We start from the raw sequence: 111,262 nt of genomic DNA, 5'->3' as shown, positions 1-111,262 counted from the left end.
AAATGGCGAGCAGGACGCCGTGGACGCTCAAAGCGTGGCTGAGGCGGTGGCGGACTACGCCAGCGGGGATCTGGCGTTCGAACCGGGCGCGCAATTTGATTATGCGCTGTCAAACTGGCTGTTGGTGCAGCATCTGCTCGAGCAGGTCACCGGCATGCCCTATCCGCAAGTGCGTCAAAGCTATGTCTTTGACCGGGCCGGCATGAGCCAGTCCGGCGGATATGTTCATGACCTCAACGAGGCCAATCCGGAAGTTAGCGATGTCGCCATCGGTTTTGATCCCAGCGACCCCGCCGGGCAGGGTGATTACTGGACGCCACGATTTTTCAAGGGCAGCTACACCACCGCTCGCGATCTGATCGCGCTGGAACAGGCGCTGGAGGCGGGAGAGGTTCTGTCTGACGAAGCCCTCAGGGAGTTTCGCACAGTGCAGGTCCTACAGCAGAATTACGCCTATGGCGGCCGGTATCGGGAGGTGGAGTTATGCGGTGCGGTTTGGACTGCGTCGGCCCAGTCCGGCTCAAACGGCGCGACGAATATCACATCGCTCTATGTGCCGGGTCTGGACGCCGGCGTCGCCATGCTGACCAATGTGGATGAAAGCCAGGGCGAGATGTTTGCGCTGTCCTTAGACCTGCTCCATGAGCGAGTGGACTGCCCGGACTAGGCCGAGGGCCCGGTGCGAAGCCGGATCTGGACGAGGTCGGTTCGGGCCTGATTGATCACCCAGTTTGAAACTTCGTCGAGATTGATCGAGGCGGTGGCCAGGCCTGTTTCATCAGGCGGCATGTGCGCAATTACATCCCCTTTGGGCGAGAGGATCGCTGAGGGGCAGAGTTGCGTATTGGAAGCCGCATTGGCGCCAAGTACGAAGCGTTGGGTCTCCGCCGCCCGGCTCATCAGGTGTGCCCGCCAGACGGCGTCGCCGGACGCACTATCAACGGCGTTGTTGGGATAGGCGATGATCTGAGCACCTTTCAGGGCGAGAACACGCCATTGCTCAGGATAGCGGACTTCCCGGCACATTTGGATTCCCAGCAGAATGTCCCCAGTCTCTGTCTGCACGCTAAAGACAGGCAAGGACTGTCCGGGCGTAAAGGTTTCTTGCTCGCTGACCGCCAGATTGACTTTGTCATAATGCTGGGCAGGTTTTCCGGCTTGTAGGAGAAAACTGCGATTACGCCAGTGACCGTCGACTTGCACGCAAGCGCCTACGACCAGCGAGACGCCTGTGCGATCTACAATGCGTTGAGTGTTCTCTAAGGCGCATTGCGTCGCTTCAGAGTTCAGGAGCTCGATCAAGCTCGGTGCGTTGACATAGCCCGACAACGTCCCCTCGGGTGCGACGGCGAGACTGCCTTCGGGCAGGCACTCCATCATACCCCTGAGGCGCTTGACCGTGGCTTCAAGGTCAAAACCGGTTTTGAGTTGAAGGATCGCGCAGGACAGCTGGGACATGTCGTGATCCTAGCTGATCATCAGACACAAAAAAGCCCGCGAGCGTGTCGCGGGCTTTTTCAATTCAGTCTGTCAGCCGGACTTAGTTCAGCTGGTCCTTCAGGGCCGAGGTGTCGGCTTTCAGAAGGGCGTTGCGCTGGGTCTTGCTCAGCTTCTTGGACAAGAGGTGTTGCGCGGCCTCGATCGCCAGATCGGCGGCCAGGGCTTTGACTTCCTTGGCGGCCTGGGCCTCGGCCTGAGCAATGCGCTGTTCCGCCATGGCGGTGCGACGCTCGACGCGCTGGGCGATTTCGCTCTTGGCGTTCTCGCGCAGATATTCAGCTTCCGCCTTGGCCTGCTTGATGATCGCTTCAGCTTCAGCCGCAGCTTCAGTCTGCTTGCGCTCATAAGTGGCCATCAGCTCCTGCGCTTCTTCGCGCAGGCGGCGGGCTTCATCGAGTTCCTTGCGGATCAGGTCGGCGCGATCGTCGAGCGCCTTGCCGATCATTTTCGGCGCGCCCACAAAGATGATCACGACGAAAAACAGGATCAGGCCGACAAAGGCCCAGAAGCTGGTGTCAGACAGGAGGTAGTTCATGACTTACTCCTTCACCGCTGCGACGGCTTTGGCGGCGTCATCATCAGACACCTCAAGGCCGGCCAGGTGCTCGACGGCGACCAGGGCGGCGCCGGCCGCAATGGAGCGCACTTCACCAAGGGCCGCGTCGCGAGAGGCGCGAATGCGGGTCTCTGATTCGTCCAGCTTGGCGTCCAGCTCGGCGTCCGCCTTGCGGATGGCGTCAGCCACTTCAGCGTCCGCTGAGGCTTTCGCCTCTGCAGCCACCGAATGCGCCTTGGCGCGGGCGTCCGCCAGGGATTTCTCGTAGGCGCGAACGGTCTCGTCAGCCTGCGCTTTCAGTTGCGCGGCGGTGTCGAGATCGTCAGCGATGCGATCGCGGCGTTCTTCAATAGCCCCGCCGATACGAGGCAGGACAAAGCGGCTCAGCAGGACGTACAGGACGAAAAAGCTGATCGCCAGCCAGAACAGCTGCGATGCGAAATAGGTCGGGTCGAAGGGCGGGAACGCGGCTTCCGCTGCGTGTCCGGCGCCTTCGGCGTATTCTGAATGGGACTCCGGCGCCAGCACGGCGGCCTCCCTTGCGCAAAGGCTAAACTAGCCCGAGCTTACCGTAAGCTCGTAGCCTGTAAAACGCTCCAAGCCGGAATGACGCAACGACGGATCGTGCGCCTTCCGGCCGGAACGAGGACTGCTTGGTCGGTGGTCTTAGACCACGAACAACAGCAGCAGCGCGATGAGCAGCGAGAAGATGCCCAGCGCTTCAGTCACGGCGAAGCCAAAGATCAGGTTACCGAACTGGCCTTGCGCGGCGGACGGGTTGCGCAGGGCGCCAGCCAGGAAGCTGGAGAAGATGTTGCCCACGCCCAGAGCGGCGCCCAGCATGCCGAAGGTGGCCAGGCCAGCGCCAATGTATTTCGCGGCTTCCGCTTCCATGTTGATACTCCTCGTAGGTGGTCGGTGCGGATGGATAGGTAAGGTCTTGTCGAACGCCCTAGTGACCAGGGTGCAATGCGTCCGAAAGGTAGATGCAGGTCAGAACGGCGAACACGTAGGCCTGGAGGAACGCCACCAGGAATTCCAACGCGGTCAACGCCACGACCATGATCAGCGGAGCGACAGCGCCAAGAATGCCCAGCGCACCCACAGATCCCAGCATGATGATAAAGCCGGCGAACACTTTCAGAAGAATGTGTCCCGCCAGCATGTTGGCGAACAGACGAACCCCGAGCGTCACCGGACGTGACAGGAACGAGATGATCTCGATCGGGGTCAGAAGAATGTAAAGCGGCCACGGCACGCCGGACGGGAAGAACAGCGAGAAGAATTTCAGGCCGTGCTTGTAGACGCCATAGCCGATCACGATCGCCATCACCACAAGCGCCAACGCAAAGGTGACGATGATGTGGGAGGTGAAGGTGAAGCCGTGGAAACCCGGAGCCGGGAAATACGGCAGCATGCCCAGCATGTTGCCCATCAGGATGAAGGCGAACAGGGTGAACACGAAGGGGAAGAATTTCAGACCGGCGTCGCCCGCGGTGGAGCGGATCATGCCGGCGACGAATTCATAAAGGAGCTCGGCGACCGATTGGGACCGGCCCGGCACCAGCGCGCGCTTGGACATGGCCAGGGACAAAAGCCCGGCCACCATCACCACGGACACAACCATGAAGTAGCTGGAGTTCGTGAATGAGAGATTCCAGCCGCCGATGGAAAAATCGGCGATTGAATGGATCTCGAACTGTTTGATCGGGTTCGTCGCGTCAGCCACACCCGGCCCCTTGTGCTACGGCGCGCACGCCGCGTTTCTAACTTCAAACCCGTGCGCCGGATGCCTCAGGATGAGGCGTCGTCGCTCTGGTTCATGCTCTGCGCAGCGCGAACTACATTTAAAGTGCCCGCTGCGAAACCCAATAATACACCCGTCAGCAGGCCCCATGGGGTCCAGTTGAAGAACTGGTCGGTCAAATAACCCAGACCAGCCCCCACGAGAACCCCTCCAGCGAACTCCGTTCCGTAGCGAACGCCCTGACCCCAGCCCGAGGCTTTGGTCTCAGCTTCCTTCACCCGACGCGCCTCAAGCTTGGCGTTCAAACGCCGCTCGAAGTCGTTGGGATCGGGTGCGTTCTGGTTCAGTTCGTCTCGATGAGCCATGATGACAGACGGCTACCAGGAGGTAGTCCCGGTAGGCGCGCGCACCCTATAAGCGGTCCCAGACCCTGTCAAGCAAGGTTGCGGACAAGTTAACGCGCTGATTTTTAAGGGGCTTCACTATTATTCCGCAGCCAGCATCTCTTCAGCCGAGCTCAGATTGACCGAGACGAGCTGCGAGACGCCCCTTTCACCCATGGTGACGCCGAACAGACGGTTCATCCGGCTCATGGTCACCGGGTTGTGCGTGATGACCAGAAAGCGCGTTTCGGTCATGGTCCGCATCTGTTCGAGCATGGCGCAATAGCGGTCCACATTGGCGTCGTCGAGCGGCGCGTCCACCTCGTCGAGCACGCAGACCGGCGCGGGGCTCACCAGGAAGACCGCGAAGATCAGCGCCGTGGCGGTCAGCGCCTGCTCGCCGCCGCTCATCAGGCTCATCGTCTCCATCTTCTTGCCCGGCGGGCAGGCGAAGATCTCAAGCCCGGCTTCCAGCGGATCGTCATTCTCGGTCAGGCGCAGCTCCGCAGCGCCGCCGCCGAACAGGGTTTCAAACAGGGTGCGGAAATGACCGTCGACCACTTCAAAGGCGTCCAGCAACCGCGCCCGGCCTTCACGCGACAGGGTGTCGACCGCCTTGCGCAGGCGCGCGACCGCTTCCAGCAAATCGTCGCGCTCCTTGGAGAGACGGGTGCGTTCAGCATCCAGCTCGCGCGCTTCTTCATCCGCGCGCAGATTGACCGCGCCCAGGCGCTCGCGCGTCAATCGGGCGTCGTCCAGACGGCGCTCCAGCTCATCGGACGACAGCTCTGAAAACTCGCTGCCCGCCGCGCGGCGCTCCAGCACGCCGGGCTCTTCGCCGGTGGCGTCTTCAAGGCGCTCTACGGTTTCGGTCAGCCGTTCTTCCGCAGCCGTCAGACGAGCGGCCGCGGCGGCGCGCGCTTCACGGGCGGTGGCGCTGATCTTTTCTGCTTCCCGTAAAGCGGCGTCGGCTTCGCGCTGCAGTGATTCGGCGTTCAGAACCGCCTCGCGCGCGGTTCCGGCTTTTGATTCGGCTTCGGTCAGCGCATCCAGAATGGCGTCGCGCTGGCCTTCCAGCGTTTCAGGCTGGGTGGAGGCGGCTTCAAGCGCCGCTTCAGTGTCGGCGATCTGGGTTTTCAGCGCCTCGACCTGATCGGACGACCGGGTATGGCGGCGGTCCCAGTCGGCGGCTTCGCGTTCCAGCGAGGCGATGCGGTGACGGCGCCCCTGGGCTTCGCGTTTCACCGATTCAAGCGCCGCGCGGGCGTCGGCGGCTTTGCCGCGGGCGCGATCGGCGCGCGCACGGGCGGCGGTCAGCGCGTCCTGGCCGTCATCATCTTGCGCAATCTCGGCCTGGGCCTGTTGGGCCGCGAGATGAAGCTTGCGGGCGGTTTCAAGCCGGCTTTGCGCGCGCCCGACCGACTCCACCAGGCCGGCGCGCCGCGCCTCGGCGCGCGCCGCCTGGGCGCGGGCGGCGGACAGGGCCTGCTCGGCGTCGCGGCGCTGGTTTTCAGCCTGTTTGAGGGTGGTGCGCGCCTGGTTCAACGCCGCATCCGCGTTCAGGCGGGCCTGTTGCGCCTCTTCGGCGGCGGTCTGAGAGCGTTCAGCGCCCCGGCGCGCGGTCTCAAGCTGGGGCGTCAGTTCAGAGAGCCGATTGCGGGTTTCCAGACGGACAGCCGCCGCGGAGGGCGCGCCCGCCTCGCTGGCGAAGCCGTCCCAGCGGCGCAGGGCGCCGTCCAGCGTCACCAGCCGCTGGCCGGGCAAGAGCCGGGCCGCCAGCGCATCCAGCGCTTCGGCTTCAACCACGCCCACCGCTTTCAGGCGCGCCTGCAGCGCGGCCGGGGCCTCAACATGATCCAGCAAGGGCGATGCGCCCTCGGGCAGGGCGGGCGTGTCGATATCCGCGCCTTGCCAGCGGCGGGCGGCGCTGGCGCTCAGGCCCGCCTCCAGATCGTCGCCGAGCGCGGCTGCGAGCGCTTGTTCATACCCAGCCGTTGCGCGCACCTGATCGAGCGCCCGGTCTTCAGCGTCTGATGTGTCCAGAAGGCGCTCAAGTCCGGCGATTTCGCGCTCAAGCGCCCGCGCATCGGCCTGGGCCAGCTGCACGTCTTCGCGAGCGGTCTGGGCGCTTTCGCGCGCCGCATCCGCCTGCGATTCGAGCTCGGTGAGCTGGCCGGCGAGCGCTTCAGCGTTGCGGATCGCGTCATCCACGGCGCCCTGAAGCCCGTCAAGATCGGGGCCGACCACGTCATCAAACCGGTCAAGCGTCGCCTTGGCGTTATCCGCTTCCGCTTCCAGCGTGCGAACCTGTCGCTCGGCCTGGTCCAACTCCCGCTGAGCGCCGTCGCGCTTGGCCTTGATCTGGGCGACGGCGCTGGCGGCGGCGTCGAGCGCGTGTTCCGCCTTGCCACGGTCCTTGTCCGCATCATCCAGCACGGCTTCGGCGCGGCTCTGGGCGTCTGCGTCATGGGCCGCCTGATCACGCGCCTGTTTGAGCTGGCCGTGCAGGCGTTCGCGGGCGGTGCGCGCTTCATCCAGAAGTTCGGTTTCGCGGCTCTGGGTTTGTCTCAGTTCAACAAGGCGCGCCTGATTGCGCTCGATGGCGGCGCGGGCGGCCTCGATATCGCGGTCCAGCTGGTCACGCGCACGTTCGGTATGACGCAGCGCCGCGGCGGCTTCGGCCTCGGCCTCGCGCAGGGGCTGGACAGCGCTCAGCGCTTTTTCCGCTTCGATCATGGCGCCCGCAGACGCGCGCAAGGCCAGCTCGGCCTCGGCCTCGGTTTCCTTGAGCTTCGCCCGCGCGGTTTCGACCGCTTCGCCCGCCTCTTTCCAGCGCCGCATCCACAAGAGCGCTTCAAAATTGCGGATGGTCTGGGACAGGTCGCGATAGCGGCCCGCCTGCTTGGCCTGACGCTGGAGCGCAGTGTGGCGGCTGTCGAGATCCTCGACGATCTCAAGCAGCCGATCGAGATTGGTTTCGGCGGCGTTGAGCTTGAGTTGCGCTTCGCGGCGACGCGCCCGCAACCCTGCAACGCCAGCGGCTTCTTCGAGCACGCGGCGTCGGTTTTCCGGTTTGGCGTTGATCAGCTCGCTGATCTGGCCCTGACGCACAAGGGCGGGCGAGTTCGCGCCCGTGCCGGCGTCGGCGAACAGAAGCTGGACATCCTTGGCGCGAACATCCTCGTCATTGATCGTATAGCCAGAGCCCTTCCCGCGCGTGATGCGGCGGACGACTTCCAGCATGTCATGATCATTGAAGCGGGCGGGGGCGCGTCGGTCGGAATTGTCGACGACCAGGGTGACTTCGGCGTGATTGCGGGCCGGCCGGCTGTCGGTGCCGGAAAAGATCACGTCTTCCATGCCGCCGCCGCGCAGGGATTTGGCGGAGGTGGCGCCCATCACCCATCGCAGGGCTTCAAGCAGGTTGGATTTACCGCAGCCATTGGGACCGATAATGCCGGTCAGCCCGGCGTCGATCCGCAGCTCGGTCGGGTCAACAAACGATTTGAAGCCGGCCAGGCGCAGCTGGGTGAACTTCAACCTCAGACCTCCACTGGCGCTGAACGCCGGTTTTCCGGTCTGTCAGTCGCCGCCATCCCTGCCGAAAGCGTTTTCGGCTCAAACCCTTCGCAGGCGATCTGAGGGGAGATCGCCTGCAAAAGGTCTGCGCGGGAAGGCTAGCCCTCCGCACGCGCTTTGAATAGGGCGATGATTCGGTCCCAGGTGTCTCGGTCAATCTGAGCGGGGATTTCGCCTTCATCGTCCACCAGCACTTCGCCATCCGCGGCGTAGACCTGGCCGTCCGAGCCGCTCCGGATCTCAAGCGCCTGGCCGTTGATGATGAATGAAGGCGTGGAGGTGATGCCGTCGCGCACGGCTTGCGTATTGGCGTCTTCCACCGCTTCCAGAATGTCCTGATTGGTCATGCAGGCGCGGAATTCCTCGTCCGTGAAGCCGGCGGTGCGCGCGATGGTCTGGAACTGGCCTTGCGCATTGCCTTGCTGCATGGCGCTGAACAGGGCGCGTTGCTGTTCAAACAACAGATCGATCACATCGAGATACTGGTCTTCGGGGGCGCAACGGGCCAGCATGAAGCCGGCGCGCGCCAGATTGGGCTGACCGGTCAGCATTTCGCGGAAGACAAAGCGCACGTCTCCGCGCTCAACCCCGTCGTCAATGGCGGGCTTGCCCTGATTGAAGAAGGCGCCGCAGCCGCCGCAAGAGGTTGAGGCGTATTCGATAATCGTGACCGGCGCATCGACCCGGCCCTCGGCGCGGTCGCCCGCGCGTTCATAGGCGGAGCGTCCATCAGGCGCGTCGCCGCCCGAACAGGCGGTCAGCATCACGGCGCCGACAGTGGCGGCGGCAAGGGTGAGGGCGCGGCGGGTGAAAGTCGTCACGGGTTCAACTCCAATCGGTGTATCTGGCCGGGCCCACGGGCGCCGGGGTCTGCGTTTGCGGCAGGTTAGCGGTCTCAGCCGCCCTTATACAGGGCGATGATGCGTCTCATGGTGTCAGGCTGGTGATCGGCGGGAATTTCGCCCTCGGCATCGGTCAGCGGGGCGCCGTTGACCGTATAGACCCGTCCGTCTTCGCCAGGCTCTGCGAGCAGCCGGTCGCCATTGACGATGAAATACGGGGTTGAGCGGATGCCGTCTTCCGCAGCGATGCGATTTGAGGCCTGCACCGCCGCGATCGCCTCCTCACTGGAGAAACACGCGGTGACATCCTCGGCGCTGAAGCCGAATTCGGCGGCGATCTCTTCATAGCGGGTCTGAGCCGTTCCCTGCTGCAGGGCGGCGAAGATGGACCGCATATTGACGAACAGGGCGTCGATCACGTCGAAATACTGCTCGTCCGGGGCGCAATGGGCCAGCGCGAAGCCCGCCATCGCGATATTGGGCTGGCCGGTGATCACTTCACGAAAGACAAAGCGGACATCGCCGGCCTCGACCGCCTCGCTTACGGCGGGGAAGCCGGTTTCCTGAAAATGCGCGCAATGGCTGCAAGCCACCGAGCCGTACTCGATGAAGGTGACGGGGGCGTCGGCTTCGCCCATCACGCGATCGGTGTCTCGCACCTGCCCGACCTGAGCCTCGGTGAGGGAGGTGGCGTTCTGGCCCAGAGCGCCGCCAGACAGGATCAGGGCGGCGGCGAGCGCAGTCAGGCTGCGGCGGGTGTATGAAAGCACAGGCGTCTCCAGTTCGCGTCAGTCGCTAGACGATGTAGGCGGCAAGCGCACGCCTTCACGGCGTTCAATCTCTTTGCGCCAGTTTTCCAGCGTTTCTTCAAGGGTCAGCGCCCGTTTTGACTCAGCTTTGACCTTCACAATGCGGTCATGTCGGGCTTTGGGCTTTTTCGGTTCAGGATTGAGCGGACCCTGAATGATCTTGAGCTTTTGCGGCTTGTTGCCCGAATAGGTCGCCACTCGCGCCAGAATTTGCGCCGATTGCGCCTCCACCAGCGCGGCCGCCGGACCGCGGGCGCGGATCACCAGGGCGCCGCCCTGATATTTCTCTGGCCGGGTGAACTGGGCCAGTTGCGGACCGACGATCTCGCTCCATTGCGCGTCAAGCTCATGCCGGGTTGGGCCGGAAAATTGCTTCGCCAGCGGTTTGATCAGCGCGTTGACGGCGCGGCCCGCCGTGGGCGGCGGCTTGATGGCCGCGCGACCGCGATGCTCTTTCATCCACTCCGCCGCCTCCGCCTGGTCGCGCGGATCACCGGTGCGACGGGCGATGAGGTGCCGGTTAGGCGTTGACGTGCGGGGCGGTCGCTTCATGGTGCGCACCATCGCGCCGACGCGCGCCGCTGGCAAGCATGAGAGAACACGCCGTGCCCGAGTTTGAAATCCCGGATCTGCCCGCAGCGCCCATGCGGGTCGCCTTGCTGGACTGGTATGACCGTGAAGGCCGCAGCCTGCCCTGGCGCATCCGGCCTGAAGACCGGGCGGCGGGCGCCATCGCCGATCCCTATGCGATCTGGCTGTCGGAGATCATGCTGCAGCAAACGACCGTGCCGCACGCCACGCCCTATTGGGAGCGGTTCCTGAAGCGTTGGCCCCGGGTGGGCGATCTGGCGGCGGCGCCGCGTGAGGATGTGCTGGCGGCCTGGGCGGGGCTTGGATATTATGCCCGCGCCCGCAATCTTCACGCCTGCGCTCAGGTCGTCGCGTTTGAGCTGGACGGCGTTTTCCCCACCGACCTCAAGGCGCTGCTGGCGCTGCCGGGGGTGGGCGATTACACCGCCAACGCCATTCGCGCCGCCGCCTTTGATCAGCCCGCCAGCGTGGTGGACGGCAATGTGGAGCGGGTGCTGACCCGGCTGGTGCGGATGCCGACGCCGCTGCCGAAAGCCAAACCGCAGATCAAGGGAATCGCGGCGAAGCTGGCCTCGCCCGACCGTCCCGGCGATTACGCGCAGGCGATCATGGATTTGGGCGCCACACTGTGTTCGCCGAAATCGCCAGACTGCGCAGCCTGTCCCTGGTCGGGCTGGTGCGCGGCGCGGGCCGAAGGCGATCAGACCCGCTATCCGCTCAAAGATAAGAAAAAGCCCAAGCCGGTGCGCCGCGGCGCCTGTTTTCATGTGCTGCGCGAGGGCGCGATCTGGCTGCGCCGGCGCCCCGAAACAGGATTGTTGGGCGCGATGATGGAAGTGCCGGGGACGGACTGGAGCGACAACGCGCCCTCAGAGGCGGAGCTTGAGAACGCGGCGCCGTTTGAGGCGGACTGGCGAAACGCCGGTCAGGTGCGCCATGTGTTCACGCATTTCGCGCTGGAGCTGGACGTGCTGTGCGCGATGGCGCCTGACGGCTGGGACCCGGCTGAGGGCGTCTGGGCGCCTGTGCGCGACCTCAAGGACGCGGGTCTGCCCTCAGTGATGATGAAAGCGGCGAAGCTGGGGTTTGAAGATTAGGCTAGGCAGCTCTTTCTTCTTCGACTTCAGCAACTAACTGGTCAACAAATATTTGGAAATCATTAGAATAAGAGCTTTTCACGGAACCGTGCTTCCATATTTCCGAAAACAAAGGAGCGCGAAGGTCGTTTTTGAAGTTCTCTCTCCAGCCATCCAATGTGGCCCGTGTGACATCGGTTTTGATGTCTTTATCATGTAATATGATATGCATGGATTCATTAATCTGCAGCAGCATCTTGGTCAGATAAAGATGGTTGTGATTGATTGACTTAAGGGTTTCCCCCTCGGGGCCGCCATCCCAAATTTTACAAATTTCCGCATTTTGCGCCTGTAGCATTCGAACAGTCATCATTCGGTCTGATATTTTATCATAAATATCAAAGGCGGTTTTCTTTTGACTGTCTTTATACTGCATATAGATGAATGCTGCGGCTGCCGCCGTGACAAGTGCGCCAATTGCTTGGGCGGCCCCAAAGATTGTGTTCGCAATGTCATACATGACTTCAGACCTGCAACTCCGCCCGGATGCGGGCGCGGAGCACGTCGATCGGAGCGAGGGCGCCGCCCTGGCGCACATGCCAGAAGGTCCAGCCATTGCACGACGGCGCGCCTTGCACATGGGCGCCCATCTGGTGGATCGAGCCGGCCTGGCCGCCTGCGATCACCGTGCCGTCCGCGCGCACTTGCGCCGTGCGGCGGCCCTGGGCGCAGTAGAGCGTATCGCCGGGCTTTAAGAGGCCGGCCTCGACCAGGGAGCCGAACGCAATACGCGGCAGAGCGCGCTTGGACTGGGTGACCTGCAACAGGTCTTCGCTGGTGGGATTGATCGCCGCGATGCGCTTGCGCGCCACGTCGGCATAGGTCGGGTCCGCTTCGATGCCGATGTAATGTCGGCCGAGTTTTTTTGCGACCGCGCCCGTGGTGCCAGTGCCGAAAAACGGGTCGAGCACCAGATCGCCGGGATTGGAGGTGGCCAGCAGCACCCGGTGCAGAAGGCTTTCAGGCTTCTGGGTCGGGTGGGCTTTCTTGCCTTCCTTGTTTTTCAGGCGTTCGCCGCCGGCGCAGATCGGCAAGGTCCAGTCAGACCGCATCTGCACGCCGTCATTCAGCGCCTTCATGGCGGCGTAGTTGAAGGTCGGCTTGGCGTCCTTGGTCTTGGACGCCCAGATCAGGGTCTCGTGCGCGTTGGTGAAGCGCGTGCCCTTGAAGTTCGGCATCGGGTTGGATTTGCGCCAGATCACGTCATTACGGATCCAGAAGCCCATATCCTGCAAGAAAGAGCCGACGCGGAAAATATTATGATAGCTGCCGATGGTCCACATGGCGCCATTGGGTTTCAAGACCCGACGGGCCTCTTCCAGCCAGGCGCAGGAGAACAGGTCATAGGCGTCGAAATCGCCGATCTGGTCCCAGTCATTGTCGACCGCATCCACCTTGGAATTGTCCGGCCGGTGCAGATCGCCGCCCAGCTGCAGATTGTAGGGCGGATCGGCGAAGATCAGATCCACGCTCTCGTCAGGGAGCGTTTTCATCACTTCGGCGCAATCGCCTTCCAGGATGGTATCGACAGGAATTTTGTTATTTGGAATGACTGACACCTCAATCGCCCTTCTGTTCGCAACAGCGCTGATTCCCTGAGGGGTGAATCGTTTCGGCTTACCCGATGGTTAAGGCCGATTCATTATGTGCTGCGCCAGACGCCGCGCGCCTGTCTGGCCGACTGTACCGGGGCATAGCTTAACCGATGGATGGGCGTGGGTCCCAGATTTTCGAGCGCGGCTTTATGGCTCGGGCTGGGATAGCCTTTGTGTCCGGCCAAGCCAAAGCCGGGAAAGCGGTTTTCTGATTCGATCATGATCTGGTCGCGCAAGGTCTTGGCGATGATCGAGGCCGCGCCGATGCAGGCCTCCAGCCCGTCGCCGCCCACAATCGCCCGCGCCGGAGATTTTAATCCGTCCGGCACGCGATTGCCGTCGATCAGGATTTCATCGGGCCGTGCGCCGAGGCTCTCCACCGCGCGCACCATCGCCGCCATAGTGGCGTGCAGCACGTTCAGCCGGTCAATTTCCACAGGTTCGGCGACCCCCACGCCCACCCGCGCTTCGGCGCGAATGACCGCCGCCAACGCCGTGCGGCGCTTCTCGCTGAGCTTTTTTGAATCATCAAGTTGATCAAGCGCCGAGAACCCGTCGGGCAGGATCACCGCCGCACACACCACCGGCCCCGCCAGCGGCCCGCGCCCGGCTTCATCCACGCCGGCGATAAGGGGGGGAGAAAACATCATTCCGGGTCAGTCCATCAAAACAGGCTGAGCTGATCTTCGGTGTCGAGCGGGCGTTCGAACAGATCGCAGCGCAGTTTGACCCGGTCTTTCTGAAGGCCGTAGCGGCGCACCCCGGCGCGGAAACGCTTTGAGATCAGGTCCGCGATCGGGCCTTCGCCGCGTCCGCGAATATGAAAGTCAGAGCTGTAATCCATGCCGCCGCGCGTATCGCGCACCATGTTGATCACCTTGTCGGCGGCGTCCGGTTTGACCTTTTTGAGCCAGTCGTAAAACAGGTCACGCACCTCCAGCGGCAAGCGCAGCAGCACATAGCCCGCGGTTTGCGCGCCAGCGTTGGCGGACGCTTTCAAAAGCGCCTCGATCTCGTGATCGGTGAGGCCGGGAATGACCGGCGCGGTCATCACCGTCATCGGCACGCCGGCCTTTGACAACGCCTCCATCGCTTCGAGGCGGCGTTTGGGAGTGGCGGCCCGCGGCTCCATGGCGCGGGCGAGCCTGTGGTCGAGGGTGGTGAGGGAAATCGCGGCTTTGACCAGCCCCAGTTCCGCCAGCTCGGACAGGACGTCGAGATCGCGCGTGATGGCGGCGGATTTGGTGATCAGGCTGACCGGATGCTTGAAGCGCAGGCAGACTTCGAGGATCGAGCGCGTCAGACGCAATTGCCGCTCGATCGGCTGGTACGCGTCGGTGTTGGCGCCGATCACAATGGGTTCAACCTGGTAGCCGGGCTTGCGAAATTGCTGTTCTAACAGACGCGCGGCGCCCGCCTTGAAAAACAGGACGCTCTCAAAATCGACGCCGGCGGAATAGCCCCAATAGGCGTGGCTGGGCCGCGCATAGCAATAGATGCAGCCATGTTCGCACCCTCTGTACGGATTGATCGACCGGTTGAACGAGATGTCCGGGCTGTCATTGGTGGAGATGATGGTGCGGCTGGAATCCTTGATCAGCGTGGTGCGGATCTGCTTGGGCGCGGGGTCGGTCTCGCTCCAGCCATCGTCAAAGGGTTCGCGGGTCTCGCGCTCGAACCGCCCCGCCGCATTGGATGTGGCGGCGCGTCCGCGCGGTTGCAGCGGCTCGGGAAGGGGGCTCATGCCCCGGGCGGGAACAAAGCGTGCGGTCATGGGCTGACGGTGACTCAGGGCGTGGAACATAGCAAGAACATTTTCATGTTGACTCAAACCGCCCGCCGGAGTTTCTCACTCTCATGAGTCAGATCATCACCATTCTCCCCGCCTTGAACGCCGCCGCCCATCTTGAGCGCACATTGCAGAGCCTGACCGAGGCCGAGCGCGCGGGGCTGTCGGCGGGCTGGGTGCTGGCCGATGGTGGATCAACGGACGGCACGGTTCAGATCGCTCGCCGCGCCGGATGCCAAATCGTCACGGGCGCCAAGGGGCGCGGCGCGCAGCTGGCGCAAGGCGCGGCCCTGGCGCGGCGTCAGATCGGCGCGTCGGACTGGCTGCTGTTTCTGCATGCGGACACCCGCCTGTCGCCAGGCTGGTCTGCGGAAGTTGAGACCTTCATGGCGACAAACGCGCATCGCGACCGGGCGGCGCATTTTCGCTTTACGCTGGATGACATGTCCCATCGCGCCCGGCGGCTGGAGCGCGCGGTCGCCTGGCGCTGCAAGACGTTCGGCCTGCCCTATGGCGACCAAGGCCTGCTGATCCGCGCTGATTTCTACGACCGTCTGGGCGGGTACAAGCCCTGGCCCCTGTTTGAGGACGTGGATCTGGTGCGGCGCATCGGCAAGCATCGCCTGTGGCCGCTGACCGCGCGGGCGGAGACCAGCGCAGACAAGTTCCGGGCGGAGGGGTATCGCCGCCGCTCCCTGAAAAATCTCGTCCTGCTGGCGCGCTATTATCTGGGCGCCAAGCCCTCTGATCTTGCGAAAGCCTACCGATGACGCCGCGTCCCGTTCTGGTGGTTTTCGTGAAAGCGCCGGTGATCGGCGGCGCCAAGACTCGCCTCGCCAAGGGCATCGGCAAGGTGCAGGCCTGGCGCCGACACCGGGCGATGAGCGCGACTGTGCTGCGCCGTCTGCAGGATCCGCGCTGGGAAACAGTCATCACGCTCAGCCCGGACCGGGCGCTTGACCGCCGGTTTCCCGGTGTCTGGCCAGATCATCTGCCGCGCGCGCTGCAGGGTGGCGGTGATCTGGGCGCGCGTCAGGCGCGTGTCTTTGCGCATCGCGCGCCGGTCTGCGTCATCGGGTCGGATGCGCCGCAAATCACTCGCGCCGACATCGCCTCAGCCTTCTCGGGTCTGAAACGCAACGACGCCGTGATCGGCCCGGCGGAAGATGGCGGCTATTGGCTGCTGGCGCTGAACGGCCCCGCGCCGGATGCGCTGTTTGACGGCATGCGCTGGTCCCATGAAGAGACGCGCAGCGATCTGGAGCGGCAGCTGAGCTGGCATGGTCTGGAGCGGGTGAAGAGGCTGCGCGCCTTGCGGGATGTGGACGAGGCGTCGGATCTAAAGCGACGCTAGCTTCGCCTTCAGGCTCAGCAAATCCTGCCAGCTTTTGGCTTTCTCCTGCGGGCGACGCAGCAGGAAGGCGGGATGATACATCGGCAGGGCCGGAATCACCGTGCCGTCGCTGAGCGTGTAGTCGTGCCAGCGCCCACGCAGCGTCATGATGCCGTCTTTGGACCGCAGCAGGCTTTGCGCGGCGATGCCGCCGGCGAAGACCAGGGCTTTGGGCTTCACCAGCTCGATATGGCGCTCGGCGAAGGGGCGGCAGACCTCGATCTCGGCGTCGGTGGGTTTGCGATTTCCCGGCGGCCGCCAGTACACTACATTGGTGATGCAGGCGGTTGTTTCGTCGAGCCCGATGGCTTTGAGCATCTTGTCGAGCAAATGCCCGGCAGGCCCTGTGAAAGGGACGCCCTCGCGGTCTTCATCCCGGCCCGGCGCTTCGCCCACCACCATGACATCGCCCTGGGGATTGCCGCGTGCGAACACCAGCTGGGTAGCGGTGGCCTTGAGCGGGCAGCCGTCAAAGGCGTCGAGCGCCTGTTTGAGCTCGTCCACCGATTGAGCCGCCTGCGCCAGGGCGCGACCGTCCTGGGTCGGCGCGGCGCCAAAGCCGGCCTGCCGCGCCTGGGCGCCGGTGGCGCGCGCTTCAGGGGCGGCGGCGGAGGGCGCGACCTGGGACGCGGCAGCGGATTTGGGCGCGGGCAGCGGCGGCAAAGCCTCGACGCCCGATTGCTCCCACCACCCGATCAGGCTCTTCAGAGCACGGACGTCTTCGGGGGAGAGGGGCGCGGTCATGAAACAGGAATTTCCAATATGGACTGTGTGAGGCTTCACCCTAGCTCATAGCGCAAGCCTGGGTTAATACGAAAGAGAATGCGGCGCCAGCGAATGAGCGTTGCAGGGGCTGAGACTTGAGGAGACGACATGGCCGACGGGTCGATTGAGCGCGAATCCATGGAATACGATGTGGTCATCGCAGGGGCTGGCCCAGCCGGTCTTGCGGCGGCGATTCGGTTGAAACAACGCTGCGAAGAAACCGGGCAGGACCTGTCCATCGCCGTCCTTGAAAAAGGATCGGAAGTCGGCGCGCACATCCTGTCAGGCGTCGTTTTTGACCCCAAGGCGCTTGATGAGTTGCTGCCGGACTGGCGCGATGATCCAAGCCAGCCCTTCGACACGGAAGTCACCGAAGACGTCTTCATGGCGCTGGGCGAGGCGGGCTCCGCCACGATCCCCGGTTTCGGCATGCCGCCCTTCATGCACAATCATGGCTGCTATGTGGGTTCGCTGGCGACCATGTGCCGCTGGTTGGCCGAAAAGGCCGAAGCCATGGGCGTTGAAGTCTATCCCGGTTTCCCGGCAGCGGAATTCATCGAGGAAGACGGCGTCGTCAAAGGCGTGATCACCGGTGATATGGGCGTGGCGCGCGATGGCGGTCACAAGGACATGTACCAGCCCGGCATGGAGCTGCGCGGCAAGTACACCCTGATCGGCGAAGGCGCGCGCGGCTCGCTGTCCAAGCAGCTGATCGACAAATACGGCCTCAGCGAAGGCCGCGACCCGCAGAAATTCGGCATCGGCATGAAAGAGCTCTGGCGCATCAAGCCGGAGAATTTCAAGAAGGGTCGGGTGCAGCACACCATGGGCTGGCCGCTGGATAACTCCACGGGCGGCGGCTCCTTCCTCTATCATTTCGGCGACAATCTGGTGTCGGTCGGCTTTGTGGTTCACCTCAACTACAAAAACCCCAACCTGTTTCCGTTCGGCGAATTCCAGCGCTTCAAGACCCACCCCGACATCGCGCCGATCTTTGAAGGCGCCGAGCGTCTGTCCTATGGCGCGCGGGCGATCACCGAGGGTGGCTACCAGTCCGTGCCCAAGCTGACCTTCCCGGGCGGCGCGCTGATCGGCTGTTCAGCCGGTTTCGTGAACGTGCCGCGCATCAAGGGCAGCCATAACGCCATGAAGACCGGCATGATGGCCGCCGAGGCCGCGTTCGATGCGCTGGCCGAAGGCCGTCAGGGCGACGAGCTGAGCGCCTACGCCGACGCGTATGACAAGTCCTGGGTAAAAAAAGAGCTCAAGACCGTCCGCAACGCCAAACCGCTCTGGACCAAGTTCGGCACGGTTCTGGGTGTGGCGCTGGGCGGCATGGACATGTGGACCAACTATCTGTTCGGCTTCTCGATCTTCGGCACGCTCAGCCATGGCGGTACAGACGCCGAGGCGCTCAAGCCCGCCGATCAGTGCAAACAGATCGACTATCCCAAGCCTGACGGCGTTCTGACCTTTGACCGTCTGTCCTCGGTGTTCATCTCCAACACCAACCATGAGGAAGACCAGCCGATCCACCTGAAACTCAAGGATCCGGCGCTGCAGAAATCGTCCGAGTATGATGTGTATGGCGGCCCGTCCGCGCGCTATTGCCCGGCGGCGGTGTATGAATGGGTCACTCCGGATGAAGGCGGCGAGCCGACCTTCGTGATCAATGCGCAGAACTGCGTCCACTGCAAAACCTGCGACATCAAGGATCCGAACCAGAACATCAACTGGACCACGCCTGAAGGCGGCGGCGGTCCCAATTATCCGAACATGTAAGGGCGGGGCGAGGATGCGCCCCATCACCGGCTTACGCGCCGCGCTGACCTCGATCCTGACTTTGGGCCTGGGATTGAGCGTGAGCGCGTGCGCCAGCCTGCCAGATTCTGGATTTGGTCATGAAGAGCGCTCTGTCTACGGCTCCTATCTGGCGGCGCGTTATGCCGGGTCAACGCGTGATCTGGAAGCGTCCTCAGAGCTTTACGCTCAGGCGCTGAATCAGGCGCCGGACTCCTCCCTGATCTCGCAGCGCGCTTTTTTCGCCGCCCTGGTGGCGGGAGATTTCGAGCGCGCCGATCAGGTGGCTGAACAGGCCGCCAATGACCCCGACACCGCTCAGATCGCCGGCCTGTACTGGCGTGCGCTGACATTGGGGCGCGGCCGCGAACCGGTTGAGCTGGAGACCAATGTCGTCGGCGTGTTCTCAACCCTCGTCACGGCGATTTTGCAAGACTGGGACGCCATAGCGCGTGGCGATGACGTGTCCTGGGCGCAGAATGATATGCGTCTGAACGCGTCTCAATTTCCCTCTGCAGAGCACTGGCTGCATCGCGCTCTGGTTCTGGAGCATCTGGGACAGGCTTATGCGGCGGACGCGGCCTATCAGAACGCCCGCGCCGGCATGCCCGGTCTGATCTCATTCAATACGTTGATGTATGGCGCGTTTCTGGAGCGGCAGGGGCGTTCGGATGAAGCGCGCGCGCTGTATGAAAGCGCCATGGAGATCCGGTCTGTCGAGCGCCCTGATGTCGAAGCGGCGCTGGCGCGGGTTGATCGCGGCGGTCGTCCGCCGCGCATGCTGCATCCTCGTGAAGCGGCCGCACGGGCGCTGTTTCCGCCAGCCTCAATCGTCAGCAACCGGGCGGGCGGCGAATTTACCGTGATGTTCCTGCGCGTGATCCAGCGTCTGGACCCCGATTTTCACTACAACACCCTGACCATCGCGCAAATGCTCGACAGCCTCGACCTGCAAGAGGCGGCTCTGGCTGAATACGCCAAGGTTGAAGACGGCCCGTTGTCTGAAGGCGTTCAGATGAACCGCATCTGGTTGCAATTCCGGATGCAGGAGGACGAGAGCCTGGTGGATGAGGCGCGTGCGCTGGTCGAGCAGAGCCCGTCAATTACGCACCAGCTCTTGCTGGCGGACATGTTGCGGGTGACGGATCGCTGCAGCGACGCCATACCCATTTACGCCAATGTGATTGAACAGGCGCGCGAAGAGCGCGGTGAAGCGGATTGGCGCTATCTGTTCTACCAGGCGGCCTGCACCGAAATCGTCGAGGGCTGGGACGCGGCGGAGCCCATGTTCGAGCACACTCTGGAACGCGCGCCGGACGAACCGCTGGTGCTCAACCATCTGGGCTATAATCTGATCGTGAAGGGTGAGCAGCTCGAGCGGGGGCTGAACATGGTCCAGCGGGCCGTCTCGCTGGACCCGTCCAACGGCGCGATTGTGGATTCGCTGGGCTGGGGGCATTACAAGCTCGGCAATCTCACCGATGCGGTCTACTGGCTGGAACGTGCGGTGACCCTCAGCCCTGACAGCGCCACCAATAACTGGCATCTGGGCGACGCCTACGCCGCCGACGGGCGTCAGCTGGAGGCGGAGTTCCAATGGCGCCGCGCGCTGGAGCTGGATCTGGATGACGATGAGCGCACTCTGATCGAACGTCGGCTGGAGCTGGGACTGGACGCCGGGCCGCCCGATCTGCCATGAGAGCGGCGTCATGACAGACGCAGCTACAGATTTCGCCCCCGCCAAAGTCAATCTCAGCCTGCGCGTCGGTCCGCCGCGCGCTGACGGCTACCATCCGCTCGACTCCCTTGTGGTGTTCGCGGACTGGGGCGATACGCTGAGCGCATATCCTGCAGACACCCTGACGCTCAGCCTGACCGGGCCGGGGGCGGAGGGGCTGCAGTCCGATCCGCAAAACCTGGTGCTGAAAGCCGCCTACGCCTTGCGCGCGGCGGCGGACCAGCCCGAGCTGGGCGCGCATCTGACGCTGGACAAGCATTTGCCGGTCGCGGCGGGGCTTGGCGGCGGATCGTCGGACGCTGCGGCGGCGCTTCGGGTCCTGAACCGGGTCTGGGATCTGGGGTTCTCAATCAAGCAACTCGCCGAGATCGGCACGGTGGTCGGTGCGGACGTGCCCGCCTGCGTGCACGCCCGCCCCTTGCAGATGCAGGGGATTGGCGAACGCGTCACGCCGCTGATCGCCTGGCCGGCGCTTCATGGCGTGATCGTGCATCCCGGCGCGCCGGTCCCCACCGGCCCGGTGTTCAAGGCCTATGACGCAACATCGCCGCAACCCCTGTCAGCGGGGGCGCCCATGCTGGCGGGCGATCTGGAGGCGGCGCTCAATCGTCTGGCGCTGGACGGCAATGATCTTGAAGCGCCCGCCATTGCGCACTCCCCGGTTATCGAGAGCGCGCTGGCTGCGCTGAAACGCCAGCCCGGCGCGCGCCTTGTGCGCATGTCCGGGTCTGGGGCGAGTTGTTTTGCGCTGTTTGAAACGCCGGAGTCCGCGGACAGGGCGGCCCGTATGATCGCAGGCGAACATCCGGACTGGACCAGTCGCGCTGTGGTGTTCGGGGGCGCAGCGTGAGCGGCGCTCTGATCGCCATGGCGCTGAGCGCCGCTTTGGTCAGCCTTGTCCTTTCTGTGCTGGTGCTAAAGGGCGGCGTGCTCGACCTCCCGAACGCTCGATCCAGTCATAAAACTCCGACGCCGCGTGGCGGGGGCTTGGGCGTTTTGGCGGGCGTGGGCGCCGGAGCGCTGGTCGCCAGCGCCTTTCCTCTGGGCGCACCGGCGCTAGGGGGCGTGCTGATCATGACGGCGATGTTCGGTCTTCTGGGGTTTCTCGATGATCTGTTTGTCCTCGATGAACGGCTCAAACTGGTGTCCTTCATCGTGTTTTGCGCCGCGATGGTGTCAGCGGCCGGACCGGTCACCCGCTTTGGCCTGACCTATGAGCTGGGCTTTGCGCTCAACCCTCTCATTGGCTGGATCGGCTCGGCGCTTTTTGTGTTTGTTGTGGTGAACGCGGCGAACTTCATGGACGGGTCTGACGGGATTCTCGCTGCGGTGATGATCCCCGCCGGGATCGCGCTGTGTGTCGCCGGGCTGGCCGCAGGCGTGATGACCAGCGTCATTGCGGGCGTGTTGCTGGCGGCGAGCCTGTCAGGGTTCGTGCTGCTCAACTGGCCGCCTGCAAAGCTGTTTGCCGGTGATGTGGGCGCGCTGGGCGCCGGGGCGCTCTATGCGGGCGGGGCGCTGGCGCTCGTCAATCACGGCTTTTCCGGCACGCTCTGGCTGGCGCCCTTGTTCGTGCTGGTCTTTCTGGCGGATGTATTGCTGACGCTGCTCCGCCGGGCGCGCCATGGCCGGTTTTCGCTCTCAGCCCATCGCGAGCACGCCTATCAGCGCCTGATCGATAGCGGCTGGAGCCATCAGGCGATCGCGCTTGTCTATGGCGGGCTGACCGCTGGAATCGGGCTTACAGGCCTGATCGCCGCCCAGATGGCGGACGGCGCCGTGCCAATGGTCTTCGCGGCCTGGGTGCTGATCCTGACCGCGCTTCACGTGGCCGTGGGGCGGGTCGTGGGGCGGTAGCCTCTTACGCTCTTTCCCGGCCCCCAATCAAGTTGAGGGTAAACTCCGACCGGGACCCAGTGAGGCAAGGGCAGGGCTTCGTGATCTCTGGATCCCGGCCTTCGCCGTGAAAGAGGGAAAAAGGCAGGGCGCTTAATTCAGAGACAGATCCTGGGTCTGAGCTATCGCTCGACCGGGACTTCACTTCAGATCAAAGCTGATCGAGCATCGCGCGGATGGCGTCGAGCTGGCTGGCGCCGAGTTTCATCGAGCGCTCTGCCGACCAGCCATAGATCTCGTCCGGCATGTCCGCATTGTCCTTGAACGGCATTTCCAGGGTCATGGCGAGGCATTTGAAATGATGCCGCATCCAGTGGGTGGCGATCGACAAGTCGGCGCTGCCCGGCGCATCGACGTCATAGCCGAACGCGGTCTGGAAATCGGGGTTGAAGCGTTTCAGCTCGGCCTTGTAGCCGTCGAGCTTTTTCTGATCGCTCTCCGTCCAGCCCGGCACGCCTTCGGCGCCCGCGATGAAGTTATAGGGCAGGCCCTCATCGCCATGCATGTCGAGGAAAAAGTCGACGCCGGTTTCTTCCATGGCGTCGAGCACGCATTTGACTTCCGGTGAGTTCTCGGCGCTCGCCTTGTCCCATTCGCGGTTGAGGTTCACGCCCTTGGCGTTGGTGCGCAGATGGCCGCGGAAGGAGCCGTCCGGGTTCATGTTCGGCACGATGTGGAAAACGGCTTTCGACAGCAGGTCGCGCGCCACCGGATCATTGTCATCCAGCAGCCGCTCCAGAAGGCCTTCGGCCGCCCATTCCGCCATGCTCTCGCCGGGGTGCTGGCGCGCGGTGATCCACAGCGTCTTCTTGCCGGCGCCCGGCTCGCCCACGATGAGCCGGTCCATATCGCGACCATCCAGCGTCTCGCCGATCACATCAAGCGTCACGCGCGGGTCGGCCTGGCAGGCGGCGATCAGGGCGTCATGACGGGCCATGGAGTAGGGGGCGAAATAAGCGACCCAGACCGCGTCCGAATCCGGGGTGAGCGTCAGGATCAGCTGGCCGTCTGCATAGGAGGTTTCGATCCGCTCCCAATGCTCGCGGTCTTCGGACGCGACCGCCTGATAGCCGTCCCAGCCATCGAGATAGGCCGCGCCGCCGGCGTTCTCGATCACCATGCGGCAGGTCTGGCCCTTCGCGCCGGACAGGCGGAAATGGAACCATTGGTAGAAGTCCGAGCCATTGTCCTTACGGATCTCAAGGCGGATGTCCTTGGGATCGGAAGCGGACTTCACAACGATATTGCCCGAATCAAACTGGCTGGAGATGCGCATGGCGGACCTCTTTCTGGGGAAGATGTGAAAAGGGCGGCTCTGCGCCGCCCTCAAGGATCAGTATGCGCGTTCCACAACAAACTCGGGCAGGGCGGCCAGCGCCTCTGTCCACTCGTTGCGGGGCGCGATGTTGAGCGCATTGACCGCGTTCGCCGCGTGGGCGCGGGCGGCTTCGAGCGTGGCGTCGAGCGCGCCATGCTTTGTCAGGATGGCGAGGGCCTCGTCGAAATCAGCGTCTGACTGGTCGCCATCGCTGATCACGCGTTTCCAGAAGGCGCGTTCGGTGTCGTCCGCCGCTTCCAGAGCCAGCGCGACGGGCAGGGTGATCTTGCCTTCGCGGAAATCATCGCCGGTGTTCTTGCCCAGCTCAGCGGCCATGCCGCCATAGTCAAGCGCGTCATCGACCAGCTGGAAGGCGAGGCCCAGTTCGCGGCCATAGGTCTCAAGCCCGTCCTCGACGGCCTTGTCCGAGCCGTTCAGAATCGGCGCCACCTGGGCGGCGGCAGAGAACAGCGCGGCGGTCTTGGCGTCGATGATGCTCATATATTCAGCGCGGCTGATGTCGATATTGCGCACGGCGGCCAGCTGGCGCACCTCGCCCTCGGCGATCACCGAGGCGGCGCGGCTGAGCACATGAAGCGCGTCCATGGAGCCCGCATCGACCATCATCATGAAAGAGCGCGCGAACAGGAAATCGCCGACCAGCACGGAATGGGCGTTGCCCCAGACGGCGTTGGCGGGCGCCTTGCCGCGGCGCAGCTCGCTTTCATCCACCACGTCGTCATGCAGCAGGGTCGCGGAGTGGATGTATTCCACCGCCGCGGCCAATGACACGTGGCCCGCGCCTTCATAGCCCAGCATGCGCGCGGCGGTGACGGTGATCAGCGGCCGGATGCGTTTGCCCCCCGCGGCGACCAGATAGTCGGCGGTTTGCGGTATGGAATGAGTGGCGCTGGCCATACGTTCTTCGATCACGGCCTCAACAGCGGCCATGTCATCGCTGGCGAGCGTCGCCAGCCGGATCACCGGATTGACCGGTTCAGCCGGAATATCTGCCTGAGGGAGTCCGTTCACCCCGAGCCCCTTGATGTTCTCGTTCAGCGCGCCGCACAATAGGTGGCGCCCCATGACGCGGCAAGCACGTGACGCTGTGCGAACGCATTGGATGGTTCATTATGCCTCAACACCATATAGGGCGGAGACCTAAATGATCGAAGTGCTTGCGACAAACGATCCCGTGAAACTGAGTTTCGCCCAGGCGATTCTCAAGGAGGCGGGGATCGAGGCGGTGACGCTGGACGAGCAGACCTCCTCGACCTTTGGCGGGGCGCTGCCCTGGATCAAGCGCCGGATTCTGGTCCGTGAGCAGGACGCGGATCGCGCCAAGGCCTTGCTGCTTGATGCGCTCAAGGACGATGCGGAACAGTGACCCGTGCGCCGGACGCCTTTCTGGGCGGCAAGATCAGATTGCACCAGCTTGAAGACGGCTATCGCGCCGGCATGGACGCGGCGGTGCTGGCGGCGGCGCTGGGGCTGAAGCCGGGCCAGCGCGCGCTCGAGTTCGGCTGCGGCGCAGGTGCGGCGCTGCTGAGCGCGGCGGCGCTGTATCCAGACGCGCATCTGACCGGGATCGAGCGTGATCCTGAAGCGGCCGCCCTGGCGCAGAGCAATATCGTTCTGAACGGGTGTGAAGACCGGGTCTCGGTGACCGAGGGTGATGCGCTGGGATTCAAGGCCGCGCGCGAGCTGGATGCGGTGTTTTTCAACCCGCCCTTCTTTGACGACCCGACGGCCTTGCGCGCGCCCAAGAGCGGCAAAACGCCCGCCTGGATGTCGGACGCCGGGCTTGAGGCGTGGATGGAGGCGGGGCTCAAACGGCTCAAATCAGGCGGGGTGCTGACGGTGATCCAGCGCGCCGACCGGCTTGATGATCTGCTTCTCGCGCTGAAAGGGCGGGCGGGCGCGGTGGTCATTCTGCCTGTTCAGGCGCGCGCCGCAGAGCCCGCCAAGCGCGTATTGGTGCAGGCGATCAAGACCGGCAAGGGGCCGCTTCAACTCCTGCCGCCCCTGACCTTGCACGAAACCGGCGGATCGGGCTTCACCCCGGAGGCCGATGCGATCTTCCGCGGCGAGCGCCGGCTTGCCTTGCGCCGCTAAAGCCCCCAACTGTTCTCTATCTGGTTGGAGAGACAAAGAATGTCAGCAAAAGACACCCTGAGTGCGGCCTGGACGAAGGCGCAAAAGACCGTCCGTCAGCTTCTGGGACAGGACACGCCGCTGGTGCCGGTGATCCGCCTGGAAGGCATGATCATGTCAGGCGGGCGCAATGCGAACGCGTTGAACCTGCAGCGCGTAGAAAAACAGATCGAGCGCGCTTTCTCGATCAAGGATGCGCCCGCCGTCGCCTTGCTGATCAATTCGCCCGGCGGCAGCCCGGTGCAGTCGCGCCTGATCCATGAACGCATCCGCGCGCTGGCGGAGGAGAAAGAGAAAACCGTTCTCGCCTTTTGCGAAGATGTGGCGGCGTCGGGCGGGTATTTCCTGGCCGTGGCGGGCGATGAAATCTTCGTTGATCCCGCCACGATCATCGGCTCGATCGGGGTGATCAACGCCAGCTTTGGCTTCACTGAAGCCATGGACAAGCTGGGCGTTGAGCGCCGGGTGAAGACCGCCGGCAAGAGCAAGCTGATCGCAGACCCGTTCTCACCTGAAACCGATCAGCAGAAAAAGCGCATGGAGCGGCTTCTGAATTCGGTGCACCTCCAGTTCATCGACCTCGTCAAAGCGCGCCGCGGCGACACGCTCAAACCCCAAAAGGGCGAAGAACTATTTGACGGCTCTGTCTTCACCGGAACCGAAGCGATCGAAAACGGCATCGCTGACGAGATCGGCGATCTGCGCACCGTGCTGAAAGCGCGCTTTGGTAAGGACACCCGCACAAAGGTTTTCTCTCCCGCCAGCCAGAACCCGCTCAGCCGCCTGTTCGGGATCGCCCTCGACGGCGTGGAGCTGCGCGCCGCCTGGGCGCGCTTCGGGCTCTAGCCATGCTGGAGCTGACGCTTTTATTGGCGGCGGGCGCGGTGGTGGCCTTCATCTTCCTCACCAAGCCCGCCAAGGCCCGCCGCGACAAGACCGCGGACGCCGCGGCGGAAGTGGTCCGGCGCAAGCTCGAACGCGACGGGCGGGAGTAGGGCGCCCACGTCATTCCTCTCCCCTCCCTGAGGGGAGAGGTCAGGTGAGGGGTGGGCGGCGTTTCAGTCTTCAAACGCCAGAGCCATTGAACCGCACCCCCTCACCCGGCCTCTCCCCCTTGGTGAAGGGGGAGAGGGGAGGCGTTGCGGCGTCTCATCGCGAACCGCCCCTCTTGCTTGATCGGGGGCGCTGGCGGGCCTAGTGTCGCGCGCGATTTCAAGTCTGGGGGCTTGCGCCCCTGTCCCATACCTTTTGACGACCGGACCCGCCGCGCGATGACCGCTTCCAAAGCCCCCAGTTTTCAGGACCTGATCCTGACCCTTCAACGTTATTGGGCGGATCAGGGCTGCGCCATTCTGCAGCCCTATGACACCGAAGTGGGCGCGGGCACGCTGCACCCGGCGACGACGCTGCGCTCGCTGGGCGCAAAGCCCTGGCGGGCGGCCTATGTGCAGCCCTCGCGCCGTCCGGCGGATGGCCGCTATGGCGAGAACCCCAACCGTTTGCAGCACTATTACCAGTTCCAGGTGCTCTTGAAGCCGAGCCCGGCCAATCTGCAGGAATTGTATCTGGGCTCGCTCGACGCCATCGGCATCGACCGCAAGCTGCATGATGTGCGCTTTGTGGAAGATGACTGGGAGAACCCCACCGTGGGCGCCTGGGGGCTGGGCTGGGAAGTCTGGTGCGACGGCATGGAAGTGAGCCAGTTCACTTACTTCCAGCAGGTCGGCGGCATGGATGTGGAGCTGGTGTCGGGCGAGCTGACCTATGGCCTCGAACGCCTCGCCATGTATGTGCAGGGCGTGGAGAATGTCTACGACCTCGATTTCAACGGCGCCGGCATGAGCTATGGCGACGTGTTCCTGGAGAACGAGCGCCAGCAATCAGCGTTTAATTTCGAGCATGCCGATGTGGACATGCTGATCAAATGGTTCGCCGACGCCGAAACCCAGTGTCAGGCCCTGCTGGCGCTGGAGACCCCGCTGCCGCTGCCCGCCTATGACTGGTGCCTGAAAGCGTCCCATTTGTTTAACCTGGTGGATGCGCGCGGCGCGATTTCGGTGGCCGAGCGCGCCAGCTGGATTGCGCGGGTGCGCGAACTGGCCAAGGGCTGCGCCAGCGCCTGGGTGAAACTTGAAAAAGCTCGTGAGGAGGCCGCGGCATGACCGTGCATCTGTATTACAACCCGCAATCGCGGGCGGTGATGACGCTGTGGCTGCTGGAAGAGCTGGGCGTGTCCTACGATCTGAAAATGGTCGATTACGAGGACGGCTCCATGCGGTCTGAGGCCTTTATGGCGCTCAACCCGATGGGCAAGATCCCGGTGATCGTCGATGGCGAGACCGTGGTCACCGAAACCGTCGCCATCGCGCTCTATCTGGCCGACAAGTACAAGGACAACGCCGATCTGGCGCCGGGGATTGATGATCCGCGCCGCGGCGAATACCTGCGCTGGATCGTCTTCCAGGCGGCCTCCATCGAGCCGGCGATGCTGCAGGCGGGCATGAAGTTTGAAACCAATCAGCGCTCGGCCGGCTGGGGGAATGTCCAGCTGGTGGCGAAGGTGCTCGAAGACCGCCTGTCGCTGGCGAACCCGTATCTGTTCGGCGACTGGTTCACCGCGGCGGATCTGATTGTGGGCGGGGCGCTGAACTGGGCGATCCAGTTCGGCATGTTCCCCAAAACCCCGGCCATTAGCGCCTACGCCCAGCGGATCACCGAACGGCCCGCTTTCCAGCGCGCGTTCGCCACCCAAAATTCGTGATGCAAGAGGCCCGGAGCATGCATTTCCCACGCGAAGGCGGATGTCAGTGCGGCGCTGTGCGCTATGCCGTCACGCGAGAGCCAGCCAGCCTTTATTGCTGTCATTGCACCAATTGCCAGGCGCAAAGCGGAGCGGCGTTCGCCATGTCCATGCTTGTGGCGCGCGACGGTTTTGATTTCGTGCAAGGCGAGCCGCAGGCCTATCATTTCGTCGCGGACAGCGGGAACCGCAAGATTGGCTGGTTCTGCCCCGATTGCGGGGTGCGGCTGATGCACGACACCGAAGGCCGGGACACGATTACAGTCCGCGCCGGCACGCTGGACGGGGCGCAAGAGCTGCAACCTGTCGGTCATATCTGGACCCGCAGTGCGCAAGCCTGGATGCAGTTTGACCAGGACCAACTTGTCTATGCGCAAGCGCCAGATGACGGTTATGCCGCGCTCAAGTCCAGCTGGACGCGCCAACAATCTCAAATACCAGGGTAACCATGGCCCAGTTTCTGTTTGAAATCTTCTGCGAGGAAATCCCCGCGCGCATGCAAGAGCGCGCTGAAGGTGACCTCAAACGCCTGATGTCTGAGCGCCTGAAAGAGGCGGGCCTGAACTGGGACAGCCTTGACGCCTTTTCCGGCCCGCGCCGTCTGGGGCTGGTGATCGAAGGCTTGCCGCACAAGACCGCCGACGTGCGCGAAGAGCGCAAGGGGCCGCGCACCGACGCGCCGGAAAAAGCGCTGGAAGGCTTCATGCGCGGCGCCGGGATCGACAGCCTGGATCAGTGCAAGATCGAAGAGGGCAAGAAGGGCAGCTTCTATATCGCCGTCATCGAGAAGCCGGGGCGCGAAACCGCCCAAGTGATCGCTGAAGCCGTGCCGGAGATCATCAAGAGCTTCCCCTGGCCCAAATCCATGAAGTTCGGCGAGGGCGACCGCGCCCAACGCTGGGTGCGCCCGCTGCGCTCGCTGATCTGTCTTCTGGACGGTCAGGTGATCGACACGGAAGTGTTTGGCATCACATCGGGCAAGACCACCGATGGCCACCGCGTGCACGGCTCTGGCCCGTTCGAGGTGTCTGACTTCGCCGATTACGAGGCCAAGCTGCGCGCCAATGGCGTGATCCTGCGCCGGGATGAGCGCAAGCAGCTGGTGCTCGACGGCGCCCGCCGCGTCTGTGAAGACGCGGGGCTGGAGCTGATCGAGGATCAGGGCTTGCTGGAAGAGGTGACGGGGCTCGTCGAACACCCCGCGCCGATCCTCGGCGACATGGATCCGGACTTCCTCGATCTGCCGCCCGAGGTGATCGCGCTGACCATGAAGACGCACCAGAAATACTTCGCGGTGCGTGATCCCAAGTCCGGCAAGCTCACCTCCAAATTCGTGGTTCTGGCCAATCAGGATGCGCCCGATGGTGGTAAAGCCATCGCGGCGGGCAATGCCCGCGTGCTGTCCGCGCGCCTCTCAGACGCTCGCCATTTCTGGGATCTCGACCGCAAGACCGGGCTCGAGGCGATGGCCAAAGAGCTTTCCAAGGTCACCTTCCACGAAAAGCTCGGGACGGTGGCCGGTCGCGTGATTGGTCTGGAGCAACTGAGCCGCACTGTCGCCGAAGCCTTGGGCTATGATAAGGCGATTGCTGATCTTGCAGGTGAAGCTGCACGTTTGTCTAAAGCCGATCTGGTCAGCCAGATGGTTTATGAATTCCCAGAGCTTCAAGGAGCGATGGGACGCTATTACGCGCAAGAGAAGTGGGGCGCTCAGGTCGCGGACGCCATCAAGGACCATTACAAGCCACAAGGCCCTTCCGACGATGTGCCGACCTCTCCTGTGAGTGTCGCTGTCTCATTTTCTGAGAAGTTGCTGACGCTTTGCGCCTTCTGGGCAATCCGTGAGAAGCCGACCGGTTCGAAAGACCCGTTTGCGTTGCGTCGTGCGGCGCTTGGCATTATTCGGATTCTCCTGGAGAATGATGCCCGCCTGTCCTTGAAGGCGCTTATCGGCAAAGCGGATCAAGCCGTCATCGCCTCTACGGAAGGTCGCGGCGTCACGGGTGATGCAGCAACTGATTATGCCGACGACCTCCTCTCCTTCTTCGCCGACCGTCTGAAAGTCCACCTCAAGGATGAAGGCGTGAAATACGACGTCATCGACGCCGTGTTCGCGCTGGGTGATGACGACCTTGTCCGCGTCACCAAGAAAGCCCGCGCGCTGCAGGCCTTCATGAATTCAGACGATGGTCAGGCGCTGCTGCAGGGCTATCGCCGGGCGGCGAACATCCTGGCGGCGGAAGAGAAGAAGGGCTTTGATCTGGCCTCGGCCCGCGCCGAAGCCGTTTCCGGCTCTGACGTGGACACCGACGCCGCCCTGATGATCGCCATCGCCAAAACCGCGGAGGCCGCCGAAGAGCGCGCGCTGATCGCGGCCATCGAGGGCGCGGACGAAGTGGCCTCGGTCGCTCTGTCCAAGGAAGACTTTGAAGGCGCCATGTCGGCGCTGTCGCAGCTGCGCGAACCGGTCGACGCCTTCTTCGAGGCGGTTGTCGTGAATGACAAAGACGATATGGTGCGTCGCAATAGATTGTTGCTGTTGTCGCGGATTCGCGCGGCGGCCGATCAAGTGGCGGATTTCTCACGGTTGGAAGGGTAGGCGCGGGGGCGTCTGCTCTTTTCTCCGTTTTGACGATCAGGAAGGTGAGCCCCATGACTAAATGGGTCTATGCATTCGGCGGCGGTTCTGCAGACGGCGACCGCGAGGATCGCAATCTTCTGGGCGGCAAGGGCGCGAACCTGGCGGAAATGGCCAAGCTCGGCCTGCCGGTGCCTCCGGGCTTTACGCTCACGACGGCGGTCTGCACCGCGTTCTATGAGAACGATCGCAGCTATCCGTCCGATCTCAATGACCAGGTGGAAGACGCGCTGGCGGCGCTGGAAGCCAAGGTCGGCAAATCCTTTGGCGATCCGTCCAACCCGCTTCTGGTGTCTGTGCGCTCAGGCGCCCGCGCCTCCATGCCGGGCATGATGGATACGGTCCTGAATCTGGGGCTCAATGACGAGACGGCCGAGGGCCTCGCCAAGCTTTCGGGCGATCGCCGTTTTGCGCTCGACAGCTATCGCCGCTTCATCACCATGTATTCCGACGTGGTCCTGGGCGTGCCGCACTCCACGTTTGAAGAAATCCTCGAGACCTTCAAGGAAGAGCGCGACTATTCGCTGGACACCGAGATTTCCGCTGAAGAGTGGGAAGAGGTGATCGTCCAGTACAAGGCCGCGGTGAAGCGCGCGCTGGACTTCCCGTTCCCGACCGATCCGCGCGACCAGCTGTGGGGTGCGATCGGGGCGGTGTTCGGCTCGTGGATGAATGATCGCGCCAACACCTATCGCCGCATGTACGACATCCCCTCCAGCTGGGGCACCGCGGTCAATATCCAGGCCATGGTGTTCGGCAATATGGGCGATACGTCCGCCACCGGCGTGGCGTTCACCCGTGACCCGTCGACGGGCGAAAAGGGCTATTACGGCGAATTTCTGATCAATGCGCAGGGCGAGGACGTGGTGGCGGGCATCCGCACGCCGCAATGCCTGACCGAGGCCATGCGCATCAAGATGAACGATCATCTGCCGTCCATGGAAACGGCCATGCCGGACGTGTTCGCCCAGCTGACCGAGGTGTTCGACAATCTCGAAAACCATTACCGCGACATGCAGGACATCGAGTTCACCGTCGAGCAGGGTCGGCTTTGGATGCTGCAGACCCGCAACGGCAAGCGCACCACCAAGGCCGCGCTGAAAATCGCCGTGGACATGGTGGCCGAAAAGCTGATCACCGAGGACGAGGCCGTGCTGCGCGTCGACCCGACCCAGCTTGATCAGCTGCTGCACCCCACCATCGACGAGAGTTATACCCGCGACGTGCTGGCCAAGGGCCTGCCCGCGAGCCCGGGCGCGGCTTCGGGCGCTGTGGTGTTTGACGCCGACGAAGCGGAAACCCGCGCCGCCCAGGGCGAGAAAGTCATCCTGGTGCGCGTTGAGACCAGCCCCGAAGACATTCACGGCATGCATGCGGCGCAAGCCATCGTCACGGCGCGCGGCGGCATGACCAGCCACGCAGCTGTCGTGGCGCGCGGCATGGGTCGGCCTTGCGTATCGGGCGCGGGCGAGATCCGCATCGATTCCGAAGCCCTGACCTTCACCACCCGCGGCCGGGTCATCAAGGATGGCGACATCATCACTGTGGACGGCGCCACCGGCGAAGTTCTGATGGGCGAAGCCCCGATGATCAAACCGGAAATGACCGGCGATTTCGCGGCTTTGATGGAGTGGGCGGACAAGGCGCGCCGCATGAAGGTGCGCACCAACGCCGAAACTCCCGCCGACGTTCAGACCGCCAAGGAGTTCGGCGCCGAAGGCATCGGCCTGTGCCGCACCGAGCACATGTTCTTTGACGCCGATCGGATCGCCGCCGTGCGCGAGATGATCCTGGCCGAAGACCAGATGGGCCGCGTCGCCGCGCTGGCGAAAATCCTGCCCATGCAACGCGATGACTTCGCGGAAATCTTCCGCATCATGGAAGACCGCCCGTGCACGATCCGCCTTCTGGATCCGCCGCTGCATGAATTCCTGCCGCACACCGAAGAGGATGTGCACGCCGTCGCCGAGGCCACCGGCCTGCCGGTGGAAGGGCTGTGGCAGCGCGCCAAGGATTTGTCTGAATCCAACCCCATGCTGGGCCATCGCGGCTGCCGTCTGGGCATCACCTTCCCAGAGATCTACGAGATGCAGGCGCGCGCGATTTTTGAAGCGCAGGCGCTGGTGGAAAAAGAGACCGGCGTCAAACCGGTCGCCGAGGTGATGATCCCGCTCGTCGCCACCGCGAAAGAGCTCGAAATCCTGAAAGTGCGGGTGGAAGCGGTCGCCGATGATGTGGATCGCGAAACCGGCGTGAAGCCGAAATACCTGATCGGCACCATGATCGAGCTGCCGCGCGCCGCCTTGCGCGCCGGTGATATCGCCCGGCACGCCGAGTTCTTCTCGTTTGGCACCAATGATCTCACCCAGACCACGTTCGGCCTGTCTCGCGACGACGCCGGCAAGTTCCTGGGCGATTATCTGGAAGCGGGCATTTTCGAGAAAGACCCGTTCGTCTCGCTGGATCAGGACGGGGTGGGCGATCTGGTCAAGATCGCCGTCGAGCGCGGCCGCGCCGCCCGTCCCGGTTTGAAACTGGGGATTTGCGGCGAGCATGGCGGCGATCCCGCTTCGATCCATTTCTGCGAATCAGCCGGGCTCGATTACGTGTCCTGCTCGCCCTATCGCGTCCCCATCGCGCGTCTGGCGGCGGCGCAGGCGGCGCTGAAAGCCTAGGCCTGAGCCGACGCTTAAGTCATTGCAGAACAACGCTGGACCCGCCCCGTCTCTTGTTGGGGCGGGTGCTTGCCTTATTTCAGTCATGGCGGATCTGTATTGACCCCGGCTTCGACCAGGCTCACCACTATTCGCGTGTGGGCGACCAAGTCCGATGCTATGGTCTTGTTCTTGCGGGTGACGAGACGCCTGATTGATGGCGACGGCCCTGGAGTTTGACAGTTTGACGGTTTCGACACTTCTGCTTCGCGCGAAAAGCGCTCTGGCCGGGATCGGCGTGATTGCGGCCTTCGCCGTGATCGCGGCTGGTGTCAGCCTGGCGCCCGAGCGCGCCCAGCAGCAGGATGAAGCGGGCGATTTGCGCGAACTGGCGCTTGAATTCCTCGAATTTGAGCAATCGCGTTCGCCGCAACTGGAGGACGCCCCGTTCAGCTTTGCGTCGTTTGAAATTGATTCCGACGAAGAACAGGGCGCCGTGCTGGTTCAGCGTGCGATTGAACGCGTCAGCGCATTTGACCTCAATGATCTGGACGCCGCCCGCAACGCCGCGCGTGAGCGCCGCTGCCTGGCCGAGGCGATCTATTACGAAGCGCGCAGTGAAACTCTGGCCGGCCAGATGGCCGTCGCCGAAGTGGTGATCAATCGCAGCCTGCACCGCGCTTACCCCAACACGATCTGCGGCGTCGTCTATCAAGGCGCTGAGCGCCGGACCGGCTGCCAGTTCACCTTTACCTGCGACGGCTCGATGATCTCCGCGCCCTATGGCCGGGGCTGGGATCGCGCCCAGAATGTCGCCGATCACGCGCTGATGGGCTTCGCCCGTCCGGTCACCAACCGCGCCACGCACTATCACACCACCGCTGTGGACCCGCACTGGAATGATTCCCTGGTGCGCACGCGCCGGATCGGCTCGCACATCTTCTACCGTTTCCCCAACCGGTCAGAGCGCCGTTTGCTGGCGGAACGCGAAGCCTGACCCCGGCAAATTCTGAACCAGAAAGGCCGCCCAAGGGCGGCCTTTTTTATATGTGTGACTTGACCCTGGATCAGGTTGTCGGCGGAGCGTCTATCCGGAAACCCTTGATGGGTTTGAGCACCGGCTCCAGCACCAGATAGGGCACGCCGATCATCGCCATCAGCGTCCAGAACCCCACAAACAACAGCGCGCCCCAGGCGAACAGACCGCTATCCTGAGCCATGTCGAGAATGCCGACGCAGATCAATATGCCAACGCCGACCCCGACGCCGCCCAGGACCAGAGTCAGCATGGATTTGGTGATCGCTTTGCGCCACATGGCCGGGGTCATTTTCTGACAACCCGGACATTTCACCGGATCGTTGGAAAAATCGCGCACCATTTCGTTACGCATTTTCTCGCGAAGCTTCATCTCCGCTTCATAGGAGTTTTCAGAAGATTCCGCCTTTATTTCGGCGTTGAAGCGATAGCGGGTATCGCACATCGAGCAGGTCTGCTCGCGCGTGAGCATGTTCTTGGCTGCCCAAGTCGCCATGGTGTCCTCCTTTGACGAACATCGACCTGCACTCAAAATGTCGGGTCTGGATTTATAGTTTGTCAGCTAGAGATCTAAGTCCAGTTGGAAATGACGGGTGCGGGTTTTCGCTGCGCGCTTAATCGATCCTCCGGGCTGGCTTCCTCACGGAGCACATTCTAAGATTGCTGTTGATACGCACCGAAGGGGGCTCGGGGTCTGTGATTCATCTGGATGCGCTGGCGCCCATCGAGCAGTTTCTCGCCGCCATCGGTTTGCCGGTCACACGCGCCCCGCTTCCCTCAGACAGCTTCCTGCCCGGCGTGGCGGTGCGTCAGGGCGCGCTTGTGGTTGATCCCGGTCAGCTGGGCTCTCCCGGCGATATCCTGCATGAAGCGGGGCATCTGGCGGTGACGCCAGCCCGTCTGCGTGGCCATCTGGACGGCGATATCGACGCCTGCGCCGCGGCGCTGATCTCAGATCCCGATCTCAAGGTTTCCGAGACAGAAGCCAGCATCATCCGCCGCACGGAAGCCTTGGCCATCGCCTGGTCCTATGCCGCGGCGCTTGAAGCGGGCGTGTCGCCGGAGTGCGTGTTCTGGGAACAAGGCTATGGCGGCCAGCATGGCGGCTCGCCGCAGCTGGTCATGATGCAGGTGGCGCAAGGCCTGTTTCCAGGCGTTCTGGGATTGGCGCAGTCGGGTTTCTGCGCCGCGCCGCCGCCCTTTGGCGATCCGGCTGATCCGGCGCCGTTTCCAAAGATGCGGCGCTGGCTCGCGCTCTAACCCTCGTCCAGCCCCAGATCGAAATTGGGGGCGGAATGGGTAAGGGCGCCGACGCTGATCACATCCACGCCCGTGTCGGCGATGGCGTGAACCGTGTCGAGAGTGACGCCGCCCGAGGCTTCCAGAATGGCGCGGCCATCGGTGAGCAGCACCGCGGCGCGCAGATCTTCCAGGCTGAAATTGTCCAGCAGCACGCTTTCGGCGCCCGCTGACAGCGCGCCTTCGAGCTGATCGAGCCGATCCACTTCGACCGCGACGCGGGTCATGTGCCCGGCGAAGGCGCGGGCGCGTTTGACCGCTTCCTCCACGCCGCCGCACACGGCCACATGATTGTCCTTGATCAGGATCGCGTCATCCAGCCCATAGCGATGATAGGCGCCACCGCCCGCGCGGACCGCCTGCAGCTCGACCGCGCGCAGGCCCGGCGTGGTCTTGCGGGTATGGGCGATCACCGCGCCGGTCTCGGCGATGGCGGCGACATATTGGCGGGTCAGGCTGGCGATCCCGCTCATCCGGCCCAGGAAATTCAGCGCCGGGCGTTCTGCAGTGAGGATGCCAAGCGCCGGGCCGTCCACGATGGCGACCACATCGCCGGGCTCCAGCGCGTCGCCATCATGCTTGCGCCAGGTGACGGAAATCTCGGGGTCCACCAGATCAAAACAGGCGTCGGCGGGCTGCTGGCCGGCCAGCACGCCATGAGCGCGGCTCTTGATGACGAAATTGGCGTTCTTGTCCGCCGGAATGGTCGCGAGCGAGGTGACGTCGCCGCGCCCGCCCAGATCTTCATCGAGCGCGCGGGTCACAAGCGCGTGGATCAAATGGCGCGGCAGGCGAGGGATCATGGCTCAGGCGGCTCCGGCTTGGCGGGGTGTCAGGCTTGCATTGGATATATCATCCAAGCGCAGGCGCGTCGGTCGGGCGATTGCGTCTCGTGCGGGAAAGTCCGTGCGGCAATGCCCGCCGCGGCTTTCTTCGCGCTGCAGCGCTCCGACGGCAAGCAACCGGGCTGATATGAGCGCTGACGCAGGTCCGTGATCAGCCTGCAGCGCGTCAATCAGGCTGAGAAGCTGGCTCAGCCCTGCGCCGTCGCGGATCACGCCCGCTTGGGCGCTGATGGCGGCGCGCAGGCTTTGCAAGGCGTCGTCGGGCAGGGCTGGCGGCGCTTCGGCGTCACCGGCCTTCAGAACCCGCGCGGGTGCGCGCTTGATGGCTGTCGCTGTGCGGTGGCCGAAGACCAGCCCGTCCAGAAGCGAGTTGGACGCCAGACGGTTCGCGCCGTGAACGCCGGTGCAGGCGCATTCGCCCACCGCCCACAGGCCGGGCACGCCCGTAGAACCGTCCAGATCGGTTTCGATCCCGCCCATATGATAGTGCGCAGCGGGGGCGACCGGGATCAGGTCTGTGCGTGGATCAATGCCGCCGCTCATGCACGCCTTGAAGACGGCCGGGAAATGATCGGGGAAGGCGGCGCCGATTGCGTCGCGGGCGTCAAGAAACGCGCCCTTGCCTGACAGGTTCTGGGCGTGAACGGCGCGGGCGACCACGTCGCGCGGCGCCAGCTCGGCCAGCTCATGCACCTCCGGCATGAAGCGATGGCCGGATCGGTCGACCAGACTGGCGCCTTCCCCGCGCAGGGCTTCGGTGGCGAGCGGGGCGGGGTCGCGGCCAATATCAATCGCGGTGGGGTGGAACTGCACGAACTCCGGATCGCGGATCACTGCGCCGAGCTCGGCCGCCATCACCATGGCCTGGCCCTGGCTGGTCCAGGGCGTGGTGGTGACCGCATAAAGCCCGCCGATTGAACCGGTGGCGAGGACGGTGTGCGCCGCCTCGATTCGATTCAGATTCCCGTCAGCATCGCGGGCGAGCACGCCGGCGCAGCCGTCCTTGAGGTCGGGCAGCAGGGCTTCAGCGCGCCAGCCATCCTTGATCTCGATATGGTCTGCGGCGCGCACGGCCTCGATCAGGGTTTTGAGGATGCCCGCGCCCGCCTGATCGCCCTTCATCCGGGCGACGCGCGCCACGCTGTGCGCGGCTTCGCGCGACAGCGCCCAGCCGCCGTCAGTCGTGCGTTCAAACCCGGCGCCCAGATCATACAGCGCGCGCACTTCGCTGGCGCCCGCGCTCGCCAGCACCATGGCGGCGGTTTCATCCACGAGGCCCGCGCCCGCCATCACAGTGTCGCGGGCATGCAGCGCCGCGCTGTCGTCAGGCCCGAGCGCCGCCGCCACCCCGCCCTGCGCCCAGCCGGTCGAAGAGCCGCGCCCGAGCGGCGCGCCGGTCAGCAGCACCACAGGATGGGGCGCAGCCTTCAAGGCCGTCCACAACCCGGCGATCCCGGCGCCGACAATGAGGATGGGGTGGGTCAAAGCATCACCACAGAAGAAAACGCCCGCCGAAGCGGGCGCTGAGCAGGATCAGATCGCCACATAGGGCACGGCGACCGCGGCTTTGCCGGTGTCAAAGCTCGGCGGATTGTCGGCCTTGGGCAGGTCCAGCATGGCTTGCAGGCTGGCTTTGGCTTTCTCCGCGATCAGCGGGTCGACCTCGACCTCATGCTTCATGTCGCGCAGGGCTTCATAGATGTTTTTCAGGCTGATGCGCTTCATGTGCGGGCACAGATTGCACGGCTTGATGAACTGAACGCCGGGGTTCTCGACGGCGACATTGTCGCTCATCGAGCATTCGGTGATCAGGATCGCCTTTTTCGGCGATTTCTCTTTCACATAATTGGCCATCGCCCCGGTGGAGCCGGCGAAATCGGCGGCGGCCATCACTTCCGGGGGGCATTCGGGGTGGGTGATGATCACCGCGTCCGGGTGCGCGTCGCGCAGATCCTGAATGTCCTCGGGCGTGAACTGCTCGTGCACTTCGCACTCGCCCTGCCAGGTCAGGATCTTGATGCCGGTCTGGGCGGCGACGTTTTTCGCCAGATACTGGTCGGGGATCATGATGACCGTATCGGTGTTCCATTGTTTGGCGACCGCCTCGACCACCTGAACCGCGTTCGAGCTGGTGCAGCAGATGTCTGAATAGGCTTTCACTTCAGCCGATGTGTTCACATAGGTGACGATCGGATAGTCGGGATAGGCCGCCTTGATCGCCTGCACGTCCGCGCCGGTGATGGAGCTGGCGAGCGAGCAGCCCGCCTCCATATCGGGGATCAGCACGGTCTTGTTGGGCGACAGGATCTTGGCGGTCTCGGCCATGAAATGGACGCCGGCCTGCAAGATCACGTCTTCTTCCGCTTCGGCGGCGACCTGGGCGAGTTTCAGGGAGTCGCCGGTGATGTCGCCGACGCAGTTGAAGATTTCCGGCGTCATATAGTTGTGCGCCAGGATGGTCGCGCCGCGCAGCACTTTAAGCTGATTGATCGCGTCGATCAGCGGCGCGAAGGCCGGCCATTCCATCGGGGTGACCACGTCTTTCACGCGGGCGTACAGATGATCGGTGCGCGCCTTGACGGCGTCGTCATAGACCAGCGCGCTCGCCTCGGGCCAAATGCGCTCGGATGCGTCAGTCCCGGTCTCGGTCCAGCTCATTCCGTCCATGGTCATCTCCCTTGAGCCCCGATTATGTGCAGACTTATGCTCGATATGAGCATTTCCGGGGCCTTAAACGACGGCGATCACGGTGAGTGTCGCCGACCTTTTGCTCTCTATGAGCCTAAGTAGGGTCTTATATACGCCGATGAAAGGGGGGAGCAAGTTGAAACTTCTCTGGCGGGGCCGCTGATCACCGTATGGTGAACGGGGGCTTGCCAGTAAAACGCCTTATGGCTCCGGCGTCAGATGCTGATCGAGGAGCTGGTAGAGCGCCGTCGGCTCCCAGTTCTTGATCCGATAGCCTGCCTCATCGGTGCGTGAGGGCGCCCAGGCGGGCGCGTCCGGCGCGAGCTCGTAATCCATCTCGTCCCAGGCGTCCTCGCGATAGGAATAGAACGCCCAGCTCAGCTCATGGCCTTCCAGACAGCTCACAATGTCAGACAGGTAGGCCTCGGCGCCTTCAACGCGGCGAGACACGCCGAACTCAGCTACGATCAGCTGTTCGCGCGGGATCTGGTGCGCGTCGATCCACTCAAGTGCAGGATTCATCAGGGCGCACAGGCGACCCTCTTCCCAGCGCTCCGCATCGCCCTCCCAGTTCATCGGCATGGCGTCGGGATAGGAGAAGCGGCCCCGATTGGCGCGGTGCGTGCCGTAGAGCCAGGACGGGTAGAGATGCACCGAATACAGCACACGGTCGTCTTCCACTGGCGCCATCGCAGGCAGCGCTGCGGGCGCGGCGTACAGGTCCGGCTCCAGATGGATGGGCGTGGTTTCGTCCACGCTGCGGATGGCGCTGATCATGCGGGCGTTGAAGGCGTCCAGATCCGCCGCACTGCCCTGATGGGCGGCGACAAAAGCGACAAAATTCTCGCCTGGTTCATCAATCCCGGCGAGGGCGGGCGCCGGCTGGGGTTCGTTGAGCGGGTTATAGCCCACAAGCGCCGGATGGCCGTTCAGCGCTGTTGCAAGATCAGTCCAGGCCTGAGCCGCCTGATCCAGACAGCCTTCGTCGCGCCACAGCGCGGCGGCCGTGTCAGGATCGTCGCCCTGACGCCCATACATGCAGGGCATGTCCATCAGGGTCAGCACAACCTTGATCCCATGGGCCTCAGCGGCATCCAACATGGCGATCATATGCGCGGTCAGGGCGGGGTTCAGCCCCTCATAGGGCGTTGAGAGATCGCCAAACAGGCCCAGGCCTGCCTCATCGCGCCATTTGCTGGGCGTCAGGCGGATAAAGTCGAGCCCGGCGTTCGCGGCGTCCGCGATGCGCTGCTCGGTCTCGACCTCATTGAAGAAATTCGCGCCGCGACGCTGTTCGCTCCAGAACGCCATGGCGTCAGAAGCTTGTGATTGGGCGAGGGCGGTTGCCGGGCTGGTCAGGCTGAGGCAGAGGGCGGTGAACAATCCGGCTTTCATGGTCAGCTTTCCTTGGCGCGGGGGATGGAGAGGCCGAGCGCGGCGCCGGCGGTCATGTTTTCACGGGCGAAGCGATACAGCTCGGCGGGGCGACCGCCGGTCTGGCTTTCCACCCGGCCTGTGCCCGCGACAAACCCCGCGCGGTCGAGCGCGCGACGGAAATTCTGTTTGTGCAACGGGAAGCCCGAGACGGATTCCACCACCCGCTGCAGGTCGGACAGGGTGAAGCTGTCGCCCATCAGTTCAAACACGACGGGGCGGTATTTGATCTTGCCGCGCAGGCGCGAGAGCGCCGTGGCGAGGATGCGGCGATGGTCAGACGCCATGGCGACGCCCATGCCGTCAGGCGCGGTGTTCGCCTCGCCGCGATCGCGCCCGGCCTCGGCGACCAGCCCGGCTTCATACAAAAGCTCATAGCGATCGAGCGCTCGTTCCTCGTTCCACAAGGCGCCATCAAGACCGAAGGTGACCCGCACCCGGTCAAAGCGCGCGGCGCGTCGGCCCGGCGCGGCGGCTTCGTCGCACCAGGAGCGCAAGGCGGGCTCGATCACTTTCGTCAAGATGGTGGGGCGGCCCGTGCGATGGTCTTCCCAGGGGAAAAACCGCGTCCAGCTGTCCCAATGCGCATCGGTGTTGTTCAGCGGTCGGGCGTCCGGCGTCAGGCCCAGATAGCCCACCGACAACACGCGCGCGTCCTGAGCCCCGGCCAAGGCCGCCAGCGGCGCCTCGCGGCCGCGATCCCCGAACGTATAGAGCTGCTCCACATAGCCGAGCTCGAACCCGGTCTGGCCGCGCACCCATTCGCGCAGACCGATCTCGAAGGTGCGGTGGGCGCTGGGGTCAAACGGGCCGAAAGGCAGAGCAGGCTCGCCGCCTTCCAGGCTTTCGGTGACCAGCACTTTCAGCTCGCCTTCCGAGGCGGCGAAAATCACCGCGTTCAGGCCCACGACCAGCGGCTGGATCACGGTGTTGAGGTCCGGTTTCATCGCCCCAGCTCCTGCTCGGTCGCGGCGTGCAGCGCGGCGAAGCGGTCAAGAAACAGGGTCTGGGCCTGTTTGACCGGCAGGGGATCGATCTCGACTTTGGAGCCGGCGGGCGGACGGCCAAACAGCTTGCGGCCTTCTTCCACAGAGAAGCCTGCGATCTGGACGGCTTCGTGATAGGCGCAGATCCGGTCCGCGCGCTTGATCGTGGTCTTGATGGCGGGGGGCAATTCGGGGGGCAGGCCGTAACGCATATGGATCGCCCCTTCCAGCCGGGCTTCAAACGCCTTGTAGTCATACCCCAAAGCGGCCTTGAAGGGCGAGATCATATCGCCAATCACATATTCCGCCGCATCATGCAGCAAAGCGGCGAGGCGCCATTTCGCTGGCCAGCCCGGCTCCAGCACGCCGCACAAATGCTCCACGACGACAGAATGCTCAGCCACGGAAAACGCGTGATCGCCCATGGTCTGACCGTTCCAGCGCGCCACGCGCGCCAGGCCCTGGGCGATGTCGTCGATCTCGACGTCAAAGGGCGAGGGGTCAAGCAGGTCCAGCCGACGCCCTGACAACATGCGTTGCCAGGCCCTGACGGGCTTGTCGGCTGCGGCTTTGCCGCTCGAGTGTCCTGACCGCGCCACTTTGTCCCGCTCCATACCGCTTGCAACTGGTTTCCGTCCTAGCGTGAAACAGCGTAAGTTCAAGCGAAGCTGCTGAACTCTGGCGGCGTCATGACGATGTGGGAGGATTTTATGAAGCCCGAACGTATTCTGGTGGCCCTTCAAGGCTCTGACAGCGACGCAACTTCGCTGAAGGCCGCTTGCGAGCTTGCGCCTCTGTTCGACGCCGACATTCGCGGCCTCTTCGTCGAGCCAGATCCCGCCGCTTACATGCTGTGGACCGGGCCGGGCGCTGCGGGCGCGTCTGTGGTGTCCTCCGCCATCGACACCGTGCGCGAGGAGGCCGCCAAGGCTTCTGTGGAGGCGCAGCGCCAGTTTGATGAGGCGATCATCGCCCACGACCTGAAGGACGCCAGCTTCAAGCGCATCATCGACAGCCCGTCAGAAGCGGCTGAACAGGCGCGTCTGGTGCGTTTGCTGGTGACCTGTCCGCGCGCGGCCGCGGGAAAGGGCACGCTGGCGGACTTCACCGCCGCGTGCCTGGTTGAGGAAGGTTGCCCGATCTATGTGCCGCGGGGCGGGGCGATCCCGCCCAAATCCATCTGCATCGCCTGGGACGGCTCCAAGGAAGCGGCGCGGGCTGCGTTCGCGGCGGCGCCTCTGTTTCAGGAAGGGATGGAAGTGACCATCCTGCATAGCGCGCGGAATCTCGATTATCATGACCGCGCCGCATCCGCGCCCAATCGTCTGTCACACTGGCTCACGGCGCGCGGCGTTGAAGCTGAATCGCGTGAGATTGACGGCAAGAGCGGTCTGGGCGACGGCTTGCTGGAGGCGGCGGCCAAAGCCGACTTGCTGGTGGCGGGCGCTTATGGGCATTCGCGGATCGCACAATTCATGTTTGGCGGCGTCACCCGGCAATTGCTGACGGCGGAGGACGGTCCGTCCCTGCTGATGGCGCACTGATCTTCTGAGAAAAAGACGAAACTGGAGACTTTGATGGCTTTAACCCGTCTGACCCTGCGGCTGAGCCGCAACCCGGATGCCGGATTTCCCGAAGGTGATGATTCACAAGGGTATGTGATCACCGCCCCGCTGGATAAGGATGGCAAGCTCGACGCCGATCTGTGGCGCGATCACAAGAAGGCCTGCACGGTGATCCGCTTTTCTCCCGATGATGCGGAGAAAGCGGATGGCTGGCTGACCCATCGCGGCTCGAACTGGTTCTTCCATTATGATGAAGAGCAGGAAGGCCCCGATGAGCCCGTCTACAAGCTGGGCGATCACACGCTGCGGCTGGGCGACTACGTCACCATCCACGAAGCGGATGGCGACGATCTGGTCCACAAGATCACTGAAGCGACGCAGGTCAACGGCTAGCTCGTTCTCCACCTGCTGAGATCAAACCCCGGCGCTGCAGACGCCGGGGTTTTTTTATGGAGCGTGCGGCGCTGAGGCTTTCTGCTCGAAATTGGGGCAAGAGCGCTCAGAAATTAAGCGCGCATAATCTGCTGCACCGCAAAAACAGGCTGAGACGCTGACAGCGGCGCACACTCCGGCGCAGGCTTTGTCCGTGCAATCGGGCGAAGAGGAGCGCGAGTATGGACCAGGTTGAGTTCTCAGGCGGCGATGTGGCGTGGATTCTCACCGCGTGCGCGCTGGTGCTGATGATGACCCTGCCGGGGCTCGCGCTGTTTTATGGCGGCATGGTGCGCCGTCAGAACGTGCTGTCCACGCTGATGCAGTCTTTGGGCGCGGCGATGGTGGTCTCTCTGGTCTGGGTGATCGCGGGCTATTCGTTCGCGTTTTCCGGTGACGGCGCCCTGTTTGGCGGCTTCGGCAAGGTCTTCCTGAACGGGCTTTCGCTTGAGAGCGAAGCGGCGGGTCTGCCTGAAGCGGTGTTTATCCTGTTCCAGATGACGTTTGCGATCATCACCGTGGCGATCATCGCCGGCGGCGCGGCCGAGCGTCTCAGCTTCAAGGCCTGGATGGTGTTCGCGCCGATCTGGCTGCTGGTGGTCTATGCGCCGATCGCACATTGGGTCTGGGGCGAAGGATTTTTGTATGACGCAGGCGTGCTGGATTTCGCGGGAGGGGCCGTGGTCCACATCAACGCCGGTGTAGCGGGTCTGGTGCTGGCGCTTAAGCTGGGCCCGCGGCGCGGCTGGCCCAAAGAGGGTCAGCCGCCCCATAACCTGGTGCTGACGGTGATCGGCGCGGGCCTTCTGTGGGTCGGCTGGTTCGGCTTCAATGGCGGCTCGGCGCTGGGGGCGAATGCGCTCGCCGCCCACGCCGCTCTGGTGACGCAGATCGCCGCCGCCGCCGCTGCGCTGACCTGGGCGATCCTGGAATGGATCATTCGCGGCAAGCCGTCGGTTCTGGGCGCAGCCTCGGGCGCGATCGCCGGACTTGTCGGGATCACGCCGGCGGCCGGTTTTGTCGAACCCTATGCGGCTTTCCTGATCGGGATACTGACGACCTTGGTGACCTATTGGGCCGTCACAAGCCTCAAGCGGATCGGCAAGTATGACGACAGCCTGGACGCCTTTGGCCTGCATGGCGTGGGCGGCCTGGCGGGCGCGATCCTGACGGGCGTCTTCGCCAGCTCCGCGATCGGGGGCACGCCGGGCGCGGTGGAAGGCAATGTGATGCTGGTCTTCACCCAGACCTGGGGCGCGCTGGCCGCAGCCGCCTGGTGCGGCGTCGCCACCTTCGCCATCCTGTGGCTGATGGAACGGGTGATGAAGCTGCGCGTCGAGGAAGAAGACGAGGTCACCGGCCTTGATGTGGCGCTGCATGGGGAGAGCGCCTGACACGAATTTCAGTCTGCAGCCGCGTCAGCGCCGGCAGACTGATCCGACTATCCTCCCTGACTGGTCCCGCTTCGGCCTTGCGCCAAAGCGGGACTTTTTTTGTCAGATCATCAGAAGCGTGCGGACAAAAGCGGTCAGCGCCTTCACCGATGTCGTTTCTTCATTGGAGTGATAGTTATAGGTGGGCAGCTGCAAGGTGGCGCCGGCATAGGCGCCCTGGCTGTCCGCAGTGATCTTGCCGAGTTCTGTCAGGCCCATGGATTTGAGCGGCAGCTCGCGTCGGGCGCGGGCGTCGTTCTCTCGGGTGATGAAGCTGTCCTTGAAAATCATCGGCGCGCCGGCGCGGCTGGCGGCGCTTTCAAGCCGGCTCACCATCGCATCATGAAAACTCGACGTGGCGTCGCGGCGGCGCAGAATGACCGCGCCCGCCATGCAGGCCGCGCCGTCGTCAAACGGCGAGGTGTCGCACACGATCAGCTCCTGGGTCGGCGCCAGGCCGCCCGCGCTGGCCCATTCGAGGAAATGGGGGGCGGAACGCCCGATCTCTTCCTCGGCGGTGACGATGATTGTGCCGTTCAGCCCGAACTCCGCCGCGATGCGCAGGGCGGCGAGGGAGACCGGATTATCAAGCTGTCCTGCGACGCAGCCGGACTTGTTGGGCGTCACGTCCCGCGCCAGCGCTATGGGCGTGCCGCCGGGCAGGGGCGGCAGGCCGGTGATGTCCATCACCAGACGCTCCTGCTCGTCCAGGTGCGCGCCCGTGATCACGCCATAGGCCAGGCGACCGCCGGTCTTGCGGTCATAGGCGAAGACCTCTTCGCCCGCATAGCGTTTGGAGATAATGGCCGTGAAGCTCTCGCTGGCCCTGGAGTCGTCGGCGTATTTGGTGTTCTTCACGGCGTGGGCGGCGTAGATCGCCGCGCCGTCCTCGGCGATCACAGCGCCATGACGGTCCGCATGCGCCAGATAGACCGGCCCGGGCTCGCCCAGCTTGATCACACACAGGTTTTGCGGGCGTTCGACCGTGCAGCCCAGGGCGGTGAAGTCCCGCGCCAGATGGTCGAGAAACGGGGTCTCGTGCCCGACCACCGAAGGGAAGTCGAGATACTCATGGGTTTTCGCCAGGACGCGGGCGAACAGCGCGGTGTCGGCGGGAAGGTTCACTTCAGAGCCGCTCCACAAAGACCGTGCCGGCGGAATATCCGGCGCCGAACGAACAGATCACGCCTTTTTCGCCGGTCGTGAAGTCATCGGAATGCTTGTGGAAGGCGATGATGGAGCCCGCAGAGGAGGTGTTGGCGTATTCGTCCAGAATGGTGGGCGCGTCTTCGCCGCCCGCTTCGCGGCCGAACACCTTCTTGGCGATCATCAGGTTCATGTTGATATTGGCCTGATGCAGCCAGACCCGGCGCATATCATCCGCTTCAAGCCCCAGCTCGCCCATATGGGTGCGGATCATGTCCGAGACCATCGGCACGACTTCCTTGAAGACCTTGCGCCCTTCCTGAATGAACAGCTTGTCGTCCTTGGGCGCCAGCAGGTCCTCGCGCGCCGCGTCGCCCGTGGCGCGCTCGGTGCGGTTCAGGAAGCCGAAATTATTGCGGATATTGTTGGAGAACTTGGTCTTCAGCTTGGTGCCCAGAATGCGCCAGCCGCCGTCCCCAAGGTCTTCACGCTCCAGCAGTATCGCGGTCGCCACATCGCCGAAAATGAAATGGCTGTCGCGATCGCACCAGTTCAGGTGCGCCGAGCAGATTTCAGGGTTCACAACCAGAATGGCGCGCGCATGGCCCGCTGCGATCTGGTCGGCGGCGGTCTGGATGCCGAAGGTGGCCGACGAACAGGCGACATTCATGTCAAAGCCGAAGCCGTCTTCAATGCCCAGCGCGTCCTGGATCTCAACGGCGACGGCGGGATAGCCGCGCTGCAGGTTTGAAGCGGCGACGATCACCCCGTCCACATCAGCGGCGGATTTTCCGGCGCGCTCCAGCGCGTTGTTACAGGCTTTGACGCCGATCTCGGCCAGGATGGAGATTTCGGTGTTGGCGCGCGCCGGTATGAAAGGTTTCATCCGACGGGTGTCCAGCACGCCCTCCTTGTCGATGACAAAGCGCGACTTGATGCCGGAGGCTTTTTCAACGAACCCGGCGGAGGACGGGGAGAGGGGTTCGGTCAGGCCCGCCTCGATATCGGAGGCGTTCTCTTCATTGTATTGCGCGACGTAAGCGTTGAAGCTCTTCACCAGCTCTTCGTTGGAGATGGAGTTGTCTGGCGTCCACAAGCCAGTGGAACGAATTACGGCCGCGGTCATGAAGTGCTCCGACGCAAGATTCTTACCTTTGAAGGTGCGCAACTTAGCCGTACGAACGCCATAGCGCCAACTGCTTCCACGCAGCCGTTACGCTATTTTGTAACTGGCGGGTGGCGGTGACAGGTCACCAGATGGTCATTGACCATGCCCACCGCTTCCATGAAGGCGTAGACGATCACAGGGCCGCAAAACTTAAAGCCCCGCTTTTTCAGGTCTTTCGAGATTTTCTGGCTCAGCTCGGTCTGGGTCGGAACCTCGGTCTGGGTCTTGAAACGGTTGAGTTGCGGGGCGCCGTCCATATAGCCCCACAGATAATCGGAAAAATCTTCACCCCGTTCCGCCATCTCCAGATAAGCCTGAGCATTGCCGATGGCGGCGTTGATTTTCGAGCGTGAACGGATGATGCCGGGATTGCCGAGCAGGCGCTCCATATCGGCGTCGTCATAGCGGGCGATGCGTTCGGGATCGAAGCCATGAAACGCCTCGCGCAGGGTGTCGCGCTTGCGCAAGATGGTGATCCAGGCGAGCCCGGCCTGGAAACCGTCCAGGATGAGTTTCTCCCACAGCGCGCGCGAATCCCATTCCGGCACGCCCCATTCGGTGTCGTGATAGTGCGTGTACAGCGGATCGGTTCCGCACCAGGGGCAACGCTCGGTCATGGATCGTCCTTCCAGCTCGGGGTGCAGGTCCGCGTGTCAGAGCGCGTCGAGATCGTCGATCACCCGCGCCGGGGCGCCGCCCAGCGTCAGGGGGGCGCCGTCCGACAAGGCGTCTTTCAGCCGGTCGACGCGCACGCGAGCCAGCGCGCAGCCGGGCGCAACTGAGCTGACCGCGCCGAGCGAGACATCCCCTGCCTGAACCGCATCGCCGGGCTGGGCCTGTGTTTGTGTGGACAGGCGCAAGGTGCGTTTGCGCACGCCGCCCTTGCGATGCATGCGGCTGGCGACCTCCTGGCCGACAAAACAGCCCTTCTTGTAATCAATGCCGCCCAGCAGATCATGGTTCACGTCGGTGGAGAACACTTCGGCGGGGCCGAAATCCATGCCCATTTCCGGCGCGCCAGCCTTGATGCGTGCGGCATGATACGCGTCCAGATCGCTTGCGGGGCCGCCCGCCGGCGCGATGGCGCGCCAGCCGATGGCGGCGTTGCGCGGATCGGGACTGGCGGCCAGGGCCACGGTGCGCAATTCGGCTTCGCCCTCGCCAGACGCGGCGATCACAGACAGATCCTCGCGCCGCTCAAGCGCGGCGTCCGCGCGCAATCGGTAGAGCGTGAAGCGCTTGAGCAAGGCGTCCGCTTCACTGGCGGGCACATCAAAAAACAGCCCGCCTTCACCATCGTCAAAAATGATCAGATCGGCCAGCACCTTGCCCTGCGGGGTCAAAAGCGCGGACAGCATGGCGCGCTCAGGCGTCACGCCTTCGGGGCCATGGGTGATCACGCGCTGGAGAAAGCTGCGCGCCTCGGGACCGGTGATGGCGAGGACGGCGCGATGGGGCAGGGTGGTGAGATAGTCTTGGGTCATAAGCGCTAGATGGGGCTGAAGCGGTCCCGCAATCAAGAGGGCGCCAGAGACTGGCGCTGCAGGCCGTGTCGGGCTAAGTGCGGAGCATCATGACGCGCATCCTGTTCATCACCGCCACCCGCATCGGCGACGCCATTCTCAATTCGGGCGTGCTGCAGCATCTCATCGACACCCATGCCGATGCGCACATCACCGTCGCGTGCGGGCCTTTGGCTGCGCCGCTGTTTCGCGCTGCGCCGGGGGTGGAGCGGGTGATTGTGATGAAAAAGCAAAAGGGCGGCGGGCACTGGCTGTCGCTCTGGCGGGAAAGCGTCGGGCATCGCTGGGATGTCGTCGTAGACATGCGAGGGTCTTTGACGAGCTGGTTCCTCTGGGCCGGTCAGCGCTATGTCAAACGCCCCAATCCCAAAGCCGGCGTGCGTCACCGGGTTGAGGAAGCCGCAGACGTGCTCAGGCTGGACGCGGCGCCGGGGACACGAATCTGGCTGGATGCGGCTGCGGAGACCCGCGCCGACAAAGAACTACCCGCTGATCGCGCCGTGCTGGCGCTCTCGCCCGCCGCCTCAGCGGTGTTCAAGGAATGGCCGACCGAACGATTTTCGCAACTGGCGCTGCGCCTGACTGCGCCGGACGGGGTGTTGCCGGGCGCCGCGATCGCGCTCTTTGGCGGTCCCGGCGATGAAGCCCGCGCGAAGGCGGTGGCGGACGGTCTGGGCGAGCGAACCGTGATTGACCTGACGGGACAGCTTGATCTGGTCGAGGCGGCCGCCTGCCTGAAACGCGCGGCGCTTTTTGTGGGCAATGACAGCGGGCTGATGCATATGGCTGCGGCGGCCGGCACGCCGACTTTGGGCCTGTTCGGCCCTACCGATGAACGGCTCTATGCGCCCTGGGGCGCGCGGGCCTGCATTGTGCGGGCGGGGGACCGTTTTGACGAAGCTGATCGGCGGAGCCTGGCGGATACCAGCACGCAGTCGCTGATGGGCGCCTTGTCGGTGGATGCGGTTGAGCGGGCTGCGGCGTCGCTCTTGGCGGAAACCGCTAGCGCCTGAGCGGCTTTAATTCAGATAGGTGCGCCGCAATTGTTCGCTCAGCGTCTCGCCTTCGGCGGCCAGCGCCTGACGCACCATTTCTTCTTCCGCGCCGCAGCGGGGCGTCCGGCGTTCCTGAATGCGAAAGCCTTCGTTGAAGCGATCCACCAATCTTTGACGGTATGAGCCGCGCGTCGGCGCTTCATGCTCCAACAGCTCCAGCATGGCTTCGCGCCAGTCCTGGGAGTCGCGGCCTTTGCAGGCGAAATCGAGATAGTGCATCTCCCCCATCACTCGCGCGAGCGACTCCACCGGATAGGGGTCCACATAGCTCGGCGGTCGGCGGATCGTCTGGGCGTCCGCCAGCGGCGCCAGAGCGGCGCACAGGCCAAGCACAAGGATAAGGGTTCTAATCACCATGCCCTGTTCCTGAACGCTGAACAGGGCGAATTCAAGGCTTTTGAGCGCGTGTTACGCCGCGCGGACGGTGGACAGGAAGCGCTCCACTTCGCTGCGCAGATGCTCTGAGCTGGTCTTCAACGTTGTCGCCGCCGTGTTCACCTCTTCCGACACAGTTGACGTCTGGGCGACCGAGCCTTGAATGCCGGTGATGTCTTCGGTCACGGTGCGGGCGCCCTGCGCGGCCTGCTGGGCGTTGCCGGAAATCTCGCCCGTCGCAGCGGATTGCTCTTCCACAGCCGAAGCGAGGGCTTGAGTGGTGATGTCGATTTCCTTGACCTGACTGATGATGTCGCGCGTGGCGTCGATGGCGTCCGAGGATGTCGTGCCGATTTCGCTGAGGCGGTCCGCGATCTGTTCGGTGAGCTTCTGGGTCTGTGTGGCCAGCGCTTTCACTTCGCTCGCCACGACGGCGAAGCCCTTGCCGGCCTCGCCGGCGCGCGCCGCCTCGATGGTGGCGTTGAGCGCCAGAAGATTGGTCTGGTCCGCGACGGCGTTGATCGCCTGAACGATCTCGTCCACGCCCATGACGGCTTCGTTGAGACGGTCGAGCTGCTGGCTGCTGATCGCCGCGCGTTCGTTGGATGTCTGGACCGCGCTTGAGGATGAGGCGACCTGGCTGGCGATCTCGCGGATTGACGCGGTCAGTTCCTCGGCGGCGGACGCCACCGCCTCGACATTGCCCGAGGCTTGCTCTGCCGCGGCCGCCACGGAAGAGGCGCGCCCGTTGGTGTCGTCCACATTGGCGTTCAGAGTGTGTGATCGAGACTGCATGTCCACCGCTGCGTCGGAGAGCGACTGGATCACCGAACCCACCTGGGATTCAAACTGATCGGCCAGCGCCATCATGGCGGCTTTGCGCTCCTGTGCGGCGCGTTGCTCGGACTCGGCCTGTTCGGCCTGCAGGCGGTCCACTTCGAGCGCCTGATCGCGGAACACCACCAGCGCGCGCGCCATATCGCCGATTTCATCGCTCCGGCTTGCTCCGGCCACCTCGATCGTCTTGTCGCCGCCCGCCAGCTCGGTCATGGCCTGGGTGACCTTGCGGATCATGCCCGACAGATTGCCGGAGACGATCAGGCCTGTCAGAACTGACAAGACCAGAATGACCAGTGACGCAGAGAGAACCATAATCTCGGTCTGCCGTACCTGAGCGTGAGCGACGGGCCCCAGTTCATTCTGATGAGCCACGCTTTCAGACCGCGCCTCTTCCGCATGCGCTTCCATGAGCGGACCGATTTCGTCAAGCTGCGCCAAAGCCGCGTTCCGGGCGAAGATGGCGTCTGTCGCCGCCAGGAAAGCGGTTTCAAACTCTGTGAGCTCAGCTATGGCGGTTTCAGCCAGAGTGCGCCGTTCGGCGTTCTCGAGCTGGGTGAGCAGCAGATCAAGTTCGCCATGGGCCTGCTCGAATTCCGCATAGGCGCGGTCGGACAGCGACCGCGTATTGGTGCGCAAAAACTGCTCGGCGTAGAATCGGCCAAGCATCAGATGTTCTTGTGCGACGCCAGTGCGATAGGCCGCCTCCACATCGCCGTCTTCATACGCGGAGCGCATGATCTGGGTCAGCTTCGTGCGGATGTCAGGGCCCAGGCTGGTTTGGGTTTGAGCATGAAGGTCGCGTTCGGCCTGAAAGGCCTGCGCCTGGTTGAACGCCGCGCGATACTGGTCCGCGTAGACATGGTCCTGATCCATGCCCTGAAGGTCGGCGTCATGGATGAAGATGTCGATTTGCGCATTGAAGCGCTCGGCATGTTCCGGGTTCTGCGTGGTGCGCCAGATATAGGCGGAGCGACGCGCGGCTTCGAGCCGGATCTTCATGTCGTTATAGATCAGGCTGGCCTGCGCCGTGTCCCTGTAATCGTCGAAGATGCGCCCCAGCGTGCTCGCGCCCATCGACCCGAAAGCGCCGACCACGAGAACGAGCGCGGCGAGCCCTGCGAAGGCGGCCAGGAGTTTGTGCTTCAGCGTGAATTTCATGTCGGCGGGCCCTAGCTGGCTCAAGATCATGTATTTATTCATGACTATGCCGCTTAGCCGCTTAACGATCCGTCAAACCCCGAGACGAGTTAGAGCCTTTGGTTGCGCGCGCTTTGTTGCAGCGCGGTGCGGGTGATGTCCCAGGAGACTTTCTCGCTGGCTTTGGCGAAGGGAAAGAAGGCCGCCTCCAGCGCGTCATCACCGGCTTGCGGCTCGCCTTTGAGCCAGCGTGCGCTGTAATCGGCCATCACGTAATGGCCATGCTCGGTGATGGATTCAAAGACGTCGATCAGGCCTTCGATCGCAGCCTCGATGCCGGTTTCTTCCTTCAGCTCGCGCAGGGCGGCTTCGTGCAGGGTTTCGCCGAACTCCACCTTGCCGCCGGGAATGGACCAGCAGCCCTGATAGGGGGGATTGGCGCGCCGGATCAGCAGCACCTCGTCGGCGCGCCAGACCACAAGGCCGACGCTGATACGGGGCAGATCCTTCATGCTTGACCTCGCTGCATGCAGACGGGAGGAAAGGGTATGTGTGGTCGTTATGTCATGAGTTTGAGCCTGGTCCAGCTCGAAGCCCTGTTCGGCAAGCTGGATCGTTTGAATTACCCGCCCAGCTGGAATGCGGCGCCGACCCAGGCTTTGCCGATTATCCGTCTTGGGCGGCAGGCTGATTTTCGTCTGACGACAGTGCGCTGGGGGCTGGTGCCGCACTGGTCAAAGGCAGGCCCTGACGGCTCCAAGCCCCTGATCAACGCCCGGTCTGAAACCGCCGCCGACAAGCCCAGCTTCCGCCAGGCCTTGCAACGCCGTCGGGCTTTGATCCCCGCGGACGGGTTTTATGAATGGTCCAGGGATGAGACCGGCGCCAAACAGCCCTGGTACATCACCCGCACGGACGGCCAGCCCATGGTGATGGCGGGCGTGTGGGAGCGCTGGGGCGAGGGCGCGGACCGCGTGGACAGCTTCGCCATTCTCACCACGGCGGCCAGTTCCGATATCGCCCATATCCACCATCGCAGCCCGGTCTTCATCCCGGAGGGGCGGTTTGCGGACTGGTTGAACCCCGAGACGGACCCGCAGCCCTTTCTCAAGGCGCCGCCGGAGGGCGCGCTGACGCTGCGCAAGGCGTCGATACGGGTGAATGCGGTGCGTGAGAATGACGCCAGTCTGATCGAGGCAGAGTCAGGCTAATCGCCGAGAAACTCCTTGCGCACATCCACGCTGGAGTCATGCCCCACCTTGTCGACGCAGGTCTCCAGCCAGGTGTTCGCCGCCTCGCGGCCCCGGTCGCGCAGATCAGTGAGAAAGCCCCAGCTGGCGTCGTATTTGCTGGAGGCAGGAAACTGCGAGAGCGCGTCATCGGCGCGGATCGAATGCAGGCGGATATCGCTCAGCCGGGCCTTGCGCGGGTCCTTGAGCAGATCGTCCTTGATCAGGCGCTTGACGAAGGCGATGGCGCGTAATTCCGCCAACAGACTGGCGTTGAAGGTGATCTCGTTGACCCGGTTGAGGATTTCTTCCGCCGTTTTCGGCGTGCCGGCGCGCTCCATGGGATTGATGTGCACGATCAGCACATCCTGGGGCGCATCGGCGTAAAACAGCGGCCAGAGCGCGGGGTTGCCGGTGAACCCGCCATCCCAGAACGGCTCGCCGTCTATTTCGACCGCCTGATGGATGAAGGGCAGCGTCGCGGAAGCGCGAACCGCATCCCGTGTCACCGCCTCTCCACTGAAAACGCGGCTGCGCCCTGTGGTCACGCAGGTCGCGGCGATGAACAGCTCGATATCCTGGCAGGCATGCACGGCGTCAAAATCGATTTGCCGGTCCAGGATATGGCTCAGCGGATCATAGCCGAACGGGTTGGTGTCATACGGGCTGGTCAGCCGGGTCAGGGCGTCCAGCCAGGGCGCGAACTTGAACAGGCCCGGCGCGCGCAGGAAGCCGCCGCCCGCCCGGGACACGGCGCGCCAGAAGTCGTCGAGCGCCTCGCGCGCGCCCTCTGTCCCGCCGCGCATCTGACCCATGGCCAGGGCGCAGGCGTTCATGGCGCCGGCGCTGGTGGCGCTGATGGCTTTGGTGGACAGTCGCCCGTCTTCAAGAAGGGCGTCCAGAACGCCCCAGGTGAAGGCGCCATGCGCGCCGCCGCCTTGGAGGGCGAGTGAGACGGGCCGGGGCGTTTCTGACCGCTTGCGGGTCGACGGTGAGGAGGTCGACCCGGGTCTCATTATTTCGCCGTCCATCCGCCATCAATGGTGATGGCGTTGCCGTTCACATTCGCCCCGTCATCACTGACGAGATAGAGAAGCGCGCCCACCAGCTCGGAATAGGTGACGAACTTCTTGGTGGGTTGGGCGGACAGCATGACGTCACGCACCACCTCGTCTTCGGAAATGCCGCGCGCCTTGGCGGTGTCCGCGATCTGGTTCTCCACCAGCGGCGTCTTCACATAGCCCGGATTGATGCAATTGACGGTGACGCCGTCTTCCGCGGTTTCCAGCGCCACGGTCTTGGTCAGTCCCATCAGGCCGTGCTTGGCCGACACATAGGCCGCCTTGTACGGGCTGGCGCGCAGAGCGTGGGCCGAGGCGATGTTGACGATCCGGCCTCGTCCCTGTTCGCGCATGATCGGCACGGCGTGCTTCATCGTGTGAAAGGCGCTGGTCAGGTTGATGCCGATGATGGCGTCCCATTTGTCTGTGGGGAAGTCCTCGATCGGCGCCACGTGCTGGATGCCGGCGCAATTGACCAGAATATCCAGGCGGCCAAGTTCGCGCGCCGTGAAGGCGATCAGATCCGCGATCTCGTCGGGCTTGAGCATGTTGGCGCCGTGATAGAGCACGGTGACGCCATAGGCATCGGCGAGACGCTGGCGCTCTTTTTCGATTTCATCGGGATCGCCAAGACCGTTGAGCACGATGTCGGCGCCGTTCGCCGCCAGTCCCTCGGCCAGATGCAGGCCGATGCCGGATGAAGAGCCGGTGATGACGGCGACATGACCGGACAGGTCCACGCGGATTGAGCTCATTCAGGGTCTCCAGAAGACAGGTATCCAGAGCTTCAACAGGTGATGAATTTTGCAGCGGCGTCAAGTCCGCAAAACGCCTGATATCAGGCCTGCGCGCTCTTTGCGCTAGCTTTTCTTCGGCGGCTGCGGACGCGTGAACAGCAAGGTGGATTCCGTCGAGCCGTCCGCATCAAAGCGATAGCCGTCCACGCTGAATTCGGGCAGCTTTTTGGGGTCCTCGATCCGGTTCTCGATGATCCAGCGCGCCATCAGGCCGCGCGCCTTCTTGGCGTAGACCATCAGGGCGCGGAGCTGGCCGTCTTTTTCTTCCTTGAAATCGACGCTGATCACCGGAACGCCCAGTGATTTCAGCTTCGCCGCCTTGGAATACTCGTTGGACGCCAGATTGATCACGGTCTTTGACGGATGGCCTTCAAGATCGGACTTCAGCAGATCGGCGATATCCTCGCCCCAGAAGTCATACAGATTGCCGCCCTTGGGTGTTTGCAGGCGCGTGCCCATCTCAAGACGATAGGGCTGGATCGTATCGAGCGGCCGCAAGGCGCCATATAGGCCTGACAGGATGCGCAGGCGTTGCTGCGCCCATTGCAGGTCTTCAGCGGACAGGGACGGCGCGTCCAGACCCGAATAGACCTCGCCATTAAACGCCATCGCCGCCGGACGGCCTTCGGTGCTGTCTGGATCAAACGCCTTGAAGCGCTCGCGGTTCAAATCCGCCAGATCATCGCTGAGATGCATCAGGGATTTGATTTCGCTCGCCGACAGTTTCGCAGTGGTTTTCGACAGCTCTTTCGTGCGGTCCATCAGGGCCGGGCGGGTCGCGGTCGGGGCGTGACCGCGCTCTGAGAAATCGAGTTTCTTGGCGGGCGAAAGCAGAATCAGCATGGGCGTCTCCGTCAGCTATACGGCAGAGATAGGGGCGGGACCCTGGCGGCGCCAATCAATTTAACCGGTCGGCCTTATAGGCTCAGTCTATATCCAGCATCACCCGCGGATTCATGATGGCGTTGGGGTCGAGGGTGTTCTTGATGGCGCGCATGACCGCGACTTCGACGGGCTTGCGCCGAGCCAGCTCTTCGCGTTTGAGCACGCCGACGCCATGCTCGGCGCTGATCGAGCCGCCATGCTTGTCCACCAGGTCATAGATCGCCTCTGTAACCGGGGCGCAAGACGCCACGAAATCATCGCCAGATCCGGGCTGTTTGCGGGCGACATTAAAATGGACATTGCCGTCGCCCACATGGCCAAAGGCGATGATCAGGGCGTCGTCCATCATGGCTTCGGCCTTCGCGGTCGCCTCTTCCATAAAGGCGGGCATGCGTGAGACCGGCACCGAGACATCGTGCTTGGCGGCCTTGCCATGGGCTTTTTCCGCTTCGGGAATGCCCTCGCGCAGGGCCCAGAATTCGGCCATTTGCGCTTCGGTCTGCGCCAGGGCGGCGTCCGAGACGAGGCCTTTTTCAAAGGCGGTTTCGAGCGCGCTTTCCATCAGCGACTGGGCGCGGTCGATTTCAGGGCTGACCAGTTCGATCAGCACAGTCCAGGCGGGATCTGAGTCCAGCGGATGGCGCGCGCCGGGCAAATGATGCACGGCGAGGTCCAGCCCGATTTTCGGCATCAGTTCGAACGCGGCGACCGAGCCGGTGGCGTCTTTCATGTGGCCCAGCAACTCGACCGCCTGAGCCGGGCTCTCGACAGCCGCAATGGCGACGGCGGTGGAGGCGGGGCGCGCGAACAGTTTCAGCGTCGCCGCGGTGACCACGCCCAGCGTGCCTTCCGCGCCGATGAAGAGCTGTTTGAGGTCATAGCCCGTATTGTCCTTGCGCAGGCCGGACAGGTCCGACAGGACGCGGCCATCGGGCAAGACGGCTTCGAGGCCCAGCACCAGATCGCGCATCATGCCATAGCGCAGCACATGCACGCCGCCGGCGTTTGTGGAGATCAGCCCGCCGATCATCGCCGAGCCTTGCGCGCCCAGTGAGAGCGGGAACAGCTTGCCGGCGTCTTTCGCCGCGCCTTGCACGCTTTCCAGGATCGCCCCCGCCTCGCATGTGAGCGAGTCATTGTCCGGATCGATGGCGCGGATGGCGTTCATCCGTTTCAAGGACAGCACGACTTCGCCTTGGGGCGTTGAGCCGCCCACAAGGCCGGTATTGCCGCTTTGCGGGATCACCTTCACACCCGCCGCATTGCACATCGACAGGATGCGGCTCACCTCCTGGGTGGTGGAGGGTTTGAGCAGAAGCGGTGACGCGCCTTGATACCGCCCGCGCCAATCGCGCACATGGGGGGCGAGTTCATCAGGGTCCTCGCTCCACGCTTTTGGATCGAGGGCGGCTTTCAGGGCGGTCAGGGTCTCGGTGCTCATGGCGGCAGTGTGCAACCGCCGCATTGGATAGAACAAGAGCCCAAAGACGCCTGCAGCGGTTAATCTGCGGCTTTTTCCAGCACAGCTTCAAAGCGCATGGAAGGCGCGGCGTCGGCCCGGCCCTGAAAGACATAGGCGTCGCCTTCGCGCTTTCCGGTCAGGGTCAGGGCGAATTTATCAAATTCGCCAAAGACCGACAGGCGGGACGGGTCATGGTTTGTGACCACCATCTTCACCTGAAGCTCGCTTTCAGGACCTGAAACACTGCCGACATAATACATGCCAGAATCCCCGCCCAGAACGCGGCTGTCCTGGACAATGATGACGCCTTTGGCGTCATCAAGCGGGGTGCGGAAGGAGGCGATATAAAGACCGTTTTGCATAGCTTGCGTCTTATCATCCAGAGTCTGAACGCAACCTTGAGCAGTTGTTCTAACGCTCTGCAGCTGCCCGTCTGAGGCGGTCGTTTATCGCCTCGCCCAATCCGGTTTCCGGTATCGGCGCGACGGCGATGCGGTCGCTGACCCTGTCCAGCCAGCGCAAACCAGTAAACAGGTTTGCGGCCGCTTCGACTAGGTCGCCGCTTGGGGAAAGGTCAAAAAATACAACATCATCGCCTTTCGGTTGCGCGCCAAACGCCAAATAGGACTCGTTCGCTGCTGGCTGGGTTGCGTTCAGTCGCACACTCGCGCTTGGCGCGTAGTGAGACGTCAGCTGACCCGGCGCTGTCGGCGCACTGTGATTCGTTTGGACGGGGTGCGTCATGACTCCGCAGAGCGCTTCCAGAGCATCTCTGGCGACGCCGCCCGGGCGAAGAATCACCGGATGGGCGTGTTCCAGCAGTGAGACGATCGTGCTCTCCACGCCCACCGGGCAGGGACCGCCGTCCAGGATCAGGTGAATGCGTCCGTTCAGGCTGTCTTTCACGTGTTCGGCGGTGGTGGGGCTGATCGTGCCCGACGCATTGGCGCTGGGCGCCGCCAGCGGCGCGTCCAAGCGCTGCACCAGCGTGCGCAATGTGTCTGAGCGCGGCAAACGCACGGCCAGGCTGTCCAGACCCGCCGCCGCCAGATCGCTGACCGGGGAGGGCGTGCGCTTGGGGGCGACCAGTGTCAGCGGGCCGGGCCAGAACCGCTCCGCCAGCGCCAGGCCCAGATCATCGAGTTCAATGAGGCTCCGGGCGCGCGCATGCGTATCCACATGACAGATCAAAGGATTGAAGCTGGGACGCCCTTTGGCCTCGTACACGCCCGCCACCGCTTGCGGATTAGTGGCGTCGCACGCCAGCCCGTAAACGGTTTCGGTGGGAACGGCCACGCAGCCGCCCGCCTTCAGGATGCCGACAGCCTGTTCAAGCGCGTCTGGATCGTCCGCCGGCAGGACCGGGGTGTCAGGGGGCTGGCTGGGGCGTGTCATGGCGGTTAGGTAGCGTTCGTCAGGAGGCGGCGCAATCGAGCTAGTCTGCGCGCACGGCCTCGATATGCACCCGCACGTCAATCTGGGCGGCGGCGGCGCCCCAATCACGTGCGCCGACGCCAAAATCGCTGCGGGCGAGCGTGAAGCCGCCCTCGGCGACGCCGCGATCATCTGTGACGTCGAGGGTGAAGGTCAGCGTTTGCTCTTGGGAAACGCCCTTGATGGTGAGCGTTCCAAGCGCTGTGTAGGTGTCGCCTTCGCGCGTGATCGCCTCAGACACAAAGCGCATCTCGGGGTGCTCGGACGGATTCAGCCCGGCTTCGCCCTCCATGTCGGACTGGCGTTCAGCAGCATCAAGCTGACCGGAGCCGGCCTGCACGACCGCTTCGATGCGGGCGTCGGACAGGTCTTCGGGGTCGAGGCGGATATCGGCGGAAAATTGCGGGAAATCACCCTGGATTGTGCTTCCGAAGACCTCGGTCTGAAGGCCCACCGAGCTGGCGTCGTAATCCACGACCCAGGCGTCAGACTGGGCGAGGGCGGGGGTGCTCATCAGCAAGGCGAGCGGGGCGAGGGCGATAAACGGGCGCATGGCGATGCTCCTGGGCGCGATCCATTTCAGGCCCATACAGATACGTCGATCTGACCGCGCCACAAGTCGGCGACGGGGCACAGCTCCGCTTCCGAACTGGAAACGGTCAGTCGCGACCGGTCTGCGGCGGGATGTTCAGCCCCGGGATCATGCGGGTCAGGACGCCGTCCCGGTCCAGGATATGGTGCTTCAGCGCAGCGCCGGCATGCAGCGCCAGCAAGATCAGGATCGCCCACCCCGCTGCGCCGTGGACCGACCCGGCCAGCGAGGCAAAGCTTTCCGTTTGCGGCACCGGCAAATGGGGCAGCAGAAAACCGTCGAGATTGAAAAGCTTGGAAGGGAAGCTGGAGGCCGACGCCGTGATCCAGCCCATGATCGGCGCGCCGAGCATGACGCCGTAAAAGGCGATATGGGTGAATTGCGCCGCGAAACGCTCCCAGGGTTTCATGCCCTCGGGCAGGGGCGGTGCTTTATGCGTCAAACGCCAGGCCAGCCGCGCCAGCGACAAAACGAGAATGATCAGACCCGCAGTCTTGTGCCAGTTATAGACCGCCTGGGTCAGCGTCACCGATCCCGTGCCATCCAGCAGGGCGTGGCGCAAATCCTCCATCCACCAGCCCACGAACACCATGGACACCAGCATGGCCGCGATCACCCAGTGCAGGATGATGGCGACAGTCGTATAGCGTTGGGAGGTGGTGGCGGACATGGCTTAGTCTCCTCGTTCGCGAAGGAATTCCGCTTCGATTCGGATGACCACTGTATCGCCGATCAGGTTTCCGGGAAGCCGTCCGACCCCGAATTCAGTGCGGTTAATTGTCATATCCGCGCCGAACCCCAAGGCCTGGCGGGCTTCGAGGGGGTTGAAGACGCCGCCGTAAAACTGTGTTTCCAGAACGGCTGGCTGCGTGACCCCTTTCAGGGTCAGCTGACCGTGGATCAGACCGGTGTCCGGGCCGGTCACCTCTATCCGCTCAGACCGAAAGACGATCTGCGGATGGGCGTCGCAATCAAACCAGCTAGCGCGGCACAGGGTTTGATCAAACTCCGGATCGCCGGTGGAGATCGAGGCGGCCTCGATGATGGCGGTCAGCCGGGCGTCTTCCGGGCTGGCGGCGTCAAAGCTGAGCTGCGCCTCGATGGTTTCAAAGCGCCCGGTGTACCACGACAGGCCCATGTGCCGGATGCGCCAGACCGCGCTGGCGTGGGCCGGGTCCAGCCGCCACTCGCCGGGCGGCAAACGCGCCGGCTCCAGCGTGGGCGCCGAGACGCAGGCGCTGAGGAGAGTTGCGATCAGCGTAAAGGTGAGCATGCGCAGCACTGTCATAAGCCGGTCTCCTCTGCCTGTGAAACTAGGTTGGAAAGACCTGTAATGCGAGTGCTCTGATCAAATCCCATCCGGGCGACTCCCGCTTTGCAGCAAACGCGCTATGTTCGGACCAAATGATCCTGCTGGAAGGGAAGTGTCACCATGAGCTACCGCGCCCCGGTTCGCGATATCCGTTTCGCCCTGGAAGAAATCGCTGCGCTGGACAGTGTGAAGGCGACGGGAGTGTTCCCTGAATTCTCCTCCGACCTGACGCCTGCCATCCTCGATGAGGCCGCCAAGCTCGCCAATGACGTGCTGGCGCCGCTCAACTGGACCGGCGACCAGCAGGGCTGCACCCTGAAAGACGGCGCCGTGACCACGCCGGACGGCTTCAAGAACGCCTATGCGCAATATGTCGAAGGCGGCTGGCAGGGTCTGCAATTTCCCACCGATATGGGCGGCATGGGCCTGCCCAAGGCGCTGGGCTGCGCGCTGATGGAGATGCTGCAATCGTCCAACATGGCGTTCGGCTTGGGACCGATGCTGTCCTTCGGCGCGATTGAATCCCTGATCGCCGTCGGCACGGACGAACAGCGCGATCTGTATCTCGCCAAGATCATGTCGGGCGAGTGGACCGCCACGATGAATTTGACCGAGCCGGGCGCGGGATCGGATGTGGGCGCGCTGCGCACCAAGGCCGAGCCCAATGGCGACGGCTCCTGGGCGATCTCGGGCCAGAAAATCTACATCACCTGGGGCGAGCACGACTGCGCCGACAACATCATCCATCTGGTTCTGGCGCGCACGCCGGACGGGGCGGCGGGCACCAAGGGCATCTCGCTCTTCATCGTGCCGAAATTCCTTCCCGACGCGAACGGCGAACCCGGCGAGCGCAACTCGCTGCAGGCCATCGGGCTCGAGCACAAGATGGGCATTCACGGCTCGCCTACCTGCACCATGGAATATGACGGCGCCAAAGGCTGGCTGCTGGGCGACGAGTTCAAGGGCATGGCGGCGATGTTCATCATGATGAACTCGGCGCGTCTGAATGTGGGCGTGCAGGGCGTCGGCATCGCCGAGCGCGCCTATCAGCAAGCGCTCGCATACGCCCAGGACCGCAAGCAGGGCCGCGCCATCAATATGGACGACCATGGCCCGCACGAGATCATCCATCACCCCGACGTGCGCCGCACGCTGGCGGTGATGAAGGCGAAAATCGAGGCCGGCCGCGCCATTTGCTATCACGCCGCGGTCGAGGCCGATCTGGGCGAGCATATGGATGACGCCGACGAGAAGGCCTGGTCCAAGCGCCGGGAAGACCTGATGATCCCGATCGCCAAGGCCTGGTGCACCGATATGGGCGTGGATGTCGCCTCCATGGGCGTTCAGGTGCATGGCGGCATGGGCTTCATCGAGGAAACCGGCGCCGCCCAGCATTTGCGCGATTCACGCATCGCCCCGATCTATGAAGGCACCAACGGCATTCAGGCGATCGACCTGGTGGGCCGCAAGCTGGCGCGCGATGGCGGGACCGCCATGGACGAGCTGATCGAGGATGTGCGTCAGACCATCGAAGACTGCATCACCAGCTCGAACCCGGAATTGCCGGTGCTGGCGGACGCCCTGAAACCGGCGTGTGACGCGTTGGAAGACGCCACCAAATGGATGCTGGACGCCAGCGACGCCGACCGCCTCGCCGGCGCCACCGCCTATCTCAAACTGGCGGGCGATGTGACCGGCGGCTGGCTGCTCTGCGTGGGCGCCGTCGCGGCCCAGCGCAAGCTCAAGGAAGCCGATGGCGAGGAGAGCTACGCCCAGGCGCGCATCGCCATCGCCAACATCTTCGCCCAGACCGCGCTGAAAGGCGCGGCGGGCCTCCTGGGCGAAATCAAGCTGGGCTATGACCCGGTCTTTGGACCGGGTGAAGCCGTGCTGGCCAGCGCCTAGGCGCTAGATCCAGAACCCGGTCGGGTCAGAGTGCGGGCGGCCGTCCACCAGACGGATCAGCCCCACCACCGACCGGATGGCCAGCCAGATATTGGCGATCAGCAGGATCAGGATGCCGATCAGGAAGATCCAGGTCAGCGCGCCCACGATCACCATGGCCAGCCAGTACCAGAAGGTCCGGATCTGAAACTGGAAGTGGTTTTCCACCAGCGGATCGGCGTTGTCCTTGCGCACATAGGCGAGGATGGCGGCGATCAGCACGGTCAGGCCATTGCTGATCCCCACCAGCAGCAGGGCGTAGTTGATCACCGCCAGAATGCGGTCCCCGTTCTGGTCGCGCGCGCTGGTCGGAGCGTCATCCTGAGTGTCGGTGGGGGCCATGTCTTTACTCCGCAAACTGTCTGCTGCTTGTTCTGTGACCTTTATAGCTCAGCTCAGGCGCTCCTGTCGCGTCAAGTGAAGAGCGAGTCACCCACTGCCTTGTCAGGCGCCAATAAGCATTGTGAAGTGACCCGTGCGAGTTAATCTTTAACTTTCTCTGTGTGATTGTGGTGCGAGCAATTTGCTGGGTTAACAGGTTTGTTTTGAAGGGCTTTCCATGAGCAACACCCCTGAACATCCCGCGACGCGCGCCCCCGTGCTTGTGACCATGGCCGACGATATTCCCGGCCATGAAGTCGAAGCCGTCATCGGGATTGCACGCGGCAGCGTGGTTCGCGCACGGTTTTTTGGACGTGATTTTGTGGCCGGATTACGCAATCTGGTCGGGGGCGAAGTCAGCGAGTACACCAAGCTGATGGCCGAGGCGCGGGAACAAGCGCTGGGCCGGTTGGTCAGCCATGCCGAAGAGATGGGAGCGGATGCGGTCGTCACATTCCGTTTCTCCACCGCTGCGGTCATGGAAGGCACGGCGGAAGTGCTCGCCTATGGAACGGCGGTAAAGCTGAAATGAATGAAAGAGTGCGCCGTTTCGGCGGCAAGGCGGTTTCGGAAGTGGGTGAGACGATCCGCTTTCTAGGGGGCGTTGTCGCGGTCTGGTTCGTGTTGGTCACGTTCGTGTTCGCCGCGTTTCACATTCCGTCAGAAAGCATGCAGCCCGCCATCCAGGTGGGCGATCGCGTTCTGGTGTCGAAATTTGCGTACGGATATTCGCGCCACTCCTTGCCGCTGGGCCTGGGCTATATGCTGCCGGACAGCTGGTCGGGCCGCTTGCTGGGCTCGACGCCCAAGCGCGGCGATGTGGTCGTGGTCCGCGATCCCGCACAGGACATCAATCTGATCAAACGCGTCATCGGGCTTCCGGGGGACCGGATCGAGATGCGAGCGGGACGTCTGTACATCAATGATGAGCTGGTGCCGCGCGATCCTGAAGGCGTGGTTCAGTACCGCGACCGCGAAGGCGACACTGTCGAGGCCGCAGTCTATATCGAGACCCTGCCCGGCGGCGACGTCCACGAGATCTATGAGCGGTCTGATTCTGCAGCGCTCGATAATGTGGGACCGTTCAATGTGCCCGAAAACCATCTCTTCCTGATGGGCGACAACCGCGACGCCTCGCTTGACAGCCGCGCCTCGCGCGGGATCGGTTATGTGCATCGTGATCTGGTCGTGGGCAAAGCCTGGACCGTGCTGTTCACCTTCGCCTCGTGCCGCCGCGAAGACGGCATGACCTGTCCGGGCTGGCGGGTCTGGCGCCCGATCTAGGCGTCAGCTTGCAGCCTCTGTGGCTTCGAGTCTGTCCTTTCAGGTATAACGCTGTTATTCTCCCGCTCCATCCAGGAGCGGGAGAATTCGTATGAGCTTGAAGGGAAAGACCCTTTTCATCACCGGCGCCAGCCGCGGCATTGGTCAGGCGATCGCTGAGCGTTGTGCGCGCGACGGCGCCAACATCGTCATCGCCGCCAAAACCGACCAACCCCATCCCAAGCTGGCGGGCACCATCTACACCGCCGCCGAAGCGGTTGAAAAAGCGGGCGGCAAGGCGCTGCCTCTGGTGTGCGACATCCGCGATGAAGCGAGCGTGGACGCCGCCGTCGCCAAGGCGGTCGAGACGTTTGGCGGCATCGACATCGTGGTCAACAACGCCTCGGCCATCTTCCCGATGCCCACCAAGGACACCCCGATCAAGCGCTGGGACCTGATGCATCAGGTCAACGCGCGCGGCACTTTTCTGGTGACCCAGAAATGCTTGCCCTACCTCGAAAAGTCCGAGAACCCGCACATTCTGGCGCTGTCGCCGCCGCTCGACATGCGCGAGCAATGGTTCGCGCCGCATGTGGCCTATACTTCGGCGAAATACGGCATGAGCCTGTGCATTCTGGGTTGGGCGGGCGAGTTCAAAGGCAAGATCGCCGCGAACGCCATCTGGCCGCGCACCGCCGTCGCCACCGCCGCCATCGCCAATGTTCTGGCGGGCGAGGATGCGTTCAAGAACTGCCGCAAGCCCGACATCCTGGCCGAGACCGCCTATCGCGTGCTCACCAAGCCGGCGTCCGAGTTCACCGGCAATTTCCTGATTGATGACAGCTTCCTTGTGAGCGAAGGCGTCACCGATCTTGATCAGTTCGCCGTCGACCCGTCACAGGAGCTGTTGCCGGACTTCTTCGTTCCCGAGGAGCCCAAAGCCCCTGAAGGCGTCAAGATCATGAGCATCGATCCAAGCCATTAGGCAAAAAAAGCCCCGGCGATGACCATCGCCGGGGCGCCGAGGGGCCGAATCATATCCGGCCCATGGGATCTGACACAGAGACAGTTTGGACAGTGCAGCTGTACGGGGCGGCGTCTTTTGTGGGCGCATCGGCCTGTTAGCACACGCGCGCGTCTTCCCGGCTTGTCTCTATGGGGGAGGGCGGGTACCACTCCCCTCACGCTTGACTCTTGGGGGCTGACGCTCGCACGACGGGGGGCGTGGAGCTGGCGTCACCGTGCCTGGGCGAGGCAGGGATGACGGCGCGTTTTCATCAAGATCGCTCAAGACCGTTCATGACCAAAGCCGACAGCCCGGCCAAGCCGGGCCCCATCATCATCGCGAGACATGGCGAGCCTGACGCTGACCGTCGGGCGCGCATGGACTGGCGCGGCTATGTGGACTGGTGGGCGGCGTATGATCGCGCCGGGCTGAAACCCGGCCAGAGCGCGCCGGACTGTCTGGTTGAACAGGCCGCGCTGGCGAAAACGCTCTATTCCTCCACTTTGCCCCGCGCGATCGAGACGGCGCGCGCCGCCGTGGGGGATCGCCCGATCGAGCATGACGCCCTGTTCGTGGAAGCGCCCTTGCCGCCGCCGCCTCTGCCGTTGAAGCTGCAGGCGCGGACCTGGGGCGTGTATGCGCGCTGTTCGTGGTGGCTGGGCTTCTCACGCGACGGGGAAAGCCGGGCCCAGGCCGAAGTGCGTGCGGCGGCTGCGGCGGAAAAGCTGGTAGACGCCTCTCAGGACGGCGCTGTGGCGTTGTTCGCGCATGGCTGGTTCAACCGGATGCTGCGCCCGGAACTCAAGCGTCAGGGCTGGACCTGCGTGCGTGACGGCGGGGACGGATACTGGTCCTGGCGCCGCTATGAGCTGAAACGCTAGCGCATTGGCGGCTTGATCCGACGCGATCTTTCGCGATTGTGGGGGCGTGACCTCCCCTATGAGAAGGCAATAGCGATGACTGACGCCCCCACCGCCGAAATCGCCCAGATGAGCTTTGAAACCGCGCTCAGAGAGCTCGAGACCATCGTGGCTCAGCTCGAGCGTGGCGAGGTGGAGCTTGAAAAGTCCATCGCCATGTATGAACGCGGCGCCGCTCTGAAAGCGCATTGCGAAGCGCGCCTGAAAGAGGCCCAGCTCAAGGTCGAGAAGATCGTGGTCGCCGACGGCGCGATCTCCGCCGAGCCGGCTAATCTGGATTGATCCCATGAGCGCAGGCCCCGCCCAGCCCGAAATCGCGCCCGAAGACTTTTTCAGGACGGATATCCGCCTGGGCACGATCGTGCGCGCCGAGCCGTTTCCCGAAGCGCGCAAGCCCGCGATCAAGCTGTGGGTCGATTTCGGCCCGGAGATCGGCGAGCGCAAAAGCTCCGCCCAGATCACCGATCACTATACGCCCGAGACGCTGGTGGGCCGACGGGTGCTCGGGGTGGTGAACTTCCCGCCGCGCCAGATCGGTCCGGTCCGCTCTGAAGTGCTGGTGCTGGGCGTGACTGATGCGGACGGATCCATCCTGCTTTTGAATGCAGACGGAGACGCGCCGAACGGAGCGCGGGTGTCATGAGCGCCTTTCTCGACCATCTCACCGAGACCGCCGACCGGGTGACCGTGGCGCTTGATGCGCTGCTGGCGCGTCCGGACGGGCCTGAACAACGCGTCATTTCGGCCATGCGCTATGCGGCTTTGGGGCCGGGCAAGCGCTTGCGTCCCTTCTTGCTGATCGAGGCGGGCAATCTGGTGGGCGGCGATGAGCGCGCCTTGCTGCGCGCGGCCTGCGCGGTGGAATGCGTGCACGCCTATTCGCTGATCCATGATGATCTGCCGTGCATGGATGACGATGATCTGCGCCGGGGCCGTCCGACGGTGCATCGCGAGTATGACGAGGCGACCGCCGTGCTGGCCGGCGATGCGCTGCAAAGCCAAGCCTATGAGCTGCTGGCCGATCCTGAAACCCATGAGCATGCCGCTGTACGCGCCGAGCTGGTGATGCGGCTGGCGAAAGCCGCCGGGCCGCGCGGCATGGTGGGCGGTCAGATGATCGACATGGCGGTCGAGGCGGGCGAGCAAACCGATATCGGGATCATCACTCGCTGCCAGCGCATGAAGACGGGCGCGCTGATCAGCTTTTGCGCCGAGGCGGGCGGCTTGATCGGTCATGCGGACCGTGCGCACCGGCTTGCGCTAGAAGGCTTCGCGCATGACCTGGGATTATGTTACCAGATCGTCGACGACCTTCTGGACGCGGAAGGGGATGAAAGCCTGACGGGAAAACGCACCGGCAAGGACGCCGGTCAAGGAAAAGCCAATTTTGTCTCTATATTGGGTGTCGCTGACGCCCGTGACCGGGCGGCGCGGCTGGCCGATCAGGCCAAGGCCCATCTCGATCCATTCGGTCCGGACGCCGACACGCTGCGTGAGCTGATGGATTTTGTTTTGGCGCGGCAGTCCTGAAGCCTAGATGATAAGATAAGAACCAAGGACACGGCGCATGCCCGACACTCCGCATCTCGACCAGATCACCTCTCCTGACGATCTGAAAAACCGCAACCTCGACTTTCTGAAAGCCGTGGCGGACGAATTGCGGGCGGAGACCATCGACGCCGTTTCGGTGACCGGCGGGCATCTGGGCGCGGGGCTCGGCGTGGTCGAGATGACGGTCGCCCTGCACCATGTCTTTGATACGCCCAGCGACATCCTGATCTGGGATGTGGGCCATCAATGCTATCCGCACAAAATCCTGACCGGACGCCGCGACCGCATCCGCACCCTGCGTCAGGGCGGCGGGCTGTCGGGTTTCACCAAGCGCTCTGAAAGCGAATACGATCCGTTCGGCGCCGCGCACGCCTCGACCTCCATCTCGGCGGGTCTGGGCTTTGCGGTGGGGCGCGACCTCAAGCATGAAGAGGGCCGCAAGGTCGTCGCGGTGATCGGCGACGGCTCCATGTCTGCGGGCATGGCCTATGAGGCCATGAACAATGCCGGCGACATGAAAAAGGACCTCATCGTCATCCTCAATGACAATGACATGTCCATCGCCCCGCCCGTGGGCGCCATGAGCCATTATTTCGCGCGCCAGGTCAGCTCGAAAAGCTACAACTCCATCCGCAAGCTGGGCAAAGGCGTCGCTGAAGCGCTGGGCGTGAAGGAGCATGCGCGTCGGGCCGAGGAATATCTGCGCGGAATGGCCATGGGCGGCACCCTGTTTGAGGAAATGGGCTTTCGCTATGTGGGCCCGATCGACGGCCATGACATGGACCAGCTGGTCGCCGTGCTGCGCAATGTGCGCGATGCGGGCGAAGGCCCCATCCTGATCCATGCGGTGACCCAGAAAGGCAAAGGCTACGCCCCCGCCGAGGCCGCCGACGACAAGTATCACGGCGTCGCCAAGTTCAATGTGATCACCGGCGAGCAGCAAAAGAAAAAGGCGGTCTCGCCCAGCTATACCGGCGTCTTCGCCGATGCGCTGATCCAGCTGGCGGAATCCGACGACAAGATTTGCGCGGTCACCGGCGCCATGCCGGGCGGCACGGGCGTCGACAAGTTCGCGGCGCGCTATCCTGACCGGGCCTTTGATGTCGGCATCGCCGAGCAGCACGCCGTCACGTTTGCGGCGGGCCTCGCAGCCGAAGGGCTCAAGCCGTACGCCGCGATCTATTCGACCTTCCTGCAGCGCGGCTATGACCAGGTGGTCCATGATGTGGCGATCCAGTCGCTGCCCGTGCGCTTCGCCATCGACCGGGCCGGGCTTGTGGGCGCGGACGGCGCCACCCATGCCGGCTCGTTTGATGTGGGGTATATGGGCGCGCTGCCGGGCATGGTGGTGATGGCCGCCGCTGACGAGGCGGAGCTCGCGCGCATGGTCGCGACCGCCAATGAAATCGACGACCGCCCGAGCGCCTTCCGCTATCCGCGCGGCGAGGGCCTGGGCGTTGAAATTCCCAAAGAGCTGATCCCGCTTGAGATCGGCAAGGGCCGCATTGTGCGCGAAGGCGCTGGCGTCGCCATCCTGTCCTTTGGCGCGCGCCTTGGCGAAGTGCTGAAAAGCGCGGACGAGCTCGCGGCCTATGGCCTCAACCCAACCGTGGCGGACGCCCGCTTCGCCAAGCCGCTCGATCATGACCTGATCCGTGAGCTGGCGCGTGAGCACGAAGTTCTGATCACCATCGAAGAAGGCGCCATGGGCGGCTTTGGCGCGTTTGTGCTCCAGTTCCTGGCCGAAGACGGCGCGCTCGATGCGGGGCTGAAAATCCGCACCATGACCTTGCCCGACGTGTTCCAGGATCAGGACAGCCCCTACGCCATGTATGAGACGGCGGGGCTGAACGCCAAGCACGTCACCGCGAAAGTCCTCGACGCGCTGGGCCGTCAGGCCGACGCCGCGGCGGCTTTGGCCTGAGGTCTTTCCGGCCGGGCCATAGCGTCGCAGCGCCTGGCTTTTGCGTTGACGCGACCTGCCATGATGATCGACCCTTTGCCTGTGAAGACGGGAGGGTGGTTGCATGCGGACCGGTCTTTCAGGCTCAACTCACACGATCACGCGTCGGCAGAGCTTTGCAGCGGGCGCATTGGTGCTGGGCGGCGCAACGACCGCCTGTTCGTCCGGCGATGAGGGCTATGGCGCGCTTGCTGAAGCCCTGAGCGCCCCGGCGGAGCCCGTCACGGCGCCTTTCCCTCGCTCGCACCAGCAGCTGGTGCGATACGCCAGCCAGGCGGCGAGCGGGCACAACACCCAGCCTTGGCGCTTTACGGTGTCTGATCCTGTGATCGAGCTGTCGCCGGATTTTTCACGCCGTACGCCGGTCGTGGACCCTGATGATCATCACCTGTTCGCCTCGCTGGGCTGCGCGGCGGAAAATCTCAGCCTTGCTGCGCGCGCATCGGGTCTGGGAGGCGAAGTCGACATGGCGGGCGAGACGCTGTCTGTGGCGTTGGCCTCCGGCGCAGCTGAAGCCTCGCCCCGGTTTGACGCCATCCCGCAGCGCCAGTGCACGCGGCTGGAGTATGACGGCTCGGCGCTGAGCGCGGAGGAGCGCGCCCGGTTGATCGCAGCGGTTGAGGAAGGCCGTCAGGTGTCCGCGACCGTTTTTGACAGCGCCGCGGACAAGACGCGGCTTTCTGAGCTGATCATCCAAGGCAATAGCGCCCAGATCGCAGACCCTGCCTTTGTGAGGGAGTTGCGCGACTGGATCCGCTTTAACGAGGCGGAAGCGGCGCGTTTGCGCGATGGCTTGTTCGCGCCGTCCTCGGGCAATCCGCAATTGCCGGGCTGGCTGGGGCGGCGCCTGTTTGGGCTGGTGTTCACCGCAGACGCCGAGAACGCCAAGATCGCCCGCCAGATCGAGAGCAGCGGCGGTTTGATCGCCCTGATGGCGGAGGAGAACTCGCCGCGCGGCTGGATGGAGGCCGGGCGCGCAGCTCAGCGCCTGCAACTGGAAGCCACGGTGCTGGGGCTCAAGACCGCCTATCTCAACCAGCCCGTGGAAGTGGTGTCGCTGCGCCCTGAACTGGCCACCCTGATGGGCGCGCCGGGGCGGCGTCCCAACTTGCTGCTGCGCGTCGGCAGAGGCCCGGCGGCGCCGCGCTCGCTGCGGCGTTCGGTCGAGGCGGTGATCGAGCCGGCCTAGTTCGCCTCGATCAACCCGACCACATGCTCGATCGCGGCTCTATGGCCTGCGACGGGCGCGGCTTCGGGGTAGATATCGACCATGATGGCGGGCGGAAGGCCGCGGCCTTCAAACACGGCGCCTGAGCCGTCCTCGAACACTTCGTTGGACAGCTCCAGATACCAGCCATTGGGCAGGGGTTTGGCGAGCGGGGTGGAGAACGCGCCGCGCGTGGTCCCGCCCACATGAATCACATTGGGCAGCTGACGCAGCATCATGGTGGTGATCTCGCCGCCTGACACCGTCACATCGCTGGTCATCACATAGAGCGGGCCCGTAAAGCGCACGCCGTCATGGGGCGTGATCTCATAGTCTTCCGTCGCTTCCGGCGCGCCGGGCACGCTGACGCGATAGCCCAGGAAGGCCTCATCAGTGAAGCGGGCCGCAATGGCGCGGGTGACGGCGTCATAGCCGCCGCGATTATTGGACAGGTCCAGAATGACCGTCTGATGATCTGCAAACCGGGTGAGGGCGTCATCAAGAATGTCAGAGAGCGCGGCCAGCTCGGCCTGTGACCATTCCAGGCTTCCCGGCGTGTGGTTATTGGTGAAGCCGCCCATGGTGAAGATCTGGATGTAGCCGATGGGCGCGCCGCTTTCGGGCGTGATCTCGCCCACGATCACCCGGTCGGCGATCAGCGCGGCGCCGGGGTCGAGGACCTCGTTGAAGAGCTGGTCGACAAGACCATTCAGCCAGTCGCCTTCGCCCATGCCGTGCCGGATCATCGGCAGGGTTGTCCCAAGCCCCGCCTGGGCGCGGCGCGGTTCACCGTCCACCATCCCGATCAGCTTGGTGTGGGAGTCCTGAAGCGGCTCCAGAAGGTCCGCCAGCACATCCCACAGGGCCGCTTCGCCCATGCCGTCCTGCACATGAGGGTGAGCCGCCGCGATTTGTGCATCCCAGTCCACGCCGCGCGCATCAAAGAAGCTGTAATGCCGGGCCATCACGCTGGTGAAAACATCAAAGATTGCGGTTTCCGTGGCCAGGTCTTCCGAGCCGCAAGACTGAGGCAGGGCGTCCAGCCGCTCAAAAGAAGCCGAGGCGTCGCCCGGCAGGTAATTGAGGCGGATGGACTGACCGTCGCGCGACGGACGGAACAGCTGGTATTCCACCTGACCCATCATCGGCGTGCTCTCATCGGGCGCCGGGCTGGCGTAACAGCCTGCTGGGGTGTCCTGCCAGCGGGTGATCCCGGTCGCGTTGATGTCGAGGATCCAGCCCTTTTCCCGGCTGTGCCAGACGCCCTCCGCGCGGCCATCAAGCGCTCCGTCTTCCGCAAAGATGGGGTGAGCGCTCTGGGCGCTGCTCAGAAGCGCGACAGCAAGACTGATCAAAAGAAACATCATGGGAGCCTCAAAAAAATGACCGCGGTCAGCTTTTGAGGCGGTCGTCGTCCTTTGTCAAGCGATCAGGCGGCCGCCAGCGACAGAAGGGTGCGGATACGCTCGTCCAGCGCGGCCCCAAGGTCAAAGCTCTCACCAGTGTTCAACCATTGGCGGATCACGCCTGTCAGGGCAGAGACATAGAGGGCGGACAGGGCTTCGGCATCAATCCCGGAGCGGATCTCTCCCCGCGCTTGGGCGGCTTTGATCAGGGTGCTGGCCTGGGTCTGGACCCGAAGGTCGATCTCACGCTCACTGCGCTGGATGTCGTCTGACTGCGGCGCGTAGGCATGCTTGGCGCGCCAGAGCACGGGTTCGGACCGGGCGAAGGTCACAGCGTTTTGCGCCATGATCAGAAAGGACTGAAGCAGCGGCTGGTCCTGGCCGGACCCCGATTTGAGGTCGGCGTTCTGCATCGCGTCTTCATACCAGGCGGCCAGCACATGCGCCTTGGTGGGGAAGTGGTTGAAGAAGGTGCCCTTGGCCACGCCCGCCGCCTTGCAGATGGCGTAGACGGACGCGTCTTCATAGCCTGCTTGGCGGAACTGGGTCAGGGCGGCGTCATAGAGCGCCTGACGCACCTGGGCTTTCTTTGTGTCTCGTAATCCGGTCATGGCGGAGATATGCCGCAAAACATGACTGCGGTCACCCAGCCTGTTGATTTGGGTTTTGCGCCGCACTTGGATACAACCAGCGCCCTGATCACGAGGGTTTCATGCGCGCAGACAAATATCTTGTTGAGCACGGGTATTTCGACACCCGCGCCAAGGCGCAGGCTGCGATTGCGGCGGGCAAGGTGATCGTCAATGGCGAAGCCTTGCGCAAAGCCTCCCAGAGCGTGCCTGAGGGCGCCGAGGTGCAGGCCGAGGCCGCGCACCCCTATGTCAGCCGCGCGGCGCTGAAACTGGTGGAAGGGCTGGATGTGTTCGGCGTCGACCCGGCGGGCCGGGTCTGTCTGGATGTGGGCGCCAGCACGGGCGGTTTCACCCAGGTTTTACTCGAGCGCGGCGCCCAGAGGGTCATCGCGGTGGATGTGGGCCGCGACCAGCTGGATGCGGCGCTGAAAGGCGATCCCCGCGTGCTGAGCCTTGAAGCGACCGACGCGCGCACCCTGACGCTCGATTCGATCGGCGGCGTCGCGCCGGATCTCGTCGTCTGCGACGCCAGCTTCATCAGCCTTGAGAAAGTGCTCGCCCGTCCGCTGGAGCTGGCGGCGCCGGGGGCGGCGTTGATCGCGCTGTTCAAACCCCAGTTCGAGGTCGGCCCCAAGCATGTGGGCAAGGGCGGCGTGGTCAAGGACGACGAAGCGGTGGATCGCGCCAAAGAAAACGCCCGCGCATTTTTTGCGCGGGCGAGTGTCCCGGTCGAGCGGGAGACTGACAGTCCTATCCGGGGAGGGGACGGGAACTGCGAATATCTGTTCTACGGTCGCAAGACCGTCTTGGATCAGTAGGTCGAAGCCGGGCGCCAGACGCCGTCCGCGCCCTGGCACATCCACGTCACCGAACCATTGCTTGAGCCCATATTGCGGCAGGCGCCGCCCGGTTGAGCATTGGGTTGAGCGCCGGAGCTGGCGGTATAGCTGCGCGCCTGAGGGGCAGGCTGGGATTGCGGCTGGTAGGGCTGGTCGAGATAGGGCTGGGCCGGCTCGTCATAGCCATAGCTTTCCCCGCCCAGAAGCTCGCCTTGCGACGCGGAGGAGCTGCGATAGGTGCGCTGGTCATAGCCCTGATCGTAACCCTGGTCATAGCCGCCCTGATACCCGTTATTCTGATAGCCGCCATTCTGGTAGCCTTGATCGGGATAGGCGTACCCGCCCTGATCATAGCCGCCGCTATAGCCGGCGTTGCGCAGATGCTCGCAGCCATTGGAGCGGCCCGAAATGGCTGCGCCGGCGAGGGCGCCCAGACCGGCGCCGGCCAGAACCGCGCCATCATTGCCCTCTTCCTTGTAGCCGCGTCCGCGGTCATAGCGGTCGCCGCGACGATATCCGCGACCATAATAATCGCGATGACGGTCACGGCCGCGATAATTGCGTTCGCGGTCCCGGTCCTGGCGGTCATCATGCACTTCTGCGCCGATCACCGCGCCCAGAACGCCGCCGATCACCGCGCCCGCCACCTGGCGGTTGCGCTGGGACGCCACGCAGGCCTCATAGCTTTGCGGGGCGGAGGCGGCTGAGTTGTTGCGATAGGTCTGCGCCTGGGCGCCGGTAGCGGCCAGCGGCAGAAGCAGGGCGGCGCCCGTCAGGGCGGAGACTGCAAAACGCGAACGGATCATGAGGAAACCCTCCAGGTCAGACGCCGCAGCGCCGGTTTATTTCGTTGAAAACACCCTACACGCTCCGCCATGAGCGCTAGATGAACGGGCATGGTTTATTGTTTCTGAAGGGAAAAACTGGCGCCGAATGACAAAACGGGCCCGCCACAAAGCCATGGCGGGCCCGTTCCTGTCCCCGGATCCCGTCCCCACAGGATCCAGGCGTTCCGACCCGGTTAGAGCGACCGGTCGAAACAGCGTTCAGGCGCGAGAGAGTGTGCGCCTGAACACGAAATTATAAGCGCGGTTACTGGCGGCGCGCCACCTCCCACCGGCCATAGCTATCCTGGCACATGCGGACGCGGTCATAGGAGACCTGTCCGTTGGGCAGGAAGATTTCGGCATCCCCCCAGCGGCACTGACGCGGACCCCAATTGTGGTAATCGCCCGCGCGGACCACGCCGCGCACGCCCGAATACGGGTTGGCCCAGTAATAGGGCTGGTCGGTGGTGAAGGCGGAATGCAGGCCATAGCGATACTGGCCGCGGTCGCAATCATTGAGCGATGCGCCAAGCCCCGCCCCGATCAGGCCGCCCGCCAGATAGGCGCCGCCATCGCCGTCACCCAATGCGCCGCCGAACAGCGCGCCGATCAGGGCGCCCGCGATCAGGGCGTCGCCGTCGGTGCGGCAGAACTGGTCAGTATAATAGAACTGGTGGCTGTTATAATGGCGATACCGGTCATGATAGCGCCAGTTGCGGCCATAGGACGGGCGGTGATTGACCGAATAGTGCACGACCCGGCGCGGCGGCGGGCTGTAGCGGTTATGGCCCCGGCGGTCATGATTGTAATAGCGGCGCTGGTCGCGACGATAATCACGGCGCGCATCGCGGCGCACGTCCCGGCGATACTCCCGGCGCGCCTCACGGCGTACATCCCGGCGGTATTCGCGACGGGCGTCACGGCGGGCGTCCTGACGGATTTCGCGCCGGACTTCGCGGCGGTGTTCCCGGCGGTCCTCACGCCGCGCCTCGCGACGGTGTTCCCGACGGTCTTCCCGACGGGCGTCGCGGCGATGCTCTCGGCGATCCTCGCGGCGGGCGTCCCGACGGTCTTCACGGCGATTCTCACGTCGAGCCTCACGGCGTTCGCCGCGCCGCTGGTCGCCCCGGGCTTCCCGGCGGCGTTCCTGACGGCCTTCTTCGCGATTGCCGCCGCGACCGCCGCGGGCGCCTTCACGGCGCTCACCCCGATCACCGCGGCCTTCACGGCGGCGTTCACGGTCTTGATCGCCGCGCGCTTCGCGGCGGCGTTCCTGGCGCGCCTCTCGGCGTTCCTGGCGTTCTTGCTCAAAACTGGTGACAACGGCGTCCGCGGCATAGGCGGAGGGCGCGAGAAGCAGGCCCGGCGCCACGATGGCGGTCGACAACAGGCATGAAGCGGCGAGGGTTTTCAGGCGCATGAGCTGGGCCCTTTCCTGTGCGGCGGCGGGTTTCCCCGATTGGTGAACAAACCTTAAAAAATCCAAGCTGAGCGGGACATGAACAGCATTGTCAGAAAAGGGGCGGGCGCTTGACTTGCTCTGCGCGCTTGACCGCGCAGCCTGCGCCCGGCATTGGCAAGGCTATGAACAGACGTCGCACCACTGCCCCCAAACCCGTCCATGTTGAAACCCTGATCGCGGAGAGCCTCGGCGCGCGCGGAGACGCCGTCATGGACGGCCCCGTCTTCACGCCCGGATTGCTGCCCGGCGAGGCGGCGAAAGTTGAGGTCCAGGGCCAGCGCGGACGCGTGCTCGAACGCCTGACGCACAGCCCGGATCGGGTCGAGCCCTTCTGTCCGGTGGCTGAACGTTGCGGCGGGTGCTCCTTGCAACACTTTGAGGAGAGCGCCTATCGCAGCTGGAAACGCCATCTTGTGGTGGATGCGCTCCATAAAGCCGACGTTCAGGCCGAGGTGCGGTCGCTGGTGGACGCCCATGGCGAAGGCCGCCGCCGTCTGACGCTGCATGCGCAACGGTTCGGCGCCAAGCTGGTGGTCGGCTTCGCCGAACGAGCGGGCGACAAGATCGCCGACATTACGGATTGCCCCGTGGCGACGCCCGGTCTGCGCGCCTCCATCCCCGGCCTGCGCAAGCTCGCCGAAGTGGCGACGCCCAAAAAGGGCCGCATCGACATCCACGCGCTGGATTGCCAGCCCGGCCTCGACATCTCGGTGCATGGCGTCAAGGAGATCAGCCTGGCGCTGCGTGAAGCCGGGGCGGAGCTTGCGGGCAAGTTTAACTGGACCCGCGTCACCATTGGCGATGATCCGCTGATCGAGTTTGCGGCGCCGGTCGTCAAGTTTGGCGACACCAAGGTCACGCCATCCCCAGGCGGCTTCCTGCAAGCCACCGCCGAGGGAGAGGCGGTCTTGGCGGGGCTTGTGGATGAAGCGGTTCAAAGCCTGGACGGCAAAGGCCCGTTCAAGGCGGCGGACCTGTTCGCCGGCGCCGGCGCCTTCGCCCTGCGTCTGGCGCGGACCATGCCGGTGCTGGCGGTTGAGGGTGATAGCGGCCTGCTGCGCGCCCTGCAGCGCGCCGCCCAGCGCACGCCGGGGCTTAAGCCCGTGGATGCGCGGGTGCGCGATCTGGCGCTGGAGCCGATCACTCCCAAAGAACTTGAAGGCTATTCGCTGGTGGTCATGGATCCGCCGCGTGCGGGCGCCAAGGCCCAGGCCGAGCGTCTGTCAGACAGCATGGTCCCGGTGATCGTCTCGATCAGCTGCAACCCCGCCACCTTCGCCCGCGATGCGGCGATCCTGATCGAGGGCGGCTACAAGATGGGGCCCGTCACCCCGGTCGACCAGTTCAAATGGACCGGCCATGTGGAGTCGGTTGCGGTGTTCCGGCGGCGGTAAGCCTACCTATACGCCGCCGCGCGCAGCTTGTGATCGGCGAGCACCAGGGCGGCCATGGCTTCGGCTACCGGCACGCCGCGAATGCCCACGCACGGGTCGTGGCGGCCCTTGGTGACCACTTCGGTCTCCTGAAGGTCCTTGGTCAGCGTCTGGCGCGGAATGCGGATCGAGGAGGTGGGCTTGATCGCCACGCGCACCACCACATCCTGTCCGGTGGAGATGCCGCCCAGAACCCCGCCATTATTATTGCTCAGAAATTCCGGCTGGCCGTCCGGTCCCAGTCGCATCTGATCAGCCGCGTCCTCGCCGCGCTGGGCGGCGGCCTCAAGGCCTGACCCGATCTCGACGGCTTTCGCCGCGTTGATCGACATCATCGCGCTCGCCATATCCGCATCAAGCTTGCCATAGACCGGTGCGCCCCAGCCTGCGGGGACGTTCGAGCACACTACTTCAATCAGCGCGCCGACCGAGCTGCCATCCTTGCGGATCTGGTCCATGTCGGATTCCCAGAGTTTAGCGGTTTCGGCGTCGGGGCAGAAGAAATCGTTCTCGCGCACCTGATCCCAGTCCCAGCGCGACCGGTCGATCTTGCGCGCGCCGATCTGGACCAGGGCGGCGCGGATATTGATGTCATCGCCCAGAACCTTGCGGGCCACCGCGCCGGCGGCGACGCGGGCGGCGGTTTCGCGCGCCGAGGAGCGCCCGCCGCCGCGATAATCGCGCACGCCGTATTTGGTGTCATAGGTGTAATCGGCGTGGCCGGGCCGCCATTTGTCGCGAATGTCGGAATAATCCTTTGAGCGCTGATCGGTGTTTTCGATCATCAGCGATATCGGCGCGCCGGTCGTCACCTGACCGTCCGTACGGTCGTCCTCGAAGACGCCTGAGAGGATTCTCACTTCATCAGCTTCACGGCGCTGGGTCACATGGCGCGAGGTGCCGGGCTTTCGAAGGTCCAGCCAGGGCTGAATGTCGTCTGCGGTCAGCTTGATCCCCGCCGGGCAGCCGTCAATGACGCAGCCGAGCGCAAGGCCGTGGCTTTCGCCCCAGGTCGTGAAGCGGAACAGATGACCGAAGGAATTGTGAGACATGATGCAGACGCCAGGCAGAAACCGTTACAAGCGCAGCACTCTAGGCGCGCTTTAAGCTGGCGTCACGCGGCGTTGCTGCCGCCGCCGCGCACCCATTTGGCGAACCGGGCGGCGGGGGAGGCTTTGACGAAGCGATCGCAGAAGGCTTTCAGCAGATTGGTGTGCGTTTCGGCGTCTTCTTCGACCTTGGTGTCGTCGAACTTTTGCTTCATCGCCGCCAGGCGCTTGAGTTCGGCCTCGCCCTGCTGGTTGAGGTCGGCGTTGACCATCACATCCTGAACCTTGATGTGAACCCGCCAGAGGGGATCGCCGATGGGCACCACGACCGTGCCGTTCTTCACATGAACCGGAATCCGGATCATCGCTTCGCGGTCCTGGATCTTGATGGTGCGAATGCCGCCCTTGCGCGCTTCTTCCGGCGTGATGGTGATGTCATGGCGGCGCGGCGCAAAGCGGCGCAGGACCTCATAGGCCTTGAGCATGCGCTGGAGTTTGGCGACGGTCTGGGGGTCGCCGCCTTCGGCCGTATCGGGGTGAACATCCTTGATCAGCGCGCGAAAGCGGTCACGGACGACGGAGAAATCCTCGTCGCCATCAAGGCCAAAAACCTTGTACGCCTTGACTATCGCTTCATGCGGCTCGCTCATGCTGGTCATATTACAGGGGTTTTATTGTCGAATCGTTGACCTGCCCGCCAAGCTGACTAGGTGAGTAGGCTTAATGCCCGTCGGGGCCGTCAGGAGACGTCTTATGAGCGACAAGTCCGTCATTCCGCCCAGCCCCAGCCAGCAAGACTATGAAAAGTCCGAAGCCAACCCGCCCGAAGACATCTTCGCGCGTGAGGATCCCTTTGCTCTGTTCGAGCACTGGCTTGAAGATGCGAAGAAGAAAGAGCCCAACGACCCCAATGCCGTTGCGCTGGCCACGGCGGATGCGGACGGCGCGCCGGACGTGCGCATGGTGCTCTTGAAAGGGTTCGATGCGCGCGGCTTCGTCTTTTACACCAACACCGACAGCATCAAGGGCTTGCAGCTTGGGGCCAACCCGAACGCGGCGATGTGTTTTCACTGGAAAAGCCTGCGTCGGCAGGTGCGCGTGCGCGGGCCGATCAGTCAGGTCAGTGCTGAAGAGGCGGACGCCTATTTCAACTCGCGCGCTCGCGACAGCCGCATCGGCGCCTGGGCGTCCAAACAATCGCACAAGCTGGAAAGCCGGTTCGCGCTGGAAAAGGCTGTGGCGAAATACGCCGCCAAATTCAATATCGGTGATATACCTCGCCCAGAAAACTGGACGGGTTTCCGGCTTGAGCCCCATCGCATCGAGTTCTGGCGCGATCGGGCTTTCCGACTGCACGACCGGATGGTGTTCGAACGGACACAGGCGAGCGAAAGCTGGTCGGTGAGCCGACTCTATCCTTAAAACTGCAACGCACCCGGCTTACACTGGCCGGGCGTTTTTCTCTGGGCGATTGGGGCTTGGTCATGATTTCGGCATTCCGCACACTCCGGCATATTGTGATCGGCCTCACGGCGGCGCTGGCGATTACGACTCCGCTCTGGTTCGCCGCGGCGGGTCTCGGGACCCGGTTCGGCCTCTGGGATTACTCGTTTGGCCTGCTTCAGATGACGTTCGGCTGGGGGCCGAAGCTTTTGTTTGCCGCGCTCGGCGCGGGCGTGATCAGCCTGATCCTGCTGATCGCCTATCGTATCGCGTTCGGCAAAGCCAACGCTCCGGGGGCGGGCGGCTGGGTCGCGGCGGTGCTGGCGATCGCCGTCGGCGCGGGCGGATTGGGCTATGCGGCGTCGGTGCGTGAAATGGCCGGCCAGATCCCCCCCATCCACGATATCAGCACGGACACCCAGAACCCGCCGCAATTCTCTGCGGCCCTGATCGACCGGCGTGGACCGGACGCCAATTCGGTGGATTACGCCTCCAAGATTGATCCGCGCTCCGAACGTCCGCTGCCGGAGGTTCAGGCCGAGGCCTATCCCGACATCCAGCCGATCATCGTCGGCGTCGAGGCAGAGCTCGCCTATCAGGCGGCGCTCAACACCGCCCGCGATCTGGGCTGGAAAATCGGGACGGAGTCTGAAAGCGCAGGCCTGTTCGAGGCGACCGACACCACTTTCTGGTACGGCTTCAAGGATGATGTGGTGGTCCGCGTGACCGCCCTGGACGAGGGCGGTTCGCGCATTGACGCACGCTCGGTCAGCCGGGTCGGCGTGTCTGATCTGGGCGCCAATGCAGCGCGCCTCAGCCGTTTTGAAGAGCGCTTGCGCGCCTCGCTGGGCGAGGGCGCCTAAGCGTCAGCCTTCTCAGGCGAGAGTGTAGCGGGTGTCGAGCCCGGGCGCGCCCTCGCACACCGCCTTGCCTTGCTCCACCAGATGGATCATGTGCGCCAGCACGGAATGCGCGGCGGCCGGGTGCAGGCGCTTGTCCACATCGGCATACATGACCGCGACCATCGCCTTGATCGTGTCCTGACCGTTCTGAAGCTGGGCCAGCACTTGCGCCTCGCGGTTTTCACGATGGGCGATATAGGCGTCCAGAAAGGGCTGGGGCTCGGTGATCTGGGGGCCGTGGGTGGGCCAGATCGTTTCAAAGTTTAGCGCCTGAACGCGTTTGAGCTGCGTCAGATAATCGCTCATCGACCCGTCCGGCGGGCTGACCACCGAGGTGGACCAGCCCATCACATGATCGCCGGAGAACAGGGCGTTCTCCTCTTTAAGCGCATAGCACACATGGTTGGACGTGTGGCCGGGCGTGTGGAGCGCGGTCAGCGTCCAGTCCGGTCCCTCAAACACGGCGCCGTCCTCAATCTGGACATCGGGCTGGAAGCCCAGATCATCGCCTGCTTCCATGCGAACCTCGCCGCCTTCGGGCTCGGTGACGCGCGGCATGCGGCCATAGACCTTGCAGCCGTGTTTCTTCGCCAGCGTATGGGCGAGGGGGGAGTGGTCGAGATGGTGATGGGTGACGAAGACATGGCTGACCCGTTCGCCGTCGAGCGCCGCGTCGAGCGCCGCTTCATGCTCGGGCATGGCGGGGCCGGGGTCCAGCACCGCCACTTCGCCCGTGCCGATGATGAAGACGCCGGTGCCTGTGAAGGTGAAATTGCCCGGATTGGGCGCGATCACCCGGCGGATGCGCGGGCTCATCTGATCGCAGCGCCCATAGTCAAAGTCGAACTCTCGAACGAAAGGGATGGCGCTCATAACGAAGTCTCCACTGGGGTCAGGCGGGCGTCCACATAGGCGCGCAAGGCGTGGGCCAGTTTGCGGGTCGCGGTCATTTGGTCTTTCAGGGCAAGCGCGATCGGCGGCCCCATATCGGTCTTGTTCACATCAACGATCCAGATCTCGCCCGTCCGGCGGTCGCGCAGCACGTCCAGCCCGCCCCAGTCGAGCGCCATGGCGCGGCAGAAATTGCGGATCAGCGCGCGTTCCTGGGGTGTGAATACGGTATCGGGATCGAGCAAACGCACTTCGCTGTTGTGATTGGCGAAGCGGTCGCCGAGCGGGCGTCGCTTTAAGAACACCACGCTGAGTTCGCCATTCACCGTGGGGCAACGCAAATCCTCGACACAGCCGTCATCGGCGCAGTTATCAATCAGGCGCTGATAGGCGATTCCGGCGTCAGGCTTGACCGGGCCGGTCAGAATTCGGCCGTCATGGGCGCCGTTCAGCTCGGACTTGGCGACCATCTCGCCGGTCCAGCTCTCCGGATGGACCGCGAGCGCCCGGCCGCTGACCTGTTCAAAGACGCGTGCGACTTCGGATTTGGAGGTGTCGGCGCAGGCGGCGTTGATGTGCAGACGGCTGCTCTGGCGGGCCGGCGTGACCGTTGTGAGGTCTTCAAAATGGAACTGCAGGTCGGCGTCTTCGGGCTGATCCGCGATTCGCAGTCCAGACAGCTGAACCACCGGCCAGATCAGATACCAGGGCCGCGGTCGATCGGGCGTGAACCAGATGCGCGGGCCGTCCTGGCGGATGCGGCGCCGTTCCAGTTCGATACGCGCATGATAGCCCAGCCAGGACAAGGTTTCGGTCACGATCCCCAAATCAATGGGGATGCGGGCGCCGGTCTTGCGAACCTGCACCACATTGCCCTCAAGCTGGAAATCGCGCCACCACGCGGTCGTCGTCATTGCTCTGCCCATCTTTGATACGGTTACACGATACCTGCCCCTTGGTCTGGCGCAATTCACGCTCGATCACAGCGGCGCGCTTTTTGCTTCACAGCTTCGTGTGCGCCAGCAAGGGAAGCGTCATGACACGACTGAACGCAGCCAGCATTTTTCTAAGCCGGCGAGTGAGGCTCCTGCTGATGGCGGTTGTGCTGATCGGGTGTCTCAAGGCGGGACTGGGGGATGCGCAAACGCCGCCGTCCACGGTAATACCGCGCTCAGCTCCGGTTCATGCGGTTGTGGATATCTCTTCAGAGATGCACGCTGAACGTGCTCAAAGTCCGGACAAAGACTGACCGATTTTGAGCCAACGCACTTAGAACTTGTTGATTTTGCGTCCAATTTGGGGCTCACTGCGGGTCGTCCTTGATCCGATACTGCGTAACCCTCACAAAGCGGACTTCATCCAGATGTCAAAAAGCGCCCCATGATCGGTTATATCGCCCGCCGCATACTCGTCGCGATCCCCACTTTGCTGGTGATCATCACGCTGGCGTTCTTCATGATGCGTTTCGCGCCGGGCGGCCCGTTCGATCTGGAACGCCCCATGCCCGAACAGACCCGCCAGAACCTGCTGGCGAGCTATGGCATGGATCAGCCGGTGCCCAAGCAATATCTCGACTATCTGGTCGATCTGGCGCACTTCGATCTCGGCCCGTCGTTGAAGTTCCGCGACAAGACCGTCTCCCAGATCATCGCCGAAGGCTTTCCGGTGTCCGCCACGGTCGGCCTGTTGTCCATGGGGCTGGCGGTGTTCATCGGGACGATATTGGGATCCATCGCCGCGCTCAGGCAAAATACAGCGGTCGATTACGGGGTGGTCGGGTTCGCCACAGTAGGGATCGTCATCCCGCCCTTTGTGGTGGGGCCTATATTGGCGCTGGTGATCGGGATCTATCTGGGCTGGCTGCCGTCGGGCGGGCTTGATCCGCGACACGGCATGACCGTCGAGCGCATGATCCTGCCGGTGATCACCCTGGCGCTGCCGCAGATCGCCATCATCTCGCGCCTGATGCGGGCGAGCATGATCGAGGTGATCCGCTCCAACTTCATCCGCACCGCGCGCGCCAAGGGGCTGAGCCCGTTCGCCGTGATCAGCCGCCACGCCCTGCGCGCCGCGATCCTGCCGCTGGTCAGCTATCTGGGGCCGGCCACCGCCGCTCTGCTGACGGGCTCCATCGTGATCGAGCAGGTCTTTTCCCTGCCGGGCGTCGGACGCCAGTTTGTGTTTGCGGCGCTCCAGCGCGACTATACCGTCGTGATGGGCGTGGTGATCCTTTACGCCGGCCTGATCATCGCGCTCAATCTGGTCGCGGATCTGCTTTACGCCGTGCTCAATCCAAAAGTGAAGTTCGACTGATGGTTCTCACCTCCACGCCGCAAGAAAAAGCCGAGCTCATGGAGCAGAGCGCCGTCAAGGGTCGCTCGCTCTGGGATGATGCGCGCACGCGCCTGTTGCGCAACAAGGCCGCCGTGGCCAGCCTGGTCGTGCTGGGGCTTTTGATCTTCCTGGCGCTGATCGGCCCGCTCTTGTGGGTGCATGACAGCACCTTCATCTATCGCGACAAGGTGCAGATCGCGCCGACCTTCACCGATCTGCATATTTTCGGCACCGACGCGCAGGGGCGCGATCTGTTCGCGCGGGTTCTGGTCGGTTTGCGCATGTCCTTGATGGTGGGCGTGGTGGCGACCTTCGTCTCCCTCGTCATCGGGGTGATGTGGGGCGCGGTCGCAGGCTTTCTGGGCGGCCGGATCGACCAGCTGATGATGCGGGTCGTGGACGTTCTCTACTCGCTGCCCTTCATCTTCTTCGTCATTATTTTGATGGTGGTGTTCGGTCGGAACATCATCCTGATCTTCGTCGCCATCGGGGCCGTGGAATGGCTGACCATGGCGCGTATCGTGCGCGGTCAGACGATCTCGCTGAAGAACATGGAATTCGTCGAGGCCGCCCACGCCGCCGGCGTGTCGCAACTCTCGATCATCCGTCGCCATATCGTGCCCAATGTGCTGGGGCCGGTGGTGGTCTATGTGACGCTGACCATTCCCGTGGTGATCCTGGCGGAAAGCTTCCTCAGCTTCCTGGGCCTCGGGGTGCAGGAGCCGCTGACCTCGCTGGGCAATCTGATCTCCAACGGCGCGCGTGACATGGAGATCGCGCCCTGGACGCTGATCTTCCCGGCGCTGACCATGATGCTGACCCTGTTCTGCTTCAACTTCATTGGCGACGGCTTGCGTGACGCAATCGATCCAAAGGATCGCTAGCCGCAGTCATTCTCTCCCAAAAAAAGATGGCGCTGAGTTCAGCGCCATCTTTCATTTCAGGGGTCTGTTCGGGCTGATCGCTGTTTAACGCGTCCGCCGGACCTGGATCGCATTGCCCCGATCATTGATGCGCAGCAGGTGAATGCCGGTCGATGTGCGGCGAATGTGCGCATAGGCCGCGCCGCGCGACGGCATCCGGTGGCTCTGGGTTCGGGTCTGTTCCCAGACCTGCCCGTTTGTCATGTAAAAGCGGCCTTGCTGGTAGCCGACTTCCTGATAGCGCTCGATTTCCATGACGACTTTGATGGCGCGCCCGTCCTGTCCGCGTTCCTGGACCTCGACGCCGGACCGGGAGGCGGCGAGGGTGTCTGATTGCGCCAGCACCTCTTCACGCGTTTGCGGCGGCGTGGAAGCCTGAGCCGTCTGTTGGCCCTGGGCGTCCGTGGTGTCTGCAGCGTCTGCGCCAGCTACGGTGACGGCCGTGTCAGCCGTGTCCGGGCTCAGGTCCGCCATCGCCTCATTCTGTCCAGGCGAGGTCAGCGACCGGGCGAGCGCGCCGATATTGGGCAGTGACAGTCCGAATGTGTCGCGTTCCGCGGTGTCAATGTCTTCGCGGGTGACGGCGAGAACCGCACCGGTATCCAGACTGCTTTCCAGAACAGCCGAGGTTCTGTCAAAACAGGCCAGGCGGTCTGCGCTATCTTCCAGAGCCCGGCATTCCACGACGGCCCGCAGAGGGGCTTCGGCATTGGTGGTCTGGCCAAGCGCCGGAGCGATAAAGAACGCGCACACGCCCAAATGGGCGAGTACGGTTTTGGATTTGGGCATGAACATCGAATGTTCTCCAGTTTTGAGTCAGGCTTATTGTACGCGCTCAGCGCGGAAGCGGCGGCTGGGATGATTGCTCAGACGCAGAAAGTGCGCGCCCAGAACACCCGTTTCGATATCGGCTGTCACGCCATCGCGCAGGGCGCGGTTCGAAATGCGAGGCAAGCGCGTGGAATCCGTCTGAGCCCAGATCTGGCCATTGCCGAGCGTCACCCGCAGCATGCCATTGCGCAATGACACATCCGACACTGGAACGCCGACCAGGCTTTCGAGCGCCCCGCTGGCGTCATAGGTGGCGGTGGAGCCGTCCTCGAGCGTCTCGACTTCGGCGACGGCCGCCGCCTCCTCGCCAGTATCATTGCGGCGCAAGATGCCGCCCAGACGTCCGACGCTCGGCAGGTTCAACCCGAAGCTCGCGCGCTCCACTTCACGCAGGGCCCGGCGCTCCACGACGACGATCCGTCCTGATTCGGTGGCCTGGGCCAGAACGGCCAGGTGTTCGTCCTGACAGGCCAGGCGGGCGGCGTCGTCGCTCAAGGAGCGGCAGGCGAGCAGGCGATTGAGCGTGTCAGGCTCGCTTTGCGCGTCCTGCGCCAGGGAGGGCGCGCTCGCCCCCAGCATCGCTATTGCAGCGGCAAGGGATCTCAGTTGCATGTCATATGTCCGGTTTTTACTTGAATTCTCACCCATTTCCCTAGGAAATTAAGGTCACGTCAACCATAACGCTTTCATCACCCGCTGAATAATCCGGGTAAGTAGGTAGGCTCACCATCATTTATGAGAGATGATGCTGAGAGACGCCAGAAGTAGCACGCAGAAGCGATAACCGATCACTGGGGAGCCTGATCATAATGACCATCACTCGACGACTGAGCCTTCTTCTCATGGCTGGCGCATCGGCGCTCGCGTTGACAGCGTGTGGAGGGGGCGGCGACAGCGCCGATAGTGACGGTGTGGTCTTGCATCGCGGCAACGGCGCAGAGCCGCTGACGCTTGATCCGCACAAGGCCTCGGGTACCTGGGAAAACAATATCATCGGCGACATGTTCATCGGTCTTTTCACCGAGAACGCTGAGGCCGAACCGATTCCGGGCATGGCGACCGATTGGAGCGTCACCGAAGACGGGATGAGCTGGACCTTCACCCTGCGCGAAGCGGTGTGGAGCGATGGCGAGCCGGTGACGGCGGAAGATTTCGAATTCGCCTTCCGCCGCATTCTGGATCCGGCGACCCTGGCCAACTACGCCTCGCTGCTCTACCCGATCCGCAATGCGCGCCAGGTCAATGCGGGCGAGCTGCCGCCTGAAGAGCTGGGCGTCACCGCGATCGACGCGCAAACCTTGCGCATTGATCTGGAATTCCCCGCGCCGTATCTGCCCGGCCTGCTGACGCACTACACCACCTTCCCCGTGCCCCAGCACGTGGTGGAGCAGTATGGCGACGCCTGGGTCCAGCCGCAGAACATCGTGACGAACGGCCCTTACAAGCTGGTGAACTGGCGCGCGAACGATTTCGTCCTGTCTGAACGCAACGAGTTGTTCTGGGACAATGAAAACGTCTGCGTGGACGAAGTGTTCTACTATCCCACCGTGGACAATCCCGCCGCCGAGCGCCGCGTGCGCAATGGCGAGCTGGACCTGAACGTTGATTTCGCCGGTCAGAATCTCGATTTCCTGCGTCGCGAGATCCCCGACTATGTGCGCGTGCATCCCTATCTCGGCATCGTTTATTTCGCGTTCAACACCACCGAAGCGCCGTTTGACGATCCGCGCGTGCGCAATGCGCTCTCCATGGCTGTGGACCGTGAGTTCATCGCCACCGACATTCTGCGCGCCGGCCAGATTCCGGCGTACAGCTTCGTTCCGCCGGGCGTGAACGCCTATCCCAGCGATGCGCGCGTCACCTGGGAAGGCGTGTCAGTGGAAGAGCGCCGTGAAATGGCGCGTGAGCTGCTGACCGAGGCGGGATACGGGCCCGACAACCCCCTGCGGTTTGAGTATTCGCACCGCACCACGGGCGATAACCCGCGCGTGGCGCCGGTGGTCCAGCAGGATTGGTCGCTGATCGCGGACTGGGTGCAGCCTGAAATCGTCGGCATCGAAACCCAGATCCATTACGCCAACTTGCGGGCGGGCGATTTCAGCCTCGGCGATGGCGGCTGGATCGGCGATTACAATGACGCCTACAACTTCCTGTTCCTGGGCGAGACCGATTCCGTGCCGATGAACTATTCGCGCTGGTCCAACCCCGAATACGATGCGCTGGTGGAACAGGCCAACCGGACGCTGGATGCGGAAGAGCGCGGTGATTTGTTGTCTGACGCCGAGCAGATCCTGCTCGATGACAGCCCTTACATGCCCCTCGTGTATTATGTGAACAAAGCGCTGGTGAACCCGGCTGTGACCGGATGGGAAGACAATCTCACCCACATTCACCGTACGCGCTATCTGTGCATGGCCGAGACCGACTGATCGAGACCTGACGGGGGCGAGGGTGAGCGATAACTTTGATCCCACGGCGCAAGCCGTCACAGATCACGCCATTGCGATGGGCGTGGCCGCGGGCCGGGGATCAACACGTCGCAAGCCTTCGCGCCCGGCGGTTCTTCGCGCGGATACGCCAGAGGGCGTGTGCGCCAATTGCGAGACCAAGCTCGAAGGCCCGGTCTGCCATATGTGCGGGCAGGTCGATGATGAATATCACCGGCCGGTCCACGGCTTGTTTTCAGAAATCATCGAAGGGTTGTTCGCGCTGGACGGGCGTGTCGCCCGCACCCTTCCGGCTCTGTTGCTGTTTCCGGGGCGCGTCACGCGCGCCTTCCTGAAAGGCAAGCGGATGCGGTACATGCCGCCCTTCCGCCTGTATATCATCGCGTCGCTTTTGTTCTTCTTGCTGGTGCCGTTGAGCGGCAATCTGGGCGGCATGGCGAACGACATGCAGGAAGGCTGGGCCAATTATGATCCCGGCAATGTCGATCTGAGTGCGGCCCGGCTTGAAATCGAGCGTCAGGTTGAAGCCGGAACGATGACCGAGCGTGACGCCGAGAACGCCTTGAGAGGAATAGAACGCGCCGGTTTCTCAACGGGACGCGACGCCGCTTCGGGCTCGGGACTGGTCACCGATACGGATTCAGGCTCGGTCTTTCATCTGACGCCGCTGGGGCCGAAAAGGCTTCAGGGATCAGAGACGGCGATCAATCCTGAAAAAGTCGCCGCAGCAGACTTCAGCTTGCCGATCGCCGAGGCGCCTGAGACAGGCGTCGCTGACAAGCTGGAGACGCCCGTTGCCGAGACAAGCGTCGCCAATCCATTTCTAACCGGAGTTATAGCGACGCCGGATGGCGAGACCTCGGACTTTGGTCCCTTACAGGGGAATGTCTCGGGGAATAATATCCGGCAGTTCTTCGCGCCTGAGGATTTCGGCGAGCCTGCGCCGCAAACGATCTGGCCGCTGCAGGTGCGCCGCTATCTGGGCGAGCGCTTCGCCCATGTGGCGGATGATCCGGGCGACTGGCTGGAATCGGCGGCGGACTGGGTCCCGCGGGTCATGTTCGCCATGGTGCCGGTCTACGCCCTGCTGCTGGGCCTGGTTTATGTGTGGCGGCGCGGCTTTTATCTCTATGACCACATGATCGTCTCGCTGCATTTTCATGCGGCGCTGTTTCTGTCCATGGCGATCCTGAGCAAGGCGAGCCTGCTGATCGGGGCGGGCTGGGCCACCCTGGCGATGATCCTGTATTCCCACCTCTATCTCTACAAGCTGCATCGCACGGTCTATCAGCGCGGCCGCTTCCAGTCCGCGGTCCGGACGATGACGCTTTCAGTCCTCTACGGCTTTGTGCTGATGCTGGGCCTGTTCGCGGTCTTCATGCTGGGCGCGATTGTCGGTTAGCGCGGCGTCTCCGTCGGCGCGGTCAGTTCTGCGCCCTGCGCCTGCAACCGCGCCTGTTCACGCAACAACGTCTGCGCCTGCGGACTTTGCAGCAGCTGGTTTAACGCCTGCGCGCTTTGGACCGTGTCCAGGCTGACCCCGAACAGCGCCTGCAAGGCTTCAAGTCCCTCAGGCCGCGCGGGGAAACGCTGCAGGCGGATGCGCTGGGTCTCGCTCAGCCCGGCCAGCGCGCGTGCAGAGGTGAGGGCGGCGTCAAACCCGCCCAGCTCGTCCACCAGTCCCAGTTCCAGCGCCTGCGCGCCGGTCCAGACGCGGCCGCGGGCGATCTGCTGGATGCGCGCCAGCGGCATGTCGCGGCCTTCAGACACTTTGAGGGTGAAGTCCTCATACACATCTTCGGCCAGCCGGGCGTAATCGGCGGCTTGCGCCTCGGACCAGGATTGGGCGGGCGATTGGGCCAGCGTGAATTCGCCGCCCACGTAAAGCGGATCAAGATTGAGCCCCAGCCGGCTCAGGGCCTCGTCAGCCACCAGCTTGCCGCCATACATGCCGATCGAGCCGGTCAGGGTCGTGGCCTGGGCGATGATCCGGTCTGCGGGGGCGGCGATGTAATAGCCGCCCGACGCTGCGGTCGCCCCCATGGAGGCGATGACAGGCTTGCCCGCCTGGCGCGCGCGCATCACCGCATCCCAGATCTGGTCGGAGGCGATCGCCGATCCGCCAGGCGAATCAATGCGCAAGATGATGGCGCGGACGGCGGCGTCGCTGGCGGCGGCGTCGATGGCGTCAGCGAGCGTGTCGCCGCCGATGACCGGGCCGCCCAGGCCGCTGTCCGATGCGCCGGTGACGATGCCGCCCTGCGCTTCAACCAGGGCGATGACGGGCGCTTGCGCCGGAGCCGGGCTGGCGGGTTGTCTGTGATAGAGGGCGATGTCGACAAGCCGCGCATTGGGGCCGGCGCGATCCAGCACGCTCTGGCGGGCGGCCGCCACATGCCCCAACCGGTCCACCAGGCCCAGGTCGAGCGCCTGCTCAGCGGAATAGGGGCCTGCCTCGACGAGCTCGCGCAAGCGCGCCGGGTCAGCGCCGCGTGAGCGGGCGATGGCGGCGAGCGCCGTGTCATGGATCGAATTCAGCCAGCTTAATGTGGCTTCGCGGTGGGCCTCGGTATAGCCGGTCTGGGTCAGAGTATCGGCGGCGTTCTTGAATTCATGAAACTGGACGAATTGCGGCTGCACGCCGAACTGTTCGAACAGTCCGCCCAGAAACAGGGTTTCAACGCTCAGGCCCACTGCGGTGAAGCTGGCGCTGTCCTGCATCCAGATCTCGTCCGCGCCGCCAACAGCGAAGTAGGGCAGCACCGATCCGCCCTCAAACCCCTGGGCATGGGCGATGACGGGTTTGCCGGCCTCTGACACCCGCGCCAGCAAGGTATGAAGCTGCTCCGCATGGGCTGCAGGCAGGCTGACTGTGTTGGCCCGTACGAAAACGGCGGCCACGCGCGAATCCGTGCGGGCGCGTTCCAGCGCTTGGGACAGCTCAACGATGGAAAGCGGTTCGGCGAAAGCGAACGGAGAAGCGGAGGGTTGGTCCAGCCGCGGCGTTCTGAGATCAAGCTCCAGCACCATGGCGCGCCCGGGCAGGGCGGGGGCGTCTGACGGGGCTGCGGACTCAAGAGCCGCGCCGATCAGGCCGCCGATCAGAAAGATCACGAAGATCACGCACAGAATCGCACCGGCGATCACGCCGGCGATGGATCCGAAAAATGTCAGCCAGAATTGTTTCATATGCCTCGCACGGCGTCGCCGCGCACCCCCTTGAACCCTAACAATGTCTTAAGGGGCGTCGAGGGGCAGGTCGATATCTGGTTGTATGAGCGTGGCCGGTTCGCGCCAGAGTGTGGCGTGGAAGCGACTCAACAGGGCCTGGGGCAAACAAAAACGCGCCTTCCTGAAGGAGGGCGCGCATGTCCTGTAAACAGGGGCGGGAATAACTGGTCGGAGTAGCAGGATTTGAACCTGCGACCCCTGCCTCCCGAAGACAGTGCTCTACCAGGCTGAGCTATACTCCGAACCGAGGGCGGGCTTATAGACCGAAGGGCCTGAAAAAGGCAATGACATCTTCACAGCTGGAATGCAGCTGTCGAAAGTGCAGCACAGGGCGTTGCATCCTGCGTCGGGCCGGGCTAATTACCGCGGCCCGTGACCAAGTGGTCACCCGGTTGGGGCGTCGCCAAGTGGTAAGGCAGCGGTTTTTGGTACCGCCATTCCCAGGTTCGAATCCTGGCGCCCCAGCCATACTTTTCATATCAGATATGTAAGTATAACACGCTATTTCGGCGTGAATCGGCGTGGCCTGGGCGCCACGCGCGGGCTCTTAACGTCTGCGACGCAATCAATTGCAGTTAATGGCGAAAGCTTTTCAGACGCGTCTTCAACTTGGCGCCGACGCCCGGCGCGGACGCTAAATCGCCCTTGATTCACAGGCTATTTCTGAAGATGCGGTAATGTCTGGCGTCGTCGTAAAACGATGATGCTTGAGCGTTAGAACCCATGACCGGACCTGTCGGATACGGCAGGTGTCGTGTTTGAGCGGTTGATCGGCCAACTCAGCCGGTGCTAGCGTTCGTCCAAACTATAGAGACGGCGGACCACGCCGCGTTACAAGGTGAGGGCGACATCGCTGATGTCGGTCTCGTTTACTTATTATTGGCCCTTGGCGATCAAGGGTCATCGCGCGGTGCGCCGCGGTATTTGTGTTTTTGGGGGGCCGATACCGTCGCGGAGACGATCGGTGCACCGATAAAGCGAGGGAAACGGAGCGCGCAGTCATTGTGATCGCGCCGGCTACTGTGAGGCAAAATATGTCCATGACGTTCAAAGGAATCCGCACGACGCTTGCGGCGAGCGCCGCCGCGCTCGTCGTTGCGGGCGCTGCGCATGCGCAGCTCGACCGGGCGCTTGAAGTGGCGCGTCAGTCCACTCAGGACGGCGCTCAGGCCCAAGAGCAGATCAACCGTCTGGCGGACGCCGCCGACAACGCGGAGCGCGAATATCTGGCGGTTCGCGAACAGATCGAATCCCAGCGGGTCTTCATCGCCCAGCAGAACGTGTTCCTGCGCTCGCAGGAAAACGAGCTGGCCGGTCTGCAAAGCCAACTCGAGCGCGTGGGCAACATCGAACGCGATCTCGCGCCGATGATGCTGGAAATGTTCAACGCGCTGGAAGACTTCATCGCGTCCGACATGCCCTTCCGTATCGACCAGCGCACCCAGCGTCTGGACAATATCCGCGAAGTTCTGGGCGAGGCGGCTGTTTCTCCGGCGGAGAAATATCGTCTGCTGCTGAACGCTTTCGAGATTGAATCTTCCTATGGCCGTTCCTTGAACGCCTATTCGGAAGAAGTCGTGGTCGACGGCGTTCCCCAGGAAGCCAACATTCTGCAGATCGGCCGTGTGGCTCTGATCCGTCAGATTGGCGGCGATCTGGCCATCATGACTCACGACAACCAGACCTGGCGTCCGGTTCCGTCGTCCATGTCGTCCAATGTTCAGCGCGCCTTCCGGATCGCGAACGAAGTGACCACCCCGGAAGTGTTCGAGGCCCCGCTGCCGGGCCCGACCGCGGGTTAATGTGAGACGGGAGAGCAAACCAATGAAACGCATTCTTACATCGATTGCGGCCGTCTCGCTGATCGCCGGTGTGGCGTCGGCTCCGGCCTTCGCACAAGCCGACCGAGAGCCGGTCTCATCCATTTCCCAGCTGCTTGAGCGCGTCCGTCAGGACAGCCGCGACGCCGCTGCGGAAAACCAGCGCCGTCTGCAGGAGTTCCGCTCCGAGCGTGACCGTCAGGCGTCCCTGCTGAGCCAGGCCCGCAACGAACTGGCTTCCCTGGAAGCCCAGTCCGAGCGTCTGCAGGCCCAGTTCGACGCCAATGACCAGCAAATCGCCGAGCTCGACGCCGAGCTTCGCGAAGCGCAAGGCGCCTTCGGCGAGCTGTTCGGCGCGGCGCGTCAAACGGCTGGCGAATTCGGTTCGATCATCGAATCCTCCATGGTGTCCGCCCAGTATCCGGGCCGCGCCGAACCTCTGCAGGAACTGGCCCAGAGCCGCACCCTGCCGGAGCGTTACGAGCTGGACGCCATCTGGCAGACCATGATCAACGAGATGGAAGGCCAGGCAGAAGTCACGACCTTTAACGCTCGCGTGCTGGGTCTGAACGAAGGCAACCCGGTCCCCGTGACCCGCGTCGGTCCGTTCATCGCCATGGCGAATGACGGCGGCCCGCTCTTCGTGCAGTGGACCTCCGACGAGAACAACGCGGCCGCCGGCTATCGTCTGGCGAACCTGGAGCGTCAGCCCCCGGCCCGTCTGCTGAGCGCGGCGTCCAACCTGATCAACGCCGAGCCGGGCGAAATCGTCTCCGGTCCGGTCGATCCGTCCCGTGGCGGCCTGCTGCGCATCTATCGTGACGTGCCGAGCCTGTCTGAGCGCTTCGAGCAGGGCGGCATCGTCGCCAAGATCATCGCAGCTCTGCTGATCTTCTCGGCGGCCTTTGGTCTGTTCCGTCTGGTGAGCCTGCTGCTGGTGAACTCGGCGATCAACGCTCAGAAGCGTCGTTCGACCGCATCCAGCTCCAACCCGCTGGGCCGTGTGATGCTGGCCTATGAGGAAGTGAAAGATCGTCCGACCGAAACCATCGAACTGAAGATCGACGAAGCCATCCTTCGCGAGACTCCGAAGTTCGAGTTTGGTCTGAACTTCCTGAAGCTGGCGGCTGGCGTCGCTCCGCTGCTCGGCCTGCTGGGCACCGTGACCGGCATGATCCGGACCTTCACCCAAATCACGCTCTTCGGCACCGGCGACCCCACCATCATGGCAGGCGGTATTTCCGAAGCCCTGGTGACGACGGTGTCCGGTCTGATCGCGGCGATCCCGCTCTTGTTCATCCACTCGTTCGCTGCAAGCTTCGCGCGCGGCGCCCAGAGTGCTCTGGAAGAACAAGCGGCAGGCATTATCGCCCGTCACGCCGAAGAGAAATCCGCAGGTTAAGGAAACAGACCTATGGATATCTCAGGCGCCCTCACAGGTCTCCAGGAATTCCTGGAACGCGGTGGTCCGATCCTGACCTGGATCATGGCCCTGACCTTCGTGATGTGGGCGTTCATCCTGGAACGCATGGCGTATTTCGGTTTCGCGCACAAAGGTGCGGCGGACCGGGCGCGGCAGGAATGGGGCGCACGTAGCGACCACCATTCCTGGAACGCTTACGCCATCCGGGATCAGCTCATTAGCGAAGTGAAGGCCAAGGCCGACCAGAATGTGGAACTGATCAAGACGCTTGTCGCGGTCGCTCCTCTCTTTGGTCTGCTGGGCACGGTGACCGGGATGATCTCGGTGTTCGACGTCATGTCGATCTCCGGTTCATCCGATGCTCGCGCCATGTCGGCGGGGGTGGCTCGCGCCACCATCCCGACCATGGCGGGCATGGTCGCATCCTTGTCCGGACTGCTTTTCTCCAACCAGATCGAGCGGATGGCCAAAACCAAGGTCCATCAACTCGCAGACGAGCTGGAGGTGGACTAGGCCATGCGTAGAAAAGTCAAACGCGGAAGCGATAACGCCGACATCGACATGACGCCGATGTTGGACATCGTCTTCATCCTGCTCATCTTCTTCATCGTCACGGCGACCTTCCTGCAGGAGCAGGGGATTGATATGCGTCCCCCGCCCCCGTCTGAAAATGAGCCGACCGAGCCGAACCCGGTGATCCTGGTCCAGGTGAACGACCGCAATCAGGTCTTCGTCAACCAGGATCCCACCAGTGAACTTCGTGTGCTGGCGGCGGTGTCGCGGATCCGGGCTGAACAGCCTGACTCTGCGGTGCTGATCGAAGTGGCCGACGAAGCCCGGCACGGCACGATCGTCCTCATCTGGGACGAGATGAAGGCGAACAGCATTCCCGTTTCAATCACTCGCGCTGAAAGCGCCGAGGGATAACGGACCGGGAGAGGAGACAAGCCAATGGCTCGCCGACAAAGCCGCGTGCTGCAAGATGACGAAGAAGTCCAGCTGGACATGACGCCGATGCTCGACGTCGTGTTCATCCTGCTCATCTTCTTCATCGTGACAGCCGTGTTCGTTAAGGAGCCGGGCGTCGAGATCCTGCGACCTGAGACCCAACTTCAGGACCGTGAGAAACCGACCCTGCTCGTGGCCGTGACGGCCAATGACGAAATCTATGTGGACGGAAATGTTTACGAGCTCGCGCAGCTTCGTAACGCGTTCGAACAACTCCGGGAGGAGAACCCCCGCGCCGAAGCCATGATCCAGGGTGATCTTGGCGCGCCGGCGGGGACGGTTCTCGATGTCCAGGAATTGCTCATGGACATGGACATTCCCGTCAAAATCTCAACCGAGGAAGGATAGGGGGACGCGATGGCCAGTATAATCCGTCTTCTCGTCGGCGTACCGATCGCCGCCGTGATCACCTTCCTGCTGTTCATGCTGATGATGCGCCTGATCCTGACCGACGAGGTCGAGCTGGAAGCGGCGCGTGACGAATTGTCGATCTCGATTTCGGAAGAAATCGAGGATCTGCAGGTCCGTCAGCGTGAAGTCACCATGGATGACGTGAACGACGTCGAACCTCCGCCCCCGCCGCCTCAAATCGAGCGGCAAGTGGCTGAGGCTCCGGCTGAGGACATGAACACCATCGCTGGTGAGATTCCTGAGTTCGACGCACCGGATCTGGGCAGCGGCGATGTCAGCTTTGACGTCTCCGACCGTGACGCCCAGCCTATGGTGCGCATCCCGCCGCAATATCCGCCCCGGGCGGCTGAGCGCGGCGTGGAAGGCAACTGCCTGATGCAGTTTGACGTGACGCCGGATGGGACGCCGACAAACATTGTGGCGCTGGATTGCACCAGCTCCCTGTTTGAACGCTCCAGCATCCGGGCCGTGGAACGCTGGCGGTATGAACCCAGGATCGAAAACGGCAATGCGGTCTGGCGTCGGGGCGTGCAAACGTCTCTCGACTACCAGTTGGCTGACTAAGCAGTGCGGCGCACCTCGCTCATACGCGAGCGCGGTGCGCCGACACCGGGAGAGTGACAATGACTCTGAACGAGACTTTCAACCCCGCCAGCTTGGTCCGGACTCTGGGCGTCGCCGCCATTTCCGGCCTTCTGGCCCTCGCGATCGCCGCGCCCTCAGAAGCGCAGCGCCGTCGAGACAATGATGAGCAACAGGCCGAAGGCCGCGTTCTGACCTCTGCCGTCGGCGAGCAAGTGCTTGCGTCGCAAGAGTGTCAGGAAGTGGATGACAACGCTTGTGTGCTGCGGATCATGAACGAGCTTGCGGCTCGCGATAACCTCAGCCCGTATGAACGGTTTGTGGTGTTGCAGCTGCGCGCCCGGGCTTACTTCACCGAGGACCGCCTGGACCTGGCGATCCGCGACTTCGGGGCGGCGCTGGCCACCGGCGCCACCACGACGGACGAAGAAATCTCCATCCGCACGGCGCTGGGCCAGCTTCACCTGGTTCAGGAAAATGTGGGTGAGGCGATCCGTCAGTTCGAGCTGGCTATCGCGGCCGGCGCTGAGCTGTCCCCGAGCTTCGCCAAGACTGTCGCTCAAGCGTATCTGCAAGCAGACCGGATTTCCGATGGCGTTCGCTACGCGGAAATCTACTACAACAATACGCCCCAGAAAAATGAGCAGGACTTCAACTTGATGTTCTACTTCTACCAGCAACTTGATCGCACGAATGATCAATTGCGGGTTATTCGGGAGTATCTGTCTGCTTATCCTGGCGCCCGTCAGGCCTGGCAAAATCTGATCGCGCTCTACGCGCAGCAGGATGACGCCAGCAATGCGTTTGAAACCAACAAGCTGATGTATCTGAACGGTCTCTATGAAGAAGAGAACGAGCTGATCCGTCTGGTTCAGTATTACAGCTTCCTGGAAAACCCGTATCGCGGCGCCTCTATCCTTGAGCGTGAGATGAATGCGGGCCGTGTGGAAGTCACCCAATCCCATCTCGAGCTCCTGGCCAATATGTGGCGTCAGGCGTCCGAGTTTGACCGGGCCATTCCGGTGCTTGAACGTCTGTCCCAGCTTCAGGGCGATGGTGAAACCGCCTTACGTCTGGCCGAAGCGAACTTCCAGCTCAATGACTTTGAGGCCGCTGAAGCAGCCCTGGTCACGGCGCTGGATCGTGGCGGGCTGAGCGATACGGGCAAGGCTTGGGAGTTGCTGGGCACGGCGCGGTTCCGCCAGGGTGAACGCCAGGGCGCCATCCAGGCCTTCCGCGAAGGCGCACGGTATCCGACCAGCCGGACGGCCTCCAATGGCTGGATCCGCTGGATCACGGCTCAGATCGAGGGCGAAGAGCGTCGCCGGGTGCAACAGGAGCAGATCGTCATCGACGAATGCCGCCTGACCCTGGACGCAGAGCGCCGTCAGATCGTTCTGACCGGTTCTGTGGATGATGAAGGCCGCGTGCGGTTTGAATCCATCCCGGAACGTTGTGAGCCCTACTACAATGTGTATGGCGAACAGATCCGTGAAGCGGGCATGTCCGATGCTGAAGCCGCGGCGGCTCAGGCCGAGCGCGAAGCCGAAGCGGCCACCGCTGAAGGCTAGGCTCATACAGCTGATTGAGTGAAAGCCCCGGCGTTCTGCGCCGGGGCTTTTTCTTTGCAGGCGAGGCTCTCTTCAGACGAAAGTCGATCTCGCAGCCTCTCTTATGGCGGGAAAATGACCGGTTTTCGCCCCATTCAGATTACAGCCTGTCAATGTTGGCGGAGGCCACAGACTCAGGACTGACCTCCGCGTCAAACGGGGAGGTTGTTATGTCTGAAGCTCTTTTGCGGCCTGTGGCGCCGCCACCGGGCGCGGGTGCGCTCATATCCGGACTGGCGCGATGGATCACCGCCGCCAGCCTTGCGGTGCTGATCACCTTCGCCTTGTTCATGGTGATGCAGATCCTGATCCGGGTGGATGTCATTTCTCTGCCGGAGCCGCGTCCGGTTGAGGAGTTCGCCATTTCCGAATACGTGCCGGATGATCGACCTGACCGGCGGCCGCCGCCGGAGTTGGTGGTGGTCAGCCCGCCTCCAACTATCCCGACGTTCGATACCCAAAGCTCGGACTTGCCAACAGAAGCCGGGCCGTCCTTCCAGACGGCTCCGGTCACGACGCAGCCGGACATCACCGCGTCCCTCAATGGCATGATCATCGCGCCGTCGCCGATCACCGTGCGCGTACCGCCAGCCTATCCTTCGCGTGAGCAGGAACGCGGGATCAGCGGGACCTGCACCATTCGCTATGACATTCTGGCGTCTGGCCGGACGGTCAACGCTCAGGCGATCCAGTGCGACAGCGCAGGTTTCGCGCGGGCCAGTCTTCAGGCGGTGGAGCGCTGGCGGCATCGCTCGATCCCCAATGAAGACCCCAACCGGGTGGTCAATCGCGGCGTAGAAACGACGCTGGTGTTTGAGTTGGAGGGCTAAGGGCGCGATAAGCCCGGGCCATTGACGTCAGCACAAAAAAACGGCGCGGGAGCTTCTCCCGCGCCGTTCTCAGATCTCAGTGCGGCAAGCCCTAGTGCTCGCCATCCTCATGGCTGTCAGAGGCCTCAGAGGCGGCCTCAACGGCCTCCTGATCGGCCAGACCCACCGTCATCAGGGCGAAGGCGTATTCTTCGGCGCGCTCGCGCAGGGAATCAAACCGGCCAGAGGCGCCGCCATGGCCCGCGCCCATATTGGTGCGCAGCAGGGTCAGGCCGTCATCGGTGCGGCGGGTGCGCAGACGCGCCGCCCATTTCGCCGGCTCCCAATAGGTCACGCGCGGGTCGGTCAGACCTGCGGTGGCCAGCACGTGCGGGTAATCCTGCGCGCTCACCTGATCGTAGGGGCTGTAGGACAGGATATAGTCATATGCCGCCTCATCGGTGATCGGGTTGCCCCATTCGGGCCATTCCGGCGGGGTCAGCGGCAGGCTCTCGTCAGACATTGTGGTCAGAACGTCCACGAACGGCACCGCCCCGATGGCGCCGGCGAACAGCTCGGGCGCCTGGTTGATCGTGGCGCCGACCAGAAGGCCGCCGGCGGAGCCGCCCATGGCGACCATCTGACCTTCAGAGGTGTAGCCCGCCTCGACCAGCGCGCGGCCGGAATCGACGAAATCGTTGAAGGTGTTGATTTTCTGGTCGAGCTTGCCGTCCAGATACCATTGATAACCCTTGGACATGCCGCCGCGGATATGGGCGATGGCGTAGACCATGCCGCGATCCACCAGAGACAGGCGCGAGGTGGAGAAGCTGGCCGGAATGGTGATGCCGTATGAGCCATAGCCGTACAGCAGCAGCGGCGCCGTGCCGTCGATCGGGGTGTCGCGATGATACAGGATCGTCACCGGCACGCTGGCGCCGTCACGGGCCGTGGCGTGGATGCGGCGCACCACATAATCATCGGCGTTGTGACCCGAGGGGACTTCCTGACGTTTGATCAGGGTGCGCTCGCGCGCGCCCATGTCATAGTCATAGGTCTCTTCAGGCGTGGACGGGCTTTCATAGGAAAAGCGCATCATGTCGGTGGCGTATTCATAACCGCCATCCATGCCCAGGGCGTAGGCCTCTTCATCAAAGGCGATCTCGTGCTCTTCGCCGGAGCGCAGATCGCGCACGATGATGCGGGGCAGGGCGTCCGAGCGCTCGGACCGGACCAGCCAGTTTTCAAAACCCATCAGCCCGTTCACCAGAACGCCGGGACGGTGCTCGATCAGCGGGGTCCAGTTCTCGCGGCGCGGATCATCCAGCGGGGCTTCCATGATCTGGAAATCAACCGCCCCGTCCTGGTTGGTGCGCACGAACAGACGGCCGCCAGCTTCGGTCAGCGAGTATTCCACGCCCGGTTCACGCTCGGACACCAGGATCGGCTCGGCGGCCGGGTCATTGGCGTCAAACACGCGCGCTTCGGACGTGGTGTGGTCGCCGGCGCCCAGAACGATCCATCGATCGCCGTCGGTCTTGCTGACGCTCAGGAAATAGCCCGGATCGGTTTCTTCGTAGATCAGCTCGGCTTCGGTGGAATCAAACGCCTGACGATAGACCCGGCGCGGCCGGTTGTTCTCGTCACGCCACACCCAGTAGATCGTCTGGCTGTCATTGCCCCAGACCATGGAGCCATAGCCCTCATCGGTCAGGGTGGCGATGTCTACGCCGGTTTCAAGATCGCGGATCTTGACCTCATAGAATTCAGATCCGGCGGTATCCACGGCATAGGCCAGGTAGCGATGATCGGGCGAGTGCTGGACGGCGCCGAGGTCGAAATACTCGATGCCTTCCGCTTCCGCGTCGCCGTCAAAGATGATGACTTCCTCGCCGGCCATCTCGCCATTGTCGCCGGTCGCCTTGCGGGCGTAGACCGGGTACTGGCCGCCTTCGCGGTAGCGCGCATAGTAATACCAGTCGCCATCGCGGGAGGCGGGGGATTCATCGTCTTCCTTGATGCGGCCGCGCATCTCGCCGTACAGGCGTTCTTCCAGCCCTGTCAGCGGCGCCATCACCTCGGTGTAATAGGCGTTCTCCGCTTCCAGATGCGCGCGAATGTCCGCGTCCAGAACGCTGGGCTCACGCATCACTTCCTGCCAGTTGTCATCGCGAAGCCAGGCGAATTCATCCGTGCGGGTGCGGCCCAGCTGCTCGATTTCGACCGGCCGTTCTTCCGGCGTCGGCGCTGCGATCTCCTGTGCGCGCGCGATCAGGTCCTGAGCGGGGGCGGAGGTGTCATTCATACTGTTTTCCGTCGTCGTGGCGGCGCTGTCTGCAGCCGGCTGGCTGCAGGCTGAGAGCGCAATAAGAGCCGCGCCTGCAAGCAGGGCGGCTTTCGATCCGTAATGAGATAAGGTCATGATGGTCCTGCACCAGAGCCGTACTGAGCCTGGTTCCCCAAATGAAGTGATGGGGCAGTGTTTCGCGCACCTGCAACGCTGTCCAGTGTTTCCAGCGGTAAAGGGCGAACAGAAAGCTCAGCGCACCCGGCGCAGCGACAGGATGGGCGTGGTCAGCGCGATCACGATCAGCACCAGCAGCAGTCCCGCCATGGGGATCAGGGACGACAGACGCGGTCCGATCTCGTGCACCACATAGCCCATCACGAACGCGCCCAGCGGCATGCCGCCGAACATGCCCAGCTGATAGACGCTCATCACCCGCGCGATCATGCGCGGGGGGGCGTTTTCCTGCACCACGGCGCGCGACAGGGAAATGCCGACGCCGCCCCCCAGGCCCCAGCTGAACACCAGGATGAAGAGCGCGTACAGCGGCAGGGGCAGGGCCAGCAGCCCCATCGAGACCACCGTCACCAGTTGCGCCACCATCAGCATGCGTCCGGGTCGTTCAATGTCGCCGGCTTGCGACAGAAGAACATTGGCGATGAAGGCGCCGATCCAGAAAGAGACGAGCAAGAGGGAGAGCAGCCCGTAGCCGCCGTCATACACATCGCGCACCAGCACCGGGATGATGACGAAGAAGCCGCCGCCCACCACAAGCAGGCCCAGCGCCAGCATGATCAGCGTCATCGGCGCCAGAATGGGCGAGCGCACCACTTCCAGAACGCCGGTGCGCAGGCTGGTCCACAGGCTTTCGCCGCCTGTGTTCTGCCGCGGCAGGCGCGGCATCAGCAGGGCGGCGCCTGCGCCGATCGCCAGTCCGCCGGCCTGAACGACGAACAGGGGCGCCGGGCCGAGCCGGCCCGCCAGCACGCCCGCGCCCATGCCGAAGATCTGGGCGGCGAATTGCACCAGCGAGGCCAGGATCACCGCTTTTTGCAAGGTGAAGTCACGGCGTCCCAGCCGCTGGGCCACCCGCGTCACGGCATTCACCGCGCTGTCGCGGGCGGGCATCACGAAAGCGCCCGCCACGCCCACCAGCAGGGCGTAGATGATCATCACCCAATAGCTGAGCAGGTTTTGAAACAGTAAGAACGACATCACGCCGGCGCAGGCGCAGGCCAGAACGTGAAATCCCCCCATCACCCAACGCCGGTCCAGGCGCTCGGCCACAACGCCCGCCATGGGCAGCAAGAACAGCATGGGGGCGGTCAGCGCCGCCTGCGCCAGGCCAAGCCGGTCCGGGCTTTCATTCAGCGTGTAGTTGATCACGCCGGGAAACAGCGTCGTCTGCAGGCCGAAGCTGAAGAACCAGCCTGCGACGGCGATCATGTAGACAGTGAATGGGGGAAAACGCTGAAAGCGACGGAATTTGCGAAGAGTTTTCAGCGCCACGGGCATACCTGTCGGTTGAGGCGGGGATGGCCCCGGCAAATGCAATCAGGCCCCAGAGCGGATCAAGTCAAAGATGTGTGAAACTATCTTGATAAGGACTTAAGCATGTTGCGCCAGCCCCGCCTCAAGCGCAACCCGCCAATCTCGACGCTTCCTTAACGCCCTCGGGGTCATCTTGAGATGAGACAGAGCAGGATGTGACTTCGACCATGGCGGAAGATCTGAGCCCCGCACCGCCGCGCCCCGCCACCCCGCGGGCGCGTGATCTGTTGACCCGGCGTCTGGCGGACATCGTCTGCCTGCCTTCCAGCCAGATTGCGCCGCAGGAGCGGTGGATGGTCGCGGACGTGCTGGATGAATTGCTGCGGGCGGCGGATGTGGGCTTGCGGGCGAAAGTGTCCAAACGCCTGGCCCAGCAAGCCGAAGCGCCGCGCGCCTTGTTGCGCCGTCTGGCCCATGACGAGTTTGAAGTGGCCGAGCCCCTGCTGCGACGCTCCCAGGCGCTGTCCGATTTTGACATGATGGACATCGCCCAGGGTTCGAGCGCGTTGCACCGGCTGGAGCTGGCGCGTCGTGAGAGCGTGTCAGAAACCGTGGCCGCCGCGCTGGCTGCAGGCGGCGACATGGACGTCATCACCACGCTGTTGCGCAATGACGGCGCCCGGCTCGCCAGTCAGACCGTGGAAGTCATGGTGCGGGTTGCGGCGGAACACGACGCCATCGCGCGGTTGTTGATCCGGCGCCCTGAATTGCGGCCCGCCCAGGCTTTGGCCTTGTTCTGGTCAGTGTCGCACGATCTGCGGCGCATGATTCTCGACCGCTTCGCCGCGTCGCGTCAGATCCTGCAAGATGCGGCCGAGGATGTGTTTCCCCTGGCCGCGCGTGAGGCCGAACCTGATACTGCGGTTCAGGAAGCGCTGGCTTATATTGATCGCCGCCAGCGCGACCGCAGAGCGGCCGAAGTCACGCCTTACGGCTCGCTTGAAGGGTTGATCGAGCGCGCCTCTCAGATCGGTTTTACCGAGGAATTGCGCGCCGAGGCGGCCGTGCTCGCCAATATCCAGCGCGATCTGCTCAATCGCATGATTGATGATTTCGGCGGCGAACCGTTGGCGATTCTGGCCAAGGCGACGGGGCTGTCGCGTCAGCACCTGTCCGCGCTGATCGAGGGCTCCGGGCGCACGGACGCCTTTAACCGGGTGCAGCAGGCGGTGTTGGTGTTCGACACGATGAGCGTGGACAAGGCGCAAACCGTCCTGCGCTATTGGAACTGGGTCATCGCTCGCAGCGCCCGCGGCGATTGACCGCCTGAACCAAGCGTCGCCATTTGCCGCGATAAGCCTTGAACCCACGTCGGAGTGCGGCTAGCTGTCGCAACCATGCTGGATGTTCTTTCCCTCGCTCTCGCGAACCTGACCTCGCCGGCCGTGTTGTTTTTCGCTCTGGGCGTGCTCGCCGGAGTGGTGCGGTCTGATCTGAACATTCCCCAGGCCGTGGCCAAGGGGCTGGCGCTCTATCTGATGATGGCGATCGGCTTCAAGGGCGGGGTGGAGGTCTCCAAGGCGGGGCTGACGACCGAATTGTTGCTGGCGGCGGGATCGGGCGTTTTGCTCAGCTTCGCCATGCCGCTGATCGCCTACGCCCTGCTGCGCGCCTTCACCCAGCTTGACCGCACCACCGCTGCCGCCAGCGCGGCGCACTATGGGTCGATCTCGGTGGTGACGTTCGTGGCGGGGTCAGAATTCCTGCAGCTCTCAGGCCTTGTGTATTCCGGCCATATGGTCGCCGTGCTGGCGCTGATGGAGACCCCGGCGATCCTGACCGGTCTGCTGCTGGCGGGCGCGTCGAGCAAGGGACCCGATCCCAGCGCGCGCGGCGAGTTGATCCGCGAAGTGGCGCTGAACGGCTCGGTGGTCCTGCTCATGGGCGCCTTCTTCATCGGCTGGATCTCGGGCGAGCCTGGCATGGTGCGGCTCGAGCCTTTCGTGGTGGATTTGTTCCAGGGCATTTTGTGCCTGTTCCTGCTGGATATGGGGATCGTCGCGGCGCGGCGTCTTTCGGGCGCGCGCAAGCTCGGGGTTCCCGGCGCGCTGTTCGGCGTTGTGATGCCGCCCATCGGCGCGGCGGCGGCCCTGGGGCTCGCTCTGCTGGCGGGCATGGGCGCCGGGGATGCGGCGGCGTTGATGATCCTGGGCGGTTCGGCCAGCTATATCGCCGTGCCCGCGGCCATGCGCATCGCGCTGCCGGATGCCGATCCGTCCGTCTATCTGACCTTGTCTCTAGCCATCACCTTCCCGTTCAATCTGACGATCGGCATTCCGCTCTACACGGCGGTCGCCCAAGCTCTTATCGGAGGCTGACCCATGGCGCGTACAGTTCGAAAAAAGCTCATCGCCATCGTCGAGACGCCCCATCTCAAACGGTTGATCGACCTGCTGCGCCAGTGCGGCGTGACCGGCTTCACCGTTATTGAGGGGCGCGAAGGCAGCGGTCTGGGCGGGGACTGGACCCGTGAAGACGTGCTGGACGCGACCGAGATGAAAATCGTGCTCTCGGTGATGAAGCCGGAGACCGCCGAGAAGGTGTTTGAGCAGGCTGAACCCTTCTTTGCGCGCTATCCCGGCATCATCTATGCGCACGATGTGGAAGTGGTCCGCGGCGAGCGCTTCTGAAGAAACTCCAGTCTTAACGACCGGTTTCACTGGAAAACGCGGTGAGGGGTGGTCTAGAACCCCCTCGACGCCGCCCGATGCAGGCGGCGAGAAGAGGGAGGGTGATCGGTGGCCTCAAGGCTGTTCTACGGCGTCTTGCTCGCACTCATACTGTCCGTGCTCTGGCTGTTATTGTCAGGCTATTGGTTCAAACCGCTTCTGGTGGGCTTCGGCGTGCTGGCTGTGGTCGTCGCGCTGGTCACCACCGCGCGCATGGGCCTTCTGGACGGGGAATCAGTGCCGTTCGCCCGCTTGCCGCAATATTTCAAATACTGGAGCTGGCTGGGCGCGGAGATCTTCAAGGCGAACATCGCCGTGGTGCGCATCGCCATGGCGCCCGATCTGAACATCAAGCCGGTCATGACCCGCGTCGCGGTCAGCGCCAAGTCCGACATGGCGCGCACCACCTATGCCAACTCGATCACGTTGACGCCGGGCACGGTCACCATTGAAGTCGAGGAAACCGGCTTTCTGGTGCACGCCCTGACCGAGGAATTCGCCGACCAGGACGCGTTCCGGGACATGGAGCGCCGCTCCATCCAAGCCGTTGAAGGCCGCAAGGCGCTGACGAAACCGCGGGGAGAGGCCGGATCATGATCACCCCCATTCTCGATTTTGGCATCGCGATCGTTCTGGCCATTTCCATGGTCCTGATGATCAGCCGCCTGTTCATCGGCCCGACCCTTTATGACCGGGTTCTGGCGGTGAACTCGTTCGGCACCAAGACTGTGCTGTTCCTCGCGGTGTTCTCGCTGATGGTGGGCCGCGGCGACGGCCTCGACATTGCGCTCCTGTATGCGCTGATCAACTTCATCGCCACCATCGCGATCCTGAAATTCTTCCGCTATCGCTCGCTGGACGTGGCCCTGTCGCAAATGGCGCTTCGCCGTGCGCTGGACGGCGAGGAGGACCAGTAATGGATTATGCGTTCTGGATTGAGCTGGCGCTCGACATCGTCTCGGCCGCTTTCGTCATCACCGGCGCGGTGTTCGTGCTGGCGGGCGCCATCGGCGTCATCCGTCTGCCGGACTTTTACACCCGCATGCATGCCGCCGGCGTCACCGACACGCTGGGCGCCGAGCTGATCGTCATTGGCCTGATGGTGCAGGGCGGGTTCTCGCTGATCACCGTGAAGCTGGCGCTTCTGGGCGTGTTCGTCTTCCTGACGAGCCCCACCGCCACCCACGCCGTGGCGAACGCCGCCTACAAATCCGGGCTGAAGCCGCTTCTGACGCGCTATCGCCCCCATGCCGGTTCTGACGATGGAGGGGCGGCATGAGCGCGTCTGACATCACCCAGTATTTTGACTACATCTTCATGGCGATGCTTCTGTGCATCGGCATTGCGGTGATCCGCCTGCGCAATCTGTTCGCGGTGGTCATGCTGACCGGCGCCTATTCGCTGATCTCAGCGGCCTGGTTCGTGTCGCTGGATGCGGTGGATGTGGGCTTCACCGAAGCGGCTGTGGGCGCGGGCATCTCAACCGTGCTTCTGCTCGGCGCGATGCTTCTGACCTCACGGGAAGCGGACGAGACCCCGCTGGTGCGCCATCTGGCGGCTTTGGCCGTGACGGTGGCCGCAGGCGTGGCGCTGTTTTACGCGCTGGGCGACATGCCGGTTTATGGCGACGCGAACAGCGCGGCCAATACCGGTGTGGGCATGGACTATGTCCAGCTGACCGCCGAGCAGATCCACATTCCCAACGTCGTGACCGCCGTGCTGGCCAGCTATCGCGGCTTTGACACCATGGGCGAGGTTTTCGTGGTGTTCGCCGCGGGACTGGGCGTGGCCCTGTTGATCGGCCTTGGCGAATCCAAGCGGAAGAAGGGCTGATCTCATGATGTCGCCTCACGTTATTCTGCGCGTTGTCTCCAAGGTTCTGATCCCCATGATCATCGTGTACGGCTTTTACGTACACTTTCATGGCGAGTATTCGCCCGGCGGCGGGTTCCAGGCAGGCGTCGTGCTCGCCTCGGCGATCATCCTGTACGCGCTGATTTTCGGCCTGGACGCGGCCCGCAAGGTGTTTCCGCCCTATTGGGCGCGGGTCGGCATGGCGCTGGGCGGGTTCATCTACGCCTCCGTGGGCTTCGTCTCACTGATCATGGGCGGACAGTTCCTCGAATACAGCGTTTTCCACCCCGACATCTCGCACGGGACGGGCCAGCATATCGGCATCATTGCGGTGGAGGTCGGCGTTCTGACGACTGTGACCTGCGTGATGATCGCGATCTTCTACGCCTTCGCCGGGCGCACGCCTGAAATCTCAGACGAGGATTGGTAAGCCATGTTCGAGATGGTAGCGGAACGCTTCAACTATGCGGTGATCATCGTCCTGATGATGGTCGGCCTGTACGCCGTGATCGCCACAGGAAATCTCGTCAAGCGCCTGGTGGGCCTGTCGATTTTCCAGACCTCGGTCTTCTTGCTTTACATCAGCATCAGCAAGGTGTTCGGCGGCGCGCCGCCGATCTTCGACTATAAGGAGATGGCCTATGACCATCTCGACCCCAATGCGGTCTACTCCAATCCGCTGCCGCATGTGCTGATCCTGACCGCCATTGTGGTGGGCGTGGCGACCTTGTCGGTTGGTCTCGCCCTGGTGGTGCGCATTCGCGAGGCTTACGGCTCGATCGAGGACGATACGATCGCCGAAGCCGATTATTCTCTGGAACTGGAAAAGGGCGTTTAAGCCGTGACGGTTGGTCAATTCCTCCCGGCCGCGCTCGCGGCCCATGCCCCGGTCTTGCTGGTGGCGATCCCGCTCATCCTGTCCGCGCCTGCGGCGGCGTTGAAATCCGGCCGCGTGGCCTGGGGCATTGCGTTCGCCGGCGCTGTGGCGGCTTTGTTGTTCGCCATCGAGCTGTTTCTCGCCACGCGCGGCGAGGGCGCCGTCATCAGCTATGCGCTGGGCGCCTGGCAGCCGCCGGTGGGCATCGAATTTCGCGTCGATGCGCTGAACGCGGCCTTGCTGCTCTTGCTGACGGCCAGCGCGGTTCTGGCGCTGATCTTCGCGCTGCCCAGCGTCGAGGACGAAATTGATAAAGACAAACGCGCGCTGTTTTATTCGGCGTTTCTGGTGGTGCTGTCAGGTCTCGCCGGGGTGGCGACCACGGGCGACGCCTTCAACATGTTCGTCTTCCTGGAGATTTCCTCCATCCCCACCTATGCGCTGATCGCCATGGGGGCGAACCATGATCGCCGCGCGCTGACCAGCTCGTTCAACTATCTGGTCATGGGCACGATCGGGGCGACCTTCTTCGTCATCGGCGTCGGCTTTCTCTACATGGCGACGGGCACGCTCAACATGGCCGACCTCGCCATGCGCCTGCCCGAGCTGCAGGGCGACCGGGTGGTGGAGATCGGCTTCGCCTTCATCCTGGTCGGTCTGGGCCTGAAAGCGGCGCTCTTCCCCCTGCATCTGTGGCTGCCCGGCGCCTACGCTTATGCGCCGAGCTTTGTGACCACCTTCCTGGCCGCGACAGCGACCAAGGTCGCGTTCTACGCCATCATCCGCTTCAGCTTTGACGTGTTCTCGGTGGGCAACGGCTTCGTGCTGAACAGCTTCACCTATGTGATCGCGCCGCTGGCCATTGCGGGCATGATCATCGCGTCCGCGCAGGCTTTGTTCCAAAGCGATGTGCGCCGCCTGCTCGCCTACTCGTCGGTGGCCCAGGTGGGCTACATGATGCTGGGCCTTGGCATCGGCACCCAGGCCGGGGTGTCGGCGGGCGTGCTGCACCTGATCAACCACGCGATGATCAAGGGCGCGCTGTTCATGGCGCTCGGCGCCTTCGCCATCAGTTACGGCGTGCGCCGGATCGAGAATTTCAAAGGTCTGGGCCAGGCCCTGCCGGTGACGTCTGCGGCCTTCACCGCCGGCGCCCTGTCGCTGATCGGCGTGCCGTTCACCGTGGGCTTCATCTCGAAATTCTATCTCATCCAGGCGGCCTTGCAGAAGGGCTGGACCTTCGCGGTCGTCGCCATCCTGATCGCGTCGGTGCTGGCGGTGTTTTACTGCTACCGGGTGCTGGTCAATCTCTGGGTTGCGCCGCGCCCGGATGGCGCCAGCCATGCCGTGCAGCGCGTGCCGATGATGATCATGGCGCCGCTCGTGGTTCTGGCGCTGATGAATCTTGTGTTCGGCGTCTACGCCGAGCCGATCGTGAACATGGCTGAGGCGGCCGCCGCCGCAGCCTTCAACGCCGGAGTCGCGCCGTGAGTTGGACCCCTGAACTCGCCCTCGCGCTCGCCCTGATCCTGCCGCTCCTTGGCGGCGCCGCCGTTCTGGGCCTGGGCGCCAAGCCCAATCTGCGCGAAGCGGCGACCCTGATCACCGCCATCGCGCTGGCTGTGGTGGTCGCCTATCTGGTCGAAGCGTCCGGATCGCGGCCCGAGCTTGTTCTGTTTGAACTGGCGCCGGGGCTGGAGCTGAAATTCAAGCTTGAGCCGCTGGGCGCCATGTTCGCCATGGTTGCGAGCGGGCTGTGGATCATCAACTCGCTGTATTCCATCGCCTATATGCGCGGAAACAACGAAAAGGATCAGACGCGGTTCTATTTCTGCTTCACGATCTCCATCGCTGCGGCCATGGGCATCGCGCTGTCGGGCAATCTGCTGACGCTGTTCTTCTTCTATGAAGCGCTGAGCCTCGCCACCTATCCGCTGGTGGCGCACAAGGGCGACGCCAAGGCCAAGCGCGGCGCCTCGATCTATCTGGGCATCCTGCTGGCGACCTCGATCGGTCTGTTCCTGCCGGGCGTGTTTGCGGTCTACGCCTTCACCGGCAC

Annotated in this window: 115 protein-coding genes and 2 tRNA genes (2 of these 117 only partly in view); 62 read left to right on the top strand and 55 right to left on the bottom strand. The window is 63.6% G+C overall.

Translation table 11 applies throughout. The features are described 5' to 3' along the window. Positions 1-667, top strand: the 3' portion of a protein-coding gene (locus tag ACTIGF_RS14265; protein WP_439637504.1) for a serine hydrolase domain-containing protein. It extends 404 nt beyond the left edge of the window; the window shows 667 of its 1,071 coding nt (coding positions 405-1,071); the start codon falls outside the window, past its left edge; the stop codon is at positions 665-667. Here ACTIGF_RS14265 and ACTIGF_RS14260 read toward each other — a convergent pair. The 10 genes from ACTIGF_RS14260 to ACTIGF_RS14215 all read right to left on the bottom strand — a co-directional run bounded on the left by ACTIGF_RS14260 (position 664) and on the right by ACTIGF_RS14215 (position 9,968). Continuing rightward, on the bottom strand, positions 664-1,458 hold the full coding sequence (locus ACTIGF_RS14260) for a carbon-nitrogen hydrolase family protein (RefSeq protein ID WP_439637503.1): 795 nt from the start codon (positions 1,456-1,458) through the stop codon (positions 664-666). The genes ACTIGF_RS14265 and ACTIGF_RS14260 overlap by 4 nt on opposite strands. Before the next feature lie 82 nt (positions 1,459-1,540). Continuing rightward, on the bottom strand, positions 1,541-2,035 hold the full coding sequence (locus tag ACTIGF_RS14255) for a F0F1 ATP synthase subunit B family protein (protein WP_375549686.1): 495 nt from the start codon (positions 2,033-2,035) through the stop codon (positions 1,541-1,543). Positions 2,036-2,038: 3 nt separating this feature from the next. After that, entirely contained in the window at positions 2,039-2,584 is a 546-nt protein-coding gene (locus ACTIGF_RS14250; protein ID WP_439637502.1) for a F0F1 ATP synthase subunit B family protein, read from the bottom strand. A gap of 138 nt (positions 2,585-2,722) precedes the next feature. Beyond that, positions 2,723-2,950: a F0F1 ATP synthase subunit C gene (locus ACTIGF_RS14245; RefSeq protein WP_009803216.1), complete on the bottom strand. Its 228-nt coding sequence runs from the start codon at positions 2,948-2,950 to the stop codon at positions 2,723-2,725. 58 nt (positions 2,951-3,008) lie between these two features. Next, positions 3,009-3,785: a F0F1 ATP synthase subunit A gene (locus ACTIGF_RS14240; RefSeq protein WP_022701677.1), complete on the bottom strand. Its 777-nt coding sequence runs from the start codon at positions 3,783-3,785 to the stop codon at positions 3,009-3,011. Positions 3,786-3,850: 65 nt separating this feature from the next. After that, entirely contained in the window at positions 3,851-4,168 is a 318-nt protein-coding gene (locus ACTIGF_RS14235; protein ID WP_022701678.1) for an AtpZ/AtpI family protein, read from the bottom strand. A gap of 120 nt (positions 4,169-4,288) precedes the next feature. Further along, the gene (smc, locus tag ACTIGF_RS14230) at positions 4,289-7,726 is read right to left on the bottom strand and encodes a chromosome segregation protein SMC (RefSeq protein WP_439637501.1); all 3,438 of its coding nucleotides are present in this window, start codon (positions 7,724-7,726) and stop codon (positions 4,289-4,291) included. Positions 7,727-7,863: 137 nt separating this feature from the next. Next, entirely contained in the window at positions 7,864-8,586 is a 723-nt protein-coding gene (locus tag ACTIGF_RS14225) for a thioredoxin domain-containing protein (protein WP_439637500.1), read from the bottom strand. Positions 8,587-8,660: 74 nt separating this feature from the next. Next, a complete protein-coding gene (locus ACTIGF_RS14220) occupies positions 8,661-9,377 on the bottom strand; it encodes a thioredoxin domain-containing protein (RefSeq protein ID WP_439637499.1) in 717 nt (238 codons plus the stop codon). An 18-nt stretch (positions 9,378-9,395) separates the two neighbouring features. Further along, a complete protein-coding gene (locus ACTIGF_RS14215; RefSeq protein WP_439637498.1) occupies positions 9,396-9,968 on the bottom strand; it encodes a DciA family protein in 573 nt (190 codons plus the stop codon). A 92-nt stretch (positions 9,969-10,060) separates the two neighbouring features. Between ACTIGF_RS14215 and ACTIGF_RS14210 the strand changes: the two genes are divergently transcribed. Beyond that, positions 10,061-11,104, top strand: coding sequence for an A/G-specific adenine glycosylase (locus ACTIGF_RS14210; protein WP_439637729.1), 1,044 nt, complete (start codon positions 10,061-10,063; stop codon positions 11,102-11,104). A gap of 1 nt (position 11,105) precedes the next feature. On the opposite strand, the gene ACTIGF_RS14205 is transcribed toward ACTIGF_RS14210, so the two are convergent. From ACTIGF_RS14205 to ACTIGF_RS14190, 4 genes are all read right to left on the bottom strand, one after another. Beyond that, entirely contained in the window at positions 11,106-11,603 is a 498-nt protein-coding gene (locus ACTIGF_RS14205) for a hypothetical protein (RefSeq protein WP_439637497.1), read from the bottom strand. Positions 11,604-11,607: 4 nt separating this feature from the next. After that, positions 11,608-12,636, bottom strand: a complete 1,029-nt coding sequence (locus tag ACTIGF_RS14200; protein WP_439637496.1) for a site-specific DNA-methyltransferase — start codon at positions 12,634-12,636, stop codon at positions 11,608-11,610. A gap of 149 nt (positions 12,637-12,785) precedes the next feature. Further along, a complete protein-coding gene (locus ACTIGF_RS14195; protein ID WP_439637728.1) occupies positions 12,786-13,385 on the bottom strand; it encodes a ribonuclease HII in 600 nt (199 codons plus the stop codon). Between the two features lie 17 nt (positions 13,386-13,402). Beyond that, positions 13,403-14,542 (bottom strand): PA0069 family radical SAM protein, encoded by a 1,140-nt coding sequence (locus tag ACTIGF_RS14190; protein WP_439637495.1) that lies wholly within the window; start codon positions 14,540-14,542, stop codon positions 13,403-13,405. Positions 14,543-14,595: 53 nt separating this feature from the next. On the opposite strand from ACTIGF_RS14190, the gene ACTIGF_RS14185 reads away from it, so the two are divergent. Beyond that, positions 14,596-15,297, top strand: coding sequence for a TIGR04283 family arsenosugar biosynthesis glycosyltransferase (locus ACTIGF_RS14185; RefSeq protein ID WP_439637494.1), 702 nt, complete (start codon positions 14,596-14,598; stop codon positions 15,295-15,297). Beyond that, positions 15,294-15,881, top strand: coding sequence for a TIGR04282 family arsenosugar biosynthesis glycosyltransferase (locus ACTIGF_RS14180; protein WP_439637493.1), 588 nt, complete (start codon positions 15,294-15,296; stop codon positions 15,879-15,881). The genes ACTIGF_RS14185 and ACTIGF_RS14180 overlap by 4 nt, the downstream gene beginning before the upstream one ends. Here the strand turns inward: ACTIGF_RS14180 and ACTIGF_RS14175 are convergent. Then, entirely contained in the window at positions 15,867-16,664 is a 798-nt protein-coding gene (locus ACTIGF_RS14175) for a uracil-DNA glycosylase (RefSeq protein WP_439637492.1), read from the bottom strand. The genes ACTIGF_RS14180 and ACTIGF_RS14175 overlap by 15 nt on opposite strands. A gap of 129 nt (positions 16,665-16,793) precedes the next feature. Between ACTIGF_RS14175 and ACTIGF_RS14170 the strand changes: the two genes are divergently transcribed. From ACTIGF_RS14170 to ACTIGF_RS14155, 4 genes are read left to right on the top strand one after another with little or no spacing between them, the layout of a single operon-like run. Next, entirely contained in the window at positions 16,794-18,467 is a 1,674-nt protein-coding gene (locus tag ACTIGF_RS14170; RefSeq protein WP_439637491.1) for an electron transfer flavoprotein-ubiquinone oxidoreductase, read from the top strand. A gap of 13 nt (positions 18,468-18,480) precedes the next feature. Continuing rightward, positions 18,481-20,184, top strand: a complete 1,704-nt coding sequence (locus ACTIGF_RS14165) for a tetratricopeptide repeat protein (protein WP_439637490.1) — start codon at positions 18,481-18,483, stop codon at positions 20,182-20,184. Between the two features lie 10 nt (positions 20,185-20,194). Beyond that, positions 20,195-21,073: a 4-(cytidine 5'-diphospho)-2-C-methyl-D-erythritol kinase gene (locus ACTIGF_RS14160; protein WP_439637489.1), complete on the top strand. Its 879-nt coding sequence runs from the start codon at positions 20,195-20,197 to the stop codon at positions 21,071-21,073. Then, positions 21,070-22,080, top strand: a complete 1,011-nt coding sequence (locus ACTIGF_RS14155) for a hypothetical protein (protein WP_439637488.1) — start codon at positions 21,070-21,072, stop codon at positions 22,078-22,080. The genes ACTIGF_RS14160 and ACTIGF_RS14155 overlap by 4 nt, the downstream gene beginning before the upstream one ends. 190 nt (positions 22,081-22,270) lie before the next feature. Here ACTIGF_RS14155 and ACTIGF_RS14150 read toward each other — a convergent pair whose 3' ends face one another. Both ACTIGF_RS14150 and ACTIGF_RS14145 read right to left on the bottom strand, forming a co-directional pair. Then, positions 22,271-23,395, bottom strand: a complete 1,125-nt coding sequence (locus ACTIGF_RS14150; RefSeq protein WP_439637487.1) for a M14 family metallopeptidase — start codon at positions 23,393-23,395, stop codon at positions 22,271-22,273. 57 nt (positions 23,396-23,452) lie between these two features. Continuing rightward, complete coding sequence (locus ACTIGF_RS14145; protein ID WP_439637727.1) at positions 23,453-24,388, bottom strand: polyprenyl synthetase family protein; 936 nt, start codon at positions 24,386-24,388, stop codon at positions 23,453-23,455. Between the two features lie 214 nt (positions 24,389-24,602). On the opposite strand from ACTIGF_RS14145, the gene ACTIGF_RS14140 reads away from it, so the two are divergent. From ACTIGF_RS14140 to ACTIGF_RS14095, 10 genes are all read left to right on the top strand, one after another. Further along, entirely contained in the window at positions 24,603-24,824 is a 222-nt protein-coding gene (locus ACTIGF_RS14140) for a putative signal transducing protein (RefSeq protein WP_439637486.1), read from the top strand. Next, positions 24,821-25,552: a tRNA1(Val) (adenine(37)-N6)-methyltransferase gene (locus ACTIGF_RS14135; protein WP_439637485.1), complete on the top strand. Its 732-nt coding sequence runs from the start codon at positions 24,821-24,823 to the stop codon at positions 25,550-25,552. Before ACTIGF_RS14140 ends, ACTIGF_RS14135 begins: the two co-directional genes overlap by 4 nt. Before the next feature lie 39 nt (positions 25,553-25,591). Continuing rightward, complete coding sequence (locus tag ACTIGF_RS14130; protein WP_439637484.1) at positions 25,592-26,437, top strand: S49 family peptidase; 846 nt, start codon at positions 25,592-25,594, stop codon at positions 26,435-26,437. Between the two features lie 2 nt (positions 26,438-26,439). After that, the gene (locus tag ACTIGF_RS14125; protein ID WP_439637483.1) at positions 26,440-26,586 is read left to right on the top strand and encodes a hypothetical protein; all 147 of its coding nucleotides are present in this window, start codon (positions 26,440-26,442) and stop codon (positions 26,584-26,586) included. Positions 26,587-26,862: 276 nt separating this feature from the next. After that, positions 26,863-27,753 carry a glycine--tRNA ligase subunit alpha gene (locus tag ACTIGF_RS14120; protein ID WP_439637482.1) on the top strand — a complete coding sequence of 297 codons (891 nt, stop codon included), beginning with the start codon at positions 26,863-26,865 and terminating at the stop codon, positions 27,751-27,753. Then, positions 27,750-28,352 carry a glutathione S-transferase family protein gene (locus ACTIGF_RS14115; RefSeq protein ID WP_439637481.1) on the top strand — a complete coding sequence of 201 codons (603 nt, stop codon included), beginning with the start codon at positions 27,750-27,752 and terminating at the stop codon, positions 28,350-28,352. Before ACTIGF_RS14120 ends, ACTIGF_RS14115 begins: the two co-directional genes overlap by 4 nt. Before the next feature lie 17 nt (positions 28,353-28,369). Beyond that, complete coding sequence (locus ACTIGF_RS14110; RefSeq protein ID WP_439637480.1) at positions 28,370-28,837, top strand: GFA family protein; 468 nt, start codon at positions 28,370-28,372, stop codon at positions 28,835-28,837. Between the two features lie 2 nt (positions 28,838-28,839). Beyond that, positions 28,840-30,990 carry a glycine--tRNA ligase subunit beta gene (gene glyS / locus ACTIGF_RS14105; protein ID WP_439637479.1) on the top strand — a complete coding sequence of 717 codons (2,151 nt, stop codon included), beginning with the start codon at positions 28,840-28,842 and terminating at the stop codon, positions 30,988-30,990. Positions 30,991-31,043: 53 nt separating this feature from the next. After that, positions 31,044-33,704, top strand: coding sequence for a pyruvate, phosphate dikinase (gene ppdK / locus ACTIGF_RS14100; RefSeq protein WP_439637478.1), 2,661 nt, complete (start codon positions 31,044-31,046; stop codon positions 33,702-33,704). Between the two features lie 196 nt (positions 33,705-33,900). Continuing rightward, entirely contained in the window at positions 33,901-34,680 is a 780-nt protein-coding gene (locus ACTIGF_RS14095; RefSeq protein WP_439637477.1) for a cell wall hydrolase, read from the top strand. 70 nt (positions 34,681-34,750) lie between these two features. On the opposite strand, the gene ACTIGF_RS14090 is transcribed toward ACTIGF_RS14095, so the two are convergent. Beyond that, positions 34,751-35,215 carry a hypothetical protein gene (locus tag ACTIGF_RS14090; protein ID WP_439637476.1) on the bottom strand — a complete coding sequence of 155 codons (465 nt, stop codon included), beginning with the start codon at positions 35,213-35,215 and terminating at the stop codon, positions 34,751-34,753. Between the two features lie 200 nt (positions 35,216-35,415). Here ACTIGF_RS14090 and ACTIGF_RS14085 point away from each other — a divergent pair, with 200 nt between their 5' ends. Then, entirely contained in the window at positions 35,416-35,979 is a 564-nt protein-coding gene (locus ACTIGF_RS14085) for a hypothetical protein (protein ID WP_439637475.1), read from the top strand. Here ACTIGF_RS14085 and nadC read toward each other — a convergent pair. The 6 genes from nadC to ACTIGF_RS14055 form a co-directional block, all read right to left on the bottom strand. Further along, complete coding sequence (gene nadC, locus ACTIGF_RS14080; protein ID WP_439637474.1) at positions 35,976-36,821, bottom strand: carboxylating nicotinate-nucleotide diphosphorylase; 846 nt, start codon at positions 36,819-36,821, stop codon at positions 35,976-35,978. The two genes, ACTIGF_RS14085 and nadC, sit on opposite strands and share 4 nt — an antisense overlap. Before the next feature lie 3 nt (positions 36,822-36,824). Then, positions 36,825-38,348: an L-aspartate oxidase gene (locus ACTIGF_RS14075; RefSeq protein WP_439637473.1), complete on the bottom strand. Its 1,524-nt coding sequence runs from the start codon at positions 38,346-38,348 to the stop codon at positions 36,825-36,827. A 48-nt stretch (positions 38,349-38,396) separates the two neighbouring features. Continuing rightward, positions 38,397-39,530, bottom strand: a complete 1,134-nt coding sequence (gene nadA, locus ACTIGF_RS14070; protein WP_439637472.1) for a quinolinate synthase NadA — start codon at positions 39,528-39,530, stop codon at positions 38,397-38,399. A 222-nt stretch (positions 39,531-39,752) separates the two neighbouring features. Then, entirely contained in the window at positions 39,753-40,946 is a 1,194-nt protein-coding gene (locus tag ACTIGF_RS14065; RefSeq protein WP_439637471.1) for a glycoside hydrolase family 5 protein, read from the bottom strand. Positions 40,947-40,948: 2 nt separating this feature from the next. Further along, positions 40,949-41,932, bottom strand: a complete 984-nt coding sequence (locus ACTIGF_RS14060; RefSeq protein ID WP_439637470.1) for an NUDIX hydrolase — start codon at positions 41,930-41,932, stop codon at positions 40,949-40,951. Then, the gene (locus ACTIGF_RS14055; protein ID WP_439637469.1) at positions 41,929-42,504 is read right to left on the bottom strand and encodes a YfbR-like 5'-deoxynucleotidase; all 576 of its coding nucleotides are present in this window, start codon (positions 42,502-42,504) and stop codon (positions 41,929-41,931) included. The genes ACTIGF_RS14060 and ACTIGF_RS14055 overlap by 4 nt, the downstream gene beginning before the upstream one ends. Before the next feature lie 177 nt (positions 42,505-42,681). Between ACTIGF_RS14055 and ACTIGF_RS14050 the strand changes: the two genes are divergently transcribed. From ACTIGF_RS14050 to ACTIGF_RS14040, 3 genes are all read left to right on the top strand, one after another. Next, positions 42,682-43,515, top strand: a complete 834-nt coding sequence (locus ACTIGF_RS14050; RefSeq protein ID WP_439637468.1) for a universal stress protein — start codon at positions 42,682-42,684, stop codon at positions 43,513-43,515. A gap of 33 nt (positions 43,516-43,548) precedes the next feature. Then, entirely contained in the window at positions 43,549-43,929 is a 381-nt protein-coding gene (locus ACTIGF_RS14045; protein ID WP_439637467.1) for a hypothetical protein, read from the top strand. Positions 43,930-44,150: 221 nt separating this feature from the next. Beyond that, on the top strand, positions 44,151-45,362 hold the full coding sequence (locus ACTIGF_RS14040) for an ammonium transporter (RefSeq protein WP_439637466.1): 1,212 nt from the start codon (positions 44,151-44,153) through the stop codon (positions 45,360-45,362). 102 nt (positions 45,363-45,464) lie between these two features. Here the strand turns inward: ACTIGF_RS14040 and ACTIGF_RS14035 are convergent, their stop codons facing one another. The 4 genes from ACTIGF_RS14035 to ygfZ form a co-directional block, all read right to left on the bottom strand. Further along, positions 45,465-46,526, bottom strand: coding sequence for a hypothetical protein (locus ACTIGF_RS14035; RefSeq protein WP_439637465.1), 1,062 nt, complete (start codon positions 46,524-46,526; stop codon positions 45,465-45,467). Between the two features lies 1 nt (position 46,527). Beyond that, complete coding sequence (locus ACTIGF_RS14030; protein WP_439637464.1) at positions 46,528-47,673, bottom strand: beta-ketoacyl-ACP synthase III; 1,146 nt, start codon at positions 47,671-47,673, stop codon at positions 46,528-46,530. Between the two features lie 92 nt (positions 47,674-47,765). Then, positions 47,766-48,332 (bottom strand): DNA-3-methyladenine glycosylase I, encoded by a 567-nt coding sequence (locus tag ACTIGF_RS14025; protein ID WP_439637463.1) that lies wholly within the window; start codon positions 48,330-48,332, stop codon positions 47,766-47,768. Positions 48,333-48,368: 36 nt separating this feature from the next. Further along, positions 48,369-49,199, bottom strand: coding sequence for a CAF17-like 4Fe-4S cluster assembly/insertion protein YgfZ (ygfZ, locus tag ACTIGF_RS14020; protein WP_439637462.1), 831 nt, complete (start codon positions 49,197-49,199; stop codon positions 48,369-48,371). An 89-nt stretch (positions 49,200-49,288) separates the two neighbouring features. On the opposite strand from ygfZ, the gene ACTIGF_RS14015 reads away from it, so the two are divergent. Further along, positions 49,289-50,251: a glycosyltransferase family 9 protein gene (locus ACTIGF_RS14015; RefSeq protein ID WP_439637461.1), complete on the top strand. Its 963-nt coding sequence runs from the start codon at positions 49,289-49,291 to the stop codon at positions 50,249-50,251. 6 nt (positions 50,252-50,257) lie between these two features. Here the strand turns inward: ACTIGF_RS14015 and ACTIGF_RS14010 are convergent, their stop codons facing one another. The 3 genes from ACTIGF_RS14010 to ACTIGF_RS14000 all read right to left on the bottom strand — a co-directional run bounded on the left by ACTIGF_RS14010 (position 50,258) and on the right by ACTIGF_RS14000 (position 53,157). Continuing rightward, the gene (locus tag ACTIGF_RS14010; protein WP_439637460.1) at positions 50,258-50,650 is read right to left on the bottom strand and encodes a TIGR02301 family protein; all 393 of its coding nucleotides are present in this window, start codon (positions 50,648-50,650) and stop codon (positions 50,258-50,260) included. Positions 50,651-50,701: 51 nt separating this feature from the next. Continuing rightward, a complete protein-coding gene (locus ACTIGF_RS14005; protein WP_439637459.1) occupies positions 50,702-52,666 on the bottom strand; it encodes a methyl-accepting chemotaxis protein in 1,965 nt (654 codons plus the stop codon). 89 nt (positions 52,667-52,755) lie between these two features. Beyond that, a complete protein-coding gene (locus ACTIGF_RS14000) occupies positions 52,756-53,157 on the bottom strand; it encodes an NUDIX hydrolase (RefSeq protein WP_439637458.1) in 402 nt (133 codons plus the stop codon). 36 nt (positions 53,158-53,193) lie between these two features. Between ACTIGF_RS14000 and ACTIGF_RS13995 the strand changes: the two genes are divergently transcribed. Next, positions 53,194-53,856: an SOS response-associated peptidase gene (locus tag ACTIGF_RS13995; RefSeq protein WP_439637457.1), complete on the top strand. Its 663-nt coding sequence runs from the start codon at positions 53,194-53,196 to the stop codon at positions 53,854-53,856. On the opposite strand, the gene ACTIGF_RS13990 is transcribed toward ACTIGF_RS13995, so the two are convergent. The 9 genes from ACTIGF_RS13990 to ACTIGF_RS13950 all read right to left on the bottom strand — a co-directional run bounded on the left by ACTIGF_RS13990 (position 53,853) and on the right by ACTIGF_RS13950 (position 61,393). Then, positions 53,853-54,890, bottom strand: coding sequence for a patatin-like phospholipase family protein (locus tag ACTIGF_RS13990; protein WP_439637456.1), 1,038 nt, complete (start codon positions 54,888-54,890; stop codon positions 53,853-53,855). The two genes, ACTIGF_RS13995 and ACTIGF_RS13990, sit on opposite strands and share 4 nt — an antisense overlap. Further along, complete coding sequence (locus ACTIGF_RS13985) at positions 54,890-55,690, bottom strand: 3-hydroxybutyrate dehydrogenase (RefSeq protein ID WP_439637455.1); 801 nt, start codon at positions 55,688-55,690, stop codon at positions 54,890-54,892. The genes ACTIGF_RS13990 and ACTIGF_RS13985 overlap by 1 nt, the downstream gene beginning before the upstream one ends. Positions 55,691-55,795: 105 nt before the next feature. After that, positions 55,796-56,575, bottom strand: coding sequence for a peroxide stress protein YaaA (yaaA, locus tag ACTIGF_RS13980; RefSeq protein ID WP_439637454.1), 780 nt, complete (start codon positions 56,573-56,575; stop codon positions 55,796-55,798). An 82-nt stretch (positions 56,576-56,657) separates the two neighbouring features. Further along, entirely contained in the window at positions 56,658-58,058 is a 1,401-nt protein-coding gene (locus tag ACTIGF_RS13975) for an FAD-binding oxidoreductase (RefSeq protein WP_439637453.1), read from the bottom strand. 59 nt (positions 58,059-58,117) lie between these two features. Beyond that, complete coding sequence (locus ACTIGF_RS13970) at positions 58,118-58,441, bottom strand: GrlR family regulatory protein (protein WP_439637452.1); 324 nt, start codon at positions 58,439-58,441, stop codon at positions 58,118-58,120. Between the two features lie 49 nt (positions 58,442-58,490). Then, positions 58,491-59,474, bottom strand: a complete 984-nt coding sequence (locus ACTIGF_RS13965) for an L-threonylcarbamoyladenylate synthase (protein ID WP_439637451.1) — start codon at positions 59,472-59,474, stop codon at positions 58,491-58,493. A 40-nt stretch (positions 59,475-59,514) separates the two neighbouring features. Next, entirely contained in the window at positions 59,515-60,066 is a 552-nt protein-coding gene (locus ACTIGF_RS13960; protein ID WP_439637450.1) for a YceI family protein, read from the bottom strand. Between the two features lie 106 nt (positions 60,067-60,172). Continuing rightward, positions 60,173-60,775 (bottom strand): cytochrome b, encoded by a 603-nt coding sequence (locus tag ACTIGF_RS13955; RefSeq protein ID WP_439637449.1) that lies wholly within the window; start codon positions 60,773-60,775, stop codon positions 60,173-60,175. Between the two features lie 3 nt (positions 60,776-60,778). Continuing rightward, positions 60,779-61,393 carry a YceI family protein gene (locus ACTIGF_RS13950; protein WP_439637448.1) on the bottom strand — a complete coding sequence of 205 codons (615 nt, stop codon included), beginning with the start codon at positions 61,391-61,393 and terminating at the stop codon, positions 60,779-60,781. Between the two features lie 144 nt (positions 61,394-61,537). Here ACTIGF_RS13950 and ACTIGF_RS13945 point away from each other — a divergent pair, with 144 nt between their 5' ends. Beyond that, positions 61,538-63,322: an acyl-CoA dehydrogenase gene (locus ACTIGF_RS13945; protein WP_439637447.1), complete on the top strand. Its 1,785-nt coding sequence runs from the start codon at positions 61,538-61,540 to the stop codon at positions 63,320-63,322. Positions 63,323-63,325: 3 nt separating this feature from the next. Here ACTIGF_RS13945 and ACTIGF_RS13940 read toward each other — a convergent pair whose 3' ends face one another. Then, positions 63,326-63,703, bottom strand: coding sequence for a DUF4870 family protein (locus ACTIGF_RS13940; RefSeq protein ID WP_439637446.1), 378 nt, complete (start codon positions 63,701-63,703; stop codon positions 63,326-63,328). A gap of 217 nt (positions 63,704-63,920) precedes the next feature. Here ACTIGF_RS13940 and ACTIGF_RS13935 point away from each other — a divergent pair, with 217 nt between their 5' ends. The 9 genes from ACTIGF_RS13935 to ACTIGF_RS13895 all read left to right on the top strand — a co-directional run bounded on the left by ACTIGF_RS13935 (position 63,921) and on the right by ACTIGF_RS13895 (position 71,634). Further along, positions 63,921-64,274, top strand: a complete 354-nt coding sequence (locus tag ACTIGF_RS13935) for a YbjQ family protein (RefSeq protein WP_022701742.1) — start codon at positions 63,921-63,923, stop codon at positions 64,272-64,274. An 8-nt stretch (positions 64,275-64,282) separates the two neighbouring features. Then, entirely contained in the window at positions 64,283-65,026 is a 744-nt protein-coding gene (gene lepB, locus ACTIGF_RS13930; protein ID WP_439637445.1) for a signal peptidase I, read from the top strand. A gap of 91 nt (positions 65,027-65,117) precedes the next feature. After that, on the top strand, positions 65,118-65,990 hold the full coding sequence (locus ACTIGF_RS13925; RefSeq protein ID WP_273146599.1) for an SDR family oxidoreductase: 873 nt from the start codon (positions 65,118-65,120) through the stop codon (positions 65,988-65,990). 314 nt (positions 65,991-66,304) lie between these two features. Next, complete coding sequence (locus ACTIGF_RS13920; RefSeq protein WP_439637444.1) at positions 66,305-66,892, top strand: histidine phosphatase family protein; 588 nt, start codon at positions 66,305-66,307, stop codon at positions 66,890-66,892. A 75-nt stretch (positions 66,893-66,967) separates the two neighbouring features. Further along, positions 66,968-67,213 carry an exodeoxyribonuclease VII small subunit gene (locus tag ACTIGF_RS13915; protein WP_439637443.1) on the top strand — a complete coding sequence of 82 codons (246 nt, stop codon included), beginning with the start codon at positions 66,968-66,970 and terminating at the stop codon, positions 67,211-67,213. A gap of 4 nt (positions 67,214-67,217) precedes the next feature. Beyond that, a complete protein-coding gene (locus ACTIGF_RS13910; RefSeq protein ID WP_439637442.1) occupies positions 67,218-67,574 on the top strand; it encodes a tRNA-binding protein in 357 nt (118 codons plus the stop codon). After that, positions 67,571-68,461 carry a polyprenyl synthetase family protein gene (locus ACTIGF_RS13905; RefSeq protein ID WP_439637441.1) on the top strand — a complete coding sequence of 297 codons (891 nt, stop codon included), beginning with the start codon at positions 67,571-67,573 and terminating at the stop codon, positions 68,459-68,461. The genes ACTIGF_RS13910 and ACTIGF_RS13905 overlap by 4 nt, the downstream gene beginning before the upstream one ends. 37 nt (positions 68,462-68,498) lie before the next feature. Beyond that, on the top strand, positions 68,499-70,406 hold the full coding sequence (gene dxs, locus ACTIGF_RS13900; RefSeq protein WP_439637440.1) for a 1-deoxy-D-xylulose-5-phosphate synthase: 1,908 nt from the start codon (positions 68,499-68,501) through the stop codon (positions 70,404-70,406). 103 nt (positions 70,407-70,509) lie between these two features. Then, on the top strand, positions 70,510-71,634 hold the full coding sequence (locus tag ACTIGF_RS13895; RefSeq protein WP_439637439.1) for an Acg family FMN-binding oxidoreductase: 1,125 nt from the start codon (positions 70,510-70,512) through the stop codon (positions 71,632-71,634). Here ACTIGF_RS13895 and ACTIGF_RS13890 read toward each other — a convergent pair. Beyond that, positions 71,631-73,019 carry a S41 family peptidase gene (locus ACTIGF_RS13890; protein WP_439637438.1) on the bottom strand — a complete coding sequence of 463 codons (1,389 nt, stop codon included), beginning with the start codon at positions 73,017-73,019 and terminating at the stop codon, positions 71,631-71,633. The genes ACTIGF_RS13895 and ACTIGF_RS13890 overlap by 4 nt on opposite strands. Before the next feature lie 62 nt (positions 73,020-73,081). Continuing rightward, positions 73,082-73,669 (bottom strand): TetR/AcrR family transcriptional regulator, encoded by a 588-nt coding sequence (locus ACTIGF_RS13885; protein WP_439637437.1) that lies wholly within the window; start codon positions 73,667-73,669, stop codon positions 73,082-73,084. Between the two features lie 101 nt (positions 73,670-73,770). Here ACTIGF_RS13885 and ACTIGF_RS13880 point away from each other — a divergent pair, with 101 nt between their 5' ends. Then, the gene (locus ACTIGF_RS13880) at positions 73,771-74,508 is read left to right on the top strand and encodes a TlyA family RNA methyltransferase (RefSeq protein ID WP_439637436.1); all 738 of its coding nucleotides are present in this window, start codon (positions 73,771-73,773) and stop codon (positions 74,506-74,508) included. Here ACTIGF_RS13880 and ACTIGF_RS13875 read toward each other — a convergent pair. Then, the gene (locus ACTIGF_RS13875) at positions 74,502-75,335 is read right to left on the bottom strand and encodes a hypothetical protein (protein WP_439637435.1); all 834 of its coding nucleotides are present in this window, start codon (positions 75,333-75,335) and stop codon (positions 74,502-74,504) included. The two genes, ACTIGF_RS13880 and ACTIGF_RS13875, sit on opposite strands and share 7 nt — an antisense overlap. A gap of 286 nt (positions 75,336-75,621) precedes the next feature. Continuing rightward, entirely contained in the window at positions 75,622-76,776 is a 1,155-nt protein-coding gene (locus ACTIGF_RS13870) for a hypothetical protein (protein WP_439637434.1), read from the bottom strand. A 164-nt stretch (positions 76,777-76,940) separates the two neighbouring features. Between ACTIGF_RS13870 and ACTIGF_RS13865 the strand changes: the two genes are divergently transcribed. Next, entirely contained in the window at positions 76,941-78,212 is a 1,272-nt protein-coding gene (locus tag ACTIGF_RS13865; RefSeq protein WP_439637433.1) for a class I SAM-dependent RNA methyltransferase, read from the top strand. Between the two features lie 2 nt (positions 78,213-78,214). On the opposite strand, the gene aroC is transcribed toward ACTIGF_RS13865, so the two are convergent. Beyond that, on the bottom strand, positions 78,215-79,303 hold the full coding sequence (gene aroC, locus ACTIGF_RS13860; RefSeq protein ID WP_439637432.1) for a chorismate synthase: 1,089 nt from the start codon (positions 79,301-79,303) through the stop codon (positions 78,215-78,217). A gap of 62 nt (positions 79,304-79,365) precedes the next feature. Further along, positions 79,366-79,950 carry a J domain-containing protein gene (locus ACTIGF_RS13855; RefSeq protein WP_439637431.1) on the bottom strand — a complete coding sequence of 195 codons (585 nt, stop codon included), beginning with the start codon at positions 79,948-79,950 and terminating at the stop codon, positions 79,366-79,368. Between the two features lie 103 nt (positions 79,951-80,053). Here ACTIGF_RS13855 and pdxH point away from each other — a divergent pair, with 103 nt between their 5' ends. Both pdxH and ACTIGF_RS13845 read left to right on the top strand, forming a co-directional pair. Further along, the gene (gene pdxH, locus ACTIGF_RS13850) at positions 80,054-80,722 is read left to right on the top strand and encodes a pyridoxamine 5'-phosphate oxidase (protein ID WP_439637430.1); all 669 of its coding nucleotides are present in this window, start codon (positions 80,054-80,056) and stop codon (positions 80,720-80,722) included. Between the two features lie 62 nt (positions 80,723-80,784). After that, positions 80,785-81,606 (top strand): DUF1499 domain-containing protein, encoded by an 822-nt coding sequence (locus tag ACTIGF_RS13845; RefSeq protein ID WP_439637429.1) that lies wholly within the window; start codon positions 80,785-80,787, stop codon positions 81,604-81,606. A 12-nt stretch (positions 81,607-81,618) separates the two neighbouring features. Here the strand turns inward: ACTIGF_RS13845 and ACTIGF_RS13840 are convergent, their stop codons facing one another. Continuing rightward, positions 81,619-82,518: an MBL fold metallo-hydrolase gene (locus ACTIGF_RS13840; RefSeq protein WP_439637428.1), complete on the bottom strand. Its 900-nt coding sequence runs from the start codon at positions 82,516-82,518 to the stop codon at positions 81,619-81,621. Then, complete coding sequence (locus ACTIGF_RS13835; RefSeq protein ID WP_439637427.1) at positions 82,515-83,450, bottom strand: hypothetical protein; 936 nt, start codon at positions 83,448-83,450, stop codon at positions 82,515-82,517. The genes ACTIGF_RS13840 and ACTIGF_RS13835 overlap by 4 nt, the downstream gene beginning before the upstream one ends. 466 nt (positions 83,451-83,916) lie before the next feature. Here ACTIGF_RS13835 and ACTIGF_RS13830 point away from each other — a divergent pair, with 466 nt between their 5' ends. Both ACTIGF_RS13830 and ACTIGF_RS13825 read left to right on the top strand, forming a co-directional pair. After that, the gene (locus ACTIGF_RS13830) at positions 83,917-84,849 is read left to right on the top strand and encodes an ABC transporter permease (protein ID WP_439637426.1); all 933 of its coding nucleotides are present in this window, start codon (positions 83,917-83,919) and stop codon (positions 84,847-84,849) included. Next, positions 84,849-85,754 carry an ABC transporter permease subunit gene (locus ACTIGF_RS13825; protein ID WP_439637425.1) on the top strand — a complete coding sequence of 302 codons (906 nt, stop codon included), beginning with the start codon at positions 84,849-84,851 and terminating at the stop codon, positions 85,752-85,754. Before ACTIGF_RS13830 ends, ACTIGF_RS13825 begins: the two co-directional genes overlap by 1 nt. Positions 85,755-85,838: 84 nt before the next feature. On the opposite strand, the gene ACTIGF_RS13820 is transcribed toward ACTIGF_RS13825, so the two are convergent. Next, positions 85,839-86,588 carry a hypothetical protein gene (locus tag ACTIGF_RS13820; RefSeq protein ID WP_439637424.1) on the bottom strand — a complete coding sequence of 250 codons (750 nt, stop codon included), beginning with the start codon at positions 86,586-86,588 and terminating at the stop codon, positions 85,839-85,841. A 27-nt stretch (positions 86,589-86,615) separates the two neighbouring features. After that, a complete protein-coding gene (locus tag ACTIGF_RS13815; protein ID WP_439637423.1) occupies positions 86,616-87,236 on the bottom strand; it encodes a hypothetical protein in 621 nt (206 codons plus the stop codon). Positions 87,237-87,433: 197 nt separating this feature from the next. Between ACTIGF_RS13815 and ACTIGF_RS13810 the strand changes: the two genes are divergently transcribed. After that, positions 87,434-89,053 (top strand): peptide ABC transporter substrate-binding protein, encoded by a 1,620-nt coding sequence (locus ACTIGF_RS13810; RefSeq protein WP_439637422.1) that lies wholly within the window; start codon positions 87,434-87,436, stop codon positions 89,051-89,053. Positions 89,054-89,075: 22 nt separating this feature from the next. Beyond that, on the top strand, positions 89,076-90,473 hold the full coding sequence (locus ACTIGF_RS13805) for a DUF3667 domain-containing protein (protein ID WP_439637421.1): 1,398 nt from the start codon (positions 89,076-89,078) through the stop codon (positions 90,471-90,473). Here the strand turns inward: ACTIGF_RS13805 and ACTIGF_RS13800 are convergent. Together ACTIGF_RS13800 and ACTIGF_RS13795 are read right to left on the bottom strand one after the other, a co-directional pair. Next, entirely contained in the window at positions 90,470-92,260 is a 1,791-nt protein-coding gene (locus tag ACTIGF_RS13800) for a S49 family peptidase (RefSeq protein ID WP_439637420.1), read from the bottom strand. The genes ACTIGF_RS13805 and ACTIGF_RS13800 overlap by 4 nt on opposite strands. Positions 92,261-92,467: 207 nt before the next feature. Beyond that, positions 92,468-92,544 (bottom strand) — tRNA-Pro (locus ACTIGF_RS13795). Positions 92,545-92,695: 151 nt separating this feature from the next. Between ACTIGF_RS13795 and ACTIGF_RS13790 the strand changes: the two genes are divergently transcribed. The 9 genes from ACTIGF_RS13790 (at position 92,696) to ACTIGF_RS13750 (ending at position 99,986) form a co-directional block, all read left to right on the top strand. Next, positions 92,696-92,770, top strand: a tRNA-Gln gene (locus tag ACTIGF_RS13790). A 572-nt stretch (positions 92,771-93,342) separates the two neighbouring features. Next, a complete protein-coding gene (locus tag ACTIGF_RS13785; protein WP_375549606.1) occupies positions 93,343-94,104 on the top strand; it encodes a DUF3450 domain-containing protein in 762 nt (253 codons plus the stop codon). A 22-nt stretch (positions 94,105-94,126) separates the two neighbouring features. After that, entirely contained in the window at positions 94,127-95,524 is a 1,398-nt protein-coding gene (locus tag ACTIGF_RS13780; protein WP_439637419.1) for a MotA/TolQ/ExbB proton channel family protein, read from the top strand. A gap of 12 nt (positions 95,525-95,536) precedes the next feature. After that, complete coding sequence (locus tag ACTIGF_RS13775) at positions 95,537-96,058, top strand: MotA/TolQ/ExbB proton channel family protein (RefSeq protein ID WP_439637418.1); 522 nt, start codon at positions 95,537-95,539, stop codon at positions 96,056-96,058. A gap of 3 nt (positions 96,059-96,061) precedes the next feature. Further along, the gene (locus ACTIGF_RS13770; RefSeq protein WP_439637417.1) at positions 96,062-96,472 is read left to right on the top strand and encodes an ExbD/TolR family protein; all 411 of its coding nucleotides are present in this window, start codon (positions 96,062-96,064) and stop codon (positions 96,470-96,472) included. 24 nt (positions 96,473-96,496) lie between these two features. After that, the gene (locus ACTIGF_RS13765) at positions 96,497-96,901 is read left to right on the top strand and encodes an ExbD/TolR family protein (RefSeq protein ID WP_133723681.1); all 405 of its coding nucleotides are present in this window, start codon (positions 96,497-96,499) and stop codon (positions 96,899-96,901) included. 9 nt (positions 96,902-96,910) lie between these two features. After that, on the top strand, positions 96,911-97,528 hold the full coding sequence (locus tag ACTIGF_RS13760; protein WP_439637416.1) for an energy transducer TonB: 618 nt from the start codon (positions 96,911-96,913) through the stop codon (positions 97,526-97,528). A gap of 59 nt (positions 97,529-97,587) precedes the next feature. Beyond that, a complete protein-coding gene (locus ACTIGF_RS13755; RefSeq protein ID WP_439637415.1) occupies positions 97,588-99,117 on the top strand; it encodes a tetratricopeptide repeat protein in 1,530 nt (509 codons plus the stop codon). Between the two features lie 209 nt (positions 99,118-99,326). Then, on the top strand, positions 99,327-99,986 hold the full coding sequence (locus ACTIGF_RS13750) for a TonB family protein (protein WP_439637414.1): 660 nt from the start codon (positions 99,327-99,329) through the stop codon (positions 99,984-99,986). A gap of 91 nt (positions 99,987-100,077) precedes the next feature. Here ACTIGF_RS13750 and ACTIGF_RS13745 read toward each other — a convergent pair whose 3' ends face one another. Together ACTIGF_RS13745 and ACTIGF_RS13740 are read right to left on the bottom strand one after the other, a co-directional pair. Further along, on the bottom strand, positions 100,078-102,387 hold the full coding sequence (locus ACTIGF_RS13745; protein ID WP_439637413.1) for a S9 family peptidase: 2,310 nt from the start codon (positions 102,385-102,387) through the stop codon (positions 100,078-100,080). A gap of 117 nt (positions 102,388-102,504) precedes the next feature. Then, positions 102,505-103,761, bottom strand: coding sequence for an MFS transporter (locus tag ACTIGF_RS13740; protein ID WP_439637412.1), 1,257 nt, complete (start codon positions 103,759-103,761; stop codon positions 102,505-102,507). Positions 103,762-103,970: 209 nt separating this feature from the next. Between ACTIGF_RS13740 and ACTIGF_RS13735 the strand changes: the two genes are divergently transcribed. The 11 genes from ACTIGF_RS13735 to ACTIGF_RS13685 form a co-directional block, all read left to right on the top strand. Beyond that, complete coding sequence (locus ACTIGF_RS13735) at positions 103,971-105,065, top strand: DUF2336 domain-containing protein (protein ID WP_439637411.1); 1,095 nt, start codon at positions 103,971-103,973, stop codon at positions 105,063-105,065. Positions 105,066-105,140: 75 nt separating this feature from the next. Then, on the top strand, positions 105,141-106,121 hold the full coding sequence (locus ACTIGF_RS13730; RefSeq protein ID WP_439637410.1) for a sodium-dependent bicarbonate transport family permease: 981 nt from the start codon (positions 105,141-105,143) through the stop codon (positions 106,119-106,121). A 3-nt stretch (positions 106,122-106,124) separates the two neighbouring features. Then, positions 106,125-106,433, top strand: coding sequence for a DUF190 domain-containing protein (locus tag ACTIGF_RS13725; protein WP_028284779.1), 309 nt, complete (start codon positions 106,125-106,127; stop codon positions 106,431-106,433). Between the two features lie 108 nt (positions 106,434-106,541). Then, positions 106,542-107,069, top strand: coding sequence for a Na+/H+ antiporter subunit E (locus ACTIGF_RS13720; RefSeq protein ID WP_439637409.1), 528 nt, complete (start codon positions 106,542-106,544; stop codon positions 107,067-107,069). Continuing rightward, a complete protein-coding gene (locus tag ACTIGF_RS13715; protein ID WP_375549594.1) occupies positions 107,066-107,389 on the top strand; it encodes a monovalent cation/H+ antiporter complex subunit F in 324 nt (107 codons plus the stop codon). Before ACTIGF_RS13720 ends, ACTIGF_RS13715 begins: the two co-directional genes overlap by 4 nt. After that, a complete protein-coding gene (gene mnhG / locus ACTIGF_RS13710; protein ID WP_439637408.1) occupies positions 107,389-107,751 on the top strand; it encodes a monovalent cation/H(+) antiporter subunit G in 363 nt (120 codons plus the stop codon). Before ACTIGF_RS13715 ends, mnhG begins: the two co-directional genes overlap by 1 nt. Then, positions 107,748-108,305, top strand: a complete 558-nt coding sequence (locus ACTIGF_RS13705; RefSeq protein ID WP_439637407.1) for a DUF4040 domain-containing protein — start codon at positions 107,748-107,750, stop codon at positions 108,303-108,305. Before mnhG ends, ACTIGF_RS13705 begins: the two co-directional genes overlap by 4 nt. Positions 108,306-108,309: 4 nt before the next feature. Further along, entirely contained in the window at positions 108,310-108,756 is a 447-nt protein-coding gene (locus ACTIGF_RS13700) for a Na(+)/H(+) antiporter subunit B (protein ID WP_439637406.1), read from the top strand. 3 nt (positions 108,757-108,759) lie between these two features. Further along, on the top strand, positions 108,760-109,164 hold the full coding sequence (locus ACTIGF_RS13695; RefSeq protein WP_439637405.1) for a cation:proton antiporter subunit C: 405 nt from the start codon (positions 108,760-108,762) through the stop codon (positions 109,162-109,164). A gap of 3 nt (positions 109,165-109,167) precedes the next feature. Continuing rightward, entirely contained in the window at positions 109,168-110,694 is a 1,527-nt protein-coding gene (locus ACTIGF_RS13690; RefSeq protein WP_439637404.1) for a monovalent cation/H+ antiporter subunit D family protein, read from the top strand. Beyond that, a protein-coding gene (locus ACTIGF_RS13685; RefSeq protein ID WP_439637403.1) for a proton-conducting transporter transmembrane domain-containing protein crosses the window boundary here: on the top strand, positions 110,691-111,262 show its start. 898 nt of this gene lie beyond the right edge of the window; only the first 572 of its 1,470 coding nucleotides appear in the window; its start codon is at positions 110,691-110,693; its stop codon lies beyond the right edge, outside the window. Before ACTIGF_RS13690 ends, ACTIGF_RS13685 begins: the two co-directional genes overlap by 4 nt.

The organism is Oceanicaulis sp. (assembly GCF_051859625.1).
Classification (GTDB): Bacteria; Pseudomonadota; Alphaproteobacteria; order Caulobacterales; family Maricaulaceae; genus Oceanicaulis.
This window is presented reverse-complemented; position numbering and strand designations above follow the sequence as displayed.

Coding starts and splice junctions, on each gene's coding strand:
- ACTIGF_RS14260 (WP_439637503.1), bottom strand. CDS start 1,458: ATGTCCCAGCTGTCCTGCGCGATCCTTCAACTCAAAACCGGTTTTGAC.
- ACTIGF_RS14255 (WP_375549686.1), bottom strand. CDS start 2,035: ATGAACTACCTCCTGTCTGACACCAGCTTCTGGGCCTTTGTCGGCCTG.
- ACTIGF_RS14245 (WP_009803216.1), bottom strand. CDS start 2,950: ATGGAAGCGGAAGCCGCGAAATACATTGGCGCTGGCCTGGCCACCTTC.
- ACTIGF_RS14235 (WP_022701678.1), bottom strand. CDS start 4,168: ATGGCTCATCGAGACGAACTGAACCAGAACGCACCCGATCCCAACGAC.
- ACTIGF_RS14215 (WP_439637498.1), bottom strand. CDS start 9,968: ATGAAGCGACCGCCCCGCACGTCAACGCCTAACCGGCACCTCATCGCC.
- ACTIGF_RS14210 (WP_439637729.1), top strand. CDS start 10,061: ATGCGGGTCGCCTTGCTGGACTGGTATGACCGTGAAGGCCGCAGCCTG.
- ACTIGF_RS14205 (WP_439637497.1), bottom strand. CDS start 11,603: ATGTATGACATTGCGAACACAATCTTTGGGGCCGCCCAAGCAATTGGC.
- ACTIGF_RS14200 (WP_439637496.1), bottom strand. CDS start 12,636: ATGAAAACGCTCCCTGACGAGAGCGTGGATCTGATCTTCGCCGATCCG.
- ACTIGF_RS14195 (WP_439637728.1), bottom strand. CDS start 13,385: ATGTTTTCTCCCCCCCTTATCGCCGGCGTGGATGAAGCCGGGCGCGGG.
- ACTIGF_RS14190 (WP_439637495.1), bottom strand. CDS start 14,542: ATGTTCCACGCCCTGAGTCACCGTCAGCCCATGACCGCACGCTTTGTT.
- ACTIGF_RS14185 (WP_439637494.1), top strand. CDS start 14,596: ATGAGTCAGATCATCACCATTCTCCCCGCCTTGAACGCCGCCGCCCAT.
- ACTIGF_RS14180 (WP_439637493.1), top strand. CDS start 15,294: ATGACGCCGCGTCCCGTTCTGGTGGTTTTCGTGAAAGCGCCGGTGATC.
- ACTIGF_RS14175 (WP_439637492.1), bottom strand. CDS start 16,664: ATGACCGCGCCCCTCTCCCCCGAAGACGTCCGTGCTCTGAAGAGCCTG.
- ACTIGF_RS14170 (WP_439637491.1), top strand. CDS start 16,794: ATGGCCGACGGGTCGATTGAGCGCGAATCCATGGAATACGATGTGGTC.
- ACTIGF_RS14165 (WP_439637490.1), top strand. CDS start 18,481: ATGCGCCCCATCACCGGCTTACGCGCCGCGCTGACCTCGATCCTGACT.
- ACTIGF_RS14160 (WP_439637489.1), top strand. CDS start 20,195: ATGACAGACGCAGCTACAGATTTCGCCCCCGCCAAAGTCAATCTCAGC.
- ACTIGF_RS14150 (WP_439637487.1), bottom strand. CDS start 23,395: ATGCGCATCTCCAGCCAGTTTGATTCGGGCAATATCGTTGTGAAGTCC.
- ACTIGF_RS14145 (WP_439637727.1), bottom strand. CDS start 24,388: ATGGCCGCTGTTGAGGCCGTGATCGAAGAACGTATGGCCAGCGCCACT.
- ACTIGF_RS14140 (WP_439637486.1), top strand. CDS start 24,603: ATGATCGAAGTGCTTGCGACAAACGATCCCGTGAAACTGAGTTTCGCC.
- ACTIGF_RS14130 (WP_439637484.1), top strand. CDS start 25,592: ATGTCAGCAAAAGACACCCTGAGTGCGGCCTGGACGAAGGCGCAAAAG.
- ACTIGF_RS14125 (WP_439637483.1), top strand. CDS start 26,440: ATGCTGGAGCTGACGCTTTTATTGGCGGCGGGCGCGGTGGTGGCCTTC.
- ACTIGF_RS14120 (WP_439637482.1), top strand. CDS start 26,863: ATGACCGCTTCCAAAGCCCCCAGTTTTCAGGACCTGATCCTGACCCTT.
- ACTIGF_RS14115 (WP_439637481.1), top strand. CDS start 27,750: ATGACCGTGCATCTGTATTACAACCCGCAATCGCGGGCGGTGATGACG.
- ACTIGF_RS14110 (WP_439637480.1), top strand. CDS start 28,370: ATGCATTTCCCACGCGAAGGCGGATGTCAGTGCGGCGCTGTGCGCTAT.
- glyS (WP_439637479.1), top strand. CDS start 28,840: ATGGCCCAGTTTCTGTTTGAAATCTTCTGCGAGGAAATCCCCGCGCGC.
- ppdK (WP_439637478.1), top strand. CDS start 31,044: ATGACTAAATGGGTCTATGCATTCGGCGGCGGTTCTGCAGACGGCGAC.
- ACTIGF_RS14095 (WP_439637477.1), top strand. CDS start 33,901: ATGGCGACGGCCCTGGAGTTTGACAGTTTGACGGTTTCGACACTTCTG.
- ACTIGF_RS14090 (WP_439637476.1), bottom strand. CDS start 35,215: ATGGCGACTTGGGCAGCCAAGAACATGCTCACGCGCGAGCAGACCTGC.
- nadC (WP_439637474.1), bottom strand. CDS start 36,821: ATGATCCCTCGCCTGCCGCGCCATTTGATCCACGCGCTTGTGACCCGC.
- nadA (WP_439637472.1), bottom strand. CDS start 39,530: ATGGACGGAATGAGCTGGACCGAGACCGGGACTGACGCATCCGAGCGC.
- ACTIGF_RS14065 (WP_439637471.1), bottom strand. CDS start 40,946: ATGAAAGCCGGATTGTTCACCGCCCTCTGCCTCAGCCTGACCAGCCCG.
- ACTIGF_RS14060 (WP_439637470.1), bottom strand. CDS start 41,932: ATGAAACCGGACCTCAACACCGTGATCCAGCCGCTGGTCGTGGGCCTG.
- ACTIGF_RS14055 (WP_439637469.1), bottom strand. CDS start 42,504: ATGTTGTCAGGGCGTCGGCTGGACCTGCTTGACCCCTCGCCCTTTGAC.
- ACTIGF_RS14050 (WP_439637468.1), top strand. CDS start 42,682: ATGAAGCCCGAACGTATTCTGGTGGCCCTTCAAGGCTCTGACAGCGAC.
- ACTIGF_RS14045 (WP_439637467.1), top strand. CDS start 43,549: ATGGCTTTAACCCGTCTGACCCTGCGGCTGAGCCGCAACCCGGATGCC.
- ACTIGF_RS14040 (WP_439637466.1), top strand. CDS start 44,151: ATGGACCAGGTTGAGTTCTCAGGCGGCGATGTGGCGTGGATTCTCACC.
- ACTIGF_RS14030 (WP_439637464.1), bottom strand. CDS start 47,673: ATGACCGCGGCCGTAATTCGTTCCACTGGCTTGTGGACGCCAGACAAC.
- ACTIGF_RS14025 (WP_439637463.1), bottom strand. CDS start 48,332: ATGACCGAGCGTTGCCCCTGGTGCGGAACCGATCCGCTGTACACGCAC.
- ygfZ (WP_439637462.1), bottom strand. CDS start 49,199: ATGACCCAAGACTATCTCACCACCCTGCCCCATCGCGCCGTCCTCGCC.
- ACTIGF_RS14015 (WP_439637461.1), top strand. CDS start 49,289: ATGACGCGCATCCTGTTCATCACCGCCACCCGCATCGGCGACGCCATT.
- ACTIGF_RS14010 (WP_439637460.1), bottom strand. CDS start 50,650: ATGGTGATTAGAACCCTTATCCTTGTGCTTGGCCTGTGCGCCGCTCTG.
- ACTIGF_RS14005 (WP_439637459.1), bottom strand. CDS start 52,666: ATGAAATTCACGCTGAAGCACAAACTCCTGGCCGCCTTCGCAGGGCTC.
- ACTIGF_RS14000 (WP_439637458.1), bottom strand. CDS start 53,157: ATGAAGGATCTGCCCCGTATCAGCGTCGGCCTTGTGGTCTGGCGCGCC.
- ACTIGF_RS13995 (WP_439637457.1), top strand. CDS start 53,194: ATGTGTGGTCGTTATGTCATGAGTTTGAGCCTGGTCCAGCTCGAAGCC.
- ACTIGF_RS13990 (WP_439637456.1), bottom strand. CDS start 54,890: ATGAGACCCGGGTCGACCTCCTCACCGTCGACCCGCAAGCGGTCAGAA.
- ACTIGF_RS13985 (WP_439637455.1), bottom strand. CDS start 55,690: ATGAGCTCAATCCGCGTGGACCTGTCCGGTCATGTCGCCGTCATCACC.
- yaaA (WP_439637454.1), bottom strand. CDS start 56,575: ATGCTGATTCTGCTTTCGCCCGCCAAGAAACTCGATTTCTCAGAGCGC.
- ACTIGF_RS13975 (WP_439637453.1), bottom strand. CDS start 58,058: ATGAGCACCGAGACCCTGACCGCCCTGAAAGCCGCCCTCGATCCAAAA.
- ACTIGF_RS13970 (WP_439637452.1), bottom strand. CDS start 58,441: ATGCAAAACGGTCTTTATATCGCCTCCTTCCGCACCCCGCTTGATGAC.
- ACTIGF_RS13965 (WP_439637451.1), bottom strand. CDS start 59,474: ATGACACGCCCCAGCCAGCCCCCTGACACCCCGGTCCTGCCGGCGGAC.
- ACTIGF_RS13960 (WP_439637450.1), bottom strand. CDS start 60,066: ATGCGCCCGTTTATCGCCCTCGCCCCGCTCGCCTTGCTGATGAGCACC.
- ACTIGF_RS13955 (WP_439637449.1), bottom strand. CDS start 60,775: ATGTCCGCCACCACCTCCCAACGCTATACGACTGTCGCCATCATCCTG.
- ACTIGF_RS13950 (WP_439637448.1), bottom strand. CDS start 61,393: ATGACAGTGCTGCGCATGCTCACCTTTACGCTGATCGCAACTCTCCTC.
- ACTIGF_RS13945 (WP_439637447.1), top strand. CDS start 61,538: ATGAGCTACCGCGCCCCGGTTCGCGATATCCGTTTCGCCCTGGAAGAA.
- ACTIGF_RS13940 (WP_439637446.1), bottom strand. CDS start 63,703: ATGGCCCCCACCGACACTCAGGATGACGCTCCGACCAGCGCGCGCGAC.
- ACTIGF_RS13935 (WP_022701742.1), top strand. CDS start 63,921: ATGAGCAACACCCCTGAACATCCCGCGACGCGCGCCCCCGTGCTTGTG.
- ACTIGF_RS13925 (WP_273146599.1), top strand. CDS start 65,118: ATGAGCTTGAAGGGAAAGACCCTTTTCATCACCGGCGCCAGCCGCGGC.
- ACTIGF_RS13920 (WP_439637444.1), top strand. CDS start 66,305: ATGACCAAAGCCGACAGCCCGGCCAAGCCGGGCCCCATCATCATCGCG.
- ACTIGF_RS13915 (WP_439637443.1), top strand. CDS start 66,968: ATGACTGACGCCCCCACCGCCGAAATCGCCCAGATGAGCTTTGAAACC.
- ACTIGF_RS13910 (WP_439637442.1), top strand. CDS start 67,218: ATGAGCGCAGGCCCCGCCCAGCCCGAAATCGCGCCCGAAGACTTTTTC.
- ACTIGF_RS13905 (WP_439637441.1), top strand. CDS start 67,571: ATGAGCGCCTTTCTCGACCATCTCACCGAGACCGCCGACCGGGTGACC.
- dxs (WP_439637440.1), top strand. CDS start 68,499: ATGCCCGACACTCCGCATCTCGACCAGATCACCTCTCCTGACGATCTG.
- ACTIGF_RS13895 (WP_439637439.1), top strand. CDS start 70,510: ATGCGGACCGGTCTTTCAGGCTCAACTCACACGATCACGCGTCGGCAG.
- ACTIGF_RS13890 (WP_439637438.1), bottom strand. CDS start 73,019: ATGATGTTTCTTTTGATCAGTCTTGCTGTCGCGCTTCTGAGCAGCGCC.
- ACTIGF_RS13885 (WP_439637437.1), bottom strand. CDS start 73,669: ATGACCGGATTACGAGACACAAAGAAAGCCCAGGTGCGTCAGGCGCTC.
- ACTIGF_RS13880 (WP_439637436.1), top strand. CDS start 73,771: ATGCGCGCAGACAAATATCTTGTTGAGCACGGGTATTTCGACACCCGC.
- ACTIGF_RS13875 (WP_439637435.1), bottom strand. CDS start 75,335: ATGATCCGTTCGCGTTTTGCAGTCTCCGCCCTGACGGGCGCCGCCCTG.
- ACTIGF_RS13870 (WP_439637434.1), bottom strand. CDS start 76,776: ATGCGCCTGAAAACCCTCGCCGCTTCATGCCTGTTGTCGACCGCCATC.
- ACTIGF_RS13865 (WP_439637433.1), top strand. CDS start 76,941: ATGAACAGACGTCGCACCACTGCCCCCAAACCCGTCCATGTTGAAACC.
- aroC (WP_439637432.1), bottom strand. CDS start 79,303: ATGTCTCACAATTCCTTCGGTCATCTGTTCCGCTTCACGACCTGGGGC.
- ACTIGF_RS13855 (WP_439637431.1), bottom strand. CDS start 79,950: ATGAGCGAGCCGCATGAAGCGATAGTCAAGGCGTACAAGGTTTTTGGC.
- pdxH (WP_439637430.1), top strand. CDS start 80,054: ATGAGCGACAAGTCCGTCATTCCGCCCAGCCCCAGCCAGCAAGACTAT.
- ACTIGF_RS13845 (WP_439637429.1), top strand. CDS start 80,785: ATGATTTCGGCATTCCGCACACTCCGGCATATTGTGATCGGCCTCACG.
- ACTIGF_RS13840 (WP_439637428.1), bottom strand. CDS start 82,518: ATGAGCGCCATCCCTTTCGTTCGAGAGTTCGACTTTGACTATGGGCGC.
- ACTIGF_RS13835 (WP_439637427.1), bottom strand. CDS start 83,450: ATGACGACGACCGCGTGGTGGCGCGATTTCCAGCTTGAGGGCAATGTG.
- ACTIGF_RS13830 (WP_439637426.1), top strand. CDS start 83,917: ATGATCGGTTATATCGCCCGCCGCATACTCGTCGCGATCCCCACTTTG.
- ACTIGF_RS13825 (WP_439637425.1), top strand. CDS start 84,849: ATGGTTCTCACCTCCACGCCGCAAGAAAAAGCCGAGCTCATGGAGCAG.
- ACTIGF_RS13820 (WP_439637424.1), bottom strand. CDS start 86,588: ATGTTCATGCCCAAATCCAAAACCGTACTCGCCCATTTGGGCGTGTGC.
- ACTIGF_RS13815 (WP_439637423.1), bottom strand. CDS start 87,236: ATGCAACTGAGATCCCTTGCCGCTGCAATAGCGATGCTGGGGGCGAGC.
- ACTIGF_RS13810 (WP_439637422.1), top strand. CDS start 87,434: ATGACCATCACTCGACGACTGAGCCTTCTTCTCATGGCTGGCGCATCG.
- ACTIGF_RS13800 (WP_439637420.1), bottom strand. CDS start 92,260: ATGAAACAATTCTGGCTGACATTTTTCGGATCCATCGCCGGCGTGATC.
- ACTIGF_RS13785 (WP_375549606.1), top strand. CDS start 93,343: ATGACGTTCAAAGGAATCCGCACGACGCTTGCGGCGAGCGCCGCCGCG.
- ACTIGF_RS13780 (WP_439637419.1), top strand. CDS start 94,127: ATGAAACGCATTCTTACATCGATTGCGGCCGTCTCGCTGATCGCCGGT.
- ACTIGF_RS13775 (WP_439637418.1), top strand. CDS start 95,537: ATGGATATCTCAGGCGCCCTCACAGGTCTCCAGGAATTCCTGGAACGC.
- ACTIGF_RS13770 (WP_439637417.1), top strand. CDS start 96,062: ATGCGTAGAAAAGTCAAACGCGGAAGCGATAACGCCGACATCGACATG.
- ACTIGF_RS13765 (WP_133723681.1), top strand. CDS start 96,497: ATGGCTCGCCGACAAAGCCGCGTGCTGCAAGATGACGAAGAAGTCCAG.
- ACTIGF_RS13760 (WP_439637416.1), top strand. CDS start 96,911: ATGGCCAGTATAATCCGTCTTCTCGTCGGCGTACCGATCGCCGCCGTG.
- ACTIGF_RS13755 (WP_439637415.1), top strand. CDS start 97,588: ATGACTCTGAACGAGACTTTCAACCCCGCCAGCTTGGTCCGGACTCTG.
- ACTIGF_RS13750 (WP_439637414.1), top strand. CDS start 99,327: ATGTCTGAAGCTCTTTTGCGGCCTGTGGCGCCGCCACCGGGCGCGGGT.
- ACTIGF_RS13745 (WP_439637413.1), bottom strand. CDS start 102,387: ATGACCTTATCTCATTACGGATCGAAAGCCGCCCTGCTTGCAGGCGCG.
- ACTIGF_RS13735 (WP_439637411.1), top strand. CDS start 103,971: ATGGCGGAAGATCTGAGCCCCGCACCGCCGCGCCCCGCCACCCCGCGG.
- ACTIGF_RS13730 (WP_439637410.1), top strand. CDS start 105,141: ATGCTGGATGTTCTTTCCCTCGCTCTCGCGAACCTGACCTCGCCGGCC.
- ACTIGF_RS13725 (WP_028284779.1), top strand. CDS start 106,125: ATGGCGCGTACAGTTCGAAAAAAGCTCATCGCCATCGTCGAGACGCCC.
- ACTIGF_RS13715 (WP_375549594.1), top strand. CDS start 107,066: ATGATCACCCCCATTCTCGATTTTGGCATCGCGATCGTTCTGGCCATT.
- mnhG (WP_439637408.1), top strand. CDS start 107,389: ATGGATTATGCGTTCTGGATTGAGCTGGCGCTCGACATCGTCTCGGCC.
- ACTIGF_RS13705 (WP_439637407.1), top strand. CDS start 107,748: ATGAGCGCGTCTGACATCACCCAGTATTTTGACTACATCTTCATGGCG.
- ACTIGF_RS13700 (WP_439637406.1), top strand. CDS start 108,310: ATGATGTCGCCTCACGTTATTCTGCGCGTTGTCTCCAAGGTTCTGATC.
- ACTIGF_RS13695 (WP_439637405.1), top strand. CDS start 108,760: ATGTTCGAGATGGTAGCGGAACGCTTCAACTATGCGGTGATCATCGTC.